This window comes from Variovorax sp. GW823-FHT02B07 (genome assembly GCF_058797695.1).
Genome location: NZ_JBXAJX010000003.1, coordinates 533,076 through 646,612 on the forward strand (window position 1 = coordinate 533,076; position 113,537 = coordinate 646,612).

The 113,537-nt window shown below is 68.0% G+C and carries 99 protein-coding genes and 2 tRNA genes (2 of these 101 cut by a window edge); 49 read left to right on the top strand and 52 right to left on the bottom strand.

Annotated elements, in window-relative coordinates:
- The 5 genes in view from AC1RGU_RS20290 to AC1RGU_RS20310 are tightly spaced (at most 56 nt apart) and all read right to left on the bottom strand, a layout consistent with a single transcriptional unit that may run on beyond the window.
- A protein-coding gene (locus tag AC1RGU_RS20290) for a Bug family tripartite tricarboxylate transporter substrate binding protein (protein WP_062482455.1) crosses the window boundary here: on the bottom strand, positions 1–783 show its 5' portion. It extends 228 nt beyond the left edge of the window; the window shows 783 of its 1,011 coding nt (coding positions 1–783); the start codon lies at positions 781–783; its stop codon lies off the left edge, out of view.
- A 56-nt stretch (positions 784–839) separates the two neighbouring features.
- Positions 840–1,817, bottom strand: coding sequence for a Bug family tripartite tricarboxylate transporter substrate binding protein (locus AC1RGU_RS20295; protein ID WP_492697621.1), 978 nt, complete (start codon positions 1,815–1,817; stop codon positions 840–842).
- Complete coding sequence (pcaF, locus tag AC1RGU_RS20300) at positions 1,817–3,022, bottom strand: 3-oxoadipyl-CoA thiolase (protein WP_492697623.1); 1,206 nt, start codon at positions 3,020–3,022, stop codon at positions 1,817–1,819. The genes AC1RGU_RS20295 and pcaF overlap by 1 nt, the downstream gene beginning before the upstream one ends.
- A 31-nt stretch (positions 3,023–3,053) precedes the next feature.
- Complete coding sequence (locus tag AC1RGU_RS20305; RefSeq protein ID WP_095746742.1) at positions 3,054–3,701, bottom strand: 3-oxoacid CoA-transferase subunit B; 648 nt, start codon at positions 3,699–3,701, stop codon at positions 3,054–3,056.
- Positions 3,698–4,399 (bottom strand): 3-oxoacid CoA-transferase subunit A, encoded by a 702-nt coding sequence (locus AC1RGU_RS20310; RefSeq protein WP_369630106.1) that lies wholly within the window; start codon positions 4,397–4,399, stop codon positions 3,698–3,700. The genes AC1RGU_RS20305 and AC1RGU_RS20310 overlap by 4 nt, the downstream gene beginning before the upstream one ends.
- A 137-nt stretch (positions 4,400–4,536) precedes the next feature.
- Between AC1RGU_RS20310 and AC1RGU_RS20315 the strand changes: the two genes are divergently transcribed.
- Positions 4,537–5,334 (top strand): IclR family transcriptional regulator domain-containing protein, encoded by a 798-nt coding sequence (locus tag AC1RGU_RS20315; RefSeq protein ID WP_492697626.1) that lies wholly within the window; start codon positions 4,537–4,539, stop codon positions 5,332–5,334.
- A 33-nt stretch (positions 5,335–5,367) separates the two neighbouring features.
- Here AC1RGU_RS20315 and AC1RGU_RS20320 read toward each other — a convergent pair whose 3' ends face one another.
- The gene (locus AC1RGU_RS20320; RefSeq protein WP_492697628.1) at positions 5,368–6,372 is read right to left on the bottom strand and encodes a Bug family tripartite tricarboxylate transporter substrate binding protein; all 1,005 of its coding nucleotides are present in this window, start codon (positions 6,370–6,372) and stop codon (positions 5,368–5,370) included.
- A 205-nt stretch (positions 6,373–6,577) separates the two neighbouring features.
- On the opposite strand from AC1RGU_RS20320, the gene AC1RGU_RS20325 reads away from it, so the two are divergent.
- The 16 genes from AC1RGU_RS20325 to AC1RGU_RS20400 all read left to right on the top strand — a co-directional run bounded on the left by AC1RGU_RS20325 (position 6,578) and on the right by AC1RGU_RS20400 (position 23,425).
- Positions 6,578–7,750: a nuclear transport factor 2 family protein gene (locus AC1RGU_RS20325; RefSeq protein ID WP_492697630.1), complete on the top strand. Its 1,173-nt coding sequence runs from the start codon at positions 6,578–6,580 to the stop codon at positions 7,748–7,750.
- Positions 7,717–9,222, top strand: coding sequence for a L,D-transpeptidase family protein (locus AC1RGU_RS20330; RefSeq protein ID WP_492697632.1), 1,506 nt, complete (start codon positions 7,717–7,719; stop codon positions 9,220–9,222). Before AC1RGU_RS20325 ends, AC1RGU_RS20330 begins: the two co-directional genes overlap by 34 nt.
- Positions 9,223–9,634: 412 nt before the next feature.
- Positions 9,635–9,814, top strand: coding sequence for a Flp family type IVb pilin (locus AC1RGU_RS20335; RefSeq protein WP_354344792.1), 180 nt, complete (start codon positions 9,635–9,637; stop codon positions 9,812–9,814).
- Positions 9,815–9,830: 16 nt separating this feature from the next.
- Positions 9,831–10,328: an A24 family peptidase gene (locus AC1RGU_RS20340; protein WP_492697634.1), complete on the top strand. Its 498-nt coding sequence runs from the start codon at positions 9,831–9,833 to the stop codon at positions 10,326–10,328.
- Between the two features lie 84 nt (positions 10,329–10,412).
- Positions 10,413–11,417 (top strand): Flp pilus assembly protein CpaB, encoded by a 1,005-nt coding sequence (gene cpaB / locus AC1RGU_RS20345; protein WP_492697636.1) that lies wholly within the window; start codon positions 10,413–10,415, stop codon positions 11,415–11,417.
- A gap of 90 nt (positions 11,418–11,507) precedes the next feature.
- Positions 11,508–12,827 (top strand): type II and III secretion system protein family protein, encoded by a 1,320-nt coding sequence (locus AC1RGU_RS20350; RefSeq protein ID WP_492697743.1) that lies wholly within the window; start codon positions 11,508–11,510, stop codon positions 12,825–12,827.
- 10 nt (positions 12,828–12,837) lie between these two features.
- Positions 12,838–14,136, top strand: coding sequence for a CpaE/TadZ family protein (locus AC1RGU_RS20355; RefSeq protein WP_492697638.1), 1,299 nt, complete (start codon positions 12,838–12,840; stop codon positions 14,134–14,136).
- Between the two features lie 7 nt (positions 14,137–14,143).
- Positions 14,144–15,460, top strand: a complete 1,317-nt coding sequence (locus tag AC1RGU_RS20360) for a TadA family conjugal transfer-associated ATPase (RefSeq protein WP_062479689.1) — start codon at positions 14,144–14,146, stop codon at positions 15,458–15,460.
- Complete coding sequence (locus AC1RGU_RS20365) at positions 15,453–16,448, top strand: type II secretion system F family protein (RefSeq protein ID WP_492697640.1); 996 nt, start codon at positions 15,453–15,455, stop codon at positions 16,446–16,448. Before AC1RGU_RS20360 ends, AC1RGU_RS20365 begins: the two co-directional genes overlap by 8 nt.
- The gene (locus tag AC1RGU_RS20370) at positions 16,445–17,407 is read left to right on the top strand and encodes a type II secretion system F family protein (protein ID WP_492697642.1); all 963 of its coding nucleotides are present in this window, start codon (positions 16,445–16,447) and stop codon (positions 17,405–17,407) included. Before AC1RGU_RS20365 ends, AC1RGU_RS20370 begins: the two co-directional genes overlap by 4 nt.
- The gene (locus AC1RGU_RS20375) at positions 17,404–18,363 is read left to right on the top strand and encodes a tetratricopeptide repeat protein (RefSeq protein ID WP_492697644.1); all 960 of its coding nucleotides are present in this window, start codon (positions 17,404–17,406) and stop codon (positions 18,361–18,363) included. The genes AC1RGU_RS20370 and AC1RGU_RS20375 overlap by 4 nt, the downstream gene beginning before the upstream one ends.
- Positions 18,360–18,818, top strand: coding sequence for a DUF3613 domain-containing protein (locus tag AC1RGU_RS20380; RefSeq protein ID WP_492697646.1), 459 nt, complete (start codon positions 18,360–18,362; stop codon positions 18,816–18,818). Before AC1RGU_RS20375 ends, AC1RGU_RS20380 begins: the two co-directional genes overlap by 4 nt.
- A 39-nt stretch (positions 18,819–18,857) precedes the next feature.
- Positions 18,858–19,343, top strand: coding sequence for a TadE/TadG family type IV pilus assembly protein (locus tag AC1RGU_RS20385; RefSeq protein ID WP_354344513.1), 486 nt, complete (start codon positions 18,858–18,860; stop codon positions 19,341–19,343).
- Positions 19,340–19,825, top strand: a complete 486-nt coding sequence (locus AC1RGU_RS20390; protein WP_354344515.1) for a TadE/TadG family type IV pilus assembly protein — start codon at positions 19,340–19,342, stop codon at positions 19,823–19,825. The genes AC1RGU_RS20385 and AC1RGU_RS20390 overlap by 4 nt, the downstream gene beginning before the upstream one ends.
- A gap of 23 nt (positions 19,826–19,848) precedes the next feature.
- Positions 19,849–21,939 carry a TadG family pilus assembly protein gene (locus AC1RGU_RS20395; RefSeq protein WP_492697648.1) on the top strand — a complete coding sequence of 697 codons (2,091 nt, stop codon included), beginning with the start codon at positions 19,849–19,851 and terminating at the stop codon, positions 21,937–21,939.
- Positions 21,940–22,009: 70 nt separating this feature from the next.
- Positions 22,010–23,425 (top strand): sigma 54-interacting transcriptional regulator, encoded by a 1,416-nt coding sequence (locus AC1RGU_RS20400; protein WP_492686561.1) that lies wholly within the window; start codon positions 22,010–22,012, stop codon positions 23,423–23,425.
- A gap of 133 nt (positions 23,426–23,558) precedes the next feature.
- Here AC1RGU_RS20400 and AC1RGU_RS20405 read toward each other — a convergent pair whose 3' ends face one another.
- The 7 genes from AC1RGU_RS20405 to AC1RGU_RS20435 all read right to left on the bottom strand — a co-directional run bounded on the left by AC1RGU_RS20405 (position 23,559) and on the right by AC1RGU_RS20435 (position 36,837).
- Positions 23,559–25,133, bottom strand: coding sequence for a TolC family protein (locus AC1RGU_RS20405; protein WP_492697649.1), 1,575 nt, complete (start codon positions 25,131–25,133; stop codon positions 23,559–23,561).
- Complete coding sequence (locus AC1RGU_RS20410; protein ID WP_492697745.1) at positions 25,130–26,425, bottom strand: HlyD family type I secretion periplasmic adaptor subunit; 1,296 nt, start codon at positions 26,423–26,425, stop codon at positions 25,130–25,132. Before AC1RGU_RS20410 ends, AC1RGU_RS20405 begins: the two co-directional genes overlap by 4 nt.
- Before the next feature lie 99 nt (positions 26,426–26,524).
- Positions 26,525–28,369 (bottom strand): peptidase domain-containing ABC transporter, encoded by a 1,845-nt coding sequence (locus tag AC1RGU_RS20415; RefSeq protein ID WP_492697650.1) that lies wholly within the window; start codon positions 28,367–28,369, stop codon positions 26,525–26,527.
- A 91-nt stretch (positions 28,370–28,460) separates the two neighbouring features.
- A complete protein-coding gene (locus tag AC1RGU_RS20420; protein WP_492697652.1) occupies positions 28,461–28,754 on the bottom strand; it encodes a hypothetical protein in 294 nt (97 codons plus the stop codon).
- Entirely contained in the window at positions 28,751–31,840 is a 3,090-nt protein-coding gene (locus AC1RGU_RS20425; protein WP_492697654.1) for a glutamate ligase domain-containing protein, read from the bottom strand. Before AC1RGU_RS20425 ends, AC1RGU_RS20420 begins: the two co-directional genes overlap by 4 nt.
- A gap of 114 nt (positions 31,841–31,954) precedes the next feature.
- On the bottom strand, positions 31,955–32,452 hold the full coding sequence (locus tag AC1RGU_RS20430) for an OmpA family protein (protein ID WP_062479666.1): 498 nt from the start codon (positions 32,450–32,452) through the stop codon (positions 31,955–31,957).
- An 89-nt stretch (positions 32,453–32,541) separates the two neighbouring features.
- Positions 32,542–36,837 carry a hypothetical protein gene (locus AC1RGU_RS20435; protein WP_492697655.1) on the bottom strand — a complete coding sequence of 1,432 codons (4,296 nt, stop codon included), beginning with the start codon at positions 36,835–36,837 and terminating at the stop codon, positions 32,542–32,544.
- A 295-nt stretch (positions 36,838–37,132) separates the two neighbouring features.
- On the opposite strand from AC1RGU_RS20435, the gene AC1RGU_RS20440 reads away from it, so the two are divergent.
- Positions 37,133–37,567, top strand: a complete 435-nt coding sequence (locus tag AC1RGU_RS20440) for a DUF1841 family protein (RefSeq protein WP_070062687.1) — start codon at positions 37,133–37,135, stop codon at positions 37,565–37,567.
- 7 nt (positions 37,568–37,574) lie between these two features.
- On the opposite strand, the gene AC1RGU_RS20445 is transcribed toward AC1RGU_RS20440, so the two are convergent.
- Positions 37,575–38,573 carry a LysR substrate-binding domain-containing protein gene (locus tag AC1RGU_RS20445; RefSeq protein ID WP_492697656.1) on the bottom strand — a complete coding sequence of 333 codons (999 nt, stop codon included), beginning with the start codon at positions 38,571–38,573 and terminating at the stop codon, positions 37,575–37,577.
- A 103-nt stretch (positions 38,574–38,676) separates the two neighbouring features.
- Between AC1RGU_RS20445 and pcaH the strand changes: the two genes are divergently transcribed.
- Together pcaH and pcaG are read left to right on the top strand one after the other, a co-directional pair.
- The gene (gene pcaH / locus AC1RGU_RS20450; RefSeq protein ID WP_095746761.1) at positions 38,677–39,399 is read left to right on the top strand and encodes a protocatechuate 3,4-dioxygenase subunit beta; all 723 of its coding nucleotides are present in this window, start codon (positions 38,677–38,679) and stop codon (positions 39,397–39,399) included.
- Positions 39,400–39,411: 12 nt separating this feature from the next.
- A complete protein-coding gene (gene pcaG / locus AC1RGU_RS20455) occupies positions 39,412–40,023 on the top strand; it encodes a protocatechuate 3,4-dioxygenase subunit alpha (protein ID WP_492697657.1) in 612 nt (203 codons plus the stop codon).
- 81 nt (positions 40,024–40,104) lie between these two features.
- On the opposite strand, the gene AC1RGU_RS20460 is transcribed toward pcaG, so the two are convergent.
- Positions 40,105–40,797, bottom strand: coding sequence for a c-type cytochrome (locus AC1RGU_RS20460; protein ID WP_095746763.1), 693 nt, complete (start codon positions 40,795–40,797; stop codon positions 40,105–40,107).
- A 150-nt stretch (positions 40,798–40,947) separates the two neighbouring features.
- Between AC1RGU_RS20460 and AC1RGU_RS20465 the strand changes: the two genes are divergently transcribed.
- The 7 genes from AC1RGU_RS20465 to AC1RGU_RS20495 all read left to right on the top strand — a co-directional run bounded on the left by AC1RGU_RS20465 (position 40,948) and on the right by AC1RGU_RS20495 (position 50,126).
- Positions 40,948–41,802, top strand: coding sequence for an AAA family ATPase (locus AC1RGU_RS20465; RefSeq protein ID WP_119552286.1), 855 nt, complete (start codon positions 40,948–40,950; stop codon positions 41,800–41,802).
- A 36-nt stretch (positions 41,803–41,838) separates the two neighbouring features.
- Positions 41,839–42,054, top strand: a complete 216-nt coding sequence (locus tag AC1RGU_RS20470) for a hypothetical protein (RefSeq protein ID WP_235926943.1) — start codon at positions 41,839–41,841, stop codon at positions 42,052–42,054.
- A gap of 46 nt (positions 42,055–42,100) precedes the next feature.
- The gene (locus AC1RGU_RS20475) at positions 42,101–42,688 is read left to right on the top strand and encodes a GNAT family N-acetyltransferase (protein WP_492697659.1); all 588 of its coding nucleotides are present in this window, start codon (positions 42,101–42,103) and stop codon (positions 42,686–42,688) included.
- 21 nt (positions 42,689–42,709) lie between these two features.
- Positions 42,710–43,897, top strand: a complete 1,188-nt coding sequence (locus tag AC1RGU_RS20480; protein WP_062482585.1) for a vWA domain-containing protein — start codon at positions 42,710–42,712, stop codon at positions 43,895–43,897.
- Between the two features lie 58 nt (positions 43,898–43,955).
- A complete protein-coding gene (locus tag AC1RGU_RS20485; protein ID WP_492697661.1) occupies positions 43,956–45,887 on the top strand; it encodes an autotransporter assembly complex protein TamA in 1,932 nt (643 codons plus the stop codon).
- An 8-nt stretch (positions 45,888–45,895) separates the two neighbouring features.
- Entirely contained in the window at positions 45,896–49,993 is a 4,098-nt protein-coding gene (locus tag AC1RGU_RS20490; protein WP_492697663.1) for a translocation/assembly module TamB domain-containing protein, read from the top strand.
- Positions 49,994–50,051: 58 nt separating this feature from the next.
- Positions 50,052–50,126: transfer RNA gene (locus AC1RGU_RS20495), tRNA-Arg, on the top strand.
- Positions 50,127–50,348: 222 nt separating this feature from the next.
- Here AC1RGU_RS20495 and AC1RGU_RS20500 read toward each other — a convergent pair.
- A complete protein-coding gene (locus AC1RGU_RS20500; RefSeq protein WP_492697664.1) occupies positions 50,349–51,581 on the bottom strand; it encodes a lactonase family protein in 1,233 nt (410 codons plus the stop codon).
- A 13-nt stretch (positions 51,582–51,594) separates the two neighbouring features.
- Here AC1RGU_RS20500 and AC1RGU_RS20505 point away from each other — a divergent pair, with 13 nt between their 5' ends.
- Both AC1RGU_RS20505 and AC1RGU_RS20510 read left to right on the top strand, forming a co-directional pair.
- A complete protein-coding gene (locus AC1RGU_RS20505; RefSeq protein ID WP_492697665.1) occupies positions 51,595–51,852 on the top strand; it encodes a hypothetical protein in 258 nt (85 codons plus the stop codon).
- A gap of 209 nt (positions 51,853–52,061) precedes the next feature.
- The gene (locus AC1RGU_RS20510) at positions 52,062–52,463 is read left to right on the top strand and encodes a hypothetical protein (RefSeq protein WP_492697667.1); all 402 of its coding nucleotides are present in this window, start codon (positions 52,062–52,064) and stop codon (positions 52,461–52,463) included.
- Here the strand turns inward: AC1RGU_RS20510 and AC1RGU_RS20515 are convergent.
- From AC1RGU_RS20515 to AC1RGU_RS20560, 10 genes are all read right to left on the bottom strand, one after another.
- Complete coding sequence (locus AC1RGU_RS20515; RefSeq protein WP_492697668.1) at positions 52,426–53,145, bottom strand: EthD domain-containing protein; 720 nt, start codon at positions 53,143–53,145, stop codon at positions 52,426–52,428. The genes AC1RGU_RS20510 and AC1RGU_RS20515 overlap by 38 nt on opposite strands.
- Positions 53,142–54,326 carry an NADH:flavin oxidoreductase/NADH oxidase gene (locus AC1RGU_RS20520; protein ID WP_492697670.1) on the bottom strand — a complete coding sequence of 395 codons (1,185 nt, stop codon included), beginning with the start codon at positions 54,324–54,326 and terminating at the stop codon, positions 53,142–53,144. Before AC1RGU_RS20520 ends, AC1RGU_RS20515 begins: the two co-directional genes overlap by 4 nt.
- A 9-nt stretch (positions 54,327–54,335) precedes the next feature.
- Positions 54,336–55,259 (bottom strand): DMT family transporter, encoded by a 924-nt coding sequence (locus AC1RGU_RS20525; RefSeq protein WP_492697672.1) that lies wholly within the window; start codon positions 55,257–55,259, stop codon positions 54,336–54,338.
- 1 nt (position 55,260) lies between these two features.
- Positions 55,261–56,229, bottom strand: coding sequence for an MBL fold metallo-hydrolase (locus AC1RGU_RS20530; protein ID WP_095746773.1), 969 nt, complete (start codon positions 56,227–56,229; stop codon positions 55,261–55,263).
- Between the two features lie 29 nt (positions 56,230–56,258).
- Positions 56,259–56,969 (bottom strand): ABC transporter ATP-binding protein, encoded by a 711-nt coding sequence (locus AC1RGU_RS20535; protein ID WP_095746774.1) that lies wholly within the window; start codon positions 56,967–56,969, stop codon positions 56,259–56,261.
- Between the two features lie 20 nt (positions 56,970–56,989).
- Positions 56,990–58,771, bottom strand: coding sequence for a branched-chain amino acid ABC transporter ATP-binding protein/permease (locus tag AC1RGU_RS20540; protein ID WP_492697674.1), 1,782 nt, complete (start codon positions 58,769–58,771; stop codon positions 56,990–56,992).
- Positions 58,768–59,691, bottom strand: a complete 924-nt coding sequence (locus AC1RGU_RS20545) for a branched-chain amino acid ABC transporter permease (RefSeq protein ID WP_062469725.1) — start codon at positions 59,689–59,691, stop codon at positions 58,768–58,770. Before AC1RGU_RS20545 ends, AC1RGU_RS20540 begins: the two co-directional genes overlap by 4 nt.
- Positions 59,692–59,747: 56 nt before the next feature.
- The gene (locus AC1RGU_RS20550) at positions 59,748–60,947 is read right to left on the bottom strand and encodes an ABC transporter substrate-binding protein (protein ID WP_492697675.1); all 1,200 of its coding nucleotides are present in this window, start codon (positions 60,945–60,947) and stop codon (positions 59,748–59,750) included.
- 61 nt (positions 60,948–61,008) lie between these two features.
- Complete coding sequence (locus tag AC1RGU_RS20555) at positions 61,009–61,785, bottom strand: SDR family NAD(P)-dependent oxidoreductase (protein ID WP_139704791.1); 777 nt, start codon at positions 61,783–61,785, stop codon at positions 61,009–61,011.
- A gap of 33 nt (positions 61,786–61,818) precedes the next feature.
- Positions 61,819–63,573 carry an FAD-dependent oxidoreductase gene (locus AC1RGU_RS20560; RefSeq protein ID WP_492697677.1) on the bottom strand — a complete coding sequence of 585 codons (1,755 nt, stop codon included), beginning with the start codon at positions 63,571–63,573 and terminating at the stop codon, positions 61,819–61,821.
- Positions 63,574–63,764: 191 nt separating this feature from the next.
- Between AC1RGU_RS20560 and AC1RGU_RS20565 the strand changes: the two genes are divergently transcribed.
- Positions 63,765–64,562: an IclR family transcriptional regulator gene (locus tag AC1RGU_RS20565; protein WP_492697678.1), complete on the top strand. Its 798-nt coding sequence runs from the start codon at positions 63,765–63,767 to the stop codon at positions 64,560–64,562.
- Between the two features lie 304 nt (positions 64,563–64,866).
- On the opposite strand, the gene AC1RGU_RS20570 is transcribed toward AC1RGU_RS20565, so the two are convergent.
- Genes AC1RGU_RS20570 through AC1RGU_RS20595 form a run of 6 tightly spaced genes read right to left on the bottom strand, consistent with a single transcriptional unit; the run spans position 64,867 to position 69,462 of the window.
- Positions 64,867–65,613, bottom strand: a complete 747-nt coding sequence (locus tag AC1RGU_RS20570) for a lysophospholipid acyltransferase family protein (protein WP_070062753.1) — start codon at positions 65,611–65,613, stop codon at positions 64,867–64,869.
- Between the two features lie 58 nt (positions 65,614–65,671).
- Positions 65,672–66,955 (bottom strand): dihydroorotase, encoded by a 1,284-nt coding sequence (locus AC1RGU_RS20575; protein WP_492697679.1) that lies wholly within the window; start codon positions 66,953–66,955, stop codon positions 65,672–65,674.
- Positions 66,952–67,914 carry an aspartate carbamoyltransferase catalytic subunit gene (locus AC1RGU_RS20580; RefSeq protein ID WP_056577783.1) on the bottom strand — a complete coding sequence of 321 codons (963 nt, stop codon included), beginning with the start codon at positions 67,912–67,914 and terminating at the stop codon, positions 66,952–66,954. The genes AC1RGU_RS20575 and AC1RGU_RS20580 overlap by 4 nt, the downstream gene beginning before the upstream one ends.
- A complete protein-coding gene (gene pyrR, locus AC1RGU_RS20585; RefSeq protein WP_492697681.1) occupies positions 67,914–68,411 on the bottom strand; it encodes a bifunctional pyr operon transcriptional regulator/uracil phosphoribosyltransferase PyrR in 498 nt (165 codons plus the stop codon). Before pyrR ends, AC1RGU_RS20580 begins: the two co-directional genes overlap by 1 nt.
- A complete protein-coding gene (gene ruvX, locus AC1RGU_RS20590) occupies positions 68,408–68,866 on the bottom strand; it encodes a Holliday junction resolvase RuvX (RefSeq protein WP_492697682.1) in 459 nt (152 codons plus the stop codon). The genes pyrR and ruvX overlap by 4 nt, the downstream gene beginning before the upstream one ends.
- Entirely contained in the window at positions 68,863–69,462 is a 600-nt protein-coding gene (locus AC1RGU_RS20595; RefSeq protein WP_095948042.1) for a YqgE/AlgH family protein, read from the bottom strand. Before AC1RGU_RS20595 ends, ruvX begins: the two co-directional genes overlap by 4 nt.
- On the opposite strand from AC1RGU_RS20595, the gene AC1RGU_RS20600 reads away from it, so the two are divergent.
- Positions 69,463–70,965 (top strand): cryptochrome/photolyase family protein, encoded by a 1,503-nt coding sequence (locus AC1RGU_RS20600; RefSeq protein WP_492697683.1) that lies wholly within the window; start codon positions 69,463–69,465, stop codon positions 70,963–70,965.
- A gap of 69 nt (positions 70,966–71,034) precedes the next feature.
- Here the strand turns inward: AC1RGU_RS20600 and AC1RGU_RS20605 are convergent, their stop codons facing one another.
- From AC1RGU_RS20605 to AC1RGU_RS20630, 6 genes are all read right to left on the bottom strand, one after another.
- On the bottom strand, positions 71,035–77,061 hold the full coding sequence (locus AC1RGU_RS20605; RefSeq protein ID WP_492697684.1) for a hybrid sensor histidine kinase/response regulator: 6,027 nt from the start codon (positions 77,059–77,061) through the stop codon (positions 71,035–71,037).
- A 31-nt stretch (positions 77,062–77,092) separates the two neighbouring features.
- Positions 77,093–79,420 carry a methyl-accepting chemotaxis protein gene (locus AC1RGU_RS20610; protein WP_492697686.1) on the bottom strand — a complete coding sequence of 776 codons (2,328 nt, stop codon included), beginning with the start codon at positions 79,418–79,420 and terminating at the stop codon, positions 77,093–77,095.
- 42 nt (positions 79,421–79,462) lie between these two features.
- The gene (locus tag AC1RGU_RS20615) at positions 79,463–79,996 is read right to left on the bottom strand and encodes a chemotaxis protein CheW (protein WP_062479111.1); all 534 of its coding nucleotides are present in this window, start codon (positions 79,994–79,996) and stop codon (positions 79,463–79,465) included.
- 19 nt (positions 79,997–80,015) lie between these two features.
- The gene (locus AC1RGU_RS20620; protein ID WP_062479114.1) at positions 80,016–80,381 is read right to left on the bottom strand and encodes a response regulator; all 366 of its coding nucleotides are present in this window, start codon (positions 80,379–80,381) and stop codon (positions 80,016–80,018) included.
- Positions 80,381–80,779 (bottom strand): response regulator, encoded by a 399-nt coding sequence (locus AC1RGU_RS20625; protein ID WP_021012487.1) that lies wholly within the window; start codon positions 80,777–80,779, stop codon positions 80,381–80,383. Before AC1RGU_RS20625 ends, AC1RGU_RS20620 begins: the two co-directional genes overlap by 1 nt.
- Positions 80,780–80,860: 81 nt before the next feature.
- Positions 80,861–81,031: a rubredoxin gene (locus AC1RGU_RS20630; protein ID WP_007838397.1), complete on the bottom strand. Its 171-nt coding sequence runs from the start codon at positions 81,029–81,031 to the stop codon at positions 80,861–80,863.
- Positions 81,032–81,142: 111 nt separating this feature from the next.
- Between AC1RGU_RS20630 and thiD the strand changes: the two genes are divergently transcribed.
- Positions 81,143–82,108: a bifunctional hydroxymethylpyrimidine kinase/phosphomethylpyrimidine kinase gene (thiD, locus tag AC1RGU_RS20635; RefSeq protein WP_492697687.1), complete on the top strand. Its 966-nt coding sequence runs from the start codon at positions 81,143–81,145 to the stop codon at positions 82,106–82,108.
- Entirely contained in the window at positions 82,108–83,388 is a 1,281-nt protein-coding gene (hemL, locus tag AC1RGU_RS20640) for a glutamate-1-semialdehyde 2,1-aminomutase (protein ID WP_492697688.1), read from the top strand. Before thiD ends, hemL begins: the two co-directional genes overlap by 1 nt.
- Before the next feature lie 16 nt (positions 83,389–83,404).
- On the opposite strand, the gene AC1RGU_RS20645 is transcribed toward hemL, so the two are convergent.
- Complete coding sequence (locus tag AC1RGU_RS20645; RefSeq protein ID WP_492697689.1) at positions 83,405–84,805, bottom strand: amidase family protein; 1,401 nt, start codon at positions 84,803–84,805, stop codon at positions 83,405–83,407.
- 49 nt (positions 84,806–84,854) lie between these two features.
- Positions 84,855–85,844: a Bug family tripartite tricarboxylate transporter substrate binding protein gene (locus AC1RGU_RS20650; RefSeq protein ID WP_223301428.1), complete on the bottom strand. Its 990-nt coding sequence runs from the start codon at positions 85,842–85,844 to the stop codon at positions 84,855–84,857.
- Positions 85,845–86,003: 159 nt separating this feature from the next.
- Between AC1RGU_RS20650 and AC1RGU_RS20655 the strand changes: the two genes are divergently transcribed.
- Both AC1RGU_RS20655 and AC1RGU_RS20660 read left to right on the top strand, forming a co-directional pair.
- A complete protein-coding gene (locus tag AC1RGU_RS20655) occupies positions 86,004–86,900 on the top strand; it encodes a LysR substrate-binding domain-containing protein (protein ID WP_062479122.1) in 897 nt (298 codons plus the stop codon).
- A gap of 144 nt (positions 86,901–87,044) precedes the next feature.
- A complete protein-coding gene (locus tag AC1RGU_RS20660; protein ID WP_062479124.1) occupies positions 87,045–87,521 on the top strand; it encodes a hypothetical protein in 477 nt (158 codons plus the stop codon).
- Between the two features lie 72 nt (positions 87,522–87,593).
- Here the strand turns inward: AC1RGU_RS20660 and purH are convergent, their stop codons facing one another.
- The 3 genes from purH to dusB are packed head-to-tail and all read right to left on the bottom strand — an operon-like array spanning position 87,594 to position 90,537.
- Positions 87,594–89,201, bottom strand: a complete 1,608-nt coding sequence (gene purH / locus AC1RGU_RS20665) for a bifunctional phosphoribosylaminoimidazolecarboxamide formyltransferase/IMP cyclohydrolase (RefSeq protein WP_492697691.1) — start codon at positions 89,199–89,201, stop codon at positions 87,594–87,596.
- A gap of 16 nt (positions 89,202–89,217) precedes the next feature.
- Positions 89,218–89,454, bottom strand: coding sequence for a Fis family transcriptional regulator (locus tag AC1RGU_RS20670; RefSeq protein ID WP_056577757.1), 237 nt, complete (start codon positions 89,452–89,454; stop codon positions 89,218–89,220).
- 24 nt (positions 89,455–89,478) lie between these two features.
- On the bottom strand, positions 89,479–90,537 hold the full coding sequence (dusB, locus tag AC1RGU_RS20675) for a tRNA dihydrouridine synthase DusB (RefSeq protein WP_492697693.1): 1,059 nt from the start codon (positions 90,535–90,537) through the stop codon (positions 89,479–89,481).
- 183 nt (positions 90,538–90,720) lie between these two features.
- On the opposite strand from dusB, the gene AC1RGU_RS20680 reads away from it, so the two are divergent.
- On the top strand, positions 90,721–91,191 hold the full coding sequence (locus AC1RGU_RS20680; protein ID WP_056577751.1) for a YqaA family protein: 471 nt from the start codon (positions 90,721–90,723) through the stop codon (positions 91,189–91,191).
- 19 nt (positions 91,192–91,210) lie between these two features.
- Here the strand turns inward: AC1RGU_RS20680 and AC1RGU_RS20685 are convergent, their stop codons facing one another.
- Complete coding sequence (locus AC1RGU_RS20685) at positions 91,211–91,885, bottom strand: glutathione S-transferase (protein WP_492697695.1); 675 nt, start codon at positions 91,883–91,885, stop codon at positions 91,211–91,213.
- Positions 91,886–92,019: 134 nt separating this feature from the next.
- Here AC1RGU_RS20685 and AC1RGU_RS20690 point away from each other — a divergent pair, with 134 nt between their 5' ends.
- Positions 92,020–93,009, top strand: coding sequence for a trypsin-like peptidase domain-containing protein (locus tag AC1RGU_RS20690; RefSeq protein ID WP_492697697.1), 990 nt, complete (start codon positions 92,020–92,022; stop codon positions 93,007–93,009).
- A 96-nt stretch (positions 93,010–93,105) separates the two neighbouring features.
- Here AC1RGU_RS20690 and ychF read toward each other — a convergent pair whose 3' ends face one another.
- Positions 93,106–94,197 (bottom strand): redox-regulated ATPase YchF, encoded by a 1,092-nt coding sequence (gene ychF / locus AC1RGU_RS20695; protein ID WP_095948031.1) that lies wholly within the window; start codon positions 94,195–94,197, stop codon positions 93,106–93,108.
- A 263-nt stretch (positions 94,198–94,460) separates the two neighbouring features.
- Between ychF and AC1RGU_RS20700 the strand changes: the two genes are divergently transcribed.
- The 7 genes from AC1RGU_RS20700 (at position 94,461) to AC1RGU_RS20730 (ending at position 101,525) form a co-directional block, all read left to right on the top strand.
- Positions 94,461–95,414 carry a sugar ABC transporter substrate-binding protein gene (locus AC1RGU_RS20700; protein WP_492697699.1) on the top strand — a complete coding sequence of 318 codons (954 nt, stop codon included), beginning with the start codon at positions 94,461–94,463 and terminating at the stop codon, positions 95,412–95,414.
- 62 nt (positions 95,415–95,476) lie between these two features.
- On the top strand, positions 95,477–97,069 hold the full coding sequence (locus AC1RGU_RS20705) for a sugar ABC transporter ATP-binding protein (protein WP_492697747.1): 1,593 nt from the start codon (positions 95,477–95,479) through the stop codon (positions 97,067–97,069).
- Positions 97,070–97,074: 5 nt separating this feature from the next.
- Positions 97,075–98,073, top strand: coding sequence for an ABC transporter permease (locus AC1RGU_RS20710; protein ID WP_307696999.1), 999 nt, complete (start codon positions 97,075–97,077; stop codon positions 98,071–98,073).
- Positions 98,074–98,257: 184 nt separating this feature from the next.
- On the top strand, positions 98,258–99,337 hold the full coding sequence (locus AC1RGU_RS20715; protein ID WP_492697701.1) for a LacI family DNA-binding transcriptional regulator: 1,080 nt from the start codon (positions 98,258–98,260) through the stop codon (positions 99,335–99,337).
- The gene (gene rbsK, locus AC1RGU_RS20720) at positions 99,334–100,293 is read left to right on the top strand and encodes a ribokinase (protein ID WP_492697703.1); all 960 of its coding nucleotides are present in this window, start codon (positions 99,334–99,336) and stop codon (positions 100,291–100,293) included. The genes AC1RGU_RS20715 and rbsK overlap by 4 nt, the downstream gene beginning before the upstream one ends.
- Positions 100,290–100,688 carry a D-ribose pyranase gene (gene rbsD, locus AC1RGU_RS20725; protein WP_159279327.1) on the top strand — a complete coding sequence of 133 codons (399 nt, stop codon included), beginning with the start codon at positions 100,290–100,292 and terminating at the stop codon, positions 100,686–100,688. Before rbsK ends, rbsD begins: the two co-directional genes overlap by 4 nt.
- On the top strand, positions 100,689–101,525 hold the full coding sequence (locus tag AC1RGU_RS20730) for a hypothetical protein (RefSeq protein ID WP_492697705.1): 837 nt from the start codon (positions 100,689–100,691) through the stop codon (positions 101,523–101,525).
- 12 nt (positions 101,526–101,537) lie between these two features.
- Here the strand turns inward: AC1RGU_RS20730 and AC1RGU_RS20735 are convergent, their stop codons facing one another.
- Entirely contained in the window at positions 101,538–102,422 is an 885-nt protein-coding gene (locus AC1RGU_RS20735; protein ID WP_307638010.1) for an MOSC domain-containing protein, read from the bottom strand.
- Between the two features lie 87 nt (positions 102,423–102,509).
- Here AC1RGU_RS20735 and AC1RGU_RS20740 point away from each other — a divergent pair, with 87 nt between their 5' ends.
- From AC1RGU_RS20740 to AC1RGU_RS20750, 3 genes are read left to right on the top strand one after another with little or no spacing between them, the layout of a single operon-like run.
- Entirely contained in the window at positions 102,510–103,637 is a 1,128-nt protein-coding gene (locus AC1RGU_RS20740) for an FAD-dependent monooxygenase (RefSeq protein WP_492697707.1), read from the top strand.
- Between the two features lie 46 nt (positions 103,638–103,683).
- On the top strand, positions 103,684–104,403 hold the full coding sequence (locus AC1RGU_RS20745; protein ID WP_070062774.1) for a DsbC family protein: 720 nt from the start codon (positions 103,684–103,686) through the stop codon (positions 104,401–104,403).
- A gap of 4 nt (positions 104,404–104,407) precedes the next feature.
- Positions 104,408–106,267 carry a M61 family metallopeptidase gene (locus AC1RGU_RS20750; RefSeq protein ID WP_492697709.1) on the top strand — a complete coding sequence of 620 codons (1,860 nt, stop codon included), beginning with the start codon at positions 104,408–104,410 and terminating at the stop codon, positions 106,265–106,267.
- A gap of 10 nt (positions 106,268–106,277) precedes the next feature.
- Here the strand turns inward: AC1RGU_RS20750 and AC1RGU_RS20755 are convergent, their stop codons facing one another.
- The gene (locus AC1RGU_RS20755) at positions 106,278–106,886 is read right to left on the bottom strand and encodes a DUF2325 domain-containing protein (protein ID WP_492697711.1); all 609 of its coding nucleotides are present in this window, start codon (positions 106,884–106,886) and stop codon (positions 106,278–106,280) included.
- Between the two features lie 133 nt (positions 106,887–107,019).
- On the opposite strand from AC1RGU_RS20755, the gene AC1RGU_RS20760 reads away from it, so the two are divergent.
- The gene (locus AC1RGU_RS20760) at positions 107,020–107,799 is read left to right on the top strand and encodes an enoyl-CoA hydratase (RefSeq protein WP_159272885.1); all 780 of its coding nucleotides are present in this window, start codon (positions 107,020–107,022) and stop codon (positions 107,797–107,799) included.
- 45 nt (positions 107,800–107,844) lie between these two features.
- Here AC1RGU_RS20760 and AC1RGU_RS20765 read toward each other — a convergent pair whose 3' ends face one another.
- Both AC1RGU_RS20765 and AC1RGU_RS20770 read right to left on the bottom strand, forming a co-directional pair.
- Positions 107,845–109,101 carry a hypothetical protein gene (locus AC1RGU_RS20765; RefSeq protein ID WP_492697713.1) on the bottom strand — a complete coding sequence of 419 codons (1,257 nt, stop codon included), beginning with the start codon at positions 109,099–109,101 and terminating at the stop codon, positions 107,845–107,847.
- Positions 109,098–109,772 (bottom strand): sigma-70 family RNA polymerase sigma factor, encoded by a 675-nt coding sequence (locus tag AC1RGU_RS20770; RefSeq protein WP_095948024.1) that lies wholly within the window; start codon positions 109,770–109,772, stop codon positions 109,098–109,100. The genes AC1RGU_RS20765 and AC1RGU_RS20770 overlap by 4 nt, the downstream gene beginning before the upstream one ends.
- A gap of 167 nt (positions 109,773–109,939) precedes the next feature.
- Between AC1RGU_RS20770 and AC1RGU_RS20775 the strand changes: the two genes are divergently transcribed.
- Positions 109,940–110,016: transfer RNA gene (locus AC1RGU_RS20775), tRNA-Met, on the top strand.
- A 71-nt stretch (positions 110,017–110,087) separates the two neighbouring features.
- Here AC1RGU_RS20775 and AC1RGU_RS20780 read toward each other — a convergent pair.
- From AC1RGU_RS20780 to AC1RGU_RS20790, 3 genes are all read right to left on the bottom strand, one after another.
- Positions 110,088–110,819 (bottom strand): hypothetical protein, encoded by a 732-nt coding sequence (locus tag AC1RGU_RS20780; RefSeq protein ID WP_492697715.1) that lies wholly within the window; start codon positions 110,817–110,819, stop codon positions 110,088–110,090.
- A 282-nt stretch (positions 110,820–111,101) separates the two neighbouring features.
- On the bottom strand, positions 111,102–112,589 hold the full coding sequence (locus AC1RGU_RS20785) for a TolC family protein (protein WP_492697717.1): 1,488 nt from the start codon (positions 112,587–112,589) through the stop codon (positions 111,102–111,104).
- Positions 112,590–112,607: 18 nt separating this feature from the next.
- On the bottom strand, positions 112,608–113,537 hold the 3' portion of the coding sequence (locus AC1RGU_RS20790) for an HlyD family type I secretion periplasmic adaptor subunit (RefSeq protein WP_492697719.1). It continues 387 nt past the right edge of the window; only the last 930 of its 1,317 coding nucleotides appear in the window; the start codon falls outside the window, past its right edge; its stop codon occupies positions 112,608–112,610.

A 113,537-nucleotide genomic window follows, 5' to 3' on the forward strand; every position in this document is an offset into this window, starting at 1 on the left:
GACCTCGAAGCCCTTGGGGCCGCCCGATTCGCTCACGGTCGGCACGTCGGGGAAGGCGGCCACGCGCTGGGGCGCTGCCGCGGCCAGGAAGCGCAGCTTGTTGGCGCGCTGCAGCGGGCCGGCGGTGGCGCTGCTGCCCAGCGCAAAGGCCAGCTCGCCGGTGGCGACCGAGGTGTACAGCTGCGTGGTCTCCTTGTAGATCACGTGCTCCATCTGCGTGCCGGTGGCCGACTCGAACAGTTCCGAGCCCAGGTGCACCGGGTTGCCGACCGACCACGAGCCGTAGTCGAGCTTGCCGGGGTTGGCCTTGGCGTCGGCGATGAGATCGCCCACGGTCTTGTACTTGCTGTTGGTCGCGACGGTGAAGAAGAAATACGTCTTGAACAGCGGCAGCAGTGCGTCGAAGTCCTTCGATGCGTCGTAGGGCAGCTTCTTGAACAGCGCCGGGTACGCGGCCAGGTGCACGTTGTCGAGCACGATGATGTCGTGGCCGTCTTTGGCGCCGCGCTTGAAGGCGTCGATGGCGATGAAGCCGTTGCCGCCCGGGCGGTTCTCGACCACCACCGGCTGGCCCCAGGCGCGCGAGAGCTTGTCGGCCACGAGGCGGGCCACGCCGTCCGGACCACCACCGACCGGGAATGGCGTGATGATGCGCACGGGCTTGGTCGGGAAGGCCGCAGGCTGCTGTGCCGAGGCGGTCAGCGGCAGCAGGCCGCCGGCGGTCAGGGCCAGCACGGCCGCTGCGATGGCGCGGCGCGAAAGCGACGAACGGAAGAAGGACATGAGGGAAGTCTCCGGTTTGATGAATCGTTGATGGGTGGGAAGCGGTGCCTCGCCGCTCAGTCGACCGACGCGCCCGAGGCCTTGACGATGCCGGCCCACAGCGCGCTTTCCTTCGCGATGAGCGCGGCGTAGTCGGCCGGCCCGCCGAGCAGCGGCACGGCGCCTTCCACGTCCAGGCGCGACTGGAACTCGGCGCCGCCCGCCACCTGCAGCATCTGCGCCGACAGCGTCTTCACGAACGCCTCGGGCGTGCCGCGCGGCGCGAGGATGCCGTAGGTGAGCGTGCTCTCGAAGCCCGCGAGTTCGCGCAGGCCCGACTCGGCCACGGTGGGCACGTCGGGCAGCGACGGCAGGCGCTTCGCACCCGTGACGGCAATGGCGCGCAGCCGCCCGCCCTTGACCAGCGCGAGCGCGGGCGGGATGACGCTGAACATCATCTGCACCTGGCCGCCCGCGAGGTCGGTGAGCGCGGGGTTGGTGCCCTTGTAGGGAATGTGATTGATCTTCGTGCCGGTGCGCTGCGCGAAGAGCTCGCCCGTGAGGTGGCCACCCGTGCCGCTGCCGCTCGAGGCGTAGTCGAGCAGGCCCGGGCGCACCTTGGCCTCCTTGACGAGGTCGGCCACGCTGCGCACCTTCGAGGCGGCAGGCACCACGAGCACGAGCGCGGACGACGCGAACATGGCCACGGGCACGAGGTCCTTGCGGGCGTCGAACTTCAGCCCCTTGTACAGCGCCGGGTTGATCGACACGGTGCCCGTGTGGCCCAGCAGCAGCGTGCTGCCGTCGGGCGTGCTGCGCACCACCTGCTCGGTGCCGAGGTTGCCGCCCGCGCCGGGCTTGTTGTCGACGATGACGCCCGACTTGCGCACCTCGCCCAGGCCCTTGGCCATCTGGCGCGCGAACACGTCGTTGCCGCCGCCGGCCGCGAAGGGCACGACGATGCGGATCGGCTTGGCATCGCTCTGCTGCGCATGCGCCGGCAGGCCCGCTGCTGCCAGCAGACCTAGCAGCAGCTCGCGTCGGGCGAGCGTCATCAGACGCGTTCCAGGATCACGGCAATGCCCTGCCCCACGCCGATGCACATCGTGCACAGCGCGTAGCGGCCGCCGCCCTTGTGCAGCTGGTTCACCGCGGTGGTGGCCAGGCGTGCGCCGCTGGCGCCGAGCGGGTGGCCCAGTGCGATGGCGCCGCCGTTGATGTTCACGCGCGCGTCGTCGTCCTTCAGGCCCAAGAGGCGCAGCACGGCGAGGCCTTGTGCGGCGAAGGCTTCGTTGAGTTCGATGACGTCGATCTGGTCGAGCGTGAGGCCGGTGAGCGCCAGCACCTTCTGCGTGGCGGGCGCCGGGCCGATGCCCATGATGCGCGGCGCGACACCGGCCGTGGCCATGCCGACCACGCGGGCGCGCGGCGTGAGGCCGTGCTTGGCGGCGCTGGCTTCGTCGGCCAGCAGCAGCGCGCAGGCGCCGTCGTTCACGCCGCTGGCATTGCCGGCGGTGACGGTGCCGTCGGGGCGCACGATGGGCTTGAGCTTGGCCAGCGCTTCCAGCGTGGTGTCACGCGGATGCTCGTCCTTGTTGACGATGAGGGCGTCGCCCTTCTTCTGGGGCACGCTCACGGGCACGATCTCGGCGTCGAAGAAACCGGACTTCTGCGAAGCGACGGCGCGCAGCTGCGAGTTGAGCGCCATCAGGTCTTGCGCTTCGCGCTCGATCTTGTAGTCGGTGGCCACGTTCTCGGCCGTCTCGGGCATCGAGTCGACGCCGTACTGCGCCTTCATGAGCTTGTTGATGAAGCGCCAGCCGATGGTGGTGTCGTACACCGCGTTGTTGCGGCTGAAGGCGCTCTCGGCCTTGGGCATGACGAAGGGCGCGCGGCTCATGCTTTCGACGCCGCCGGCAATCATGAGGCCGGCTTCACCGGCGCGGATGGCGCGCGCGGCGGTGCCCAGTGCATCGAGGCCCGAACCGCACAGGCGGTTGATGGTGCCGCCGCCCACTTCGATCGGCAGGCCCGCGAGCAGCGCCGACATGCGCGCGACGTTGCGGTTGTCTTCGCCGGCCTGGTTGGCGCAGCCGTAGAGCACGTCGCTCACGGCCTGCCAGTCGACGTTCTTGTTGCGCTCGATGAGGGCGCGCAGGGGCACGGCGCCGAGGTCGTCGGTGCGCACGCTGCTGAGCGAACCGCCGTAGCGGCCGAAGGGGGTGCGCACGGCGTCGCAGATGAAGGCTTGATTGGTCATGTGAGTTGTCTCTCTGATTACTTGGATGGGATCAGGCGGCGATCGGCAGGCCGACCAGCTTTTCGAGTTCTTCGCGGCTCAGGCCCTCGACGGTGTCGACGAGCTTCAGGCCCTGCGGCGTGCACTCGAGCGTGGCGAGGTCGGAGTACACGCGCTTGACGCAGCCGATGCCGGTGAGCGGATAGGTGCACTCTTGCACCAGCTTGCTCGCGCCCTGCTTGGTGAGCAAATCCATCATGACCCACGTCTGCTTGGCGCCGATGGCCAGGTCCATCGCGCCGCCGACCGCGGGAATGGCGTCTTTCTCGCCCGTGTGCCAGTTGGCGAGGTCGCCGGTGGCCGACACCTGGAACGCGCCGAGCACGCAGATGTCGAGGTGGCCACCGCGCATCATCGCGAAGCTGTCGGAGTGGTGGAAGAACGAACCGCCCGGCAGCAGCGTGACGGGCTGCTTGCCGGCGTTGATGAGGTCGTAGTCTTCTTCGCCGGCCTCGGGCGCGGGGCCCATGCCGAGGATGCCGTTCTCGCTTTGCAGGATGACCTCACGGCCCTGCGGCAGGTGGTTGGCCACCAGCGTGGGCTGGCCGATGCCGAGGTTGACGACGGCGCCGTCGAAGATGTCTTGCGCGACGCGGGCTGCCAGTTGGTCTTTGGTGCGACGGGTGTATGCCATGGTCATGCTGCCTTCTTGAAGCCGCCGGCCTGCGTGGCCACGCGTTCGATGCGCACCACCTGGTGCACGAAGATGCCCGGGGTCACGATGCTCTCGGGGTCGAGGGTGCCGAGTTCGGCGATGTCGTGCACGGTGGCGACGGTCTTCTTCGCGGCCATGGCCATCACCGGGCCGAAGTTGCGCGCGGCCTTGCGGTAGACCAGGTTGCCCCAGCGGTCGCCGCGCTCGGCCTTGATGAGCGCCACGTCGCCGTGGATGGGGTACTCGAGCACGTACTGCACGCCGTCGATCTCGCGCGTTTCGCGGTTGCCGGCCAGTTGCGTGCCGTAGCCCGTGGGGCAGTAGAAGGCGCCGATGCCGGCACCCGCAGCGCGGATGCGCTCGGCGAGGTTGCCCTGGGGCACCAGTTCGAGTTCGATCTTGCCGCTGCGGTACAGGCCGTCGAACACCTGGCTGTCGGCCTGGCGCGGAAAGCTGCAGATGATCTTGCGCACGCGGCCGGCCTTGAGCAGCGCCGCCAGGCCCGTCTCTCCGTTGCCTGCGTTGTTGTTGACGACCGTGAGGTCCTTGGCGCCCTGCTCGACGAGGCCGTCGATGAGTTCGCCTGGAATGCCGGCGGTGCCGAAACCGCCGATGAGCACCGTGGCGCCGTCTTGGATGCCTGCCAGGGCATCGGCGACCGAGCGCGCGATCTTGTTGATCATGAAGCCTGTCTCCGGGAGTGAAGGAAGAAACCGAACGGTGCGAACACCCTGCCGAATTCACGAACCCTCGCAAACCGCAATTTGTTCGCCTAAAGAACTTTTGTTCGTATAATGAATTTTAGAGAGGATCGCTCGCCATGGCAACCCACCCCGTTTCCGCCAGTTCCGCCACCGACACGCCCGCTCCCGGCGACAGCTACGTGCAGTCTTTTGCGCGCGGCCTGCAGGTGATCCGCTCGTTCAGCGCGAGCGCACCGCACCAGACCCTGAGCGAAGTGGCCGCCGGCAGCGGCCTCACGCGTGCGGGGGCGCGGCGCATTCTTCTCACGCTGCAGACGCTGGGCTATGTGGTGACCGACGGCAAGCTCTTCACGCTCACGCCGCGCATCCTCGACCTGGGCTTTGCCTACCTGTCGTCGATGCCGATCTGGAACCGCGCCGAGCCCGTGATGGAGGCGCTGGTGCAGCAGGTGCAGGAGTCGTGCTCGGCCGCCGTGCTCGACGCGACCGACATCGTCTACGTGCTGCGCGTGCCGACGCAGAAGATCATGCGCATCAGCCTGGGCGTGGGCTCGCGGCTGCCGGCGTACTGCACGTCGCTGGGCCGCCTGCTGCTGGCCGACCTGGACGACGACGAGGTGCGCGCGCGGCTCGAGGCCTCGAACCTCGAGGCGCTGACCAAGCACACCGTGACCGACATCGACGCGCTCATGGCCAAGGTGGCCCAGGCGCGCAAGCAGCAGTGGTGCCTGGTGAACCAGGAACTGGAAGAAGGCCTGATCTCCGTGGCCGCGCCCATCGTGAACCGACAGGGCCGCATGGTGGCCGCGCTGAACATCAGCGGGCAGGCGAATCGCACCAGCGCGAAGGTGATGCAGGAGACGATGCTGCCGGCGCTGATCGATGCGGCACGGCAGGTGTCTGCGCTGCTGTAGCCGCAGTGCGATCGCCCTCGCTCCCGCGAGGGCTCAGGCCTCGGAGCGGATGCCCTTCATCAGGATCACGCCGCCCAGGCGCGTGGTGTCGGCGCGCATGCGCTTGGCCAGCGTGTCGGGCGAACCAGGCTGCGCCTGCCAGCCGGTCTTGAGCAGCTCGCCGCTCACCTCGGGCGAACTGATCACCTCGACCAGCGCGGCATTGAGCCTGGCCACCGCCGCCGGCTTCATGCTGACGGGGGCTGCAAGCGCGGTCCAGATCTCGAGGTCGGCGCCACGCACGTCGGCGTCGCGGATCGTCGGCAGCTCGTTGACCAGCGGGCTGCGCTCGGGCGAGGTCACGCCGATGGCCTTGAGCTTGCCCGACTTCACGTGCGGCATCGCCAGGCCGGGCGGCAGCAGCGCCAGCTGGATCTCGCCCGCGAGGATGCCGGCGATCACCTGCGGGTTGCCCGTGTAGGGCTTGTGCTGCGCGGTGATGGCCGCGCGGCTCTTGAGCAGTTCCATGCCCAGGTGGCCCACGGTGCCCACGCCCGGCGTGCCGTACTTGCCGGCGCTGCCCAGGTTGCGCACCCACAGCAGCAGGTCGGCTGCAGACTTGCCCGTGGCGCTGCCCGACACCACCAGCACCAGCGGCGCGGTGCCGATCAGGCCGACGGGGGCGAAGTCTTTCTCGGGGTCGAAGTCGAGCGAGGGGTTCAGCAGCTTGGCGATCGTAAGGTTGCCGTTGATCAGCGCGCCGACGGTGTGGTCGTCCGTGGCCTTGGCCACTTCGGCGGCCACGAGGTTGCCGCTGGCGCCGGGCTTGTTCTCCACCGTCACCGGCTGGCGCAGGAGCTTCGAGAGCGGCTCCGCGATGGCGCGCGCCGCCAGGTCGGGCGAGGCACCGGCCGGAAAGCCCACGAGGATGCGCACGGGCTTGGTTGGCCAGGCGGCATCGCCGCCTGCTGCGCGCTGGGCCCACGAGGCCGGCGTGAACAGCGAGGTGGCAATGGCTGCAGCGCCGCCTTCGAGCAGGCGGCGTTTGGTGATCTTCAAAACGGACTCCGGAGGGTTGGAAAAATCAGGGTAAACACGTGCATTTTGCTTACGAGACGTTACATGATGATGCTGCAGCGCACAAGTTCGGCACAACTGTGAATAGGGCCATCGCAGGGCTCCGTCAGCTTGGTATCCAGAGGTGACGGGCGCATTTACAATGCCTGCCGCATTCCCATTCCCCACCAACGAGGTCTTGTCCGCAATGCCCAAGAGCCCCCGGCCTCGCGCCCGCTTCAGCTTCTCCCCCACCGTGCGCGCCCTGCTTCTGGCCGTTGCGGCCTGCGGCGCCGCGCTTCCCGCGCTGGCCGCGACCGAGCACGAAGAGGTCGACCGCCTGATGCAGTCCGGCAAGCTCGACGAGGCCATGACCAAGGCCGAGGCCTTCCTCAAGGACAAGCCGCGCGATCCGCAGATGCGCTTCCTGAAGGGCGTGATCCAGCTCGACACCGGCAAGCGCACCGAGGCCATCGCCGCCTTCACCCAGCTCACGCAGGATGCGCCCGAGCTGCCCGAGCCGTTCAACAACCTCGCCGTCATCTACGCGAGCCAGAACCAGTTCGACAAGGCCCGCAACGCCCTCGAAAGCGCGATTCGCACCAACCCCAGCTACGCCACCGCCCAGGAAAACCTCGGCGACGTGTACGCGCGGCTGGCCAGCCAGGCCTACAGCAAGGCGCTGCAGCTCGACCAGAACAACACCGCGGTGCAGCCCAAGCTGGCCGTGATCCGCACGCTCTTCACCGCCCCGCCGGCGGCCGGCTCCAAGGGCTCGACGCTCGTGGCTTCGGCCACGACGACGCCCGCACCGGCACCGGCTGCAAAGCCCGCCCCGGCGCCTGCGCCCGCACCGGTTGCCAAGGCACCTGCTCCGGCACCCGTGCCCGCTCCTGCTCCCGTCGCCAAGGCACCGCCTGCGCCCGCGCCGGCGCCTGCCGCCGCGCCTGTTGCGCCGCCCGTCAAGGTGGCCGCAGCCCCCGCGCCGGTTGCCAAGACGCCTGAGCCGGCACCGGCACCAGCCCCTGCTGCAGCCCCGGCTTCCAACGCCGAGATCGAATCCGTCGTGCGCGGCTGGGCCTCGGCCTGGGCCAGCCAGGACATGGACCGCTACCTCGCCGCCTACGGCAGCGACTTCGTGCCCGCCGGCGGCCAGAGCCGCAAGGCCTGGGAAGAAGACCGCCGCGCGCGCATCGTCGGCAAGTCCAGCATCAGCGTGAACCTCGAGAACCTCGCGATCAAGGTCGACGGACAGACCGCCACCGCCAAGTTCCGCCAGGTCTACCGCGCCGACAACCTCAACATCGCGAGCCGTAAGACGCTCGAGCTGCAACGCTCCGGCAACCAGTGGCACATTCGCAAGGAAAGCGTCGGCGGCTAGTGGCAGACATCGTCCGGCACGGCCGGCTTCAGACCCTCCCGTTCCCGCTGCGGAGCGGGAAGCTGCTCGCGGCCTTGACGGCCGCTTCTGCGCTCCTGCTGGCCACGCCCGGCGCCGCGCTCGCAGCCAACAACAGCAACAGCTCCAGCAGCAAGTCGGCCAACGCCAAGACCAGCGGCACCAAGGCCGCCAAGGCGGGCGGCAGCCGTGCGTCTGCCAAGGAAGCCAGGGGCGCCAAAGCCGGTAGCGGCGCCAGCAAGACGCAGCTGCAAGCCAAGGGCAAGCGGTCCGCCGTCGCGGACAACGCCGGCGCCACGCGCCCGGCCCGCAAGACCGCCAGAACCGCCGCGCCGCTGCAGGAAGCCAGCGGCGCCGAGGCCCGCCTGATCGGCGTCTACGAACTGTTCGGCCGCGGCAAGACCCGCGAGGCGCTGGCCAAGGCCCAGACCCTCGTGCGCGACCACCCGAACTTCCAGCTCGCGCAGCTCGTGTACGGCGACCTGCTCGCGGCGCAGGTGCCGCCGTCGAACGCCATGCCCGACACCGCCGGCATCGCGCGCCTGCGCGGCAACCCGGCCATGGTCGAACTGCACGAGGAATCGCGCCGCCGCCTGCAGGCCCTGCGCGAACGCCCGCCCGCCGGCACCGTGCCCTCGCAGTTCCTCACCCTCTCGACCCGCAGCCGCTTCGCCATTGCGGTCGATGCCTCGCGCTCGCGGCTGTACCTGTTCGAGAACTCCGACAAGGGCCTGAAGCTCGTCGCCGACTACTACATCTCCGTCGGCAAGTCGGGCACCGACAAGGCCGTCGAAGGCGACGCGCGCACCCCGCTGGGCGTGTACTACGTCACCAGCAGCCTCGACCCGCGCTCGCTGAAAGACTTCTACGGCGCCGGCGCCCTGCCCATCAACTACCCCAACCCGTACGACGTGCGGCGCGGCAAGACCGGCAGCGGCATCTGGCTGCACGGCACCCCGCCCCAGCAGTTCGCACGGGCGCCGCTGGCCAGCGACGGCTGCGTCGTCATGGCCAACCCCGACCTCAAGCAGCTGCTGCGCAAGGTCCAGATCGGCGCCACCCCCGTCGTCACCGCGCGCAGCCTGCAATGGATTTCGCAGCCGCAGGCCGAAAAAGAAACAAAGAAATTCGCCGATTCAATTACCGCCTGGAAAGACGCGCGCGCCAGCGGCAATGAAGCGCAATTGAAAAAATTCTATTTGCCGGATTTCCAGCGCGCCAGCCGCAAGCCCGTCGACGCCGATGCGGTACTCCGCGATGAATTGACCTACGCACAAGGTAAACGAGTGCAAATCAAGGACACGTCGTACCTGCACTGGCGCGACACCGAGGACACCATGGTCGCCACCTTCGGCGAGGTGTTCGAGGGCGAGAAGAACGGCCGCACCCGCCGCCAGTACTGGCTGCGCCAGGGCGGCGAGTGGAAGCTCTTCCACGAAGAAATCCTCGGCTGAGCCCACATCACCGAAGGGGTCTCGACCCCAAAAGTGTGATTTATTGCCCAAACGGAGCCACCTTGTCGAGTGTTACAAATTGCACTCCTAGGTACCGCGCTACGTAACACGTAACGGGCATGTTCCCGTAACGCTCAACTTTCGGACGTTCCCGCGCCCGTAACGCGCTCCCCTCGTCCATGCCAGCGTGCATGCGGTTTACAGAGGGAAACGAACATCTCCAGACTGTGAATAAGTGACCTTTTCTGCCCCGTTGTGGGGGCCGAACGAGGCTGGCCGCCTTCCTGCTTTACCCCTCCGAGTAGCACATCCGGGACTCGATCCGGCGTGTTTCTCCTGTTGATACACGGAGTTACGCTGTATAACATCCACCGTGCCAGCCTTTGTTAACACTTCCTTTCAGGAGATCACCATGCTTAGTTCTATTACTCGTTTTCTGCGCGATGAAGAAGGTGCTACTGCAATTGAATATGGAATTATTGCGGGGCTGATTTCGGTTGTGATGATCACGGCGATCACCGGTTCCACCGGCATCGGTGCAAAAGTCAAATCTATCTGGGACGGCATCAAGACCGCGATCACCGCCGCCTAAAGGTTTCGGCTCAGCAATGACATCGGTCTTTTTGGTGTGGTTGCTTTTCATCATCGTCTATGACTTCCAGCAGCGTCGCGCCCCCAACTGGCTTGTGCTTGCAGGGGCCGTCGCGGCTCTCGGAGCACTCGCCTTCGGGACGCAGCCGTTCGAGATTGACTGGGCCTTTGCTCTTCTCGGCGCCGGTGTCGGATTCAGCTTCTTATTGCTTTTCTATGCATTTGGTCTCATGGGAGCAGGCGACGTGAAATTCGCTGGCGCCCTGGGGCTGTGGGTCGGCTTGTCGACCCTGGTGCCGATCTGGATCGGGGCCAGCCTAATGGCCGGCGTCCACAGCGTCCTATGGCTCGCCCTCAAGCACTGGCCTTTCTTCCCGCGACTCGCGCTCTTGCTTGCCGGCCCGTCGCGAACACCCGAATCCGGCCCCCCGACACGCCGGCCTCGCATCATTCCCTATGCGGCCTATCTCGCTTTGGCCACAGCGGCATGGATGGCTTGGGGGCGACAGAGCTAGCCACAACTAGCTCTGCCCCGACTCGCAGGCACTTCGAATCTCTTTCATCGTGATCGCTTGCTCCCCTCCTTCAGTTCGCCGCCCATGATCAACCTCACCAAAATCATCGCCGCCGTCCTCGTGCTTCTGGCCCTCGCCCTCGGCGGCTATGCATGGGTTCTCAGCCGCAAGGCACCGCCTCCGCCGCCAGCGGTCGCAAGCGCCGGCGTAGCGCCTGCCAAAGCTTCACAGGCTCAGACGTTCCCCGTAGTCGTCGCCACCAAGCCGCTGCCAGCCGGCCAGGCAATCCCCGCCGATGCGCTGCGCGTGGAACAACTGACGATCAATCCAACGGGGGCCTTCAAAGAGACCGCGCCCCTCGCAGGCCGCGTCCCGGTAATCGACCTGGGCGAAGGCTCGCCCCTGCTCGAAGGCCAACTGGTTTCCGGCCTGGCCTTGCGCATTGCCGAAGGCGAGCGCGCCGTGGCAGTCAAGGCCGACGAGGTCATGGGCGTGGGCAACAAAGTCCAGCCCGGCGACTTCGTCGACGTATTCCTGATGCTGAAGTTCGACGGCAAGGATATCGACCGCAGCCAAGCCCGCCTGCTGCTGTCGCGCAAGCGCGTGCTGGCCTTTGGCAGCGCATCGATCGACGGCCTGCCTTCCAAGACCGACAAGAACGGCAACCCGCAGGCACAGCAACAACAACGCGCCGAAGCCGCGCGCACGGCCGTGCTCGCAGTGCCGGTAGACGACGTCAACCGCCTGACGCTCGCGGAGAACAGCGGCCGCCTGCTGCTGGCGCTGCGCAACCCCACCGACATGTCCGAGCCCGATCCGAAACTTTTCGCCGAATTGCCCACGGCCCTGCAACCAGCATCGCCAAAGCGTGGCGAGGCGCCACGCGCACCGCTCGAAGGCCTGGATCGCGCCCAGGCCGGCCTGACGGCCGCCGATTTCGTGACGGGTGGCAATCCCAACGCCCTGCGCGCGCTCACCGCCGCGGCACGGCCCACCGCAACAGCCACCGGTACCAGCAGCGGCGGCAACCGTGGCGGGCTCCAGGTCGAGGTCATTCGCGGTGACCGCAGCGAAACCGTCCGTTATTGATTGATCAGCGCCACGTCCATGCATGCCTCGCACGAAAAGAACACCATGACGCACCCTCCCCGCGCGAAACCCAAGGCTCCGATCCATGCCCTGCGCCCGACCCTCGTGGCGCTGTGCCTGCTGGCGCCGGGCGCTGGGCTTGTCGTGACCTCGGCGGCCCAGGCGCAAGCCGTCGCCCCAGGCGCACCGATCCCGTTTCGCGTCGATGCCGGCACGCAGAAAGAACTGCTCATTCCCAAGGGCATCGAACGCATGGCCATTGCCGACGAAGCGGTGGCCGGGGTGGCTCTCACCCGCCAGACGCCGAACCTGCCAGCCGCACGCCTCATCGTCACCGGCAGGGCAGCAGGGCGGACCACGCTGATGGTCTGGGAAAAGGGGCAGTCGACCGCCACGGTGTACGCGCTCGAAGTGCGACGCCGCGCGTCCACCGTCACCGGTTCGCTTGGCAGCATGGATGCCCATCAGGAAGCGCGCGATGCGGCCTTGGCGAGCAGCGGAGAAAAATCGGCCCTGATCGATCGTTCCGTCGTGAACGTACGCAGCAACACCGTGCAGGTCGAGGTCAAGATCGTCGAGTTCAACCGCAGTGTGCTCAAGCAGGCCGGTCTCAACATCTTCAGCACCCGAGCCAATTCCAACGGCTTCAGCTTCGGCGTGTTCACGCCCGCGTCTCTCAAGTCAGTGTCATTTGCACCCACGGGTGGGCTCAGCGGGGAATACAACAACCCGCTCGCACAGGCTTTCAGCCTCCTGTTCAACTTCGGCAAAGCGGGCATCGGCCTCAATGTCGGCTTTCTCGAAGGCAACGGCATGGCTCGCGTCCTCGCAGAACCCACGCTCGTGGCGCTGTCGGGCCAGAGCGCAAGTTTTCTCGCGGGTGGCGAATTGCCGGTCCCGGCACCGCAGGGCCTGGGCACCACGAGCATCGAATACAAGCCCTTCGGCATCGGACTGACACTCACCCCCACCGTGCTGTCCAACGAGCGAATCGTGCTCAAGGTCGCGCCCGAGGCAAGCGACCTCGACTACACCAATTCACTCAGCATCGGCGGTGTCGCCGTTCCCGCCATCAGCACGCGCCGCGCCGACACGACCGTCGAACTCGGCGACGGCGAGAGCTTCATCATCGGCGGCTTGGTCAGCCGCACGACCACATCGAATGCAGACAAGGTCCCGCTGCTCGGCGACATCCCCGTCCTGGGTACGTTTTTCAAGCAGACCAAGTACCAGATGAGCGAGAAGGAACTGGTCATTCTGGTCACGCCACATCTCGTGAAACCCATCGCGCGTGGCACGGAGCTTGGCCCTTATCTGCCGGGCGGTGCAGAACAACGCGACGGCCCCGTCTGGCGCGCTCATCTGCTGGGACCGGCATCGGGAACGGCTGTCCCGGGCTTCTCGCGCTGACACGCCTGCGGTGAACGACACCATGAATGCCCCCCGCGACAGCCTTCCCGAGATCGGGGCAGAGACCTATCTCTTCGCCTCGCCGCACGGCAAGCACATCACGTGGCTGACCGATGCACTCGGGCGGCAGGGAACGGTGGTGATGCTGTCCCCCGACGCCAACTCGCTCGATGAGCGAATTGCACTGCTGGGGCCGGCAGCAATCTTCATCGATTTTTCCGGCGACCACGCCGGCACAGCGAGCGAACTCCATCAGCGGCTGAAGCGCGACTGGCCTGCCCTGCCGGTGCTGGCCGCGGGCGTATCCGCCGAACCAGCGTCGATGCTTGCTGCGCTTCGCGCCGGCGTGGACGATTTCATCGACATGAGTGCTCCGGCGACGGACGCGGTCACCACGCTGCGCAAGTTGCTCGATCGCCGTGGCAGCGGCCCACAGGATGGCACACGCGGATACACGCTCGCGCTGCTTGGCGCCCGCTCTGGCATCGGCGTGACGACGCTCGCCACCAGCCTGTCGCTGTTGCTGAACGACCAGCTGTCCCAAGCTGCCAAGCAGGCAGAGCCTCGCAACTCGCGCCAAGGGGTTGCACTGCTCGATCTGGGCCTGCCGTCCCGAGACGGCCTGCTCTATCTCGACACCCAGAGCAGCTTCAGCTTTGTCGATGGCGTTCGCAACCTGCGCCGCCTCGACCAGACACTGCTGCAGACCGCATTGGCTCATCACGCGAGTGGCGTGGCGGTGCTTCCCCTGCCGACCAGCCTCGCGCAGGTACGCGAGATCTCGCACGCGGACTCTGTGGCATTGATCAAACGGCTCTGCGATTTCTTTGACTTCCAGGTGGCCGATCTGGGCGGCTTCTCGACCATCGATTTCGTTGCCCAGACGGTGAAAGCCACCCAACGAAGCCTGGTGGTGTGCGATCAAAGCATCGGCGCCATCGTCTCCACGGCAAACATGCTGAAGGAGCTGCGTGCAAGAGGCGTGGAGACCGAGCGGCTTTCGCTTGTGGTCAACAAGTTCGACCACCAGGTCGGGCTGCCCGCCAAGGACATCGCCGCCCGGCTCGAACTCCCACTGCACCATGTGTTGCCCGCCCGCGGCACACAACTGATGGCCGCCGCCAGCCGCGGCGAAATGCTGGTTCGCACCGCACGCAATGACGCGTATTCGCAGGCCGTCGCCAGCCTGGCCCGCGGCTTGAAGCAGGAATACATGCCCGATCCGGGCCATGCCCCGACCAGGGAGTCCGGTTGGGCGGCGCGGATATCGCAGCTCGTCGGGCTCCGGAAGAGCTCTAGTGAAGGTTGAATCTCTCATGTCCACCGACCTCGAATTTGCCGACGACGATCAGACGTTCATCAACTCCCAACAGTTCCAGGACATCAAGAGTTGGACGCACGACCATCTCCTGAGTCGCATCGAAGAACTCGGAGCAGAGTTCGGTCGCTGGTCGCGGGCATCCATCCAGCAGTTCGTCGAACTGGAGGTCGACAGCTTTGTGCGCCTGCGCCGCGTGCCGATCAACGACCGCGAGATGCAGCTCATCGCCGATGCGCTGACGAAGGAGCTGGCAGGTTTCGGCCCGCTGGAAGACTTGCTCAACGACCCGGCCGTCGAGGACATCCTGATCAACGGCTACCAGAATGTGTACGTGTCCCGCCACGGCATGCTGGAGCGCGAAACCGTTCGCTTTGCCGACTCGGAGCATGTGATGCGCATCGTGCGCCGCATCCTCGCGCCGCTTGGCCGCCGGCTCGACGAATCCAACCCGATGGTCGATGCGCGCTTGCCGGACGGTGGCCGCATCAACGTGATCATCGAGCCTTTGGCGATCGACGGTCTGTCGGTGTCGATCCGAAAATTCAGGAAGGAACCGCTCACACCGGCCGACCTCGTGAAGCTCGGCACCTTCGACGCCGGCATGGCGCAACTCCTGGAGATTGCCGTCCGCGCCCGTTGCAACATCCTCGTGAGCGGCGGCACCAGTTCCGGCAAGACCTCGCTGCTCAACGCACTCGCGAGCTTCATCCCGGCGAGAGAGCGCGTCATCACCATCGAAGACACGGCCGAACTCTCGCTTGGAACGAGCCATGTCGTGCGCCTCGAAAGCCGTCCGGGTGGCTTCGACGGTGCCGGTGTGGTGTCCATCCGCGATCTGCTGCGCAACAGCCTGCGCATGCGTCCCGACCGGATCATCGTGGGTGAGGTCCGCGGCGCCGAAGTGATCGAGATGATGCAGGCGATGAACACGGGTCACGAAGGCTCGATGGGCACGATCCACGCCAGCTCACCGCGCGAATGCCTGTACCGCCTCGAGATGCTGGCGGGCTTTGCTGGCTATCAGGGCAGTGAGGTCAGCTTGCGCAGACAAATCGCCAATGCCATCGATTTCATCGTCCAGATTGGTCGACTGTCGAACGGCCAGCGACGCATCATCTCCCTGAGCGAAGTCACTGGTGTCAATGACAACGTCGTGGCGATGCAGGAGCTCTACCGTTACGAGCCGATTGCATCGCCCGACGGCGAGGAGCGCGATCGTTGGGTTTCGCTGGGCATTGCACCGCACTCTCCAAAAATCGCACGGTTCCGGCAGTCACTTGCGCGAGCACAGCAAGGAGACCAGCGTGCGTGAAGGCCTGCTGATCCTCGCCTGTATCGCGCTGCTCTTCGCCGCGGCGGGGCTGCTGCTGTGGCAATGGGCAAAAAAGCGCCAGGTACGGCAAGCAGCAGAGCGCCATCTGAACCAGCAGATCCAGGCCAGCACCGCGGCACCCATGCCGGTCGCCGCGCCATTGCGGGACTCGCCTGGCGCAGGTCTCACGATGGGCGTCATGACTGACCCCTGGCTGGAGGCGGAGGCCAACGCAGCAACTGCCGCAACACCTTCCGGACTGATCGAAAAAGCCCTGCCTGGCTGGCTGGTGGGTGTGATCTCCCCCCGGATGGTGGTCTTGGGCGTATCAGCCATCGCTCTTCTTTCCAGCTCGGCGGGGCTCTTCGGCGGCTGGATCGCGGGGCTGAGTGCACTCGGCATGCTGGTACTTTTGGCAATCTTTGCAATCTGGCTTCTGTTGCAGAAATCTCGCCGGAAGCTGATCGGCCAGATGCCAGCCTACATTGACGCAATGGTGCGGCTGATCACCATCGGCAATTCCACGCAGGCGGCTTTTCAACTGGCCATCGCCACCACCGAGGCTCCGCTACGAGGTCATCTGGAACGCTCTGCATCATTGGTACGGGCAGGCTTGGACCTCGACCGCGCCCTGCATCAAACGGCGAGCAATGTCCGCATCGAGGAGATGTACCTGCTGGCTTCCATCCTCGGATTGGGCGTGCGCTACGGGGGCCGTTCCGACCTTCTTCTGGAGCGCGTGGCGAACTTCATGCGCGACCGTGAACAAGCGGAGGACGAACTCTCCGCCATGTCGTCGGAAACCCGGCTTTCCGCCTGGATTCTCGGTCTGCTCCCGGTAGGCGTGGCGACCTTCTTCATTCTGACCAATCCCAGCTATTTCATGGATATGTGGAACGACGACACGGGCCGCAACACGATCCTCCTTGCAGCAGGCTTCCAATTGTTTGGAGCGGCGCTCCTGTACCGCTTGGCGAGGCTGACATGACGTTCACATTCAACCAGTTGGCGATCTTGAGTCTCGCGTTGCTGGCCTTGGGGTTGATGGCGGGAGCTGGCGCGCTGATTGCAGCCGAGCTTCGACGAGCACGCAGTGGGCAGGTCATTGGGAGGGCGATCGACCAAGCAGGAAAGACGCCTGCCCCTTCAGCAACCTCCGCCGAGACGGATGAGTTGTTCAGCGCGCCCAAGCCCGACATCGACCTCCCGTTTCACTGGCTCGACTCGCGCTTCGGCCGGGCGCTGGTGGCTGACGAAGACCGGAATCTCATCGATCAATGCGGTCTTTCTTCCAAACGAGCCCAGTTGATCTTTCTTGTGACACGGGTTGCGCTTGCGTTCATCTTTCCCATCCTCGTGCATGTGCTGTGGAGCGAAGGGCACACGCAGCGCACGGTCGTCATTGGTCTCGCTGTGGCCTTCGTCTTCGGCTTCATGACACCCAAATGGGTGCTCGCGCGCTTTGCCGCCATGCGGCGCGAGCGCGTGAACCAGGAATTGCCCTTGTTCATTGACCTGCTTCGACTCCTCCAGGGTGTCGGCCTGAGCCTCGACCAGAGCCTTCAAATCATGGCCAGTGACTTCTCGCATGTGCTGCGCGTGCTCGGCTATGAGCTGAACCTGGCCAACAACCAATACAGCCGTGGTCGCAGCCGGGAGCACTCTCTGCATCGTCTTGCGACCTTGCACAAGAACGAGAACCTTCGCGGACTCGTGTCCCTTCTGGTGCAGGTAGACAAGCACGGCGGTGCCGTGCAGGAGCCCTTGCGAATCTTCAGCGATCGACTGCGCGAACACCGTCGCTCGGAAATGAAAGAGCGCATCGGAAAGATCACCGTCAAGATGACCGCAGTCATGGTGACCACACTTCTGCCGGCGCTGATGATCGTCACGGGGGGACCGGCCTTCCTAGCGATCTATCGTTCATTGGGAGAGGCCGCCAAATGAAAAAACCAGTCCGTTCCGTGGCCTTGCAGCACGCACGCTCGCTTCCTTTTGCGATCGTCGTCATGGCGCTTGCCGTCTCCGGTTGCGCGGGGATGAAGGACCAATACGCCGCCAGCACAGACGCGCAACAGCGCGCGGCCGCCGAAGTCGCTGCCGACACCAAGGCCGGAGCGACTGTCGATACACAAGCCACTTACCTGAAACTCGTTGACCAGATGCAGAGGGAAGACCTGTGGTTTGCATCACTCGCGCACATCGACGCGCTCGAGCAACGCTGGGGGATATCGCCGGAATCCACACGTGTGCGCGCTGATGCATTGCGCCAGACAGGTCAGGCCATCCCTGCGGAAACCGCCTACAAGCGCTTGCTTGGAACGTCACTGGAAAGCGCCGGCTACCGCGGCCTGGGACTTCTCGCGGGCTCGCGCGGAAACTATGCAGAGGCAGTCCAGTTGCTGACACAAGCGCAGCGTCGCAGCCCGACCGATGCACTTCTATTGAGCGACCTGGGCTACGCGAACCTGCGCGCCGGTCGACTCGAAGACGCACGCCTTCCCCTCATGCAAGCCCTGCAATTGCGCCCCGACAGCGCGCAGGCGCAGGCCAACCTTGCACTCTATTTCGAAGCGACCAACCAGCAGGATCAGGCACGCGCCCTGATGGATGCGAACCGCATGTCCGAAGCGACGCGGCGTGCAGTGCGCGAAGCGGCACTGCAGATTCGCATGCCGGGTGGATCTGTCGAACCTGCGGCTCTCCTTGGCTCAGCCTCAATGCCAGTCGCGGCATCGACAGCTTCCCGCACAGAAACCGTGGCCGCGCCCTTGGCGCTCAAACGAGCGCGCTGGTCCGGTGCGAACAACCCTCCTGAAATCGCTAACCGCTTGAATACGGCAGCCACCTCGGCCACCGAGACGCCTCTTTCACTGAACTCGACCTCACGAGGTACGCCATGAACTTCCCATCTGCCAATCGCGACGCCTCCCGTTCCATCGGGGCGATGACAGCCACAGCCTTCTTCCTTGTAAGCATGTCTTCCTTTGCGCAAGGGAGCGCAACGGATGCGAAGGCAACGACGGCCACTACCTCGAACGCGCCGAAGGCTTCTAGCGCTTCACCTGCTGGCGTGCAGTCCACACAAGATCAGCCCTCGCCACAGCCTCAGGTGGCCGAGCCAGAAGAATTCGATCCGTCATCCATGCAGATCGGTGAGGCGACACAAGGCCTGCTTGCATGGCAGCGCAGCGGGGAAATTGCATCGCCCACGCCTCGCACCATTGCAGGCAACGTCGCCGGCCGGAGCTATGACCGCTACATCAAGAGCTTCGAGCATCCAATCCCCGAGCGCCTCGGCTCGACGGTGACGAACACTACGAACGGCGCGAGCGGCGCGACCTCGAAGGCTCAATAGACAACGCGCGTTCTCTTGCCACGCAGGAAAAACATCGCGATGAAAAAACGCAGACTCACTCAGTCCCGACACGCCCAGAACGGCGTGTACGCGATCGAGTTCGCGTTCGTGTTTCTGATCGTCTTCGCGATGCTCTATGCCGTGTTCTGCTATGGCCTCCTTCTGACGATGCGAATGAGCTTGCAAAACGCTGCGGAAGATGGTGCTCGGGCCGGATTGCGATATCAAAGCAATCTCGACAACCGGAAGACGGAAGCCAGTACCGTTGCGACGCAGCGCAGCAACTGGTTGCCTCCAGCGTTGAAAGCGAATCGGGCTGTAGCTGCAACCATCTGCGTTGCCGGAGGAGACGATTGCCCACCAGCATCGCCTGCTTGTGGTCCCACCTGGAGCAGCCGCTGCCAGATGGTCGTGACTGTGTCAGTCAGCGGTATCAACACGTTGTTTCCCGCATTCCCAAGCTTTGCAATGCCCAGTCAGATCGCAGGCAAAGCCAGCATGTTGCTCGACGGAAGGCCGCTATGAAATTCGTCCTGCGGAAATCGAAGCAAATGCCCGTCCATATGCAGCGAGGCGTTGCTGCGATCGAGTTTGCGCTCGTCTTCAGCGTTCTGTTTTTTAGCATTTATGGCCTCGTGACGTTCTGCGGCGTGCTCTACGTCCAGCAGGTGGTCTCTCGTGCGGCGGAGGATGGGGCAAGAGCGGCGCAATTGGTTGGCAAGAACATCGCCTCCGCCGATTTGCAAGCGAACATCAAAACAGCCATCTATCGGTCTTTGGCCCTTTCCATGATCACTCCTGTCGCTGCAGGCAGCACGCCGGCGTCCAAAGAGACCTGGCTTCGAACAGCGATGGCCGACACCCCGCCTATCGTCGATCTTCCGCCCGGAGAGGTCGAAGTGAAGGTTTCTTATCCCTATCGCGCCAATCCGCTCGTGCCACCGCTCCCACTTACCGGAAGCTGGATGCCTGATCGCCTGTCCGGCAAAGCCAGAGCAACCAGATAGGTTCTCTTCTTAGGGGTACAGCAATGCAGCCATTCAATCAAGGAGCAGCCCGGCGGCAAACTGGGTCGGTGGTCATCAACGCGGCCATCGCCCTCAGCCTGTTCGTCGTCATTCTCGTGGGGGTTGAACTCGGTTATCTGTTTTTCATGAAGCGTGAGCTTCAGAAAACAGCAGACCTCGCCGCCATCGCCGGCGCTGAAGCACTGAAACCGAACGACTGCAGTGCCGCTCAGAGTGCTGCAGCCATCAACGGGAATCAGAACATCCCAACACGGCTTTCAGCAGTGTTGGTATCCGAAGTGACTTGTGGAAATTGGGACACCAGTCGTCCGGGCCCCCGGCATTTCGGCAGTCCGGAAGTCGGCCAGAAGCTCAACGCCGTCCTCGTCACGCTGACTAGAACGCCGGCACTTCTGCTCCCGATGCTTCCCGGAAATTCCGAGCGCCTCATCACCGTGGAAGCGCTTGCCGTCCAGAACCAACCACTGGCCTCGCTCACCATCCGGAACACGCTCGTCGCCGTTGACGACGAAAAATCTGTGCTGCTCAACGCGATCTTCGGCGGCCTTTTGGGTGGCAGCCTAGATATCTCGGCTGTTGGATGGAACGGCCTTATCAACACCGATATCAGGTTGCTCAATTTTTTGGATCAACTCAAGATTGCCCTAAATATCAGCGCAGGTGGATATGACCAAGTCCTCAACACTCAGGCTGATGTTGGCACCCTGCTGGGAGCCATGATCGTCGCACTCGAAAGAAGCGGACAAACGGCAGACATCGTGATTACAGCGCTGGAGAAGCTCCAAGCGCAAGCTCAGATCGCCAGCATCAAGCCTCTTCTCAAGATCGCAGATCTACTCAACATCGCGACCGGAACGGATGCTGGCGGCTTAAATACCGATCTGCAACTCTTTCAGCTAGTCAGCGGCGTTGTCCAGTTGGCAAGTGGTCAGAATGCTGCTGCGGTCACTCTGAATGTTCCTCCCTTGGCGGGGATCACTGCCAGCGTGAAACTCAAAATCGTCGAGCCACCGCAGGTCTCTGCGGTAGGTAATCCGAATCTCATTGCCCCTGGTACGGGGCCCGGTACTGGCATCGATGATCCTCACAAGATTTATGTGCGAACCTCTCAGATTCGAGCGTTGATATCTGTGAATCTGAGCAATTTGACCAATGTCATCAGTCAGCTCGGCTCGGCTGTGACAGCTGCAGTCTCTCCGCTCATCGGATTTCTGGATTCGGTAGTCAGCCTGAATCTCGGCAATATCGTCACGTCGCTGGTCGGTGGCATCGTCTGTGCCGGCGACCTCTGCCCAATTTCCAAGGTGATCTACACGAGTGCGCTCCCCTCCCCGATTGATATCAGCATCAGTTCTGGCAACGGTGAGGCATTCGTATCGGGCCATACCTGCACCACAGACACCAGCAAGACGCTCAACGTGCAAGCGAGCACCAATATTGCGCGGATCAACCTCGGGAAAGTGTCTGATACCGTGTTTTCTTCTTCCGCTCCTGTCATTACAGCAGAACCAGTTCCTATCATCGAGATCGGCTTCCAAGAAGCCCGCTACGACTTTTGCATCCTCAATATCCTCCTCGGCTCCATTGGCTGTACAACTCCAAAATGGAGAAATGCAAGCGGGAATTTTGTCGTCGGACAAACCAACGGAGTGAAGCACGTCATCTCCGGATTCGGTCTGAAGATCAATTCGGCAATCGGGGGGACTAGCACGAGCAACCCGCTCGTTTACATCGCTCCTGCACCCGAAAACCTTCCCGAGATTGATGCGCCCCCATTTGATGGAACGGTTGATCCTTCGTACAAGGCTATCAGTTCGAAATCCCTTGTCGGTGGTCTAGGTGACACTCTTGACGGGATTCAAATCGATCCGTATGCAAGTAGCGGTGGTGGGATTCTTGGCCTTCTTCTGAATGGAACGCTCCACCTTATCGATAATCTTCTCGACGGTTTAAAAGGCATTATAAAAACCGCACTGGGGCCACTTCTGGACCCCGTACTTAACAAGGTCCTGGATTTATTGGGCATCGATTTGTCAAAGACGGAAGTCTCCGGCCGACTTTCATGCCATCGAGGTGCCGTTCTAGTCTATTGACTTATGGTTCTTGCCGTGACGATCTTTCATCGCGAGCTGGCTCCTTCGCTGCTTCGCGCTCCCTACTAGCATGAGTTCCCCCTCCAACTTCGACGAACTCGACCTCTTTGTCTGGGAAGGCAAAGCCGACATCCTCGACCGCATTGCGCGGTGCATGGCGAGCTTCGACGTGGAAGTCATCCGGGCCGACGGCCTGCCGCCTCCCCAACAGGACCGCGGTGTCGCGCTGCGTCCTTCCGTCGCGATCATCAGCGTCACCGTGATCGATGGTGGCGGCCTGCCGCACGCGACCGAGCTGCTGCAAGGCATGCCCGTGATCTGGGTGGCTGCCGCCTCGCGCGAGCGCGACTCGCGCACGTATCCGCCCGAGTACCTGCACGTCCTGCCCTACGACTTCACCTGCGCCGAACTGCGCACGATGGTGGCCAAGCTGGTGCGCCAGCTGCGTGCGCGCGATGTCGCGCCGCAGGCGCCCGACGTGCTGGTGGCGCATTCCGATGCAATGAAAGGGCTGCTCGCCGAAGTGGGTGCCTTTGCGGACTGCAACCATCCAGTGCTGGTGCGCGGCGAGACCGGCGTGGGCAAGGAGCGCATCGCGCAGCAGCTTCACATCGGGCACCAGCAGTACGGCAAGGGCGCGTTCGTGGCGGTGAACTGCGGTGCGATTCCCGATGGGCTGTTCGAGTCGCTGTTCTTCGGCCACACGAAGGGCTCGTTCACGGGTGCCGTGCATGCGCACCGCGGGTACTTCGAGCAGGCCACGGGCGGTACGCTGTTCCTCGACGAGATCGGTGACTTGCCGCGCTATCAGCAGGTCAAGTTGCTGCGCGTGCTCGAAGACAGCGCGGTCACGCGGCTGGGCGCAACGTCGCCGATCCGTGTCGACTTCCGGCTCGTGGCGGCGACGAACCGCAACCTGCGCGAGATGGTGGCGAGCGGCGAGTTTCGGGCCGATCTGTTCTACCGGCTCGCGGTCATCGAGCTGCATGTGCCGAGCCTCGAGGAGCGCGGCGAGATCGACAAGATCGCGATCTTCAAGGCGCTGCTGGCGAACGTGCTCGGCGACGAGCTCGAGGCCTTGGGTGAAACGCCGCACTGGCTCAGCGATGCGGTGGCCGAAACCTACTTCCCCGGCAACGTGCGGCAGCTGCGCAATCTCGCGGAGCGCGTGGGCGTGATCGCGCGGCAGTTGCACAGCTGGGACCAGAACCTGATCCAGCGCGCGATCGCGCTCACGCGCGGCACGCCAGCGCCCGCTGCGCTGGCCACCGACCGCAATGGCACGGGGGTCGCGCTCGACGCGAATGGCGACCGCAAGGGCTGGAACAGCAGCGAGCGCAACCGCATCATCGCGGCGCTCGAGATCAACGACTGGAAGCGCCAGGACACGGCGCAGCACCTGGGCATCAGCCGCAAGGTGCTGTGGGAAAAGATGCGCAAGTACCAGATCCTCGACGGCGAGCCTGGCATCCCCGAAGAGACGTAACTAGCTCGCCCCCAGGCTGCGCGGCACTTCGTGTCCGCTTCTCCTTCCCCCTACCGGGGGCAACACCTGAGGCCCGGCAAAGCCGGTTCCTCGGTGTTTCACCAACGGGCTTCGCTGCGCTTGCCTCGAACGGCTATTGGGTTCCGAGGCGCGTCGCTCTGCGCAGCGGCGGGTTCGCAATCGATGCGCCCGGTGCGCGGTCGACCAACGGTTCGCTCGCGCAGGTCGTATTGCTCGAGATGCACAGCGCGCCCAGCAGGCCGTCTTCGGTCAGGACGTTCCGGCTCGGGGGGCCGAAGATGCGGTCGATCCAGTTGTTGGCGCCGATGGGGTCGATGCGCAGTTCGCCGGTGGTGCGCGCCAGGCGCAGTTCCGAAATGCGCAGGTCGAACACGCCGTCGATGTAGTCGAACAGCAGGGTGTAGTAGTCGAGCTGGGCATCGAGCACCTGGGGCAGGGTCTCGCGGCCGAACTCCATGAGGCGGCGGCGGCCGCGGAAGGCCTGGCCCGAGGTGCTAACGGCTTCCATCAACTGGCGCTCGCGTTCGCGGCCGGCCACGGTGCGGGACCACGACGACGCGGTGAGCTCCATCAGGTTGAGCTTCACGCCCTCCATCTTGGCTTCCTGGTTCGCCACTTCGGCCAGGGCGCCCTTGAGCTTGAGCTGGCGGTCGAAGCCGTTGCCGAAGTTCCAGTTCAATTCAAACGCGGCGCGCGTGGGGTCTTGCGGCGACACGCCGCGCGGGTCCTTGCTCTTCACGACGACGGCGTCGAGCGTGGGGTACAGGCTGGCTTCGGTCTGGTCGACCAGCGCACGCGCACGCGCCACGCGGCCCTGGGCTTCGGCCAGTTCGGTGCTGCGTGCTTCGGCGCGGCGCAGCGCTTCTTCCTGCGAGCCGATGCGCCAGTGCGCCGGCGCGGCGAGCACGGGCAGCGATTCGGGCGCGGGCGAGAACTTGAAGTAGTTGCGGAACTTGGCCAGCGCCTCGTCGCGCTGGGCCTCGAAGTCGGACTCGCGCGCAGCCACGAGGGCGCGGCGCGACGCCGCCATGTTGAGGTCGTTGTCGCCGCTCACGCCGAGCGCCACGCGGCGCGCCTCGGCCTTCGACAGGTCGGCCACCACTTCGGTGGCGCGGTGCGCGATCTGCTTCTTCAGGTCGAAGCGCTGCACCTGCAGGTAGGCGGTGAGCGCGTCGAGCACCACTTTCTGCGACGTGGTGGTAACGGCCTCGTCGTCGGCCTGGTTGCCGAATTCGGCGGCGCGCTGCGCCGCGCTCATGGCGCCGCCGTCGATCAGGCTCACGCGCGCTTCGGCAGTGAGCACGGTGTAGTTCTCGCTCTTCGCGTCCTTGGCGCCGCTGCTGTAGGTGCCCGACGACGTGCCGACCTTGAAGCGCGGGTAGCGCGCCATGCGGGCCGCGTCGACGCCGAAGCTGCTGGTGTTGGCCGCGGCCTGCGCGGTCAGCACTTCGGGGTATTCCTGCGACAGCGCAATGAGCGCCTGCTTCACGCGCTGCGCGTAGCTCGCGGCGCCGAGGGACGGCGACGACAGGCGGCGCGACAGTGCCAGCGCTGCAGGTGGCCCCTCCTGCTCCGGCGACGGTTGGGCATACGCGGTGGGCGGCAGCGCCATGCTGACGCACAAGGTCGCGCAGAGCACACCCGGGGCGATGCGCGCGCGCCGGCCCGGCAACACGGGCTTGCTCATGGTTCGCGGAAGGCTTCGCGCCGCAGTTTGAGCACAGGCCGCAGGATGTACCAGATGAACGGATCGGTCCCCACGCGCAGGTCGACTTCGGACTCCATGCCGGCGGTGATGCGGTTTTCCGGCCGTCCCACGTGCGACTGCGACATGCTGATGAGCAGCCGGTAGTACGGCGCGCCGCTGGCAATGGCGGCATCGCGGTCGGCGTCGGCCGCCACGAGCTTGACCTTGCCGTCGACCGCGCCGTAGCGCAGGTAGTCGTAGGCGGTGATCTTCACGCGCGCCTCCTGCCCCACTTCGACAAAGCCGCGGTCGTTCGGGTTGAGGCGCGCCTCGACCATGATCTCGTCCTCGTCGGGCACCACCTCCAGGATGGATTCGCCGGGCTTCACGACCCAGCCGGCGCTGGAGCTGCGCAGGCCCTTCACGATGCCGTCGGCCGGCGCCTTCACCACCGTGCGCGAGCGCTGGGTGCGGGCGCGCGCGAGGTCTTCGCTCAGACTCGCGAACTGGCGTTCGACGGTGGCCAGTTCGTCCGACGCGCGGCGGCGAAAGCGGCCTTCGGCCTCGGCCATCTTGGCCTGCGCCTCGGTGATGGCGGCCTGCGCCGAGATCACGCCCTGGCGCGCCACGGCGAGTTCGCTGCGCACGCCTTCGGCCTGGCGGCGCTTCTCGAGCACCTCGACCTGGCCGACGAGTTTTTCGCTCAGCAGCTGTTCGGAGATCTCCAGCTCTTTCTGCATCAGCGCGAGCCGATCGTTCAGGCCCTTGGCCTTGGCCTGCTGTTCGAGCTGCTTGCTGCGCGCCTGCTCCAGGCCCGACACGGCGCCGGCCATGACGCCGCGCTGTTCGAGCGCGCGCGCCTGGTAGGCACCGACCTCGCCTTCGAGCACGGCTTCGTCGATGTCGGCATCGAACGAATCGCGCTTGAGCGGCTGGCCGCGACTCTCGGCAATGAGCCGCACGCGCGTGGCCTGCGTGGCGGCGTAGCGTGCGGTGAGCTCCTCGAAGTTCAGGCCGCTGCCGCCCAGGTCGATCTCGACCAGCGACTGGCCCTGCTTGACCTTGTCGCCTTCTTTCACGAGCACGTTGCTGACGATGCCCCCTTCCAGATGCTGGATGGACTTCACGCGGTCGGAGGGGATCACGCGGCCCGGCGCGACGACGACGGTTTCCATCGGAAAGCCGAGCCCCACTGCCGCCAGCACCGCGACCGCGCCGCCGATGATCCACTGGCGCCGCCGGCCTTGCGGCGTGGTCTGCGCCGCCTGTTTCTCACTCTCGCCCTGAAGCACCTGCGGCAAGTCTGGTTTCAAAATCCCGTTCCCCTGTCTCTGTCTGTCAGTCGGTCGATCCGTGGCAACCACGAATCACGCATCGCGTGGCCTGCTTGCTCACGCCATCGAGCGCGAGGCGGTCGGGACGCCTGCATTGTTGTTGCTGCTGCCGCTGCCGTCGTCGGTGCTGTCGCCCAGCGCCACCAGCGGCTTCTTCACGCCGAAGAGCTTGGGCACCATGACGGCGGCGGAGCCGATTTCCACGTTGCCCTGGCCGGTGACGTGATAGACGGCGGAGGCCGCCGACACGATGCGCAGCGAGTGCGTGACCACGACCACGGTGCGCACCTTGGCCACCGCGAGCATGGTCGCGAGCAGGTTGCGCTCGCTTTGAAAGTCGAGGTCGTTGCTGGGCTCGTCGAGCACCAGCACCGAGGGCTTGCGCAGGAAGCTCATGGCCAGCGCGAGCTTGCGCCGCTCGCCCACCGAGAAGCCGGTGCCGCCCTCGCCCACCACGGTGCGATAGCCGTCGGGCAGACGCGAGATGAAGTCGTGCGCGCCCGAGAGCTTGCAGGCCGCGACGATCTGCTCGTCGCTCTGGCCCGGCGCGCCGCGGCGCATGGTGTCGACCAGCGGGCCGCCAAACCAGTACACCTCTTGCGAGAGATAGCTGATCCAGCGCGACAGCTCTTCGCGGCCGAACTGCGACAGGTCGTACTCGCCGATGCTCACCACGCCGTGCGTGGGCGTGTACAGGCCCGACAGCAGCTTCACGAGCGTCGACTTGCCCGCGCCGTTGCGCCCGACGATCACATGCAGGCCGCCGGGGCCGATGTCGAGGTCGACGTTTTCGAGCACGGGCTGCGGTGCGTCTTCGGTGAAGCTGAAGCTCACGTCTTTCAGCGTGACGCGGCCCAGCGGCTGCGGCAGCGCCATGCCGGTGGGCGCCTTCTCGACCGGCTCGCCGAGCACGGTCTCCAGCCGCTTGGCGGCTTCCTTGGCGGTGGCCAATGCGCGCCAGTTCGACACCAGCCCGGCCACCGGCTGCAGCGCCTTCAGCGCGAGCATGTTGGAAGCAACGAGGCCGCCCACCGTCATCCACTGCTGCATGACGGCGATGGCGCCGACGGTGACGACGATCACCGAGAACACGGTGAGCAGCACGGTGGTGCCGTCGCGCGCGGTTTCGATCTGGCCGTTCTTGCCGAAGCTCTCGCTGAGCCAGGCGTTGTAGGTCTGCTGCCAGACCTCGATGGTCGGGCCGTCGTTCGATTGCGCCTTGAGCGTCTCGCGCGCATGGCAGATCTCGGAGGTGATGCGATCGAGCCCGCGCCCGCGCAGCACTTCTTCGACACGGCCGGCGCGCACTTCGTCGGCCCACCACCAGGCCAGGAACGCCATGATGGCCAGGAAGGCCGCCACCACGGGCAGCACCGGCAGCGCGACGATGCCGATCACGATCAGCGCGAAGATCGCCATCGGCAGGTCGAAGATCGATTGCGCGAGCCCGCCGGTGACGGTGCCGCGCACCGCGCCCACGTCGCGAAAGAACAGCTGCCAGGACGAGGCCGGCCGCGCCTCGAGCGCGCGCAGCGGCCGCCCGAGCATGGAGTGCAGCAGCGCGCCCGACACGCCGTGATCGACGGTGGCACCCGCATTGCGCAGCAGGCGCGAGCGCCGCGTGCGCAACCAGAACTCGATGCACAGGAAGAACAGGATGCCGCTCACCAGCGCGGCGAGCGTGGAGACGCCGCTGCGCGAGAGCACGCGGTCATACACCTGCAGCAGGAAGATCGAAGGCAGCAGCCCGAACAGGCTGATGGGCAGCGACAGCCAGGCCGCGCTCTTGACGAGCGGGTAGGCCGCGCGAAACGCATCGTTCAGCGCACTGGCATACGGACTGGCGCCGGGGACTTCCGGCCTGTCGGCAACCAGCTGGCTGGGCAAGAGGAACTTGATCATGGAAAAAGACCGATCCGTCGGGCAACGACGCCTGCATCATTATCAACTGTTACCCGACTGTTACAAGGCAAAAATTCGCCTCTGACGCCTCTCAGCATCGGTGGGTGCGAACCTGCGCCGGACTGGTCGTTTCCGTACCGCGCGTTCCTTGCGGCGCGGCGTTTTCCCTGAGCGTGCAATTCATCGTTTTGTGGGCATGGCTGTGGGTCGCGGTGCGGCCGGACGAGCCCGGCAGGCCTTCGGCAAAAACGAGGGCGATGTTGGCGCACAGCAGCATCAGCAGCACCCAGGCGCACAGCAGCTGCAGCCAGCCCAGCCACCAGCGCCGCGGGGGTACCTCGCGTTCGGATTCATAGGGGATGTGGACCAGTGCGTTCCATCTCATGGCAGTGCTTTCAGGACCCGGGCCAGCCGGGAAAGACCGACACCGGCGGAGCTTTTGGCCAGCACCCAGTCGCCTGGTTGCAGCAGCCCGCCGAGTGCGGTGGAGAGGTCGGACACATCGACAAACCAATGGGAGCGGACCTTGGTGCGGATGCGCGTGTGAAGCGCCCGCATCAAAGGTCCGCACAGGAGCACGCGGTCAGGTTGCGACGCCAGCAACTCGGCCTCCAGATCGAGGTGATGGCGTTGCGCCGCGGGCCCCAGCTCCTGCATGTCGCCCAGGATGGCCACCCGGCGCGCAGGCTCGCAGGGGGCTTGTGACAGCAACTCAAGCGCCGCCCGCATCGAACTCGGGTTGGCGTCGTAGGTTTCATCGATCAGCTTGAAGCTTCCGCCGCCGATGTGAATGGTGTGCAGCGCACCGCGTCCGCCCGGCGGCTCGAAGTGCGCAAAGGGTTCGACGGCCGCGGCCAGCGGCAGGCGCAGCGCCTGCAACGCGGCCAGCGCGGCCACGGCGCTGGCGCCCATGTGGCGGCCCGGCGCGTTCAGGCGCAGCTGGAAGGGCTCGCCGGCCACCTCGGCCTGCACCTCGCCGTGGTCGAAGGCGAGCAGGCGCACGTCGGCGTCCTTGTGCTCGCCGTAGGTCACGATCTGCAGCTGGTGCGCCATCGCCGCTTCGGCGAAGGTGGCGAACTCGGGCATGTCGCGGTTGAGCACCACGCGGTCGCCCGCAGCCATGGCCTGGAACATGCGGCAATCGAGCCGCGCGGCGGCCTCCGACGGGCCGCGGTGTTTCTGCGACGCGGCCGACAGCCCCGTCACCACGATGAGCGAAGGCCGCATCAGCTGCGCCGAGGCCGGCATGTGCGAGGTCCCCATTTCGAGCACCCAGTAGGCGGCATGGCGCGGCATGCAGGTGAGGTTCCAGGCGATGCCCGAGGGCAGGCTGATGTTGCCTTCGGGCTGCGCCACCTCGCCCCACACGGTGAGCGCACCGGCCAGCATGGCGGCCACGGTGCTGCTGCCCGCGCCGCTGCCGAGCACGCCGCAGACGCGGCCGGTGAACTCGGTGCGCGCGTGGTCGCCCAGCTCGAGCACGGCCTGCAGCACGTTGGCCACCTGCAGCACGGGCACGCGCTTGTCCAGGTGCGGCTTGGGGTCGGTGCACAGCACGGCCGCGGCCGGCTGCAGCACGCCCTTGAGCGTGACGGCGGCCAGCGGCGTCTTCGAGGGCCGGGCCTGGTGTTCGAACACGACGCGGCCCTTGCGCATGAAGGTGCGCTGGGTCACGCCGGTGGCGCGCCAGCCGTCCTCGGGCTTGACCACCCATTCGCCGCCGGTCACGCGCGCCATCTCGCTGGCCGTCCAGACCGCGCCGTCGTCGCGCACGCCGCCACCACCGCCGCCAGGGCCCGCGCCGCCGGGCTGGCTGCGCCGGTCGAGCAGGTAGCGGTGGTAGGCCGCGAAGCCGGTCACGTACTGCTCGACGTCGTCGATGCGCACGCGGAACGAGTGGTGCCGCACGAAGAAGGCGCCGACGACCGTGGACGGCCGGCGAAAGTACATCGCCATCTCGGGCCAGAAGAAGCCGTTGAGCAGGTAGTGCGCGCGGTAGTCGAGCGCGCGGTAGAACTTCTCGGTGTCCAGCTCGTCGAGCAGGTGCCGCATGGCGGGCATGCTCTCCAGCCGCTGCAGCATCTGCTGCGCCGCCAGCATGAGGCTGAGCAGCGTGGGAAAGGTGGTCTTGCGGTCGAGCACGAAGTCCAGGTAGCCCGCCACGTTCTGCAGCCCGAAGCGGAAGTAGCGCTCCTGCGGACTCCACTGCGTGAGCTCGTTCACGCAGCCGCTGAGCCAGTGGTCGTGCGACTGCCAGTGCTGGCTGGCAATGAAGTGGTCGAAGGCTTTCTCGACCGCGGCCAGCCAGCGCGGATCGCGCGTGAGGCCGTACAGGCGCATGAGGCCGAAGGCCGCCTCGCCGTCGTAGAAGATGACGCGCGAGGCCTGCTTGAGCGACAGGTCGGCCGCGTGCAGCACGTGGTCGAAGCGCCCGCTGGCCGGGTCCTGCAGCGCCACGATGCCCAGCGCGAGCTTCTCCAGCAGCGGCAGCCAGTGGCGCGTTTCCATCAGCTCGCAGTAGCGCACGAACATGCGCACGCAGGCCGCGTTGCCGCCCAGGCGGATCTCGCCGCCGGTGTCGACCAGGTAGGCCACCTCGCGGCCGTCGGGCAGCGTGTAGTCGCGGATCAGCGCGTCGGTGAGGTGGTCGATGGCGCGGTCGATGGCCGCGCGCAGCGTGTCGTCGCGCGTGAGCTCCCAGGCCTCGAGCATGGCGTGCACGGTGCCCGCGTGGCGCATCGCGTCGTAGGTCGGGATGCGGCGGTCGAAGCACGGGAAGTAGCCGTACACGAACAGGCCGTCGCTTTGCATCTGGCGCGCCAGGTACGACGAGCCGCTGCGCACCAGCTCGAGCACCGCCTGCGGGTTCAGCGCCGGCAGCTGGCGGCGGCCCGCGTCGAGCCCCGTGCCCACGAGCTTGTGCACCACGCCGTCGGGCTGGCAGAACACGCCCACCGTGGCCAGCAGGTACACGGTGCGCTCGGACGACTCTTCCAGCGGCAGCGTGCGCTCGAAGCGGGCCTGCGCATAGACGTCGAAGTTGCGCACGTTCACCACCGAATGCGCGATGGTCGAATCGCCGCACAGCATGGCGTTGGCGTTGAGTTCCTGCTCGGTGAAGGCGAAGCCGAAGTCCTGGTCGAAGGCCAGGCCGAGCCGGAAGTAGTTGCGCTTGACCGCGGTGAGCTGGGTCTTGAACTGCGTCCAGTCCATGGGACTGGCGCCCTCGACCCAGTCGATGCGCAGCCAGGGCGAGACGATGCCGCGCTCGCGCACCCATCGCTCGACGAGGTCGGCGCCTTCGCGCCAGGCGGTCTCGAAGTCGTCGGCCCGCGCATGCACGACGTGCGCACGCTGGGAGCCGTCGCTCACCGAGAAGAAGAGCGTGAAGGCCGGGTACGGGGCAGGCAACGCCGCGCACACGGACACCAGGCGCTCGTGGCAGGCGTGGAGCTGGTCTGAGAAGGACATCATTCGGCCCCGGTCGAATGCGGGCGAAGGCCGGTCGCGTCCGTCATCTGCTCTCGCTTGAATGACGTGATCGCGGACCGGAAGCCGCCCGTGAAATCATCGCGTGCTCCCGATTCAGCGGTAGCTGAACTCGGCGCGACGATTGAGCTGATGGCCCTCCTCGGTGGTGGCAAGCGATGCGGGCTTTTCAATGCCCCAGCTGACGGCTTCGATGCGTTCGCCCGGCACGCCCATCTGCGTGAGCATGCGTTGCACGGCCTCGGCGCGGCGCTGGCCGAGCGCGAGGTTGTACTCGCGGCCGCCGCGCAGGTCGGTGTGGCCTTCGATCACGACCCGGCTCGCCGGCCGGTTGCGCATGTAGCCCGCGTGCGCCTCGACGATGCTGCGGTCGCCCGTCCTGACGTCGTACCGGTCGAAGTCGAAGTAGACGATCTTGGCCGGTGTGTTCGGCGGCGGCGGCGGGGGTGCCGGCTCCACCTTGGGCACTTCGCGCACGCTCTTGTTGGAGTAGTAGTAGGTCGCGTCGTCGCGACCGCCCTTGGGAGGCACACCGCAGGCAGCGAGGCTTGCGCCCATTGCCACGAGGGCCAGTATCCGGAAATTCTTGTTCATGACGGTCCTTTCGCGGGACGGGCCGCTGACGGCCCGTCCCTGTCTGCTTGCTATCGAGGTTTCCCTTCCTCCTTCTTCGTGTCCTTGGATCAGCCCAGCAGGCCGTGCAGGATGTTCGTCACGGGTGCCAGGGCACCGCCGGCCGGGCTCTGGTCGAGCAGGCTGGTGATCGGGGTGAGCACGTTGTCGAGCACCGGGGCCACCGTGTGTTCGACGGTGTCCAGCACACCAGTCACGACCGCGGCCACCGGGGCTGCCGGCGTGCCGGCGAGGATGTCGGTCACCGGTTCGACTGCGTTGGTCACGGTTTCGACCACCGTCGAGACCACCGAGCCGGCCGAGCCGTCGAGGATGCTCGTCACCGGTTCCAGGATGCCGGCCACCGGTTCGGCACCACCCGTCAGGCCGCCGAGCAGGCCGCCCACGAGACCGTCCGCACCGAGCAGGCTGCCGACCAGGCCGTCGTCACCGAGGACGCCGCCGAGCAGGCCGCCTTCGCTGCCGCCGAGGACGCCGCCCAGAAGGCCGCCGTCACCGCCGAGGACGCCACCGAGCAGGCCGTCGTCACCCAGCACGCCGTCGAGCAGGCCGCCGGCGTCGCCACCGGTCACGCCGCCGAGGACACCGCCCAGCAGGCCGTCGTCGCCGAGGACGCCGTCGAGCAGGCCACCGGCGTCGCCACCGGTCACACCGCCGAGGACACCGCCCAGCAGGCCGTCGTCGCCGAGGATGCCGTCGAGCAGGCCGCCAGCATCGCCACCGGTCACGCCGCCGAGGACACCACCGAGCAGGCCGTCGTCGCCGAGGATGCCGTCGAGCAGGCCGCCGTCACCGCCGAGGACGCCACCCAGGAGGCCGTCATCACCCAGCACACCGCCGAGCAGACCACCGTCGCCGCCGAGGACACCACCCAGAAGGCCGTCGTCGCCGAGGATGCCGCCGAGCAGGCCGCCGTCGCCACCGAGGACGCCACCCAGAAGGCCGTCGTCACCCAGCACGCCGCCGAGCAGACCGCCGTCGCCACCGAGGACGCCGCCCAGGAGGCCGTCGTCACCCAGCACACCGCCGAGCAGACCACCGTCACCGCCGAGGACGCCACCGAGCAGACCGCCTTCGCCGCCGAGCAAGCCGCCCAGCAGGCCGTCGTCACCCAGCACGCCACCGAGCAGACCACCTTCGCCGCCGAGGACACCGCCCAGGAGGCCGTCGTCGCCGAGCACGCCACCAAGCAGACCACCTTCGCCGCCGAGGACACCACCCAGGAGGCCGTCGTCACCCAGCACGCCACCAAGCAGACCGCCTTCGCCGCCGAGCAAGCCGCCCAGCAGGCCGTCGTCGCCCAGCACGCCACCGAGCAGGCCACCTTCGCCGCCGAGGACACCACCCAGGAGGCCGCCCTCGCCGAGCACGCCACCCAACAGACCGCCTTCGCCGCCGAGCAAGCCGCCCAGCAGGCCCTCATCACCCAGCACGCCGCCGAGCAGGCCACCGTCGCCGCCGAGGACACCGCCCAGCAAGCCGCCGTCGCCACCCAGCACGCCACCCAGCAGGCCATCGCCACCGATCAGGTTGGCCACGCCGTCGGTCACGAAGTCGACCTGCGTGTCCACCGCGTTCAGCAAGCCGTTCGTCGCGCCGGCGCCGAGCAGCTGGTCGACCACCGGGCTGACCAGGCCGCCCACGCCGTCCGTCACGTCATCGACGAGGCTGTCGGCCGGGTCGAGCACGTTCGGGTCGTTCGGCGTGAAGCTGGAACCGAGCACCGGGGCCAGCAGGCCGTCGACCGTGTCGGTCAGGCTGTCGGTCAGTTGCGAGACCGGGGCCAGCACGTCGCCCAGGCCGAGGTCGCCGAGCACGCCGTTGTTCAGGCCGCTCACCAGGCCGGCGACCACGCTGTCGGCCGGGTCGAGCAGGGCCGCGCCGGTGCCGGGAGTGCCGCCACCGCCGATGCCGCCGAGCACGCCGCCCAGCAGACCGCCGACAAGGCCTTCTTCACCGAGCAGGCCGCCCACGGGGCCGTCTTCGCCCAGCAGGCCACCGACCACGCCGTCCGGTCCGAGCAGGCCGCCGACACCGTCGCCGCCGAGCAGGCCACCCAGCGGGCCGTTGTCGCCCAGCAGGCCGCCGAGCAGGCCGTCGTCACCGAGCAGGCCGCCGATGGGGCCGGTGCCGCCGAGCAGACCGCCGACCAGGCCGTTGTCGCCGAGCACGCCGCCCAGCACGCCGTCGCCGCCGAGCAGGCCGCCGATGGGGCCGGCATCGCCGAGCAGGCCACCGACCAGGCCGTCGTCACCCAGCAGGCCGCCCAACGGGCCGTCGCTGCCGAGCACACCGCCCAGCAGGCCGTCGTCGCTCAGCAGGCCGCCGGCGAGGCCGTCGTTGCCGAGCAGGCCGCCGATGGGGCCGCCTTCGCCGATGACACCGCCGAGCACGCCGCCCAGCAGGCCGTCGTCGCCACCGAGCAGGCCGCCCAGCGGGCTGTCGGCGAGCAGGCCGGAGATCGCGCCGTCCTGGCCGAGCAGGTTGTCGATGAGGCCGCCCTGGCCGAGCAGTTCGCCGGTGAGGCCTTCCGAGCCGGCCAGGCCGGCCAGTGCGCCGTCGCCGCCGAGCAGGCCGCCCACGAGGCCGTTGTCGCCCAGCAGGCCGCCGATCGCGCCGTCGTCGCCGAGCAGACCGCCCAGCAGGCCGTCCGCGCCGAGCAGGCCACCGGTCAGGTTGCCGACGGCGCCGTCGCCGAGCAGGCCGCCGACCAGGCCGTCTTCGCCGAGCACGGTGTCGAGCAGGCCGCCGACGGCGGTGTCTTCACCCAGCAGGCCGCCGACCAGGCCGTCCGGTGCCAGCAGGCCACCGACCAGGCCGTCTTCGGCCAGCACGCCGGCCACGAGGCTGCCTTCGCCGAGCACGTTCTCGAGCAGGCCGCCGAGCGCGCCGTCGTCGCCCAGCAGCTGGTCGGTGACGCCGCCCAGGCCGAGGGCGTCGGTGAGGCCGCTGACGATGCCGTTGTCGCCGACGAGGTTCTCGAGCCCGTTGTTGAGCGCGTCGGTCACGTAGTCGACCTGGCCGAGCAGGCCGTCCAGGATGGCACCGGCGGCGCCGGCACCGAGCAGCGGATCGAGCACCGGGCTGAGCGCTTCGCCGAGCGGGTCGGTAATGCTGCCGACGGTGTCGTCGATCGGGTCGAGCTGGTTCGGGTTGTTGGCCTGGAACTCTTCGCCGAGCAGCGGAGCGAGCACGTCGTCGACGACGTCGGTCAGGTCATCCACCACCCCCGCCACCGGGGTCAGCGAGCCACCAAGGCCGAGCGCGTCATCCAGGCCGTCGACCACGCCACCCACGATGCCGTCGGCTGGGTCGAGGAGGTGGTCGGCGTCTGCGTCGGAGTCGGAATCGCTGTCCGAGTCGGAGTCAGAGTCGGAGTCGCTGTCCGAGTCAGAGTCTGAATCCGAGTCACTGTCCGAGTCGGAATCAGAGTCGCTATCCGAGTCGGAGTCGCTGTCCGAATCCGAGTCAGAGTCCGAATCAGAGTCGCTGTCCGAATCCGAGTCGCTATCGCTATCGCTATCGCTATCGCTATCGCTATCGCTATCGCTGTCGGAGTCGCTGTCCGAGTCGGAGTCAGAGTCCGAATCGCTGTCCGAGTCCGAATCGGAATCCGAGTCGCTATCCGAATCCGAATCCGAATCCGAATCCGAGTCGCTGTCCGAATCCGAGTCGCTGTCAGAGTCCGAATCGGAATCCGAGTCCGAATCAGCGTCCGCATCGGACTCACCGCCCGGGCCGCCCACGAACAGCGGGAAGCCGGTGGTGCCACCGTCGCCGCCACCGCCGCTCAGTGCAGCACCCAGCGCCGCGGCGCCCAGGGCGCCCAGCGCGAATTCACCGAGGCCGATGCCGCTGCCGGCCGCGGTCTTCTTGGTCACTGCCAGGGCGGCCGCATCGGCGTCGCTGTCCGGCGGGGTCACCTGCAGGTCGCCCGAGGCGACGTCCACATTCACTTGTTCGAGGCCGCCGGGCAGCTTGGTCGAGCCGATGGTCGCATCGGTGCCGCCGGTGAAGACGCCGGCCAGCGGCGCCTTGTTGGAGGCCGATCCGGGGAACAGCACGTTGGCCTGGCCGCCGTCCGGCACGATCACGCGGTCGCCGGCCATCAGGGTCTGATTGCCGTCCACCGGAATGCGGACACCCTCGCGCATCACTGCAACGCCGGGCGTAGCATTGGACAATGTGCCCACGCTGGGCGACGCCACGGCCGCAGGCGCGGCGGAGGCGCCGGCGCTGATGCCCGGCGTGCCGAGCGGCGTGACGGTGGCTTGGGCGAGAACCACGGGCGCGCCAGTGGCGGCGAGCCCTTCGGTCGAAACGGTCGATGCTTGTGGAGCGGTCATGGCAGCCTCTGTGACAAAAGATGCATCTACAGGGGCAACTTGCGTGCCGCTTTTCCGCCGCCGTGCCAACGCCGCGCCATCGGCGCTTCAAGTGTTTGATTTGTATGGATATTTTTCTGAAAACCGCGCAACGCACCGGCCTCCGAAACAGCCCGTAAGGAGGTCAATTCGCGATTCGTTACGTAACGATGTAACGCCTCGTACCCGGAACGCCGGGCGTGTCACGCGCACTTTCCACAGCCCTGGCGCCCGCGCCGCGCCACCCGCTTTTTCTCTTCTCTTCTCTCTTCTATATATGTTCAATCCCTCCCAGGAAGACGTGCGCCGCTTCTTCTGCGACGTGTACGCCAAGCACCGGCAGGGCCTGCCGATGGAGCCGCTGGAGACCATCGCGGCCGGCTGGATCGACGAGCACCCCGAGTACCACGAGGACCTGCTCGACGCCGACGCGGCGGTGGCGCGGGTCTACGACGGATCGAACGGCCGCGAGAACCCGTTCCTGCATCTGTCGATGCACCTGTCGATCAGCGAGCAGTGCTCCATCGACCAGCCGCGCGGCATCCGCCAGGCCGTCGAACTGCTGGCCGCGCGCCGCGGCTCGCTGCTGCATGCGCACCACGAGGCAATGGATTGCCTGGGCCAGATGATGTGGGAGAGCCAGCGCGCGGGACGCCCGCCCGATGGCGATGGCTACGTGGCCTGTGTGCAGCGCCGCGCCACGAAGGACTGACGAACTGTCAGCCGGTCGCGCGCGGGGTGGTTCCCTTTCGCGCCGGCAACGCCCCCTGCGCCTTCGCCGCTTCGCGCAGCAGCCCCGCCATCGCGGCGCGCAGCGGCGACGGCTCGGCCTCGCTGCGCTGCAGGAGGCCGACCGGCTCCTCGGTGCCGGTGGTGTCGATCGGCAGCCGCACCAGGCGGCCGTCGGCCAGCTCGCTGCGGGCAGCGCCCAACGGCGTGATCCACACCGCATCCGACACCGCCACCAGCGCGCGCGCCACCGCCACGTCGAGCGTCTGCAGGGCATTGCGCGGCAGCGCGAGGCCGCGCGCCGACAAAAAGCTCTCGGTGTTGTGGCGCGGGATCGTGCCCTCGCCGTACACGACCAGCGGATAGTCGAGCACCGCCTGCACCGGCGCCGGCTTGAGCGCGAGCGGATGGCCGGCGCGCACGGCGAACACCAGCGGCTCGGTGTGCAGCAGCTCGAAGCTCAGGCCGCCCATGAGACGCGGATCGCTCATGCGGCCCACCACGAGGTCGAGCTCGCCGGCGCGCAGCTCGTCGAGCAGCGCGGCGTTGGCCGCGCTCTTCACCAGGACCTGCACCGCCGGCCAGCCCTCGCGCAGCCGCGCCAGCGCCACCGGCAGCAGCGCGGGCGCCACGCTGGGCAAGGCGCCGATGCGCAGGCGCTCGATGCGCCCGCCCGCGGCCGGCGCCACGGCCTGGGCGCTGGCGTCGAGCGCTTCGAGCACGCGCAGGGCGTGGGCCAGCAGTTGTTCGCCGGCCGGTGTGAGGCCCTGCACGCCGCGGCGGCCGGCCTGGCTGCGCTCCACCAAGCGGGTGCCGACCACGGCCTCGAGCTCCGACAGCGTCTTGGACACCGCCGGCTGGCTCAGCGCCAGCCGCTCGGCCGCGCGCGCCAGGTGGCGCTCCTGCGCAACCGCGACGAAGGCGCGCAGGTGCCGCAGCTGCACGTTGCGCACGAAATCCTGGCGAAGCTCGGCGGGAGACTTTTTCAATGCCTTCTGGTTATTGAAACTGGAACAATCTTCAATTTACATCATTGATCGCGACTTCTACAGTGCGGGCTTCGGATTCGTCCCACGACAGGAGACAACGTACATGACCAAGACCAGCGGCGCCCAGCCCACCCTCACCCCGCGCGACTGGGACGCCCATCCCAGCTACATCTACCCCGGCTACAAGTCGACCGGCAAGCGCGGCCCGCAGAAGCCGCTCATTCCGCTGAAGGCCTCGCTCGGAGAGCTGCAGCAGCCGGTGTACGGCCACGACAGCATCGGCGAGTTCGACCACGACCTCACGCGCAACGCGCGCGTCAACGGCGAGCCGCTGGGCGAACGCATGATCCTCACGGGCCAGGTGCTCGACGAGCGCCGCCGCCCGGTGGCCAACACGCTGGTCGAGCTGTGGCAGGCCAACGCCTCGGGCCGCTACGTGCACAAGGTCGACCAGCACGACGCCCCGCTGGACCCCAACTTCCTGGGCGCGGGCCGCTGCCTGACCGACAGCGAAGGCCGCTACCGCTTCCTCACCATCAAGCCCGGCGCGTATCCCTGGGGCAACCACCCCAACGCCTGGCGCCCGCAGCACATCCACCTGTCGCTGTTCGGCCAGAGCTTCGCCAGCCGCCTCGTGACGCAGATGTACTTCCCCGGCGACCCGCTGCTGCAGTACGACCCGATGGTCACCGGCACGCCCGAGCGCTACCGCAACCGCCTCATTGCCGACTTCAGCCTCGACATCACCGAGGAAGGCTACGCCCTGGGCTACCAGTTCGACATGGTGCTGCGCGGCGCCGATGAAACGCCGTTCGAGAACCGCTGAAAGGAATTCCCCATGCCATTGATGACCGCACAGGAAGCCGACTTCGGCCAGACCCCCTCGCAGACCGTGGGCCCCTACTTCGCCTACGGCCTCACCGCCACGCAGTACGGCTACAACTTCAACCAGCCCTTCGACGCCGTGCTGGCGCTGGACACCGCCAGCGGCCAGCGCATCCGCCTCGAAGGCCGCGTGATCGACGGCGACGGCAACCCGATCAACGACGCGCTGGTCGAGATCAGCCAGCCCGACGGCGAAGGCCGCTACCCGCAGACGCCCGACGAGGCGCGCGCCCTGGGCTTTCGCGCCTTCGGCCGCGTGGGCACGGGCACCGACGCGCAGAACCGCTTCGTGTTCCACACCGTCAAGCCCGGCACCGAAACGCCCGGCGAAGCCCCGCACATCAACGTGATCGTGCTCATGCGCGGCCTGCTGCTGCACGCCTTCACGCGCGTGTACTTCAGCGACGAGGCCGAGGCCAACGCGAAGGACGCCGTGCTGCAGAGCGTGCCGGCCGAGCGCCGCCACACGCTGATCGCCGAGCGCGTGGAACAAGGCGGCGCGGTGACGTACCGCTTCGACATCCGCATGCAGGGCACGGACGAGACGGCCTTCTTCGACGTCTGACCCCCGGGAAAATCCGGACGAAAAAAAGCCCGCTGATGCGGGCTTTTTCTTTGGAGCACCAGTCTTGCGGACTGGCCTGGCTTACTGAGGCGCGTGATGCAGGCGCGATTCAGGCACGACCTTCAGTTCGCCGGGCAGCGTGCTGATGTAGGTGGCCAGCGTCTTCAGCTCGGCGTTGGTGAACTTCTTGGGCTCGACCTGCGCGGCCATCACGGCGTTGGAGCGGCCCAGGTGGGGGTTGTTCTTCACGCGGTACGACTTCAGCGCCACGAACAGGTAGTCGGCGTGCTGGCCGGCCAGCTTGGGCACGGTGCCGTCGTTCGGCGTGTTGAAGTTGGCGCCGTGGCACTTGGTGCAGCTGTTGTCCTTGTCGCGCGCGATGAGCGCCTGGACGTTCTCGGACGCGGCCTTGGCCGGTGTGGCCGCAGGCGCGTCGCCTTCCTTCACGCCCAGCTGGCTGTAGTAGGCCGAGAGATCGGCGATGTCCTGTTCGGTGAGGCTGTCGGCGATGGCGCGCATCGTCGGATGCTTGCGGTCACCGCCCTTGTATGCGGTGAGCGCGGCCGAGATGTAGGTGGCGCTCTGGCCCGCGATCATCGGGACCTTGTGGATCTCGGGGAAGCTCGCCTGGTAGCCGATGATGCCGTGGCAACCCACGCACATCTGGACCTTCTTGGCTCCGTCCTGGGCCTTGCCAGTGACTTGTTGGGCTTGGGCCGAGACCGTCACGCAAGCGACAGCAAGGGCAAACATCGTGGTCAACAACTTGTTCATTTTGCGCGCACAATCTCGTGGAGATACAGTTTTTCGAATCAACATTCGATTATATGCAAGGGTCCCACGGGAACCTCGCGCGGGCTGCACAAGAGACTGCGCAATGCAGATCGAGTGTGTTCTTTTCTCCACCCTGCCTCCGCTCCACTCATGAAATTCAAGGGCTCAGACAACTACGTCGCCACTCAGGACCTGATGCTGGCAGTCAATGCGGCCATCACACTCCAGCGCCCCCTGCTCGTCAAGGGCGAGCCCGGCACCGGCAAGACCATGCTGGCCGAGGAAGTGGCGCAAGCGCTCGACATGCCGCTGCTGCAGTGGCACATCAAGTCGACCACCAAGGCGCAACAGGGCCTGTATGAATACGACGCCGTGAGCCGCCTGCGCGACTCGCAGCTGTCCGACGTGGACGGCGGCGAGCGCGTGAAGGACATCCAGAACTACATCGTCAAGGGCGTGCTGTGGCAGGCCTTCACGGCCGACAAGCCGGTCGCGCTGCTGATCGACGAGATCGACAAGGCCGACATCGAATTCCCGAACGACCTGCTGCGCGAAATCGACCGCATGGAGTTCTACTGCTACGAGACGCGCGAACTCATCCGCGCCAAGCACCGTCCGCTGGTGTTCATCACCTCGAACAACGAGAAGGAACTGCCCGACGCCTTCCTGCGCCGCTGCTTCTTCCACTACATCAAGTTCCCCGATGCCGAGACGATGAAGCACATCGTCGCGGTGCACTTCCCGGGCCTGAAGCAGGAGCTGCTCACGTCCGCGATGAAGACCTTCTACGACGTGCGCAACCTGCCCGGCCTGAAGAAGAAGCCCTCGACCTCCGAGCTGCTCGACTGGCTCAAGCTGCTCGTGGCCGAAGACATCCCGCTCGAAGCCCTGCAGAGCAAGGACGACAAGGTCGCTGTGCCCCCGCTGGTGGGTGCGCTGCTCAAGAACGAGCAGGACGTGACCCTGTTCGAGAAGCTCGTCTTCATGCAACGCAACAACCGCTAGGCCATGAGCCGGCAACCGCATTCCACCAGACAGCTGATGAAGCTGGGCATCGCCCAGGCGGTGCTGTTCGTGGTGGGCGCGCTGATCGGGCGCGGGATCGGGCTCTTGCTCGGGCTCGACGCCTTCGGCACTGACAGCAAGTACGGCACGCGCGAGATCGTCGGCATTGCGCTGATCGGCCTGGGCGGCGGCGCCGGTGCGCAGGCCGCGCGCGCGTGGTACGTGCACAAGTACGGCGACCCGCGCGGCTGAGCCCCAGATCCATCGAGACCCGCACGGAGACACGGAGAGTTTGCACATGGCGTTCGTCGAACCCGTCACGCTGAAGGCCCGCGGCCTCGCGCTGGTGCCGCTGGCACTCACCCACGAAGACGGCCTGCGCGCCGCGGCCGCCGATGGCGCGCTGTGGAAGCTGCGCGTCACCTCCGTGCCCGAGCCGCAGGACACGCGCGCCTACATCGAGACCGCCCTGAAGACGGCCGACCGCTTCGCCTTCGCCGTCACCGACGAAGCCAGCGGCACCGTGCTGGGCAGCACCAGCTTTCACGACATCCTGCCGGGCGTGAAGCGCGTGGAGATCGGCTACACCTGGTACGCCGAGCGCTGCCAGCGCACCCACGTCAACACCACCTGCAAGCTCTTGATGCTCACGCACGCGTTCGACACGCTGGGCTGCAACGTGGTGGGCTGGCGCACCGACAACTTCAACTTCGCCTCGCAGCGCGCCATCGAGCGCCTGGGCGCGAAGAAAGACGGCGTGATCCGCGGCCACGTGATGCGCCGCGACGGCACCATCCGCGACACCGTCATGTACAGCCTGCGCGCGGGCGAATGGCCCGAGGTGAAGGCCCAGCTGCTGTACCTGCTCGACAAGCCGCGCGGCTGAACGAAACACAAGGAGCGCTCCATGCTCATCGACTTCTTCTACACCCTGCGTTCGGCCAAGCTGCCGGTGTCGGTCAAGGAATACCTCACGCTGCTCGAGGCGCTCAAGTCCGACGTGGTGGGCCCGAACTCCGACGGCGCCTACGGCATCGACGACTTCTACTACCTCTCGCGCACCGCGCTCGTGAAGGACGAGAAGCACTACGACAAGTTCGACCGTGCCTTCGCCGCCTACTTCAAGGGCGTCGAGATGCTCACCGACTTCACCAAGGAAGTGCCGCTCGACTGGCTCAAGAAGACGCTGGAGCGCGAGTTCACGGCCGAAGAAAAAGCCAAGATCGAGAAGATGGGCTGGGACGAGCTCATGGAAACGCTCAAGAAGCGTTTCGAAGAGCAGAAAGAGCGCCACGAAGGCGGCAGCAAGTGGATCGGCACCGGCGGCACCTCGCCCTTCGGCAACGGCGGCTACAACCCGCAGGGCATCCGCATCGGCGGCGCGGGCAAGAACCGCAGTGCCGTGAAGGTGTGGGACCAGCGCGCCTACAAGGACTACGACGACACGCAGGAACTGGGCACGCGCAACATCAAGGTCGCGCTGCGGCGCCTGCGCAAGTTCGCGCGCGAAGGCCACGAGGAAGAGCTCGACCTGGACAACACCATCCACTCGACCGCCGCCAACGCCGGCTACCTCGACATCAAGATGCGGCCCGAGCGCCACAACAACGTCAAGGTGCTGCTGCTGATGGACGTGGGCGGCACGATGGACGAGCACATCCAGCGCGTCGAGGAACTGTTCTCGGCCGTGAAGACCGAGTTCAAGCACCTGGAGTTCTATTACTTCCACAACTGCGTCTACGACTTCATGTGGAAGAACAACAAGCGCCGCTTCTCCGAGAAGTTCGCGACCTGGGACATCCTGCGCAAGTACAACAAGGACTACAAGCTGATCTTCGTGGGTGACGCCACGATGAGTCCTTACGAAATCTTGCAACCTGGCGGCAGCGTCGAATACAACAACGAAGAGGCCGGCGCCGAATGGATCCAGCGCCTCACGCACACCTTCCCCAAGTTCGCCTGGATCAACCCCGAGCCCCAGGGCGTGTGGCAGTACCGCCAGAGCATCGCGGTGATGCAGCAGCTCATGTCCAACCGCATGTACCCGCTCACGTTGCGCGGCCTCGAAGAGGCGATGCGCATGCTGTCCAAGTAACCCGCGGCCCCGCACAAGTGGGGGGCAGCCGCCACACGGGTGCTGTCAGAATGCCCCCATGGTCAGGGTGGCATCCGTTCTTTCGCCGGCGTTGTGGCCGGCTTTGCTTTTTTCCGGCGTCCTGCTTTTGCAAGGCTGCAGCCTGCTGCCTAAAAAAGAGGCGGCGGACACGGGCGCGTCCACCGCGGGCGTGGTGCGCAGCGGCGACAGCAACGGAGACACCGCCAAGGACGACGACAAGGCCAAGGCCGACGGCGGGCGCAACGCCTTCAGCGTCGACGTGCGCGGCCCCGAGACCGAGCGCGACTACCTCGCGCGCCACCTCGAAATCCAGCGCTACCGCGAGCTCGACGACCTGGGCGTGACCGAGGTCTCGCGCCTCATGGTCGCGGCCGAGGCCAATGCGCGCGAGCTGCTGGGCACGCTGGGCTACTTCACGCCCACGCTCACGCTCGAACTCAACGAAACGCCCGACAGCACCGAGGCCCCGCGCGAGGTCGTCATCACCGTGGCGCCCGGCGAGCGCACCAAAGTGTCGACCGTGCAGATCCGCTACGCCGGCCAGATCGCCAACGACCCCAGCGCCGAAGCGCAGCGCGACGCCATCCGCACCGGCTGGGCGCTGCGCGCCGGCGAGCCCTTCACGCAAGGCGCATGGGACGACGCCAAGACCACCGCCTTGCGCAGCCTCACGGCCAAGCGCTTTCCCACCGGCAGCGTGGAAATCAGCCGCGCCGAGATCGACGCCGACCGCCACGAGGCCCGGCTCGGCGTGACCTACCAGTCGGGCCCGGCCTACAAGTTCGGCCCGCTGGTGCTGCGCGGCGTGGAGCGCTACGACGCCGACGCCGCGCGCCGCATCGCGCGCCTGCCCACCGGCACCGACTACGACCAGCAGAAGCTGCTCGACGCCCAGCAGCGCCTGGCCAGCAGCGGCTACTACGACTCCGTGTTCCTCACGCTCGACACCGACAGCAACACGCCGCTGGCCGCGCCCGTGATCGCCCAGCTGCGCGAGGCGCCGCTGCAGAAGGTCGTGATGGGCGTGGGCTTCACCACCGACAACGGCCCGCGCCTGTCGATCGATCACACCCACAACCGCATGCCGCTGCTCGGCTGGCGCGCGGTGTCGCGGCTCTCGCTGGACAACGACATCCAGTCGCTGGGCACCGAGTGGAACGCCGTGCCCGACGACCGCGGTTGGCGCTGGTTCGCCGGCGGCGAACTCAAGAGCGAGCAGTCGGGCAGCTACGTGGTCGATAGCGGCCGGCTGCGCGGCGGACGCAACAAGTCCAGCGACCACATCGACCGCAGCTACTTCCTGCAGTACGACTACGCCCACAACCGCGGCACCGACGCGCCGCCCTCGGCCTCGGCCGTCACCGCCAACTGGGGCTGGACCGGGCGCTACTTCGACGACAACTCGGCGCCCTCGCGCGGCTACGGCCTGGCGCTCGAAATGGCCGCGGGCTACACGCTCACCGGCCAGCAGGTGCCCTTCACGCGCACCTACGCGCGCTGGCTCGGCGTGCTGCCGCTGGGCGCGGCCGACGACAAGAACGCCCGTGCGCGCCGCAGCCGGCTGCAGATGCGCCTGGAGGCCGGCGCCGTCGCGGCCAAGGACAGCGCGCAGATCCCGTCCACGCTGATGTTCCTCACCGGCGGCGACACCACCGTGCGCGGCTACAGCTACAAGCAGATCGGCACCGTGCGCGCCGATGGAAAGACCGTGTCGGGCCGCTACCTGGGCGTGGCCAGCCTCGAATGGCAGCGCCCCTTCGTCTACAAGGACAAGCTCACCGAGTGGGAGAGCGTGGTGTTCGTGGACGCCGGCGCCGTGGCCGACAAGCTCGGCGAGCTCAAGCCCAAGGTCGGCGTGGGCGTCGGCGCGCGCTGGCGCAGCCCGGTCGGCCCGGTGCAGGCCGACCTGGCCTACGGCGTCGACTCGAAGAAATTCCGCCTGCACTTCCGCCTCGGCTTCACCTTCTGACCCGCTTCATGCCGTCCACGCCCACCACAACCACGCCCCGTCCCCGCTCGCGCACCCGCCGCGTGCTGCGCGCGCTGGGCTGGACGCTGGCGGGCCTGTTGCTCGTCGTGCTGCTGCTCGCCGCAGGCACGTGGTGGTGGCTCGGCTCGAACAAATCATTGGCCTTCGCGCTCGCCCAGGCCGCACAGCGCCTGCCCGCGGGCCAGACGCTCGAGAGCCGCGACGTCACCGGCTCGCTGCGCACCGGCGGACGCATCGGCTGGCTCAAGTGGCAAAGCGAGAGCCTCGCGGTCGAGGTGAACGACGCCACGCTCGGCTGGCAACTCGCCCCGCTGTTCCAGCGCAAGGTGCAGCTCGGCGAGATCCACGCGGCGAGCCTGTCCATCGAACGCCGCGGCCCGCCCAGCGACACGCCGACCGAGCCGCTCGCGCAGGTCGCGCTGCCCGTCGAAGTGGCCGAAGTGCCCTTCCGCATCGACGAGGTGCGCTGGGCCGGACCGCCCGCGCTGGAAGCCAAAGGCCTCGCCGGCCGCTACAGCTACCTGGCCGCGCAGCACGCGCTGGACATCGAGGGCGTCGACATCGCCGACGGCCACTACAGCGCCCGCGTGCGGCTGCAAGGCCCGGCACCGATGGCGCTCGACGCGACGCTCGACGGCCGCGTGAAAGCCCCGCTCGCCGAAGACCGCCACATCGAGGTGCAGGCCAAGGCCTCCGTGAAAGGCACGCTGGCCGGCCCCGAGGCGCGCCTGCAGGTCGCCGCCGACCTGCAGCCCACCGAGCCCGACGCCGAAGCGCCCATGGCCGCCCAGCTGCGCGCGCAGATCGCGCCCTGGCTGCCGCAGCCCGTGGTCGACGCCAAGGCCGACCTGCGCAACGTCGACGCCGCCAGCCTCTGGCCCGGCGCGCCCCGGACTCGGCTCACCGGCACCGTCGAACTCGCGCCCGATGCCGCCACCGGCCCCACCGCGTGGAAGGCCTCGGCCGACATCCGCAACGCCGTCGCCGGCCCGTGGGACGAACAGAAGCTGCCGGTCGAGCAGGTCCAGGCCCAGATCGGCTTCGACGGCACGACCTGGACCGTGCCCGAGGCGACCGTGCGCGCGGGCGGCGGCCGCATCGACGCCGAAGGCAGCTGGAGCCCCGCGCCCTCGCCCTGGCAGGTGCGCGCCACCGTGCGCGGCGTGCGGCCCGGCGCGCTGTACAGCGAGCTGTCGGGCGCGCCCGTCGGCGGGCAGATCAGCGCGCGGCAGGCCGAAGATTCCGACACCCTCGTCTTCGACGTGGCCCTCCGCGCCGAAGGCAACGGCGGTGCCGGCAGCAAGGCGCTGCCGGGCTTCGGCCTGGACCGCGCACTGGCGCAGGGCCAGTGGAAAGACCAGGTGCTCGACCTGCGCACGCTGCGCGTCGAAGCGATGCGCGCCAGCATCGACGGCAAGCTGCAGGTGCGCGTGGCCGAGCTTGCCGCCAGCGGCAAGCTCGCCCTCTCGCTGCCGGGCGGCAGCGCGCAGCTCGACGGCCGCATCGCGCCCACCACCGGCGGTGGCGACCTCCAGGCGCGCATCGACGATGCCGAAACGATGCAGCGCTGGGTGCAAGGCCTGCCGGGCCTGTCGGCCGTGTTCGCGAACGCGAGCGCCAAGGGCAGCGCCCGCCTCGACGCCAGCTGGCAAGGCGGCTGGCAGACCGTGCAGCGCCGCATCGAGAACCCCGGCGCCCCCACCGCGCGCGGCAGCGCCGAACCCAGCCTCAAGGCCGCGCTCGCCGTGCCGCGCCTCGACCTGGGCCTGCCCGCCGCCCAGCCCGGCGGCACGGCCACCAATGTGCAACTGCGCGCACTGCAAGCCGACCTCGCCGGCAGCATCGCCCAGGCCACGCTGACGCTCAAGGGGGAAGCCACCACCGGCACGCAGAAGCTGGCGCTCGACACCCGCGCCAGCGGCGGCCTTGCCAGCGCCAACCAGTGGCGCGCCACCCTCGCCAGCCTGCGCCTGCAGGCACAGGACACCGTCACCGCGCGCCCCGGCCAGGGCCCCTGGGTGCTGGAGCTGGGCCGCGAAGTCACGGCCACCGTGCGCGCCACCGACAACCGCCTCGACGTCGAAGCCTCCGCCGCCGACGCCACCCTGCGCGGCCCGTTGCCCGGCACCGTGCGCATCGACTGGCAGCCGCTGCGCTTCAACCAGAGCGGCACCGCGCCCAACCGCGTGTTCCGTCTGCAGTCCAAGGGCCAGATGCAGGGCCTGCCAATGGCCTGGGCCGGCGCGTTCGGCGCCAACGCCACGCTGAGCGAACTCGGCATCAGCGGCGACCTGCTGTTCAACGGCGACTGGGACATCGACGCTGGCGACACCCTGCGCGCCAAGGCCCGGCTCGCACGCCAGAGCGGCGACATCCGCGTGCAGGCCGGCGAGGCCGCGCTCGTCACCCGCATCACCAGCACCGGGACCGGCACCGCGAGCGAACGCACCATGAGCTCAGCCAGCGGCAAGAACGAGATCAACGGCGTCGACGTCACCGCCACCCCGGCCGGCCTGCGCCGCGCCGAACTGCAGCTCGACGCGCAGGGCGACGCCGTGCGCGCCACCCTGGCCTGGGACAGCGAACGCGCCGGCCGCCTCGACGCCGAACTCGGCACCCGCATGCAGCAGCGCAGCGGCGGCTGGCAGTGGGCGCCCGACGCACCGCTCAACGGCACCCTGCGCGCCGCGCTGCCCAACCTGGGCGTGTGGTCCATGCTCGCGCCGCCCGGCTGGCGCATCGCCGGCACGCTCGACGCCAACGCCACCCTGTCGGGCAGCCGCACCGCGCCGCGCTGGAACGGCACGCTCGGCGCCGACCAGCTCGCGCTGCGCGCCCCGGTCGAAGGCCTCGACCTGCGCGACGGCCGCCTGCGCGCCTCGCTCACCGGCGACCGCCTGGAGATCACCGAGTTCACGCTCAAGGGCGGCGCCGGCAGCAACGCGCGCATCGGCGGCCAGAGCGGCAACCGCAGCACCGCCTCCAGCGAAGCGCGCACCGACGGCGGCTCGCTCACCGCACGCGGCGACCTCAGCTGGGGCAGCAACAACAGCACGACCAGCACCGGCATCCGCATGGCCCTGCAGGCCGAGCTGCGCGCCCTGCGCGTGCTGGTACGCACCGACCGCCAGGTGTCGCTGTCGGGCAACCTGCAGGCGCGGCTGGACGACGGCCAGTTCAACGTGCGCGGCAAGCTCAAGACCGACCGCGCCGTCATCATCCTGCCCGACGAGACCGCACCCAGCCTGGGCAGCGACGTCGTCGTGCGCTCGGCCGCCAAGGACAAGGCCGCCGCCGAGGCCGCGCAGCGCGAATCCGCCAAGGCCGACGCCCAGGCGGCCAAGGCCGCCAAGCCCCAGACCGCCAAGCCGCCCGACATCGTCGTCACCTTCGATCTCGGCGACGACTTCGCCGTGCAGGGCCGCGGCATCACCACACGGCTCGAGGGCGAACTGGAAATCCGCAGCACCCGCCTCGATGCCCCGCCACGCATCACCGGCGAAGTGAAGACCGTGAAGGGCCAGTACCGCGCCTACGGCCAGCAGCTCGACGTCGAGACCGGCATCGCGCGCTTCAACGGCCCCTTCGACAACCCCGCGCTCGACATCCTGGCCATCCGCCCGAACATCGCGCAGCGCGCCGGCGTGCAGATTACAGGCTCCGCGCAGTCGCCACGCGTGAAGCTCTATGCCGAGCCCGCGCTGTCCGACGCCGAGACGCTGTCATGGGTCATCCTGGGCCGCGCCTCGGCCACCAGCGGCGGCGAGTCGGCCCTCTTGCAGCAGGCCGCCCTGTCGCTGCTCGGCAAGATCGGCGGCACCACCACCGGCGGCAGCCTGGCCAGCCGCTTCGGTCTGGACGAACTCGGCTTCAAGGGCCCCGGCAACGGCGGCGACCTGCGCGAGTCGGCCGTCACGCTGGGCAAGCGGCTGTCCAAAGACTTCTACATCACCTACGAACGCAGCCTGGGCGGCACCTTCGGCACGATCTTCATCTTCTACGACCTGACCAAGCGCCTCACGCTGCGGGGGCAGGCGGGGCAGACGAGCGGGGTGGACCTGATCTATACGGTGAAGTACGACTGAGAGCCGGGACGCCCCAAGCTGGTAAAGTGCGGGCCGCACCGCAGCAGCGGCGCACACCGTCTTCGTAGTTCAATGGATAGAACGGGGTCCTCCTAAGACTCAGATACAGGTTCGATTCCTGTCGAAGGCACCAGCAAGCCGTTACTCTTCAACCGCTCTCAGGCGGAGCACCACGGCCAGAGCCACACCATCGGTTCACGAGCAGATGCGCGGATCAGGCAGTTCATGCCACCCGGTGAGGCGCCGGGGGCAACTTCATCACGCAACCACCGGACGAGATCCCTCTGGCCTGACGCCCATCTCGCCGCACTCACGTGTACGGATCAGGCGCCAGGGGACGTTGCCGCCCTTCCCGTCAAGTCGGCGACAGAGGAAGCTGGACCGTGACAATCGCCCGGGGACGGGTGTCCAAATTCACGACCGAGCCGACAGATGACAGGACGCCTGTCTTCTGGTTGATGCTGTAAACCGAAATGGAGTCGTCGTTCCAGTTCGCCGTCACAAGGAACCTACCCGATGCGTTGAAGGCAATGTCCAGCGGCGCATTGTCCGTTGCCAGTGGTGCATCCGGGAGCGGGGAGAGTACGCCCGAGCCTGGTGCGACGGCATAGCCCGAGAGAGTGCGCCCCAACCCGTCCGGGATGTAGGCGAACTTGCCAGCAGGATGCACTCGCACCCGGCTCGACGTACCATTCGGAGTCAAGGGCGCCCCGATCTGCGCAAGATCTCCGGTGGCTGAGTCGATGGCGAAAGTCGTGACCTTGGTGCCCGTGACGTACATCGTCTCCCCCGCAGCGTCGAGAGTGACGAACGTTGGCGAAGAACCTGCAGGGACAGACGTCGCCCCGGCAGCGAGCACAGCGCCAGAGACCTGATCGATCGCATACTTGGTGATCGTGTTGTCGATCTGGCTCGCGATATAGACGAACTTGCCACCAGGATGAACAGTGACTCCTACGGGGCTGGTCACCGTAGAAAACGGCGAGCCGGCAATTGCCGTCAGCGCGCCAGAGCCTTGATCAACGGCGAAAACCGAGACGGTGTTGTCCAATGCGTTGGCTGCGTAAACAACGTTGCCGGCCGGATCCACAGCGATCGATTGCGGATAGCGGCCTGTGGGCAAGTCGGTACCTACCTGCGCCAGCGCACCAGTCGTCTGGTTGATCGCATAGATAGAGATGGTGCCGTCTCCCGTGTTCGCCACGTAGAGGAATCTCTTGCTCGGGTGCACCGCGATTGAAAATGGCGAGGCCCCTGCCGCCACGGTCCCGACAGACGAGAACGCACCGGTCGACACGTCGATCTTGTAGATGCCGATGTTGTCGCTGAAGGACTGCGCCACATAGGCAAATTCGGGCGCGCCCGCGCAGGACACCCGCACCGAAGTGACGTTGGCGGAAACGTTGGAGCCTGTGCCATTCGAGACCCTGCAGTTCTGTCCCGAAGGCTGTGCGCCGACCGTCACGGAATAGCTGCTGCCGCCGGCAATGGCCGTCGCGAAAGTGAAAGCGCCATTGCTGCTGACGGACAGTGCATCGCCGTCTGAATTGAGCAGCGTGAGGGACGCGCCTGACTCAAGTCCGGTCACCGTACCTCCCACCGTGTACGTAGCGCCCGGTGGTGGCAGCGGGAATACACCACCACCGCCGCCCCCTCCTCCACCGCCACCGCAGGAAACCAGCCCCAAGAGAACGACCAAAGGCGCGGCGACCCGGCTCCAGAATCTAGACAGTCTCATGGCATCAATTCAATTGAAATATTTGGTCACCGCATCTTATCGGCAGGACCCAACGATCTTTAAAAAAGAAAAACTGGCATCGATGAAATTGATATTTTTGTTTTCAATGCAGGCCTATTGAGCCATCCCGGTCTTCCAAACACGTTTGGCTGTTGAAGATAGGGCGGTTGCACCTCGCTTAATTAACGGCGGCGGCCAATGCGTACGCCCCGCCCCGCGCACGGACGAGATTTCAATCGACGACCCGACGGCGCGCCGGACTACTTTTGGATGCACTGCGTAACGGCATGCTGTCCTTCGTAGCAAGAGACAAGCAACAGGGGGCACACAATGAACAAGACCGAGGCCTTGGCGGCCATGGTGGAAGTGGCACGGATCGGGCGCGGCATGACGCCCGCCGATGCACTCACGCAGCTGGGCGAGCTGATCGCGCAGGAGTCGCCGGACGATCCGGCGCATGACGTGAAGGTCGAGAAGCTGCTGCGCCTCGGCGCCTGCATCTGGTCGCTGCGGCGCGGGGTGTTCCTGCCCGAGCCGCCCGGGCGCAGCGACGAAGCGGAGGCTGCGCCGGTGCCGCGACCCCGCGAGATCGCGCCCATCGGCACGGTGCCCGCGCGCGCATCACACCCCGTCTCCCACCACCCGGTGATCCCGGCCCTGAGCACGTCGGTGCACTACGGGCTCGCGACGGCCTTCACACCACCCGAAACTCCTCCACCACAAAGGCCGTGATCTCCGCCAGGAAGGTCTTGGCGTGCGCCATGGTGCGCTGGCCTTCGGGCGAGGCGAACGCGGCGTTCAGCGTGTCGGTGTTCTCGAACCACAGTTCCACGATGCCGTCGATCGGCAGCTCGGCGTAGCCGCAGGGCGTGCCCTTCTCGAACTCGCGCGCGACGACCACGTTCTGGCGGTAGCCGGCCACGCCGGGCATGCGGCGCACGTGGTCGGCGTGCACCTTCCATTCGCGGCGGAAATCTTCTTCCGACTGCGCGACCGGACGTCGCAGGGTCGAGATGCGCTTGAGCATCGCCGGCCCCGCCGACGATGCGGGCGACGGCGGCGCGATGACCTCGGTCTGCTCGACCGTCACGATGTGCAGCCCACCCAGGAAGTGCCGCTCGTCGGCGCGGATCTCCGTCGCCAGCTCGCCGGTGTTGAAGGCTGCATCGGCCTGCGCTGCCGCATCGAACTGCAGCTGCGAGAAGCCATCGAAGTCCCACGGGCCGCGCGCGAAGTCGATGCCGCGCTGCAGCCGGTCGGTCACGCGGTTCTGGCGGTAGGCGCGCAGCGTGGGCAGTCGCGCGACAAGCGGGCCGTGGCGTTCGCGCCAGTGACGGCTGAAGGCCTCGTCGGTCCAGCCGGGCTGCTTGCGGATCAGGCCCATGCGCAGGGTCGTCGTCGTGGGTTCGGTCATCGGTCGGTCTCCTTGTGGGCTTGCGCGTTCTGCGCCTCGGCGCGCGCACGTGCCAGGCCGGGCGCACGCTTGGCGAGCCACACACCGTGGCGCACGGGCCAGCGCTGGTACTGCGGATCGGCGCCGAGCGCGGCGGCCGCGTGGTGCGGCCAGTAAGGGTCGAACAGGGCTTCGCGGCCGAGCGCGACGAGGTCGGCCTGCCCGGCGGCGAGCACGGCCTCGGCCTGCTGGGCGTCGACGATCATTCCGACGGCCTGTGTGACCACGCCGGCCTCGCGCCGGATGCGTTCAGAGAACGGCACCTGGAAGCCCAGGCCACGCGGCACGGGCAGTGCGCGCGTCTCCTCGGTGAGGCCGCCCGAGGAGCAATCGATCACGTCGACGCCGCAGCGCTTCAGCTCGCGCGCGAGCACCACCGAGTCGTCGAGGCTCCAGCCGTCGAGCGTGCCGTCCACGGCCGAGAGGCGGCAGAACAGCGGCTTGCCGGTGGGCCATGCGGCGCGCACGCGCTGCGCGATTTCCAGCGCGAGCGACATGCGGTTCTCGCGGCTGCCGCCGAGCGCGTCGTCGCGGTGGTTGGCGTTGGGCGACAGGAAGCTCGCCACCAGGTAGCCGTGGCCGAAGTGCAGCTCGACCACGTCGAAACCCGCCTGGTCGGCGCGCACGGTGGCATCGACAAAGCGCTGCACGACCTCGGCCATGCCTGCGGCATCGAGCGCGCGCGGCGCCGACCAGCCGGGGCCGGCCGCGAGCGCGCTGGGGCCCAGGCGCTCCCAGGGCTCGTCGTCGGCCGCCATGCGCGCCGGGTCGATGGCCGCCCCGCCCTCCCACAGCGGCTCGCTGCCGGCCTTGCGGCCCGCGTGCGCCAGCTGCACGCCGATGGCGCTGCCTTGCGCGTGGACGAAATCGACCACGGCCTTCAGCGGTGCGATCTGGCTGTCGTTCCACAGGCCGAGGTCGGCGGTGCCGATGCGCCCGCGCGGATCGACGGCGGTGCTCTCGGTGAGGATCAGGCCCGCGCCGCCGAGCGCGAACTTGCCCAGGTGCACCAGGTGCCACGGCGTGGCATGGCCGCGCTCGGCGGCGTGCTGGCACATGGGCGAGATGACGATGCGGTTGGCCAGCGTGAGCTCGCGCAGTTGCAAGGGCTGGAACAGCAGGGGAAGAGATGAATCAGGCATGTGAAGAAATCAGGAGGCCGGCGCGGCCACGGGCCGCGTGCCGAGCCAGGTGCCGCTCATCACCGCGGCAAAGCCGAACAGGTGCCACCACGTGAGCACCTCGCCCAGCAGCAGCGCCGCGAACAGCACGCCGAACACCGGCACCCAGTAGAGAAAGACAGCCGTGCGCGCCACGCCGATGACGGAGATCGCACGGTTCCAGATGAGGTTGCCCGCGGCGGTGGCCGCGATGCCCGAGAACAGCACGAGCGCCCACGGCCACAGGCCGGGAAAGAGCTGCGCCGTGCCGAGCCGCGACGGCCCGAGCAGGGTGTGCACCACGAGCATGAACGTGCCGATGAGGTAGATGACCCAGCTGATCGACAGCGGATCGACCTGCCGCGCCAGCCGCTGCACGCCCACGCCGCCGACCGCGAAGCTCACCACCGACAGCGCGAGCATCAGGTCGCCGATGCCGGCGCTCGACAGCCCCGCGCCCGGGTGGCTGAGCACCACCGCCGCCACGCCCGCGAAGCCCAGCGCCACGCCCACCATGCGGCGCGCCGTGAAGCGCTCGCCGAAGACCAGCGCGGCCATCAGCGCCGACACCAGCGGGCTCAGCGCCATGATCAGCGCGCCGTTGGTGGCGGTGGAACGCAGCAGCCCCTGCGCGAACAGGATCTGGTTGCCATAGACCATGAGGAAGGCGCAGCCCGCCATCACCGCGAGCTGCCGCGCCGTGAGCTTGGGCACGCCGCCGCGCCGCCACAGCACGATGGCGCTGAGCGCGATGCACGCCACGCCCATGCGCAGCGCCGCCAGCGGCAGCGTCTCGAAGGAGGCGGTGAGCGCCTTCACGGCCGAGACGTTCACGCCCCACACCAGCATCGCAAGCAACATCCAGCCCTGCACGGACGCGGGCGTGACGCCGTGCGAGGGCGCGGCTTGGTTCACCTCAGCTCTCGAGGGCGTTCCACATTTCGATGTCGCGCTCGGCCGTCCAGATGCGCGGGTGCACGTGGCCGGTGGCCTCGTCGTAGGCACGGGTCACGTCGAAGGGCATGCAGTGGTCGAAGATCACCCAGTGGCCGTAGGTCGGGCGCAGCGCGGCCACGGTTTCCTTGTAGATCACGTTGAGCGACTTGCCCTCGGCCACGCCGTTGTTCACCAGCGTGTAGACGTCGGAGATGAAGGCGCGCGTGGAGGCAATCGCCTTGCGCACGTCGGCGGCGTTTTCCAGTGCGGCGCCGCGGCCGGGCACCAGCTTCTCGAAGCCGAAGCCGGCCAGGCGGTCGAGCGTGGTGGGCCAGTCGCGGAAGTAGCAGTCGCCTGCGTAGGCGGTGCTCTGGTATTCGACGAGGTCGCCGGCGAAGCAGATCTTCTGGTCTTCGAGGTAGGCGATGGTGTCGCCCTTGGTGTGGCCGCGGCCGACCTGCGCGATCTTCACCTCGAGCTTCTTGCCGAGCCACACGCTCATCGTGCCGTCGAAGGTCATGGTGGGCCAGGTGAGGCCCGCGGGCACCGACTCGACATTGCGGAACAGGCGCGGGAAGCGGCCGATCTCGCTGGCCTTGTCCTGCTCGCCGCGCTCGACGATCAGGTCGTAGGTGTCGCGGCTGGCCAGGATCTGCTCGGCGCCTTCCTTGAAGTACGCCGACGCGCCCAGCACGCGCACCGCGTGGTAGTGGCTCAGCAGCACGTACTTGATGGGCAGCGGCGTGACTTCGCGGATGCGGCGGATCACGTCCTGCGCCATGGCGGGCGTGGCCTGGGTGTCGACCACCATCACGGCCTCGTCGCCGATGAAGACGCCGGTGTTGGGGTCGCCCTCGGCGGTGTAGGCGTAGGCGTTCTCCGAGAGGCGGGTGAACGAGACCTTCTTTTCTTCGAGGTCGGCCTGGCTGGCGAATTTCTTGGTGGTCATTGGGGTTCCTTTGATGTGAGCAGTAAGAGTCAATGCGTGCCGAGGTACGCGGACTTCACCTTGGGGTTGTCGAGCAGCTCGCGGCCGGAGCCTTCGAGCGTGATGCAGCCGGTTTCGAGCACGTAGGCGCGGTCGGCCACGCCCAGCGCCTGCTTGGCCATCTGTTCCACCAGCAGGATCGTGAGACCCGAGCTGCGCAGCTGGCGGATGGCATCGAAGATGTCCTTGATGATGAGCGGCGCCAGGCCCAGCGAAGGCTCGTCGAGCAGCAGCAGACGCGGCTCGCTCATGAGCGCGCGGGCAATCGCGAGCATCTGCTGCTCGCCGCCCGACAGCGTGCCGGACAGTTGATGCGCGCGTTCTTTCAAGCGTGGGAAGCGCGCGAACTCGCGTTCGATGGCGCGCTCCACGAAGGCCTTGTCGTTGCGGCGCGAGTAGGCGCCCAGCATCAGGTTCTCGCGCACGGTCTGGTCGGGGAACACGCCGCGCCCTTCGGGCGACAGCGCCACGCCCAGGCCCACGCGCTGGTGCGCGGGCACGTGCGTGCAGTCCTTGCCGTCGATGAGCACGCGGCCTTCGGCCACGGGCTCCAGCCCGACGATGCTCTTGAGCAGCGTGCTCTTGCCGGCGCCGTTGGCGCCGATGATGGTGACGACCTCGCCCGCGCGCACTTCCAGGCTCACGCCCTTGACGGCCTCGATGGCGCCGTACGAGACCTTCACCGATTCGATTTTCAACATGATGGTTTCGGTCCTCTGGCTCAGGCGGGCACGGCGGCCATGTCTTCTTCGTCGTCCACGCCCAGGTAGGCCTCGACCACGCGCGGGTTCGACTGCACCTCGGCCGGCTTGCCTTCGGCGATCTTCACGCCGTAGTCGAGCACGATCACGTGGTCGGAGATCGACATCACCAGGTCCATGTGGTGCTCCACCATCAGGATGGACACGCCGCACTTTCCGATGCGCACCAGCAGTTCGCCGAGCTCGGCCGTCTCCTGCGGGTTGAGGCCGGCGGCGGGCTCGTCGAGCAGCAGCAGCTGCGGCTCGGTGGCCAGCGCACGCGCCAGTTCCACGCGGCGCTGCAGGCCGTAGGGCAGGCTGCCGGCGGGCCAGTGCGCCAGGTGGCCCAGGCCCACGAGGTCGAGCAGCTGCAGCGCGCGTTCGCGCGTGGCGCGCTCCTGCTTGCCGGCCGTGGGCCAGGCCACGAGCGACGACAGGAAGCCGTTGCTCATGCGGCTGTGCCGCCCGAGCATCACGTTGTCGAGCACCGAGAGGTCGGCGAACAAACGCAGGTTCTGGAAGGTGCGGCCCATGCCCAGGCAGCAGATGGTGTGCGCCGGCTGGCCCACGATGTTGCGGCCCAGGAAACGGATCACGCCCGCGTCGGGTTCGACCACGCCGGTGAGCATGTTGATCATGGTGCTCTTGCCGGCGCCGTTCGGGCCGATGAGCGCGTGGATGTGGCCGCGCTGCAGGCGGAACGACACGTCCTGCGCCGGCTTCACGCCGCCGTACGACTTGGTCACGCCCTGCACCACCAACAGCTCGCCTTCGCCGCCGGGACCGATCTGGCCCGGCACGCCGCTGCCGCCCGCCCCTTCGCCGCGATGGCGCGACTTCAGGAACCACTTGTTGAACAGGCCCACCACGCCGCCCGGCATCACGTACAGCGCGAACAGCAGCAGAAAGCCGTACAGGAAGTGCTGCGCCGAAGGCCAGCGCGCGAGCAGCGCGTCGGTCGCCGTGAGCAGCACCGCGCCCACGATGGGGCCGTACATCGAGCCCGCGCCGCCGAAGAGCACCAGCAGCAGGATGAAGATCGACAGGTGGAAGGTGATGAAGTCGGAGTTGATGTACTGGTTCTGCTGCGCCACGAGCGCGCCCGCGATGCCGCAGGTGACGGCCGCGACCACGAAGGCCATGACCTTGGCGCGGTACACGCGCACGCCCACCGACGACGAGGCGATCTCGTCCGCCTGCAGCGACAGCAGCGCGCGGCCGAAGCGGCCCTGCAGCAGGTTGCGCAGCAGCAGGTGCAGCGCGGCGCTGAGCACGATGCCAAGAATCACCCATTGCACGCTGCTCAGCGGCTGGCCGTTCCAGGTCAGCGGGCGGATGCCGTAGATGCCCTGCGCGCCGCCGAACACGTCGGTCCATTCGCCCACGAGCTTCTCGACCACGATGCCGAAGGCCAGCGTGACCATCGCGAGGTAGGGGCCCTTCACGCGCAGCGAAGGCAGCGCAATGAGCACGCCGCACACGCCCGAGACGACGGCCGCGATCACCAGCGCGAGCCAGGGGCTCAGCTCGGTGCGCGAGGTGATGAGCGCGACCGCGTAGGCACCGGCCGCGAACAGGCCGGCCTGGCCCAGCGATTTCTGGCCTGCGTAGCCGACCAGCACGTTCATGCCGGCGGCGCACAGGTAGTAGACGCACATCATGAAGGCGATGCGCAGGTAGTAGTCGTTGCCGGACAGCGAGACCAGGCCGCACAGCACGGCCGCCACCAGCACCACGGCGGCGGGATGGACGAGGCGCTTCATACCTTCTCCACCGTCGAGCGGCCGAACAGGCCCGTGGGCCGGAAGGCCAGCACCAGGATCACGAGCGCGAACACCGCCACCTCGCGCCACTGCGCCTGCCAGAGATTCACCATCGACTCGAGCACGCCGAGCAGGAAGCCGCCGATGACGCAGCCGCGCGGGTTGCTCAGCCCACCGATCATGGCGCCCGAGAAGCCCTTGAGCCCCACGGTGAGCCCCATGAACAGCGATGCCTGCGCGATGGGCGCGAGCAGAAAGCCCGACAGCCCCGCCAGCGCCGAACTGACGACGAAGGCGCCGATCATCATGGCGTTGGTGTTGATGCCCATGAGGCTCGCGACGTTGCCGTTCTGCGCGACAGCGCGCATGGCCTTGCCGATCATGGTGCGGTTCATCACGCGGTCGAAGCCGATCATCACGACCACGGCCACGCCCAGCGTGAGCAGTTCCTGCGGGCGCACGCCCACGCCGAACATGCGGATCACGGTGTCGCCCACGGGCGCGGGCACCACCACGGGCTTCGGGCCCCAGATGGCCAGGCCCACGCTCTGCAAAATCACGCCGAAGCCCAGCGTGCTCATGACCCAGGCCATGCCGGGGCGGCCCGCAAACGGGCGCACGCCGAGCACGTAGAGCAGCCAGCCCAACAGGCCCATCACGCCGAGCGCGGCGACCAGCGCAAACAGCTGCGCGCCCGCGCCGGGCACGGCGTCGCCGAAGGTGGTGGAACTGAGCGGCTTGCCCAGCACGAGGAACAGCGCGCTCATGCCGATGAACGCGCCGGCCGAGACGAACTCGCCGTGCGAGAAGTTCAGCGTCTTGGTCGTCGTGAACGTGATGCTGAATCCGAGCGCCACCAGCGCATAGGCACCGCCGACGGCGAGCCCGCTGATGAGCGCCTGCAGGAGCGCTTCAACCATGGTGTGTATCTCCGTTGCGGAACGGGGCGGTGCCCCGTTCCTTTTGTCTCAGACGTTTATTGCTTGAAGTCGGCCGGCTTGAGCGCACCGATCAGCGCGTCGCTGTAGGGCAGCAGCTTGCCGTCCTTCCAGCGGATCCAGACCAGGTCCTTGGCCGTGAGGGCTTCGTGGTTGGTCTTGCTGAAGGGCTTCTCGTAGGTCTTGAGCACGCCCTGCACCGGCGTCTTCAGGTCTTCGAGCGCGGCACGCACGGCGGCGCCGTCGGTGCTGTTGGCCTGCTTCATGGCCTGGGCCAGCAGCAGCACCGAGTCGTAGCCGTGCAGCGCGAACGAGAACGAGCCCGGTGCCTTCAGCTTGCTGCCGATGCGGTCGAACAGTTTCTGCTGCACGGGCGTGCGCGTCTCGCTCACGGTGCGCATGAAGATCGGTTTCTCGGCCAGCGCCTTGCCGGCCGCGTCGTAGAAGGTGATGTTGTCGGCCGCCCACGAGGTGAGCGTCAGCGGGAAGTAGTTGATCTTCTCCATGCTGCGCACCAGCTGCGCGATGGGCGTGCCCTGCGCCCACACCACCACGGTGTCGACGTTGGCGGCCTTCATCTTGCTCAGCTGCGAGGTCATGTCGGTGTCGCCGACGCCGAAGCGCTCGGTGGCCGCGATCTTGATGTCCTGCAGCTTGGCGATTTCTTCCATGTCCTTCAGTCCGCCCTGGCCGTAGCCGGTGGTCTCGGCCATGAGGCCCACGACCTTGGAGCCGGCCGTGTTGCGCTTCACGTAGGCCATGAGCGCGGCGACCTGTTCGCGGTCGACCATCGAGACGCGGAACATGTAGTTGTCGGCGCCGGGGCTCATGGGCTTGGTGATGTCGGTGCCCGAGCCCACGTTGCCCAGCACCGGAATCTTCTTCTGGTTGGCGATGTGCTTCCAGGCCATGGCGTTGCCCGAGTTGGTGGGGCCGAACACGGCGACGACCTTCTCGTTGTCGACCAGGTCGCTCATGTTCTGGATCGACTTCGGCGGTGCCGAGACGTCGTCGCGCGTGACCAGCGTGAACTTCCGTCCGAGCGCGCCGCCGGCGGCGTTCAGGTCGGCAATGGCCGCTTCCATGCCCAGCACCGCGGCCTGGCCGCTCTGCGCCGAGGGCGACGCCGAGAGGTCGCCGTTGTAGCCGAGCTTGATGTCTTGCGCGTAGGCGCCTGCCGAGAACGCAGCGAAGGCGGCGGTCGCGAGCAGGGTCTTGTACAGACGGATCGTTTTCATTCTTTGTCTCCTGAAGGGTTGACGGACGGGGAACGGGAAATCGAAAAGGAAGAGGCGTGGCTCAGACGGCGAGGAAGCCGCCGTCCACCGGCAGCGTGATGCCGGTGACGTAGCGCGACATGTCGCTGGCCAGGAAGATCACCGGGCCCACCAGGTCTTCGGTCTGGCCGACGCGGCCCAGCGGGATGCGCGTCATGAACGATTCGAGGCGCTGCGGGTTCTCGCGCGTGGCGGCGGTCATGGGCGTCTCGATCACGCCGGGCGCCAGTGCGTTGACGCGCACGCCGGCCGGTGCGAGCTCCTGCGCCAGCGACTGCGTGAGCATCTTGATGGCGCCCTTCGAGGGCGAGTAGCCCAGGCTCGCGGCCTGCCCCGCGTAGGCGGCGATGGAGGCGATGTTGATGATCGAGCCCTTCGTCTGCTTGAGCACGGGGATGAAGGCCAGCGTGGTGTTGAAGGTGCCGTGCACGTTCACGTCGATGGTCTTCTTCCAGTTGGCCGCGGCGTTCGGGCTGCTGGTGGTCTCGCGGATGATGATGCCGGCGTTGTTCACCAGCAGGTCGACGTGGCCGACCTCTTGCGCCACGCGCGCCGCCAGTGCCTGGCAGGCCTCGGGCGCGGTGACGTCGAGCACGAACGACCAGGCTTCGCCGCCTTCGTTGCGCACCAGCTGCGCGGTCTCGGCCACGGTGGCTTCGTTCATGTCGGTGACGACGACGCGCGCGCCCGCCTGGGCCAGGCCGAGCGCGAGCGCACGGCCGTTGCCCTGGCCGGCGCCGGTGATCAGCGCGAGGCGGCCTTCGAGCAGGCGCGGTGCGACGTGAGGAGGAAAGGGCATGGTCGGCTCCTTGGGTTGACTATCGGAACGGGGTCAGGCGCCGCGCGGCACGGCCACGGCTTCGCGCTGCTCGACGTGCAGGGGCACGGCGGCCTCGGCCTGCGCGACCTGCAGGCCCGCGACATAGCCGAAGGTGAGCGCCGGGCCGAGCGTGATGCCCGCGCCGGGGTAGTTCCCGCCCATCACGCTGGCCGCGTCGTTGCCGACGGCGTACAGGCCCTTGATCGGCTGACGGTCGGCGTCGAGCACGCGCGTCTTCTCGTCGGTGACGAGGCCGGCGAAGGTGCCGATGTCGCCGATGACCAGCTTGATCGCGTAGTACGGGCCGTTGTCCAGCGGCGCGACGCAGGGGTTGGGCGTGATGTTGGCGTCGCCCTGGTAGCGGTTGTAGGCCTTGCTGCCCTTGCCGAAGGCGGGGTCGTCGCCGGTGCGCGCGCCCTGGTTGAACTCCTGCACGGTGGCTTCGAGCGCGGCAGGGGCGATGCCGATTTCCTTGGCCAGTTCGCCGATGCTCGCGCCGCGCTTGAGGTAGCCGGTCTTCAGGTGGCGGCCGATGGGCAGCGGCGCGGGCGCGACGCAGCCCAGGCCGTAGTCGCGCAGCGCCTTGTGGTCGCACAGCAGCCAGGCCGTGACCTCGGGCTCGCCCTCGCAGGCCTTGACCATCGCCTGTACGAAGTCGTGGTACGAGTTGCCCTCGTTGGCGAAGCGCTTGCCCTTGGGCGTGACCGCGATCACGCCGGGCTTGGCGCGGTCGATGAAGTGCGGCATGACGCCCTTGCTGCCGTCGGGCCGCGTGGTGACCGAGGCCGGCACCCAGGCCGCGGCGTGCGGGATGGTGCCGTCGACGCGGCCGCCCACGGCTTCGGCCAGGCGCAGGCCGTCGCCGGTGTTCGTGGAAGGCGACGGCGAGTAGTGCTCCTTGCCGGTCGGTGCGTGCGGGAACAGCTGCTTGCGGCGTTCCACGTCGTAGGGGAAACCGCCGCAGGCCAGCACCACGCCGCGTTTGGCGGTGATGCGCACCGTCTTGCCTTCGTGCTGCACCACGGCGCCCGAGACGCCGTCGTACTCGACCACGAGCTTCTTCACGGGCGACGAAAGCCACACGGGAATGTCCAGGTCCATCGCGGCCTTGGCCAGCCGGCCGGCCAGCGCGTTGCCGTTGGTCAGCGTCATGCCGCGGCCGTGGCGCACCACGTCCAGGAAGTGCCGGGTCAGGCGCTTGGTGACGTACCAGAACGAGGTCGGCGACTTGAAGGCCCGCATGAAGTGTTTGATCTCGGGGCCCGAGCCCAACATCATCCCGAACACCGTGAGTTCGGGCAGCGGCGGCGCCAGGTGCTTGATGCGCGCGCCGAGCTCGCGGCCGTCGAACGGGCGCGTGACCATCGAACGCCCGCCGGGCTGGCCGCCGGGCGCTTCGGCGTGGTAGTCGGGGAAGACAGCCGGCATGTCGAACTGCACGCAGGTCTGGCGCGTGAAGAAGTCGATGGCCTTGGGGCCCATGTCGAGGAAGGCGCCCACGCGCGCCGCGTCGAAGTGCGTCGTGGTCTCGTGCTTCATGTAGTCGAGCGCCGCGCCGGGCGGCTCATGGATGCCTTGCTCCGTGGCCAGGCGCGTGCCCGGAATCCACAGCCAGCCACCCGAGCGCGCGGTGGTGCCGCCGAAGCGCGGCTCTTTCTCGACCACCAGCACCTTCAAACCCTGCGACGCCGCCGTGACGGCGGTGGCCATGCCCGACGCGCCGCTGCCGACGACGAGGACATCGCATTCCCACGTGTTCTGTTCCATCTCTGCCTCTGTTCGCTCTCGTGTTGTGTGTACGACTTAAGTTGCGGCGGAGTGTAGGCAGCGATGTTGATATGGTCAAGTCGTTTAGTTACTATCAGATGATCAGTCATTGTCGATTGAACACGACAATATCAGTAGAAACCCTGATGGCTATACTCGCTCCCACTCTCAACCCCCACGCCGGGCGCCCCATGGAAAAGCCAAGACGTGGCATTCAATCCGTCGAAATCGGAACGCAATTGCTGGTCGCGCTCGGGCGGCACGTGGCGCCCATGGCGCTGCGCGATCTCGGCAAGGCCGCCGGCGTGCCGGTCGGCAAGGCGCACCCCTACCTGGTGAGTTTTCTGAAGGTCGGCTTCGTGGTGCAGGACGGCACCGGCCGCTACGAGCTGGGCCCGCTGGCCCTGCAACTGGGCCTGGCCAAGCTGCAGCGGCTCGACCCGATCAAGGAAGCCTCGCCCCTCATCGAAGCGCTCGCGTCGGAGACCGAACAGAGCATCGCGGTCGCGGTCTGGGGCAACTTCGGGCCGACCGTGGTGCGGCTGGAAGAGCCGATCCACCCGCTGCACGTGAACCTGCGCACCGGCACCGTGATGTCGCTGGCCTACACGGCCACGGGCCGGCTGTTCGCGGCCTACCTGCCGCCGAAGGTGGTGGAAAAAATGATGCTTGAGGACCTGGCGCGCACGCGCCCGGCCGACGGGCGCGGCGCCAGCGAAGAGCTGTCGAAGTCGCAGATCGAGGCGCTCCTGGTCGAGACGCGGCTGCACGGCGTGTCGCGCACGCTGGGCCAGCCGATCCCGGGCATCGACGCCTTCTGCGCGCCGGTGTTCGACTCGACCAACAACCTCGTGCTGGGCATCACGGCCATGGGCCCCGAGGCCACCTTCGACAGCGACTGGAACGGCCGCGTGGCCGTGCCGCTGAAGGCCTGCGCACTCGAAATCTCGCGCCGCCTGGGCTTCGTGCCCACCGACGAAGCGGGCTGAACCGCCGGCCCGTGCCGTGTAGGCAGGCGCTCACGCGCTTGGTTTGCCTTATCCCGCACGCGCGGGCCGCAGACGCGGCCACCGTAGAGGCCTACCTACCTCACGGAGACCGGTCATGAAAAGCATCATCCTTTGGCTCTGCGGCGTCCCGCTGATCGTGATCATCGGGCTGAAGGTGTTCGGCATTCTCTGACCGGCCACGAGCCACGACGAACGATCCCGCTTCCTCCTCACGGCGCTTCTTGCGCCGTTACAGCGCCCCTCCCGGGGCGCTTTTTTTGCGGATCGATCCGGTCAGTGCCGCTCAGTGGGTATTGCGCCGCAGCTGCTGCACGTCTTCATGCAGCGAATGCGCCCAGCTGCGGCGTTCGCGGCTGTACGAAGGCTGCGGCTCGCCGAAGCGCACGATGGCCAAGAGCGGCGGCGCGCGCAGCGTGTTCCACACCGAGGCCAGCAGGTTGTCGTCGTCGATGTAGCGCGGCGCCTGGCTGGTCTCGCCGGTGGCGGCGTCGGCAAAGCGCAGCGCGGCCGGGATCACCGGCGCGCCCGAGGAAATCGCGGCCTGCAGCAGGTTGGCGTGGAACGGCAGCAGGCCGCGCCCGTCGCTCGTGGTGCCTTCGGGGAACACGCCGATCAGGTCGCCGCCGCGCAGCGCCTCGGTCATGTGGTGCACCACGCGCATGGCGTCGCGCCGGCGTTCGCGCTCGATGTAGAGCGTGCCCGAGCCCGTGGAGAGCGTGCCGATCACCGGCCACTGCTTGACGTCCGACTTCGACACGAAGCGCACATGGCGCGCCGCATGGATGGCGGTGATGTCGAGCCACGACAGGTGGTTGCAGATGAGCAGCGCCGGCCCGTGCGCGGGCGGCTCGCCCTGCACGCGCAGCGTGACGCCCATGATCTGCAGCATGCGCGCCGACCAGGCCTGCACGCGCGCGTTGCGTTCGTCCTGCGGCAGGCGGGGGAAGGTGAAGCGGATCGTCCACCAGCCCGACAGCGCATGCGAGGCCGCATGCAGCAGGCGCCAGCCGGCCTTCAACGAGTGCAGCATCTGGACGCGGGCCCTCTTCTTCTTTTTGACGGCGTGCCGTGTGGCGGGCGGCTGTCGCTCAGCCGTGCACGACGCGACCGGCCACCAGCGTGTGGCGCGCGCGCCCCTGCATCGGGTAGCTGGAGAACGGCGTGTGCTTGCCCTGGCTGCGCAGCGCCTCGGGCACCACCTGCCATTCGAGCGACGGATCGGCGATGCACAGGTCGGCCACGCCGCCCTCGGCGATGCGGCCGATGCCGCTGGCCGCGTCGGCCGCGTTCAGCAGGCGCGCCGGCGCCGAGGTGACCACCTCGATGGCGCGCGACAGGCCCGCGCCGCTGCGCTCGCCCCACTGCAGCGCGAGCGGCAGCAGCAGTTCGAGGCCGGTGGCGCCGGGTTCGGCTTCGGCAAACGGCAGGGTCTTGGCGTCGGCCTCGACCGGCGTGTGGTCGGACACCAGCGCGTCGATGGTGCCGTCGGCCAGCGCGGCCGAGAGCGCGTCGCGGTCGCCCTGCTGGCGCAGCGGCGGGTTCAGGCGCGCGCGGCTGTCGAAGAAGCCGATGTCGGTGTCGGCCAGGTGCAGCGAGTTGATGCTGACGTCGCAGGTGATCGGCAGGCCCTGGGCCTTGGCCTCGCGCACCAGCGCGACGCCGCGAGCGCTGGAGATGCGGCACAGGTGCACGCGCGCGCCGGTGCTCTTCATGAGCTCGATGATGGTGAAGATGGCGATCGTCTCGGCCGCCACCGGCACGCCGCCCAGGCCCAGCCGCGTGGCGAGCGCGCCGCTGGCGGCGACGCCCTTGCCGAGGTCGCGGTCCTGCGGGCGCAGCCACACGGTGTAGCCGAAGGTGCTGGCGTACGACAGCGCGCGCTGCAGCACCTGCGTGTCGGCCAGCGGCACGTCGGCCTGGCCGAAGCCGATGCAGCCGGCCTCGGTGAGCTCGGCCATTTCGGTGAGCACGCCGCCGGCCAGGTTGCGCGTGAGCGCGCCGAGCGGGAACAGGCGCGCGCACTGCAGTTTTTCGGCGCGGAACTTGAGCATCTCGACCAGGCCCGGCTCGTCGAGCACGGGGTCGGTGTCGGGCGGGCACACGAGGCTGGTCACGCCGCCCGCGATGGCCGCGGCCATTTCGCTTTCGAGCATGCCTTCGTGCTCGTAGCCCGGCTCGCGCAGGCGCGCGGCGAGGTCGACGAGACCGGGGGTGACGATGCAGCCCGTGGCGTCGAGGGTGCGCTCGGGCTTGAAGCCGGCCGGTGCGCGCCCGATGCCGGCGATCTTGCCGTCGGCGATGGCGATGTCGGTGGGCTTGTCGGTGCCCGAGGTGGGGTCGATGACGCGGCCGTTGGTGATGAGGATGTTCATGCTTCGTTACCTGCCACGATGCTCATCACGGCCATGCGGACCGCGATGCCGAAGGTGACCTGCGGAAGGATCACGCTCTGCTTGCCGTCGACCACGGCGGAGTCGATTTCGACGCCACGGTTGATCGGGCCCGGGTGCATCACGATGGCGTCGGGCTTGGCCAGCTGCAGCTTTTCCTGCGTGAGGCCAAAGGTCTTGAAGAACTCCTGCGACGAGGGCAGCAGCGCACCGCTCATGCGCTCGTTCTGCAGGCGCAGCATGATGACGACGTCGCAGTCCTTGATGCCTTCTTCGAGCGTGTGGCACACGCGCACGCCCATGCCGGCCATGTCGGCGGGCACCAGCGTCTTGGGGCCGACCACGCGCACTTCGGCGCAGCCGAGCGTGGTGAGCGCATGGATGTCGGAGCGCGCCACGCGCGAGTGCAGCACGTCGCCGACGATCGCGACTGTGAGGTTCGAGAAGTCTTTCTTGTAGTGGCGGATCGTGTACATGTCGAGCAGCCCCTGCGTCGGGTGCGCGTGGCGGCCGTCGCCGGCGTTCACCACGTGCACGTGTGGTGCGACGTGCTGCGCGATCAGGTACGGCGCGCCCGACTCGCTGTGGCGCACCACGAACAGGTCGGCGGCCATGGCGCTGAGGTTGGCGATGGTGTCCAGCAGCGACTCGCCCTTGGTGGCCGAGGAGCGCGCGATGTCCAGGTTGATGACGTCGGCCGACAGGCGCTTGGCCGCGATCTCGAAGGTGGTGCGCGTGCGCGTGCTGTTCTCGAAGAACAGGTTGAACACGCTCTTGCCGCGCAGCAGCGGCACCTTCTTCACCTCGCGGTCGCTCACGCTGGTGAAGTTGGCGGCCGTGTCGAGGATGTGCGTGACGATGTCCTTGGGCAGGCCCTCGATCGACAGCAGGTGGATCAGCTCGCCGTTCTTGTTGAGCTGCGGGTTTCGCTTGTAGAGCATTAGGTGTTGTCCTCCACCTTGAGGCTGAAGGCGCCGTCGTCGGCGCGTGCGAGGGCTAGCAATTGGGTGTCGGGCAGCTTGAGCGTCGTTGCTGCGAAGTCGGCGGCGACGGGCAGTTCGCGGCCACCACGGTCGACCAGCACGGCGAGCCGCACACAGGCGGGGCGGCCGAAGTCGAACAGCTCGTTGAGCACGGCGCGGATGGTGCGACCCGTGTAGAGCACGTCGTCGAGCAGCAGCACGTCGGCGCCGTTCACGTCGAAGGGCAGCGCGGTCTGCGCACTGGCCGAGAGGCCGCGGCGCGCGAAGTCGTCGCGGTGCATGGCCGACGAGATGACGCCGGGGGCACCGGCCAGGCCCAGGTCTTTCTGCAGGCGCTCGACCAGCCAGGCGCCGCCGGAGGTGATGCCCACCAGTTTCGTCTCGGGGCGCATCAGCGCCTTCACGCCGGACAGCAGCGTCGTGTAGAGCGCTTCGGCATCGGGGATTGAACTCACGGGAGACTCCTCAAAAACTGTTCCAGGATGATGCAGGCTGACGCGGCGTCGGCGTCGCGGGCGCCGGACGACAAGGCCTCGGTGGTGCTGTAGCGCTCGTCCACCTCGAACACCTGGAGATTGAAACGGCCACGCAGCTGGCGCGCGAACTTCTGCGCACGGCGGGTGTTCTCGTGCGGGGCGCCGTCGGGGTGGTAGGGCACGCCGACCACCAGCGCGTCGGGCTGCCATTCCTTGATGCGCGCCTCGACCTGGACAAAGCGGGCGTCGGCGCCCTCGGCCTTGATGGTGGCCTGCGGGGTCGCCGTGCGCAGCAGCCGGTTGCCGCTGGCCACGCCGGTGCGCTTGGCGCCGAAGTCGAAAGCCAGGAAGCTCTGGAAATGCGCAGGAACGGCGGCGGGAGCGGGAACGGAAGCAGGGGCGGATGCAGGCGCGTCGGACATGACGTCGCTCATGCGTGGCCCGCGTCGGGAGACAAGGTCCAAGCCTCGAGCCCCAGCAGCATCAACGCCTTGTCGTAGCGCTTTTCCACCGGCGTATCGAAGATCACGGCCGGGTCGGCCAGCACCGTGAGCCAGCTGTTCTCGGCCAGTTCGGACTCCAGCTGGCCCTCGCCCCAGGCCGAATAGCCCAGCGAGACCAGCACCTTGCGCGGGCCGGCGCCGGTGGCCAGGGCCTCCAACACGTCCTTGGAGGTGGTCATTTCGAGCCCGCCGGGGATGGTCATGGTCGAGGCGTAGACCGATTCCTCGGGTTTCTCGGCCTGGGTGAACACCGGCTCGTGCAGCACGAAGCCGCGCTCGGTCTGCACCGGGCCGCCCTGGAAAACGGGGGCGTCGCCCAGCTCGGGGCGGGCCAGGTGCAGCTCGATCTTCTCGAACAGCACCTTGAGGTTGATGTCGCTGGGTTTGTTGATCACCAGCCCGAGCGCACCGCGCTCGCTGTGTTCGCAGAGGTAAACGACGCTGCGGTTGAAAGTTTTGTCTTCCATCCCCGGCATCGCGATCAGAAAGTGATGCGTCAGGTTCATCGGGGCAGAATCGGCAGCCATATGCCCCCGATTTTACTGGCCGTCGACAAGACCTATCCCAAAGGGCTCATGTGGTTTCGCCGGGACCTGCGGGTGGACGACAACGCAGCGCTGTACCGGGCGCTGCGGGCCTGCCGGCAGGTGGTCTGCGTTTTCGTGTTCGACCGGGCGATCCTGGACGCCCTGCCCCGCGCGGACCGGCGGGTCGAATTCATCCGCGAATCGCTGGTGGAGCTCGAAGCCGAGCTGCGCGGCCTGGGCAGCGGGCTCATCGTGCGGCACGCGGTGGCCGCCGAAGAGATCCCGGCGCTGGCCCACACGCTCGACGTGCAGGCGGTGTTCGCCAACCGCGACGACGAGCCCGACGCCCTGGCGCGCGACGCCCGCGTGCTCGGCGCGCTGGCCAACACGGGCATCAGCTTTCACACCTTCAAGGACAGCACCGTCTTCGACCGCGACGAGGTCATGACCAAGGCCGGCCTGCCCTACACGGTGTTCACGCCGTACAAGCGGGCCTGGCTGGCGAAGGTGGATTCGTTCTTCCTGAAGTCGTACCCCGTGCGCAGCCACGCCGACGCGCTGGCCCCGCCGCCCCCGGCCCTGGGCGGGCCCGTGCCCACGCTGGGCGAGATCGGTTTTGAAAGCACCAACCTCCAGACGCTGGAGATTCCCACCGGCACGCGCGGCGCCGGCGCGCTGTTCGAAGATTTCTTCGAGCGCATCGACCGCTACGACGAGGCGCGCAACTTCCCGGCCGTGCGCGGCCCGAGCTACATGGGCGTGCACCTGCGCTTCGGCACGGTGTCGATCCGGCAACTGGCCAGCGTGGCGCACCAGCTGGCGCTGCAGGGCAACACCGGCGCCGCGACCTGGCTCAGCGAGCTGGTCTGGCGCGACTTCTACTTCCAGATCCTGGCGCACTTTCCGCATGTGCATGCGAACGGCGAATCGAAGAGTTTCCGCCCCGAGTACGACAAGATCCAGTGGCACCACGGCAAGCACGCCGACCAGCTCTTCGACGCCTGGTGCGAGGGCCGCACCGGCTACCCGCTGGTCGACGCCGCGATGCTGCAGATCCGCCAGAGCGGCTACATGCACAACCGGCTGCGCATGGTGGTGGCGAGCTTCCTGTGCAAGGACCTGGGGCTGGACTGGCGGCGCGGCGAGCGCTACTTCGCGCTGCACCTGAACGACTACGAGCTGGCCTCGAACAACGGCGGCTGGCAATGGGCCAGCTCGACCGGCTGCGACGCCCAGCCCTACTTCCGCATCTTCAACCCGGTGACGCAGAGCGAACGCTTCGATCCCGAGGGCAAGTTCATCCGCCGCTACCTGCCGCAGCTCGCGGGCCTGTCGAACGTGGCGATCCATGCGCCGTGGCTGGCCTCGCCGGTCGAGCTGGAGGCGGCGGGCGTCAGGCTGGGCGAGAACTACCCGAAGCCCGCGGTGGACCACGCGGAGGCGCGGGAGAAGACAATGCAGCGCTATGCGGCGGCACGCGCCAAGGCCCTGCAAAAGCCGTAACCCAAGAGAAAAGGGCCCCGAAGGGCCCTTTTTCCTTTGCGCGCCGATCGCCGGCGCTGCCGAAGCCGGTCAGGCCACCGCCAGCGCGGCCGGCTCGCTCGTGTACGCACGCACCAGACGCAGCAGTTCCTCTTCCGAGTACGGCTTGCCCAGGTAGTGGTTCACGCCCAGGTCGCGGGCGTACTCGCGGTGCTTCTCGGCGATGCGCGAGGTGATCATGATGATCGGCAGCTCGGCCAAGGCCACGTCGGCGCGGATGTTGCGGGCCAGGTCGAAGCCGTCCATGCGCGGCATCTCGATGTCCGACAGCACCACGGCCGGGCGCTCCTGCTGCAGCCGTTCGAGCGCCTGCAGGCCGTCGGCCGCAAGCGACACGCGATAGCCTTCGCGCTGCAGCAGGCGCTGCGTGACGCGGCGCACGGTGATGGAGTCGTCCACCACCAGCACGAGCGGAATCTGCGGCACCACCGGGGCAAAGGCGGCCGGCGTCTGCGGCGCGCCGGTGTCCACCGAAGCGGCATGCGTCGGCGCGGCCAGCGCGGCGGTCTGGCGCGCACGCGCCTGGTCGCCATGCACCGCGGCCAGCGCCACCGGGTTGTAGATCAGCGCCACCGCGCCCGAAGCCAGCACCGAGATGCCAGCCAGGCCGGGCAGTCGCGCGAGCTGCGGGCCGAGGTTCTTCACCACGACTTCCTGATTGCCCAGCACTTCGTCCACGTGCAGGGCCACGCGCTGCGCCGCGCTTCGCACGATCACCAGCGTGTTGTTCTTGGTGGCGGCGTGCTCGCTGCGAATCGAATGCTGCAGCAGCGCGCCGGCCCAGTAGAACGGCACCTGCTCGCTGCCGAAGGCAAAGCTGTGGTTCAGGTAGGCGGCCTCGAGGTCGGCGCCGCTCACGCGCTGCACGAGTTCCACGAGGTTCGACGGCACGCCGATCGACACCTCGCCCGCGCGCAGCATCACCACGTGCGTCACGGCGGTGGTCAGCGGCAGCACCAGCTTGAAGGTAGTGCCCTGGCCCGGCGTGCTGTGCGTTTCGATGCGGCCGCCGAGCGCGGCGATCTGCGCGCGCACCACGTCCATGCCGATGCCGCGGCCGGCCAGTTCGGACACCTGCCCGGCGGTGGAGAAGCCGGGCTTGAAGATCAGCTCGGTGGCTTCCTCGGGCGACAGGTCCTGGTCGGGGCCGAGCAGACCCAGGGCGCGGGCGCGTTCGGCGATGCGCTTCTGGTCGAGGCCGGCACCGTCGTCACGGAAGCTCACCGACACGTCGTTGCCTTCGTGGTGCAGGTCGATGACGATGAGGCCACTGGCGTCCTTGCCGGCCTTCTCGCGCGCCGCCACATCCTCGATGCCGTGCGCCACGCAGTTGCGCAGCAGGTGTTCGAAGGCGGGCGTCATGCGGTCGAGCACGCCGCGGTCCATTTCGATGGAGCCGCCGACGATGTCCAGGCGCACCTGCTTGCCGGTGTCCTTCGAGGCCTGGCGCACCACACGGTACAGGCGGTCGGAGATGCCTTCGAACTCCACCATGCGCGTGCGCAGCAGGCCGCGCTGCAGTTCGCGCGTCTGGCGTGCCTGCACGCTCAGGTCGTCTTCCGTGGCCTGCACGGTCTTCTGCAGGGTGCGCTGCACGGTGGCCACGTCGTTCACCGACTCGGCCATCATGCGCGTGAGTTCCTGCACGCGGGTGAAGCGGTCGAACTCGAGCGGGTCGAAGCTCTGCTGCGAATCCTTGGCTTGCGCCAAACGAGACTGCATCTGGCTTTCGGCCTGCACCTCGATGTCGCGCAGCTGCTGGCGCAGGCGGTCGAGGTTGCCCGTGAGGTCGGCGAGCGAGCCGCGCAGCTGGCCCAGTTCTGCCTCGAGGCGCGAACGCGTGATGATGACCTCGCCGGTCTGCGCGACCAGGCGGTCGAGCAGCTGGGTGCGGATGCGCACGGCCTGGCCCGACGCTGCACGCAGCGGCGCGAGCAGGGCCGGCGCGGGGCGCGGCAGCAGGGACGACGGTGCTTCCACGGCGGATTCGGCAGAAGCCGCTTCAGCCTGGTCGTCGTTCGCCGACTCGCGCACCTCGGGCGCCGCCTGCACGCGCTGGATGGCGGGTGCGGTCGGGCTGGCGGTGGCGATCAGCTGGGCCACTTCGACCTGGGCGGCGTCGTCGGCCGCGCGCAGGGCATCGAAGGTGTGTTGCAGCGTGTCCAGGCGCGTGAGCAGTTTCTCGATGTCGGCCCGCTCGGCCCCCTGGGAGCCCAGCAGTTCGATCTCGGACTCCATGCGGTGCGCGCGCTCGCCCAGGCGCATGGCGCCGGCCAGCCGTGCGCTGCCCTTGAGCGTGTGCAGCGTGCGCAGCACCGAGGCGCGCGGCGCGGCGTCGTCGGGGTGGTGCGACCACTGGCGCAGCGCCTCGCCCAGCTGGGGCATCAGTTCGGCAGCCTCTTCCTCGAAGATCGGGAACAGGTCGACGTCGACCGCATCGGCCAGGTCGATGGCGTCTTCGTTGTCGTCCAGTACCACGTCGGCAAAGGCGTCGTTGGCGACGACCTGCTTGGGCAGCAGCGTCTCGAAACGGGCCGCGGCAATTTCGGGCGGCATCGGCGCGGCGGCGATTTCGCGCAGCGCCTGCAGCGTGGCTTCGGACGGATCGCGCAGGAAGCCGACGGCGAACTGGTGCAACAGGCGACGCAGCTCGTCGGCCGCGGCGACCAGCACGACGCCCTGCTCGCGCGTGCCGCTGCCCTGCATCTGCAGGTGCTGCAGCGCCGATTCGAGCAGGCGGGCCATGCCCGAGAGGCTGTGGAAGCCGACGGTGGCCGAGCTGCCGGCCAGCGAGTGGGCCAGCGCGATGGTCGAGTCGGGCAGGCGCTCGTGGGTTTCGAGCGCCCATTCGCCGACATCGGTCGCCAGCTGGCGGGACCATTCGTCGGCTTCGTTGAGGTAGACGTTGTACAGCGCGATGCCGATGCGCAGCGGGCCGATCACCTTGACCTGGTCTTCGGCGCTCGGCGCGATGGAAGACTCGGGTTCAGGAATGGCCTCGGCCAGCACGGGCTCGGGCTCCGACACGGGTTCTGGTTCGGCCACGACGGCTGCGGGCAGCTCCTCGACGACAACGGGGGCCTCGGGGGCGGCTTCGATGGCCGCCGACACAGGTTCCGGCTCCGGCTGCAGTGCTTCGACCGGCACTTCCAGCGCCGGCAGTTCTTCGGCCGCTTCGATGACCTCGACAGGTGGCACCGTCTCGGCGACAGGCTCAGCAGCAGCAGCCAGCGGCAGCGGCTCCGGCGCCCATTCGAGATCGGGCAGGCCGGACGCGGTCGGCATCGTCGCTTCGATTTCCGGGGCGGGCTCGGGCTCGGCGTGCGACACGGCGGGCTCGGCCGGTGCATGCGTCTTCGGGGGCGCGAGGAAATCGAAATCGTCGCCGCTGGGCAGCACGTCGAGCGGCGCGGGCGCTGTGCTCTGCTTGCCTTCGAAGTCGAGGAAGTCGGTGGAGGCGAAATCGTCGTCGGGCTCGGGTGTGACAGGCTTGGTCGGTGCGTGTGGCGCTTCTTGCGCCTGCTGCCAGTCGGAGAAGTCCAACGTGGCGTCAGGGGCGGCGACATCTTGCGGCGTCAGCGACAGGTCGGGGAGCTCGGGCAGCTCCGGCAATGCGAGCGGCGCCGGCTCCGCGGCGATGTGGCGTGCGGCCACCGCGAGCGCTTCGGCGTCGGCCACGCGCACCGGTGTGGGCACGGGCTCGCCGGCCAGCAGCGCGTTGGCCACGCGGCTGAACGGTGCCGAGTGCCAGGTGCCCGCATCGCCGGCGGCGATGGCTTCGACCCACTGGCTGAAATCGCGCAGCATGCGCTCGGTGCTCGACAGCAGCTCGGGCGTGGCATCGCGCTGGTCGGCCAGCCAGGTGTTGAGCACCTGCTCGAGCGACCAGGCGGCGTCGCCGAAGTCGGTGAGGCCGACCATGCGCGAACTGCCCTTGAGCGTGTGGAACGCGCGGCGCAGGATGGTGAGTTCTTCGGTGTCGCCGGGACGGTTGCCGAGCGCGGCGATGGCGGCCAGGCCGTTGCCCACCACTTCACGGGCTTCGTCCAGGAAGATGTTCTGCAGGTCGTCTTCTTCGAGCTCGGTGACCTCGGTGTCGGGCAGCGCCGACGGGCCCGTGATCTTGGTGGTCCAGCTCTCGGCCTTGCGGCTGAATTCCTCCAGCGGCGACGGCTTGGTCTTGCGGTTGGGCGTGGCCAACGCGGCGAGCTTGGAAGCGATCTGCGCGTCGACTTCCTCGATGCTGAGCACGGGCTCGGCGGCCGGTGCGGCAGCGCCTTCGGCCGGGGCCGCGGCGTCGATGGCCTGGCGGCCCATCAGCGGCTTGAGTTCGCCCGCTTCGGCGTCGAACACGAACAGGCGCTTGGCCAGTGCGGGCTGGTAGCCCAGCATGTCGATGAGGAAACCGAGCGCGCCCAGGTTGTTGCCGAGCGCGTCGAAGGTGGCCATTTCCTCGACGGGCGAGCGGTTGACCTGCAGCATCTGCTCGACGTCGTCGCGCATGCGTTGCACGGTGTGCGCGGCCTGCTCGAGCCCCAGCACCGAGAACACGCCGCGCATCTGCATGAGCTGCGTGGGCACGGTGCGCAGCAGCGGCTTTTCGGCCGGGCGGCGGAAGTACTGGTCGAGCGACTTCTCGAGTTCGCTCAGGTGGCTGCGCAGCTCGTCGACCACGGTGCCCATGGTCTGGCGGTCGCTGACGCGGCGGTACAGGTCCTCCATCCACGGCTCGAGCGGCTCGGAACGGCCGCCGTCGCGCACGCGCTCGATGCGGCCGGCCAGCTGCAGCGTGCGGGCCGTGAGCTGCGGGTCGCTGGGGTCGAGGTCTTCGAGCGCGGCTTCGAGGTACAGCACCGAGGTGGCGACTTCCATCGCCAGTTCGGTGTCGGGCGGCTGGCCGGAACGCACCGAGGCGTCCACGGCGTGCGTCAGCGCCTGCACCATCGGCTGGCTCGGCGGGTGCAGCTTCAGCAGCGATTCGCCGAGCTGCGCGAAGGTGTCGGCCACCTGCCGCGTGCGCGTGATGTCACCGCCCGAGAGCGCCGACCACATTTCCTTGGCGGTCTCGATGCGCTTGCGCGCCTGCGAGAGCACCAGCGGGTCGAAGCGGCCGAACTGCACCACGGTGTAGTCGACGCGCGGCTCCTGCGTCACGCCCCAGGCGCTGCGCACGGTGCGCAGCGTGGCGGCGTCGTCCTGCGCGCCGGGCACGGCCTGGGCGCAGAAGAAGAGCAGGTCCTGGCCGAGGCGGTCGGACACCACGCTGTCGCCGCGCGCCAGCGTGGCGTACTGCAGCAGCACGCGCGAGGCGGCGCGCTTGACGTAGGTGTCGGCGGGAATCAGGCCCAGCGCGAGGGCTTCGAAGAAGCCCGCGGCCAGCGTCCAGAAGCTCGCGACGCGCGGCAGCAGCGCACCGCGCCCGAGCCCCAGGCACAGCGCATGCAGCCGTCGCGCGGCCTGCGCGTCGCCACTCTTGACCAGCTGCAGCACCTCGCGGTCGAGCCGCGAGCGCACGGCCGGGTCATAAGCGAGCGCGGCTTGCGTGAGGGCAGGCTTGACCTCGACCCAGCGCCAGGCGGTGCTCCACAGGTCCGCCGGATGGACGCGCTCATTGCCGCCCAACTCCAGCACGTCGCGGTACTGCGGAAACAGCGCCACCGACGACACGGCCTTGCCGGCCAGCAGTGCGCTGAGGAAATCGGTGACGGCAAAGCCGGCGCGCTCGATCTTGTGCACGGCACTCTCGGTGCAGCGCTGCGGTTCGGCGATGAAGCCCTGCACCGCGAATTCGATGGTGCCCAGCACCAGCGCAGGCGAGCTGTGGCCCACCATCTGCAGCGCGCCGACGGCCTGGTGCAGTTGCTGGCGGGCCATCTGCAGCGGACCGCTCTCGGGCTCCGTGGCGCTGCCCACGTCGCGCACGAAACGCCGCAGCGACTTGCCGACACCGTCGAGGGACTTCTGGATTTCTCCCAGCACCCAGGCCAGCGGCCCGAGGTCTTCGGTGGCCGGCATGTTGCCGGCAAGGGGGGCCGTGGCAGGGGTTTGAATCGACACGTGGTTGCTCGCCGTTCTTATCTATCTGTTGTCACGCAATCTTGAAACGAGCGACGGAGCGACGCAGTTCTTCGGCCATCTGCGAGAGCTCGCGCACCTGCTGGGCCGTGGTCCGCGTGCCTTCTCCGGTCTGTTCCGTCACCGCAAAAATGTGCTGGATGTTGGCGGCCACCACGTTGGCCGAATCGGCTTCGCGGGAGGCGGACTGCGAAATCTGCTCGATGAGGTCGGCGAGTCGGCGCGACACGCGGTCGATCTCGGACAGCGCGGTACCTGCGTTGTCGGACAGCTTCGCCCCTTCGACCACACCCTGCGTGGAGCGCTCCATGGCGCCCACCGCGTCCTGCGTGTCGGTCTGAATCGCCTTCACCAGCGCCGAGATCTGGCGCGTGGCGTCTGCGGAGCGTTCGGCCAGTCGCTGAACTTCTTCCGCCACCACCGAGAAGCCTCGGCCGGCTTCACCGGCGGATGCCGCTTGAATGGCGGCGTTCAGGGCCAGCACGTTCGTCTGTTCGGTAATGTCCGAGATCAGCTCGGTGATTTCGCCAATCTCCTGCGACGATTCGCCCAGGCGCTTGATCCGCTTGGAGGTTTCCTGGATCTGGTCGCGGATGGAGTTCATACCGCCGATGGCGTTCTGCACGGCCTGCAGGCCCGACGATGCGGCTTGCAGCGACTGGCGCGCCACCGTGGCGGACTCTTGCGCTTGCGAGGACACGCCGTTGATTCGCTCGGCCATGGTCAGCACCGACTGGCCGGTTTCGCGAATTTCGCGCAGCTGCTCGGTCGAGGCGGCGAGCAGTTCGGTCGAGGTGTTTTCCACCTGCGACGTCGTCTGCGCCACGCGGGTTGCCGTGTTCTGCACGTTGCCCACCAGCAAACGCAGTTCTTCCACCGTGTAGTTCACCGAGTCGGCGATGGCGCCGGTGATGTCCTCGGTCACGGTCGCTTCCTGCGTCAGGTCGCCTTCGGCCACTGTCTGCAGTTCGTTCATCAGGCGAAGAATGGCGGCCTGGTTGGCGTTGTTCACGCGGCCGGCTTCTTCCGATGCCTGCTCGGCGGCCAGACGCTCGCGTTCGGCGACGGCGGCACGTTCGCGGCCTTCGCGCACCTGCACGAAACCGATGGCGCCGGCCAGGGCCAGGGCGGCCAGCGAGAGCACGAACAGCAGCACGATGGTGCCGGCGCCCAGGCCGGTGCGGGCCGAGAGCTTCTCTTGCAGTTCGCCCAGCGACTTACGCAGCGGCTCGCTGTCGGTCAGGATGGACGCCTGCGCTTCGCGCGCGGCCACCAGGCCCTGCAGGTTGCCCAGAATGGCCGAGGCCTGCGTGCGCATCTGTTCGTAGGTCTTCAGGATGGCTTCGAGCTGCTGGCGCGTCTGCGGGTCTTTCGAGCCGGGGAAGCGCTGCTGCGCGTTGCCGTCGAGCAGGCCGCGGGTGGTTTCCTGGAAGGTGTTCAGGTCCTTGCCCAGCAGGAACACGGCGTCGGGGTTCACACCCTCGACCGTGAAGAACTCGTTGGTCGACTTGCCGATGCGCTGCGTCAGCATCACGAGCTGGCCGGCGGCCGAGATCTCGGGCAGCGTGGCGTTCTGCTGCATCTTCAGCGACGCGACGGTTTCCGTCATTTCGAGCAGCGTGGACGACTGCTGGTTGATGTCGCGCAGAGCCGCACCCACCTGCGTCAGGATCTGGCGCTGGGCCAGCACGGCCTTGGCGCTCGCGTCGGCGCGGGCGACCAGCGGGTTGATCTTGTTCATCTCCTCGTCGTACTGGTTGCCGACGGCTTCCAGGCGCAAGGCGTCGTCGCCGTTGGTCAGGCCCTGCACGCGGCGCGAGAGGTCGTCGGCGCTGTCCTTCACTTCGACGAACGCCGAGGCGCTGCCGACGAGGGCCTGCGAGATCGACTTGGCCAGGCGCTGCGACTGCATCAGCGACTGGCCGGTGGCCGCCACCTGCTGCGCCAGGCGTTCCGCGCGAAGGATGGCGGAGCCGGCCACCAGCAACAGCGCCAACACCACGATGGCCAGCATGATGGCCAGCACGCGCTGCTGCTTGGCGGGGTTGGCGCCCATGCCGCCGCCCGCGGCGGGGGCCAGCGGAACCGCTTCGAGCGTGGCCGCGTTGGCGGCCTCGACGGACGCCGGATCGCCCAGCGCGTCGATGCCGCCGAAGCCGGTGTCGGCTGTGGCGGCGGATGCCCCCTCGCCCTTCTTGGCGAGGCGGATCGTTTTTTCGTCCGGAACCTGAACCGTGTCGACATCGTCGAGCGATATCGAACCGGAGTCGTCGACGCGGGCCTTGTCGTTCCCGTTGGTCGCGGGGAGTAATTTCTTGAACTTGTCGGCGATCGAGCTCACGGTCGGTCCTTCAGGTGGTTGCCAGTGCCATGTGCCGAAGCACTACGCACCAATACTCAAAAACTGGGGTTGCTGCGAAAGCGCCTGCAGGTTGACTTCCTGCCAGCGCTCCCCTGCTGCGTCGGTGTACAGATGCCCGTGCCAGGCCGGGGCCTCTGCGCCCGGAGCGTCGGCGGCCGTGAAGGCCTCCGCACCCCGCAACCCCGCCAGTCGATCGACCAGCAAAGCGCAGTTGACTTCGAGCAGCTCGTTGAATGCCACGAGCCGCGATTGGATGCGTGCCGCCTCGGTGGCGGCGGGGGCGCCCGGCGCACCGGACGCGAACGCCGACAGCTGCACGACGCCGTACAGGCCGCCGCGCAGGTTGGCGACGCCGAGGAACCAGGGCTCCGTGTAGGGCACGGGCTGGGGCGGCGTCCAGGGAAAGATTTCGCCGGCGTGCGCCAGCGGAAAGAGGTACTTGCCCTCACCCGCCTCGACCGCCAGCCAGCTCGCAGCCACGCCCGTGGTGCGCGCGGCCTGGAGGCGGCTCGCAAGCCGGGACTGGAAGGCGCGCAGCGCGTCGCGATTCGCCATGGAGTGCGCAGGTTCCCGCTCAGGCGAGCGCGCTGATCTTGGACATCAGATCGGCCGCGTTGACCGGCTTCACGATGTAGTCACGTGCGCCCTGGCGCATGCCCCAGACACGATCGGTTTCCTGGTTCTTGCTGGTGCACAGGATGATCGGAATGGCGGCGTACTTCGGGTCGCGGGCGATGGCGCGCGTGAGCTGGAAGCCGTTCTGGCCGGGCATGACCACGTCCATGAGGATCAGGTCGGGGTGGTCTTCCTCGAGGCGGCGCATCGCGTCGTCGGCGTTTTCGGCCGTTTTCACGGAGAAACCGTTCTTCTGGAGGAGGTCGGTCAGGAACACCAGTTCCGTCTTGGAGTCGTCGACGACGAGGATTTTTCGAATGGGCATTACTGCACTTCCTGTTGAACAATGCCAAACTGCTGCACGGCCTGCAGCAGCTGGTCTTTGGTGAATGGCTTGGTGAGATAGTCCTGGGACCCGACCATGCGGCCGCGGGCCTTGTCGAATACGCCATCTTTCGAAGACAGCATGACGACCGGGACATTGGAGAAATGCGCGTTGCGCTTGATGATGGCGCAGGTCTGATAGCCGTCGAGGCGAGGCATCAGGATGTCGCAGAAAATCAGGTGAGGCTTGTGGTCGTTAACCTTGGAGAGCGCGTCGAAGCCGTCTTCCGCGAGAAGAACCTCGTGCCCACCCTGCTTCAGAAAAATCTCGGCACTGCGCCGGATGGTGTTGCTGTCATCGATGACCAGCACCTTGTAACCAGATCCATTCGGGCCCATTGCAAACGCTCCTGCTCATGAGACTTGGATGCCCGCCGCGCCGAACATCGACGCAGATCGCGTAGCCCTATGCCATGCTTGTCAGATCTCAACCATTTCGAAGTCTTCCTTGCGCGCACCGCACTCAGGACAGGTCCAGTTCATCGGCACATCGGCCCAGGCCGTGCCTGCCGCGATGCCGTCTTCCGGTACACCAACCGCTTCGTCATAGATCCACCCACAAATCAGGCACATCCAAGTTTTCGTGTTCATCGGAGCTTAAAGTCCTTGTTCATTAAATGCAACGAGTGTATCTATGCGTATCTCACTGGCAGACCGTAAACGTCGCGCCTATGCCACCATCCAGGGGATTTCGCTAGGCGTATGACCATCTACTTACATCCAGACGAGAACGCCCGCAAACCGGGCAATCTTAACGACCCCTCGCAGGACGACGAGTCGCTGAGCGAACGCGACCTGAATCCCCCCTGCGTGCTGGTGTTCAATGCCAGCGATCCGAGCGGCGCGGGCGGCCTGGGCGCCGACGCCCTGGCCATGGGATCGGTGGGCGCTCACGTCCTGCCAGTGGTGACGGGCGCCTACGCACGCGACACGGCCGAGATCTTCGACCACTTCGCCTTCGAGGAAGAGGCCGTGGCCGAGCAGGCGCGCGCCATCCTCGAAGACGTCGAGGTCCAGCTGATCAAGGTGGGCTTTGCCGGCACCCCCGAGGCGCTGAGCACCATCGCCGAGACCGCCGCCGACTACCCGGACGTGCCCGTGGTGGCCTACATGCCCAACCTGTCGTGGTGGGACGAGAACCTGATCGAGGCCTATCTCGACGCTTTTCGCGACCTCGTGCTGCCCCAGACCACGGTGTTGGTTGGAAACCACAGCACCCTGTGGCGCTGGCTGCTGCCCGACTGGAGCGGCGAGCGCCCGCCCGGCGCGCGCGACATCGCCAAGGCCGCCGGCGAGTTCGGCGTGCTCTACACCCTGGTCACCGGCATGGTGCTGCCCGACCAGTTCATCGACAACGTGCTGGCCTCGCCGCAATCGGTGCTGGCCAGCGAGAAGTACGAACGGCTCGAAGCCGTCTTCGCCGGCGCCGGCGACACGCTCTCGGCCGCGCTCGCGGCCCTGCTGGCCAGCGGCACCGACCTCGTCGCCGCCACGACCGAAGCGCTCGCTTACATGGACCGCTGCCTCGACGCGGGCTTTCGCCCCGGCATGGGCCACGTGCTGCCCGACCGCCTGTTCTGGGCCGAGCCCGAGGACGACGAAGACGATGACGACGCGCCCGACACCCCACCCGATTTCGCTTTACCCCCGCACGACACGCGACACTGATGACTGACCAGAACGACCTTCTTTTCGAGCGCGCCCGCGCCGTGATCCCCGGCGGCGTGAACTCGCCCGTGCGCGCCTTCAAGGCCGTCGGCGGCACGCCCCGTTTCATCCAGCGCGCGCAAGGCGCCTATTTCTGGGACGCCAACGACAAGCGCTACATCGACTACATCGGCTCCTGGGGCCCGATGATCCTGGGCCACGGCCACCCCGCCGTGGTCGAGGCGGTGCAGAAGGCCGTGCTCGAAGGCTTCTCGTACGGCGCGCCGACCGAGCGCGAGATCGAACTCGCCGAAGCCATCCTGGCCCTGGTGCCGTCGATGGAGATGGTGCGTCTCGTGAGCTCGGGCACCGAAGCCGCCATGAGCGCGCTGCGCCTGGCGCGCGGCGCCACCGGCCGCAAGACCATCGTCAAGTTCGAAGGCTGCTACCACGGCCATGCCGACGCGCTGCTGGTGAAGGCCGGCTCGGGCCTCGCCACCTTCGGCAACCCGACCTCGGCCGGCGTGCCGCCCGAGGTGGTGCAGCACACGCTGGTGCTCGAGTACAACAACCTGCAGCAGCTCGAGGAAGCCTTTGCGCTGCACGGCAGTGACATCGCCTGCCTGATGATCGAGGCGATCGCCGGCAACATGAACTTCGTGCGCGCCACGCCCGAATTCGCCAAGCGCTGCCGCGAGCTGTGCACGCAGCACGGCGCGCTGCTGATCTTCGACGAGGTGATGACGGGCTTCCGTGTCGGCCTGCACGGCGCGCAAGGCGTGCTGGGCATCACGCCCGACCTCACGGTGCTCGGCAAGGTCATCGGCGGCGGCATGCCGCTGGCGGCCTTCGGCGGCCCGCGCGCCATCATGGAACAGCTCGCGCCGCTGGGCCCGGTCTACCAGGCCGGCACGCTGTCGGGCAACCCGGTGGCCACCGCCTGCGGCCTGGCCACGCTGAAGGAAATCTCGAAGCCCGGCTTCTACGAAGCGCTGGCCAAGAAGACGCGCACGCTGGTCGACGGCCTCAAGGCCGCCGCGGCCGCCGAGGGCCAGCCCTTCAACGCCGACAGCGAAGGCGGCATGTTCGGCTTCTTCCTGATGAACGAACTGCCGCAGAACTACGCGACGGTGATGACCACCGACAACGCCCAGTTCAATGCGCTGTTCCACGGCCTGCTCGATCGCGGCGTGTACATCGCGCCGGCACTCTACGAAGCAGGCTTCGTGAGCGCCGCGCACAGCGAGGACGACATCGCGGCCACCATCGAGGCGGCGCGCGACATCTTCCGCAAGCGCTGACGCGCGCCCTCCCCGCTCAGGCGGGGTCGATCGCCGCCACCGGCCCGGCCTCGGCTTCGAGCACCTCTGCCGCGGCCAGGCACAGGTCTTCGCGGAAGCGGTCGCTCACGAGCTGCACGCCCGTGGGCAGCCCGTGGCGCAGCCCCATCGGCACCGACAGCCCCGGCAAGCCCAGGATCGCGGTGGACAACAGCGGGCTCTGCGCATCCAGGATCTCCCGCATCGCGGCGCTGCCGCGCTGGTCGGCGTCGACCGGGAACGGATGGCGCCACGACACGGGCATCAGCAGCAGCGGATGTCGTTGAAGGAACAGCGCCCATTCACGCATCAGGCCCGTGCGCGCAGCCAGGGCGCGCATATAGCTTGCTGTGTCGAACTGCGGCGCGTGCGCATCCATGGCGCGGTAGGCCTGGCGGATGGTGTCGTCGCCGTCGCGCATCAGCGCCTCTTCCACCAGCAGCCGGCTGTCGGCCATCGTCAACGACAACCAGAGGTCGGCCGTCTCGCGCAGGCGCGGCGGCTGCGCAGGCTCGACGCGGTAGCCGGCGCGCTCCAGACGGCGTGCGGCGCGCTGCAACGCATCGGCTACTTCGGGGTCGCAGGCGTAGCCGGGCAGCTCGGTGCACAGCGCCACGCTGACGGGGCTGCCCGACGTGGCCGACTCCAGCGGCGCGGGCGCCCACCACGGGTCGCGCACATCGCGCTGCGCCATTGCGGCGAAGGCCAGCCGCAGGTCGCGCACGCTGCGCGCCAGCGGCCCCTGCACCGATGTGAGCTGGACCACCATCGGCCGCTCGCCCGCACCCGAAGGATTGAAGGCCGGCACGCGGCCGAAGCTCGGGCGCAGGCCGTACACGCCGCAGGCGTAGGCCGGGTAGCGGATCGATCCGCCCTGGTCGTTGCCGTGCGCGATGGCGCCGATGCCGACCGCCACCGCCGCCGCCGCGCCGCCGCTTGAACCACCTGGCGTGACATCGGCGTTGTACGGATTCAGCGTGCGTCCGTGTGCTGCGTTGTCGGTGAACCAGCGCATCGAGAACGCGGGCGTGTTGGTGCGGCCGACCACGATCGCGCCGGCGCGCTGCAGGTTCGCGACCACGGGGCTGTCGTCCTTCGCCACGACGCTGCGGTAAGCCTCCACCCCGTTGGTGGTGGCATGCCCGCGCTGGTCGACGTTGACTTTGATGGTGACCGGCACGCCGTGCAGCGGCCCGGTCGCCTCGCCCTTCGCGAGCACGGCATCGGCCTGCGCCGCCGCGCCGAGGGCCTCGTCGGCGCAGCCGTCGACCACGGCGTTCACCCGCGGGTTGACGGCCTCCAGGCGCGCCAGGCTGCTGCGCACCGCCTCGACGCACGAGACCTCGCGCGCCTTGATGCGCTGCGCCAGGTCGGCGGCTTCCAGTTGCCAGAGTTGCATGCGTTGTCTCCTTGAGAAAAATGAAATCGATCGATCGATCGGACGTGCGTCAGTCGCCCTTGACGCCCGCGCGCCGCACGGCGTCGGCCCAGCGCGGCTTCTCGCGCTTCATCAGCGCGCTGAGTTCCTCGGGGCTCGAAGGCAGCGCCTCGATCGACAGCGCGGCGTTGGCGCGCACCACGGCCGGGTCGGCCAGCGCGGCGCGCAGCGCGGTGTTGAGCCGGTCGACCGTCTTGCGCGGCGTGCCCGCCGGCGCCATCAGCGCGCCCCAGGCCACCACCTCGAAACCGGGCACGCCGCTCTCGGCCACCGTCGCCACCTCGGGCAGCACGCCGGCGCGCTTCGCGCTGGTCACGGCGATCGCCTTGACCCGGCCCTGCTGGATGAACGGCAGCACCGCCGAGATGTTCTCGATGGTCACGTCGAGCTGGCCGTTGACCATGTCGCCGACCGCCTGCGTGCCGGTCTTGTAGGGCACCTGCACCATCGTCAGCCCGGTCTCGGCCTTGAGCAGCTCGCCGGTCAGGTGGCCCGCGCTGCCGATGCCGGGCGAGCCGGCCGAGAGCTTGCCGGGGTGCTCGCGCCCGTAGGCGATGAGCTCCTGCAGGTTGCGCACCGGCAGGTCCTTGCGCACGATCAGCACGTAGGCGTTGCTCGAGATCAGGCCGACCGGCACCAGGTCTTTCTCGGGCGCGTAGGGCAGCTTCGAGAAGAAGGCCGGGTTGATGCTCAGCGTGACGAGGTTGCCGTAGCCGACCGTGTAGCCGTCCGGCGCGGAGGTGGCCAGCGCCTGCGTGCCGACGATGCCGCCGGCGCTGGGGCGGTTGTCCACCGCCAGGGCCTGGCCCAGCTCGCGCCCCATGGCGTCGGCCACCGGCCGCACCGCGACGTCCACGCCCGACCCGGCGGCATAGGGCACGATGAATTTCAACGGGCGCTCGGGAAACTGGGCCGAGGCGCCCATCGAGGCGCTCAGAGCGACGGCGGCCAGCCCGGCCAGGACGGTGCGGCGGGTCCACGCGAATGACAGTGCAGGCACGAAGGTATCTCCTGTGAGAGTCCCGCCGCTCACCATGAGACGACCGGTGCGCAAAGTCTAGAAATCGGCCGCGCGCCGGAAAAGACAATCGCTTGTCGCGATGACAACCTGTGTTTGTCTGGGGATCACCCGGTGGCGCCGCCCGGCAGAATGCCCCGCATGAAGGACCACCAGCTCAAGGCCTGGCTGCGGCTGGCCGACACCGGCAGCATCCGCGCCGCCGCGCGCAGCCTGCACCTGAGCCAGGCGGCAGTGACCAAGGCGATCCGCGAACTCGAGGCCGAGGTCGACGCCCAACTGGTGCTGCGCAGCTCGCGCGGCATCGAGTTCACCGAGTGCGGCCGCCAGCTCACCGTGCGCGCGCGGCTGGCGCACCAGCAGCTCGAGCTCGCGCGCCAGGACATCCGCATCCTGCAGGGCAGCCAGCACGGGCGCGTGGCCGTCGCCGTGACGCCGATGGTGTTCCTGGGCGTGCTGCCCGAGGTGGTGCGCGCCTTCCGCAAGGCCATGCCGCATGCGCAGCTCAAGCTCTTCGACGGCCTGATTCCCCAGGTGCTGCCACTGCTGCGCGAAGGCACGATCGACTTCGCGGTGGCGGGCCCGGTCGCCGCGGCGCTCGACGCCGACTTCGCGTTCGAGCGGCTCGACATGATCGAGATGGCGGTGCTCTGCCGGCGCGGCCATCCGCTGAACCGCGCCACCCGATGGGAAGAAGTGGCGGGCGCCGAATGGCTGATGCACCTGGCGCCCGGCAGCCAGCACACCTTCTTGCTCGAACAGTACGCCGCGCAGGGCCTGCCGCTGCCCGAGCACCGCATCGAGGTGGCGTCTTTCGGCGTGAGCTGGGGCCTGCTCACGCGCAGCGATGCGCTGATGGTCGGGCCGGCCGGCATGCTCACGATGCCGCCGTATGCCGATCTGGTGGAGCGCGTGCCGCTCGCGATGCCGGTGCCGCCGCTGGAGCTGGGCATCGTCTCGCCGCGCGGCAAGCCGCTGTCGCTGGCGGCGCTGCGGCTGGCCGAGCTGTTTCGCAAGTACCTGGCGCGGCCCGCCTGAGCGATGTCATCGTTTTCGCGATCGCCGCGTGTATATTGCGCCGGCGTTCGCGGGGCCATTCCCACGCGCGCAGACCCAAGGGAAGCCGTCATCGCAGCCACCATCGAAGCCGCGAGACAGAACAAATTTCAGGATGCCCCGCCCATGACCCCCTTGCGCATGCTGCCGCTGCTGAGTGCCCTTCTTTTGCCGGGCCTCGCGCTGGCGCAGTCCTTCGAGCCGAAGAACATCTGGGTCAACCCCGGCTTCTACTCGGCCCACTTCGACAGCGGCAAGGGCCTGGAAAACGCCAACCCGGGCCTGGGCTTCGAGTACCCGCTGAACGACACCTACCGCGTCACGGCCGGCACCTTCCACAACAGCAACCGGCGCCAGTCGCACTACGTCGGCCTGTACATCCTGCCCTTCGAGTTCTACGGCGTGAAGTTCGGCGCGGTGGTGGGCGGCTTCGACGGCTACCCGGACTATCGCAACGGCAACTGGTTTCCGGCCATCATTCCGACAGCCGCCATCGAGGGCAAGAACTGGGGCCTGAACATCGCCTACGTGCCGACGATCAGGAACCGCCTCTACGGCGCGATCAGCTTCCAGCTCAAGTACCGCTTCGGCACGCACGAGTAACGGCCACAAAAAAGGCCAGGGCCGCGCGAGCGACCCTGGCCTTGTTCGGGCAGGCCCCGCAGGGCCGCAGGCTCAGTGGCGGAAGTGGCGCACGCCCGAGAACACCATCACTACGCCGCGCTCGTCGGCCGCGTCGATCACTTCCTGGTCGCGCATCGAGCCGCCCGGCTGGATCACGCAGCCTGCGCCCGCGTCCACCACCACATCGAGGCCGTCACGGAACGGGAAGAAGGCGTCGCTCGCCACCGCCGTGTCCTTGAGCGACAGGCCCGCGTGCTCGGCCTTGATGCTGGCGATGCGCGCCGAATCGAGGCGGCTCATCTGGCCGGCGCCCACGCCCATGGTCATGCCGTCGGCACAGAACACGATCGCGTTGCTCTTGACGTACTTCGCGACCTTCCAGGCGAACAGCAGGTCTTGCAGCTGCTGCGGCGTGGGCTGCTTCTTGCTGACCACCTTGAGGTCGGCCAAGGCCAGCTCGTGGTTGTCGGCGGTCTGGATCAAGAGGCCCGAGCCGACGCGCTTGACATCCATCGCGTTGCGGCCGTTGTCCCAGTCGGTGGTGCCACCCTGGGGCAGTGCGATCTCGAGCACGCGCACGTTGAGCTTGGCCTTCGTGGCCTGGAACACTTCCAGCGCCTCGGGCGTGTAGCCCGGTGCCATCAGCACTTCGACGAACTGCTTGTTGACGGCCTGCGCGGTGGCGAGGTCGACCGGGCGGTTGAAGGCGATGATGCCGCCGAAGGCCGAGGTCGGGTCGGTCTTGAAGGCCTTGCTGTAGGCCTCGAGCGCATCGGCGCCCACGGCCACGCCGCAGGGGTTGGCGTGCTTGACGATCACGCAGGCCGGCACGTCGAAGCTCTTCACGCATTCCCACGCCGCATCGGCGTCGGCGATGTTGTTGTAGCTGAGCTCCTTGCCCTGCAGCTGCTTGGCCGACACGAGCGAACCGGGCGCCGGGTACAGGTCGCGGTAGAACGCGGCCTGCTGGTGCGGGTTCTCGCCGTAGCGCAGGTCCTGCACCTTCACGAAGCGGCCGTTGCTCTGCGCGGGGAAGAGCGAACGCGTGGGCGCGGGCTGGCCGATGCTGGCGTCGAAGTCGATGGCCGAGAGGTAGTCGCTGATCGCGCCGTCATAGTCGGCGATGCGGTTGAACGCGGCCACCGAGAACGCGAACTTGGTCTTGTCGCTGAGCTTGCCGTCGGCCTTGAGTTCGGCCAGCGCCACGGCGTACTGCGAGGCGTCGGTGAGCACGCCCACGTCCTTCCAGTTCTTGGCCGCGCTGCGCACCATGGCCGGGCCGCCGATGTCGATGTTCTCGATGGCGTCCTCGAGCGTGCAGCCGGGCTTGGCCACGGTGGCTTCGAACGGGTACAAGTTGACCACCAGCAGGTCGATGGTGTCGATGCCGTGTTCCTTGATGGCGGCAACGTGCGCGGGCAGGTCGCGGCGCGCCAGCAGGCCGCCGTGGATCTTCGGGTGCAGCGTCTTCACGCGGCCATCGAGCATTTCGGGAAAGCCGGTGTGGTCGGCGACTTCGGTCACCGGCAGGCCGGCGTCGGCCAGCAGCTTGGCGGTACCGCCGGTGGACAGCAGCTTGACGCCCAGGCCATGCAGGGCCTGCGCGAATTCAAGGATGCCGGTCTTGTCGGAAACGGAAAGGAGTGCGGTCTGAGCCATGGGATATGCCGTGGAGTTATTTCAAAAGTTTGTGCTCGACCAATTTCTTGCGGAGCGTGTTGCGGTTCAGGCCCAGCCATTGGGCGGCCCGGGACTGGTTGCCTTCGGCGCGCGTCATGACGACGTCGAGCAGGGGTTTCTCGACCACGCGCACGAGCATCTCGTACATGCCGTCGGGTTCGGTGCCCCGCAGATCGCGAAAGTAGCTGTCCAGACTGCTGCGAACGCAGTCCTCGATGTGTTTCTTGCTCATTGCTTCTTCTCTTTTTGTCTTCGCTCAATCGACGGCGCAGGCCGTCTCCTCTTCTCCCGCCGGCTCCTCGTCTGCCGTCGGGGCGGGCATGCGGTCCATGCGGTCCGCAAGCCCCTGGAAATAGTCGTCGACCGCGCGCAGCTGGCCGGCGCAGTCTTCGATGGCGTTCATGCGTGCGCGGAACGCCTCGCCCTCGGGCAGCGCGCGCACATACCAGCCGATGTGCTTGCGCGCCGTGCGCACGCCGCTGAACTCGCCGTACAGCGCGTAGTGCTCCACCAGGTGATCGAGCAGCAGCCGGCGCACCTCCGCCACCAGCGGCGGCGCCAGGTGGGTGCCGGTGTCCAGGAAATGCGCGATCTCCCGGAAGATCCACGGCCGGCCCTGCGCGGCGCGGCCGATCATCACGGCGTCGGCGCCCGTGGCCGCGAGCACGTCGCGTGCCTTCTCGGGCGAGCGGATGTCGCCGTTGGCCACCACCGGCACGCGCACCGCGGCCTTCACGGCGGCGATGGTGTCGTACTCGGCGTAGCCCTTGTAGCCCTGCTCACGCGTGCGCCCGTGCACCGTGAGCATCTGCACGCCGGCCGATTCGAAGTCGCGTGCGAGCTTCACCGCGTTGCGGTGGTCTTCGCTCCAGCCGGTGCGCATCTTGAGAGTGACCGGCACGTGGAATGGTTGCGCCGCATCGACCACGGCCTGCACGATTTCGAGGGCCAGCGGCTCGTCGCGCATCAGCGCCGAGCCGGCCCACTTGTTGCAGACCTTCTTGGCCGGGCAGCCCATGTTGATGTCGATGATCTGCGCGCCGCGCTCGATGTTGTAGACCGCGGCCTCGGCCATCATGGCCGCGTCGGTGCCGGCAATCTGCACCGCAATGGGGCCCGGCTCGCCGTCGTGGTTGGCGCGCCGCGACGTCTTCAGCGTGTTCCAGAGTTCCTTGCGCGAGGTGACCATCTCGCTGACCGCATAGCCCGCGCCGAGTTCGCGGCACAGCATGCGGAAGGGCCGGTCCGTCACGCCGGCCATGGGCGCGACGAACAGCCGGTTTTCCAGCGTGTGGGTGCCGATCTGCAAGGTCATGGGAAGGAGTGCTGTGCGGGTCGGCTGCTGAAAAATGAGGCACGATTGTAGCCACGTGGCATTTCAGCGACTGAAACGATTTACGCCTTTTTGCGCTTGCGACACAGGCGTAAACACCAGTATTTCGCGGGGCCTTCTCCCACGCGCTTGCGACGTGAGCGCTGCCTATACTTCGCCGACCTTATGCAAGCCTGGCTCGACGCACTCCTGGCGCTCCTCGCGCTCCCCCAGTACGGACTTTCGACGCTGTTCATCGCGGCCTTCGTGTCGGCCACGCTGCTGCCGGTGGGCTCCGAACCGATCCTGTTCGGCCTGCTGAAACTCAACCCCGAGATGTTCTGGCAGGCCATCGCCGTGGCCACCATCGGCAACACGCTGGGCGGCGCGGTCGACTGGTGGATGGGCTACGGCGCGCACAAGGTGGCCGACAAGTACTCGCACTCGAAACACCACCTGCGCGTGCTCGGCTGGCTCGAGCGGCTGGGCCCGAAGGCCTGCCTGCTGAGCTGGCTGCCGATCGTGGGCGACCCGCTGTGCGCGGTCGCCGGCTGGCTCAAGCTGCCGTTCTGGCCTTGCGTGGGCTACATGGCGATCGGCAAGTTCCTGCGCTACGTCACCATGACCTACGCGCTTCTATACGTCTTCCCGTCATGAAGCGCGCGATCGAAAAAACTCAGTTCAGCAGTTCGTAGGGGCCGCCGCGCTCCAGCGCGCGCTTGTAGGCCGGGCGCGCATGGATGCGCTCCAGGTAGGCCATGAGCTTGGGCCGCCGCGCATCGAGCCCGCCGCGCGCCTGCGAGGCTTCGACCACGAAACTCATCTGGATGTCGGCGCCCGTGAATTCATTGCCCGCGAACCACTCGCTGCGGCCGAGTTCGGCCTCCATGAAATTCAGATGGCCCGTGATGTTCGGATGAATGAAGGCCGACTTCGCCTTCGCCGCGATGGCCTTGGCGATCGGCTTGGCGAAGAAGGGCATCTTGCTCGTCTCGATCCGGTCGAACACCAGCTTGAGCAGCAGCGGCGACATCGCCGTGCCTTCAGCGAAGTGCAGCCAGTAGCGGTAGCGCAAGGCTTCGGGCGAACCCGGCGCAGGCGCGAGCCGGCCCTGGCCGTAGCGCTCGATGAGCGATTCGATGATCGCGCCCGATTCCGCCAGCGTCGCGCCGTCGTCGGTCGTCACCACGGGCGACTTGCCCAGCGGATGCACGGCCTTCAGCGAAGCGGGCGCCAACATGGTCTTCGGGTCGCGCTGGTAGTGGACGATCTCGTAGGGCAGCTCGAGTTCTTCGAGCAGCCAGAGCACACGTTGCGAGCGCGAGTTGTTCAGGTGATGGACAGTGAGCATGGCGAATGAAGGCCTTCCGGCAGAGGATGCAGCGGGCGCGCAGTCTAACCACAACGCACGCGGGTTCCGGGCGCCCGCTGCGACAGCGTGACCGCCTACGGCAAACCGTGGACCGGCTTCCTACACTGACCCGGATGGCCCCTCACTTCACGCGGCGCCGCCGCACCTCGCTGTTCATCACCGGACTCTGGCTCGGCCTTGCGGCCTGCCAGGCTTGGGCACTCACGCCCGAGGAGGTGTTCCGCAAGGTCGCGCCCGCCGTCTGGACCGTGAAAGGCGAACGCGGCAACAACCAGACCGCCATCGGCAGCGCGGTGGCCGTGACCTCGGGCGCGCTGGCCACGGCCTGCCACGTGGTCGACGGCGCCGTCGCCGTCACCGTGGTGCAGGGCCCGACCACACTGCGCATCACCCGCATCGTGCGCGACCCCGACCCGTCGCGCGACCTGTGCGTGCTCACGAGCGAAACGCCGCTGCAGCTGCCCGCCGTGCAGATCGTCCCCGCCGCCGAGTTGCGCGTCGGCCAGCGCGTGTTCGCCGTCGGCAGCCCGCATGGCCTCGAACGCACGCTGAGCGAGGGCCTGATCTCGGCGCTGCGTCCGCGCGCGCCCGGGCAACTGCCGATCGTGCAAACGTCGGCGCCCGTATCTTCAGGCTCCAGCGGCGGCGGGTTGTTCGACACCGAGGGCCGGCTGGTCGGCGTGACCGACAGCGTGGCGCCTGGTGGCGCGAACCTCGGCTTTGCCTATCCGGCGCAATGGGTGATGGAACTGCCGCAGCGCGTGACCACGGAGCTGGCGACATGGCGCGATCTGCTGAAGACCACCGGCGTGGTGTTCGGCCCCAACGGGGAACCCGCGCCGTCCGGCCACGCCGAGCTGGCGGACCTGCAGGCCCTGCCCTCCATCGGCGCCGACCCGACCCCGGTGCGCAATGCGTACCGCCAGTTCCTGCTGCAGGCCCGGCCCCGGATCTTCCTGATCACCGGCGATCAGAAGTTCGGCACTGCCACCAGCTCGGCCGCGCTGACCGAGCATCTGAAAGGCTGCACTGAACGCAAGGTGACGTGCGCCGCCTACGCGGTGGACGACACCGTGGTGTGGGGCAAGCAGAAGACGGAGTGATCGAAGAGGCTCGCCGCAAGGCGGCCCGTTCGTGAAACACCGAGGAACCGGCTTTGCCGGGCCTCAGGTGCTGCCCCCCACAAGGGGCGAGCGAAATCAGGAGCTGAACAAGAAGTTCATCACGTCGCCATCCTTGACAACGTATTCCTTGCCTTCCGAACGCATCTTCCCCGCGTCCTTCGCGCCCTGCTCGCCCTTGAAGGCGATGTAGTCGTCGAACGCGATGGTCTGGGCGCGGATGTAGCCCTTCTCGAAATCGCCGTGGATCACGCCAGCCGCCTGCGGGCCGGTGTCGCCGATGTGGATGGTCCAGGCGCGCACTTCCTTCACGCCAGCGGTGAAGTAGGTCTGCAGGCCCAGAAGCTTGAAGGCGGCGCGGATCAGGCGGTTCAGGCCCGGCTCTTCCTGGCCGATTTCGGCGAGGAACATCTTCTTGTCTTCGTCGTCCATCTCGGCCAGGTCGGCTTCGATCTTGGCGCAGATGGCGACCACGGGCGCGCCCTGCTTGGCGGCGTACTCGCGCAGGCGGTCCAGGTAGGGGTTGTTCTCGAAGCCGTCTTCCGACACGTTGCCCACGAACATGGCGGGCTTGGCGGTGATGAGCGTGAAGCTCTTCACCAGCGGCATCTCTTCCTTGGTGAACTCGAGCGCGCGCACGGGCGTGTTCTCGTTCAGCGCGGCCTGGCAGCGTTCGAGCAGGCCGACGAGCTTCTGCGCGTCCTTGTCGCCCGAGCGGGCCACCTTGGTGTGGCGGTGCAGCGCCTTCTCGACCGTGGCGAGGTCTGCCAGGCACAGCTCGGTCTGGATCACCTCGATGTCGGAGATCGGGTCGACCTTGCCGGCCACGTGGATCACGTTCTCGTCGTCGAAGCAGCGCACCACGTTGACGGTGGCGTCGGTCTCGCGGATGTGCGCCAGGAACTTGTTGCCCAGGCCTTCACCGGTGCTGGCACCGGCCACCAGGCCGGCAATGTCGACGAACTCGACGATGGCGGGCACCACGCGCTCGGGCTTGACGATCTCGCTCAGCTGGTCGAGCCGCGGATCGGGCACTTCCACCACGCCCACGTTGGGCTCGATGGTGCAGAACGGATAGTTTTCCGCTGCGATGCCGGCCTTGGTCAACGCATTGAAAAGGGTGGATTTACCGACGTTGGGCAGGCCGACGATGCCGCATTGCAAACTCATGGGAGGTCCTCTTGGGTAACCCCCGATTTTAGGCTGACCGGGTTCTCCCCCTGGCCAGGCGCCCTTCCCGCCACGCCGGCGCGCCCTTTTCCAAGGCGCTCGACTCCGCCCGAAAGCCCTCTGGCAGCGGCTTCGAGGGCTGAAAGGCTCAGGGTTTGACCCGACTGGCAAACGTTTGCGCAAACGTTTCCCTCGATTAACATCGGGGCCCCCGGCACAGACCGGCGTTCCGCTCTGACCCCTCATTTCAGGAGACATCCACCATGAAGTTCACCCGCCGTACCCTGCAAAGCGCTGCCGCATTGACCTTGCTGGGCGCCATCGCCGGAACGCCCGCCTTCGCACAGGACAAGCCGAAGGTCGCGCTGGTCATGAAGTCGCTGGCCAACGAGTTCTTCCGCACCATGGAAGACGGCGCCAAGGCGCACCAGAAGGCCAACGCCGCGCAGTACACGCTGGTGGCCAACGGCATCAAGGACGAGACCGACACCGCCGCCCAGATCAAGATGGTCGAGCAGATGGTGGCGCAGAAGATCAACGCGCTGGTCATCGCGCCCGCCGATTCGAAGGCGCTGGTGCCGGTGATCAAGGCCGCCATCGACAAGGGCATCCTGGTCGTGAACATCGACAACCGGCTGGACGCCGACGCCCTGAAGGAAAAGGGCATCCAGGTGCCCTTCGTCGGCCCCGACAACCGCGCCGGCGCCAAGCTGGTGGGCGATGCGCTGGCCAAGGAGCTGAAGTCGGGCGACAAGGTCGGCATCATCGAAGGCGTGTCGACCACCTTCAATGCGCAGCAGCGCACGCTGGGCTACCAGGACGCCATGAAGGCCGGCGGCATGACCGTGGTCGGCGTGCAGTCGGGCCAGTGGGAAATCGACAAGGGCAACACCGTGGCCGCCGGCATGATGCGCGAGCACCCCGACCTGAAGGCCCTGCTGGCCGGCAACGACAGCATGGCGCTGGGCGCCGTGGCCGCCGTCAAGGCCGCGGGCAAGACCGGCAAGGTGCTGGTGGTGGGCTACGACAACATCGGCGCCATCAAGCCGATGCTGAAGGACGGCCGCGTGCTCGCCACCGCCGACCAGTTCGCCGCCAAGCAGGCCGTGTTCGGCATCGAGACCGCGCTGAAGGCCATCGCCGACAAGAAGAAGCAATCGGAAATGCCGGCCGAAGTGAAGACCGACGTGGTGCTGGTCACCAAGCCGTCCAAGTAAGCCATTCCGCTCCCCTCTAAAAAGAAGAAGACCTCGTTTTGACCGCCGCACCCGACGCCGCCATGAATCCGCCCTTACCCACCGCCGTGCTCGCCCTGAGCACGGTCGGCAAGGACTACGCGGCGCCGGTGCTCGACGGCGTTTCTCTCGAGCTGCGCGCCGGCGAAGTGCTGGCGCTCACGGGCGAGAACGGCGCGGGCAAGAGCACGCTGTCGAAGATCGTCTGCGGGCTGGTGCAGCCCACGCGCGGCGGCATGCTGCTCGATGGCCAGCCCTTCGCGCCGGCTTCGCGCCGCGACGCCGAGCGCCTGGGCGTGCGCATGGTCATGCAGGAACTCGGCCTCGTCACCACGCTGTCGGTGGCCGAGAACCTGCTGCTCGACCGCCTGCCGCACAAGAGCGGCTGGATCCGCCGCGCCACGCTGCACGAGCTGGCCGAGCGCCAGCTCGCCAAGATCGGCCTGGACGGCATCGACCCGGCCACGCCGGTGGCGCGGCTGGGCATCGGCCAGCAGCAGATGGTGGAAATTGCGCGCAACCTGCAGGACGACACGCGCGTGCTGGTGCTCGACGAGCCCACCGCCATGCTCACGCCGCGCGAAACCGCCCACCTGTTCGAGCAGATCGAGCTGCTGAAGCTGCGCGGCGTGGCGATCGTCTACGTGTCGCACCGCCTCGAAGAACTGCAGCGCATCGCCGACCGCGTGGCAGTGCTGCGCGACGGCAAGCTGGTCGACGTGCGCGCCATGGCCGGCGTGCGCGAATCCGAACTGGTGCAGCGCATGGTCGGGCGCGCGGTGCACGAGCACGAAGGCCGCGCGCGCCGCGTGGCGGGCCCGGTGCTGCTGAGCGCGCGCGGCATCGGCCGGGCGCAGGTGGTGCGCGACGTCGATCTCGAGCTGCGCGCGGGCGAAGTCATGGGCCTGGCCGGCCTGGTCGGCTCGGGTCGCACCGAGCTCGTGCGGCTGCTGTTCGGCGCCGACCGCGCCGACCGCGGCGAGGTCGTGCTGCACGACGGCACGCCCGCCGCGCAGCCCGTGCGGCATGCGCGCAAGGGCTGGCGCTCGCCGATGCAGGCCATTCGCGCGGGCATCGGCCTCGTGACCGAAGACCGCAAGTCGCAGGGCCTGCTGCTCACGCAGCCGATCCGCGTCAACGCCACGCTGAGCGACCTGGGCGCGATCTCGCATGCCGGCTGGCTGCGCCGCACCAAGGAGCGCCAGATTGCCCGCCGGCTGGTCGAGCTGCTGCGCATCCGCTCGCGCAGCATCGAACAGCCCGTGTCCACGCTCAGCGGCGGCAACCAGCAGAAGGTGGTGTTCGCGCGCTGGCTGCACCGCGAATGCAAGGTGCTGCTGCTCGACGAACCCACGCGCGGCGTGGACGTGGGCGCACGCGCCGACCTGTACGCCGAACTCGACCGCATGACCGACGCCGGCAAGGCGCTCCTGATGGTGTCCAGCGACCTGCGCGAGCTGATGGCCATGTGCGACCGCATCGGCGTGATGAGCGCCGGCCGGCTGGTCGCGGTGTTCGAGCGCGGCGAATGGAGCGAACAGTCGCTGCTCGCCGCCGCCTTCAGCGACGCCACGGGCCGCGTGCCCGGTTCCCCGGCGGATTCCACCGCCCCTGCCCCGACTTCTGCCGACGCATGACGACCATGAACGCCGCCTCCCCTTCTTCTTCCGCTGCCACCAGCAAGCCGCCGTCCGCACTCAAGGGCCAGCTCGGCACCTACCTGGGTCTGACCGTCGTGCTGCTGGGCATGATCGCGCTCTTCGGCTCGATGAGCGAATACTTCCTCACGCGCGAAACCTTCATCTCCATCGCCAATGAAATCCCGGCGCTGGCCGTGATGGCGGTGGGCATGACCTTCGTGCTGATCATCGCGGGCATCGACCTGTCGGTGGGCTCGGTGCTCGCGCTGAGCGCGGCCGTCACGGCCGCCGCCATCCTCGAATGGAAGCTCTCGGTGCCGCTGGCCGCGCTGCTGGGCCTGGCCACCGGCCTCATCTGCGGCACGGTGACGGGCGCGGTGTCGGTCGCGTGGCGGCTGCCCAGCTTCATCGTCTCGCTGGGCATGCTCGAAGCCGTGCGCGGCGGCGCTTACCTGGTCACCGACTCGCGCACGCAGTACGTGGGCGACGCCATCTCGGGCCTGGCCGCGCCGTGGATCGGCGGCATCTCGGCCGCCTTCGTGCTCGCGGTGGTGCTGGTGGCCGTGGGGCAGCTGGTGCTCACGCGCTCCGTGTTCGGTCGCCACGTGGTGGGAATCGGCACCAATGAAGAAGCCATGCGCCTGGCGGGCATCGACCCGCGGCCGATCCGCATCATCGTCTTCGCCGTGACCGGCCTCTTGGCCGGGCTCGCGGGCCTCATGCAGTCGGCCCGCCTCGAAGCGGCCGACCCGAACGCGGGCGTGGGCATCGAGCTGCAGGTGATCGCGGCCGTGGTCATCGGCGGCACCAGCCTCATGGGCGGGCGCGGCTCGGTGGTCAACACCTTCTTCGGCGTGCTGATCATCGCGGTGCTCGAGGCCGGCCTGGCGCAGGTGGGCGCGAGCGAGCCGAGCAAGCGCATCATCACGGGCGCGGTGATCGTGGTGGCCGTCATCATCGACACCCTGCGCCAGCGCCGGGCCGATCGTCGACTGGCTTGAGAAGGTGTGAACGAACCCGCCATGCCCGCTCATCCCACCCAGACACGGCCCCTCTGCGTTGCAAATGCTCGCCATAGCCCAAGCTATGGCTGCGCTTTGCGCCTTGAGGGGACGCGCCTGGGCGGGCTGCTCGGCCACGCCGGATTCATTCACACCTTCTGAGCCTCAAGGAACCCACACAACCATGGCCACCATCAAGGACGTCGCCCTCCAGGCGGGCGTTTCCGTCACCACCGTGTCGCACGTCGTCAACGACACGCGCCACGTGAGCGCCAAGGTGCGCGAGCGCGTCGAGCTGGCGATCCGCGAGCTGGGCTACGTGCCCAACGCGATGGCGCGCAGCCTCAAGAGCAACACCACCTCGACGCTGGGCATGCTGATTCCCAACAGCTCGAACCCCTACTTCGCCGAGATCGTGCGCATCGTGGAAGACCGCTGCTTCGGCGCCGGCTACACGCTGGTGCTGTGCAACACCGACGACGAGCCCCGGCGCCAGAGCGTGTACCTGCAGGTGCTGGCCGAGCGCCGCATCGACGGGCTCATCGTGGTGTCGACCGGCGCCGACGAAGACGACTCGCTCGCCACCCAGCTGCGCGGCCTGCGCATTCCCACGGTGCTGGTCGACCGCGAGATCGCCGACCCCGCCTGCGACCTGGTGGAAACCGCCCACATGCAGGGCGGCCTGCTCGCCGTGCGGCACCTGCTGTCGCTGGGCCACAAGCGCATCGCCTGCATCGGCGGGCCGCTGGGCGTGACCTCGAGCGAGCAGCGCATCGAAGGCTGGCGCATGGCGCTGGCGGAGACCGGCTCGACGCCGAACGCCGACGCGCTGCTGTGGCGCGGCGGCTTCACCAGCCAGGGCGGCTACGAGGCGATGCACGCCATCCTGCGCACCGAGCAGAAGCCGTCGGCCGTGTTCGTGTGCAACGACCTGATGGCCATCGGCGCGCTGCGCGCCGCGCATGAAAGCGGCGTGCGCGTGCCCGACGAACTGTCCATCGTGGGCTTCGACGACATCGAACTGTCGGCCTACACCAGCCCACCGCTCACTACCGTGGCCCAGCCCAAGGAGCGCATCGGCGCGCTGGCGGTCGACATGCTGCTGGAACGCATGGGCGGCAAGCGCCGCGACGCGCGCAAGGTCGTGCTGCAGCCCGAGCTGCGCGTGCGCGCCTCGACCGCGCGCCACGCGGGCTTTCGCGAAACCGGCGTGACGCCCGCCGCCTCCCCCACCGCCACATCTTCCAAGTCCCGCACCTCGTGAGCCTTCAGCCTCTTTCTTCCTCCACGCCACCGCGCATCGTGGTGCTCGGCAGCCTGAACATGGACATCGTGCTGCGCGTGCCGCACGCGCCGGCCGCGGGCGAAACCCTGCTGGGCCGTTCGATCGACGCCATCCCCGGCGGCAAGGGCGCCAACCAGGCCGTGAGCTGTGCACGCGAAGGCGCGCAGGTGCAGATGATCGGCTGCGTGGGCGACGACGCGCATGGCGCGGCCCTGCGCGATGCGCTCGCGCGCGACGGCATCGACACCGCCGCGCTGCGCACCGTGGCGGGCGAGCCGACCGGCACGGCGCTGATCCTCGTGGAAGACAGCGGCCAGAACCGCATCGTGATGATTCCCGGCGCCAACGCGCGCGTCGCCATCGACGAGGCCTCGCTGACGCAGCAGGTGCAGGGCGCGGCCTTCCTCGTCGCGCAGTTCGAGACCCCGATGGACCAGGTGGCACGCGCCATCAACGCCGCGCACGACGCGGGCTGCGCGGTGATGCTCAACCCCTCTCCGGTGCAAGCCATCGCCGAGGCGCTCTGGCCCCGCATCGACACGCTGGTGGTCAACGAGATCGAGGCGCAGACCCTGTCGGGCCAGAACGCCGACAGCCCCGAAGAAGCAGCGCAGGCCGGCCAGGCGCTGCGCGCGCGCGGCATCGCCCGCGTGGTCGTGACGCTGGGTTCGCGCGGCGCCGTGGCGGTCGACGCCGACGGCGCGCGCCACCATCCCGCGCCGAAGGTGCAGGCGGTCGACACCACCGCCGCCGGCGACACCTTCCTGGGCGCACTCGCCGTGGCACTGGGCGAAGGCCAATCCTTCGACGAGGCCGTGCGCCTGGGCATCCGCGCCGCCGCGCTGTGCATCCAGCAGCCCGGCGCCCAACCCTCCATCCCACTGCGCGACGCCGTGCTGCGCAGCCCCCTGCCCCCCGACTGGATCACGCTGTGAAACGCTCTCCCCTGCTGCACGCCGAACTCTCCCACGTGATCGCCTCGCTGGGCCACGGCGACATGCTGGTGATCGGCGACGCCGGCCTGCCCATTCCCGACGGCCCGCGCCGCATCGACCTGGCCGTGGCGCGCGGCGTGCCGGGGATCACCGATGTGCTGAAGGCGGTGCTGTCCGAGATGCAGGTGGAAAGCGCGCTGATCGCGCGCGAGGCGCTGGAGCCCTTGCCTGCCGGCACGCTGCCCGCGTGGTGCGAAGGGCAACTGGGCGTGGTGCCGCAGGTCATCTCGCACGAAGAACTGAAGCGCGTGAGCGCGCGCGCCAAGGCCGTGGTGCGCACGGGCGAATGCACGCCCTACGCGAACATCATCCTGGTCGCGGGCGTCGCATTCTGAATGGGCCTCGACGCCTCGGTCCGCTGCAACTGCTGGGAACGTGGCCTGACCCGGCCGACGCCCCTGGCATCGCGCATCGCCATCGACGAAGAGGGCTACCCCGCGCTGAAGGACGAGGACGACCCGGACTTCGGCGTGTTCTGGGAGTGGCTTCAGACATGCTGCGTCCACCCGAGCATGGAACAAGCCTGCGAGCACCTCGCGAACTGGTACGGCTATCGGGAGTTTCAGCACGCATTGCACCAGGCAGGCGGTGCCGAGCACTTTCCGACGCTGTTCGACAACCTGCCAGAGGCGAATGGCGGTCTGGCACCCGCCGCCGTGGCACCGCGCATGCTCGCGGAGCTGTCGGATTTCGAACAGTCCGCGCGCTTCGGCCAACGCTTCGTGCTGTTGGACTCGACCTCGGGCGATGAACTGCGCAGTGCCTCAGCGTCGCACCAGTTTGTGCTGACGTCCGAACTGCGTCTGGGCGTCGATGCCGAGGGCTTCTTCGTCGTGTCGGGAGACGCCGAGGTGCTGTTTCGCAGCAAGCGCTTCACGCAGGCCCTGCTGGCGCCCGAAGGATCGGACCCGGTCAGGTCGGGCCCTGCGCTTTTGACCGATCTGGATTCAGGCAGGCGCTTTCGCTGCGCGCTTGCGATGCCCGGCTCCGCCATTGCCTGGCCAGACGGTCGCATGCAGAACGATGCCGGACAATTTCGCTCCAGCTACCCGACGGCGGTTCATTTCGAGAGGCGCGACCACACGAGTGCCGACTTCAATTACATCGTCGAGCCGCTTCGAGTTTTGTGCAAAGCAGCCATCGAAACGGGAAATCCGATTCGCTGGTCGTAACGACCACGGCGCTTACTCGAACCTGTAGTTCGCGCCCACCACCTGCCCCACCTTGAGCATGTGCTCCACGCCCTGCACCACGATGCAGTTCATGCCGAAGGTGATGCCGCCGTCCACGCGCGCGTCGGCGCGGTAGGTGCGCAGCATGTCGCCCACCTCGGGGCTGCTGAGCGCGGTGGCCGGGTCGATGTCGGGAATGGGGCAGCGCGTGCAGGGCTTGACCGGGCGCAGCTCGGCCTCGCCTTCGCCGGTGGTGACGTGCAGCGCGTCGACCCGGTCTTCGTCGTGCGACTCGATGCCGGCCAGCACGATGTTCGGGCGGAAGCGCTCGATGCCGACCGGGCCGTGGCCCGCCGCCGCCAGGCGCTCGTTGAGTTCGGCGATCGAGCCTTCGCTGGCCACCAGCAGCGGAAAGCCGTCGGCGAACTGGTTCAGCGCCTCGACGCCGTCGGTCCACTTCAGGCTCGACAGGCGCTGGTGCTCGGGGTCGAAGCGCACCAGGCGCAGCGTCTGCGGCTTGCCGGGCTCGGAAAGAAAGTCGCTGAACCACTGGGCGGCGATGTCGCCCATGTCGTAGGCCGCCACCTCGTCCTTCCACACGCGCACGCGCACCGGCTGCTCGACGCGGTCGAAGGCCAGGTGCAGCGCCAGCATGCCGGGCGCGCGCAGCACGACCTCGGTGTGCTTCATCTGCGGCTGGATGAGCGCCATGCGCGGCAGCTGCCGCTGGGTGACGAACTCGCCCTGCGCGTCGACCACCATCCAGGCGCGGTCGAACTCCAGGCCGGTTTCGGTGAGCAGCATCTCGTCGAGCTCGACACCGGCGCACGACTTGACGGGGTACACGAACAGGCGGGCGATGGTGGCCTGGAGATCGAAAGCGGACGGCTGCGACACGGTGGGGGTTCCTTTGAAATCGCTGGGCATTCTCCCGCATGAACGGGTATCGGCGCCCGTGCGCGAGGCAACTCCTACAATCATCCGATGGCCCTTTCCCCCGAAGTTTGTATCCGCGGCGCCGGCATCGTCGGCCGCACGCTGGCGCTGCTGCTGGCGCGCGAACGCGTGCGTGTCGCGCTGGTGGTGCCGCCGGCCCCGCCGGCCAAGGAAGACATCCGGGCGTACGCGCTCAACGTGGCGTCCCGCACCCTGCTCGAATCGCTGCGCGCCTGGCCCGACACGGCCCATGCCACGCCGGTGCACGAGATGCAGGTGCACGGCGACGACGGCGGCCGCGTGCAGTTCAGCGCCGCGCGCCAGAAGGTCGAGGCCCTGGCCTGGATCGTCGACGTGCCCGCGCTCGAGCAGCAACTGGCCGACGCGGTGCGCTTCCAGCCCCTGATCGACGTGGTGACCGAGCCCGTGGCCGCGCCGCTGACGGTGGTGTGCGAAGGCAAGGCCAGCGCCTCGCGCGCCGCGCTGGGCGTGAGCTACGAGGTCACGCGCTACCCACAGCACGCCATTGCCGCGCGGCTCGAGGCCGCGCACACGCACGACGGCATCGCGCGCCAGTGGTTCAACGACCGCGGCGAGGTGTTCGCCCTGCTGCCGCTGGGCGGCGTGCACGGCAAGACGCTGGCGCTGGTGTGGTCGGTCGACCAGCTGCGCGTGCCCGAACTGGTCGCGCAAGGCGCCGAAGAATTCAGCGCCGCCGTGAGCGAAGCCAGCCACGGCGAGCTGGGCTCGCTGCGGCTCACGAGCGAACGCGCCGTGTGGCCGCTGTCGCGCGCCATCGCCGACCGCTGGTCGGGTGCGATGCCCGGCCAGCCCACCCAGTCCTGGGTGCTCGCGGGCGACGCCGCGCACACGGTGCATCCGCTGGCGGGCCAGGGCCTGAACCTCGGCCTGGCCGACGCGGCCGCGCTGGCCGACGTGATCCGCACCCGCGACTACTGGCGCAGCGTGGGCGACGCCCGCCTGCTGCGCCGCTATGAACGCGCCCGCCGCGCCGACGTGCTGCAGATGAGCCTGGCCACCGACGGATTGCAGCAACTTTTCTCGCACAACCTGGGTCCACTGCCTGCGTTGCGCAACTGGGGCATGCGCGGTTTCGACCGCACGCGCTTCGTGAAGCACTGGATCACCGCACAAGCCATGGGCCTGAAGTCCTGACGCCCCGCGCCCACCAGCCCTCCACCTTTTTCCCGAAACCTTCCCGATGACCTTCGTCCGCCACCTTCTCGTCGCCGCCTGCGCGCTGCTCACGCTCTCCACCGCCGGCGCGGGCGAGGCCGAGATCCGCAAGAACCTGCCGACGCACATCCCGCAGCTGCCGCCCATCGAGGAAGTCACCAAGACGCCCGTGCCGGGCCTGTACGAAGTGCGCGTCAACGGCAGCCAGATCCTGTACACCGACGAGCAAGGCGGCTACCTGCTGCAGGGCAGCCTGATCGACGCCAAGACCCGCCGCAACCTCACCGAAGAGCGCGTCGAGAAGCTCACCGCCGTCGCCTTCGACAAGCTGCCGCTGAAAGACGCCATCAAGATCGTGCGCGGCAACGGCAAGCGCAAGGTCGCGGTCTTCGAAGACCCGAATTGTGGCTACTGCAAGCGCTTCGAGAAAGACATGAAGAAGGTCGACAACGTGACCGTCTACATGTTCCTGTACCCCGTGCTCGGCCCCGATTCGACCGCCAAGTCGCGCGACATCTGGTGCAGCAAGGACCCGGGCAAGGCCTGGGCCGACTGGATGGAAGGCAACGTCAAGCCCGCCGCCGCAGCCACCAGCTGCAACGTGACGGCGCTGGAGCGCAACGTGGAGTTCGGCCGCAAGTACAACATCACCGGCACGCCCACGCTGATCTTCACCGACGGCAGCCGCGTCCCGGGCGCGATCCCCGCCGAGCAGGTCGAGAAGCAGCTCGCCGCTGCCAACTGATCCGATGGCGACGACCTCCGCTTCCCGGCGCGCAGCCGCGGCTGCAACCGCCACGCCCGCTGTGCATTGCCGCGTCGAGTGCGCCGACCTGCATGCGCGCCTGTTCGCCGTCACGCTGACCATCGCCGCGCCCGCCGCGCAGCAGCGCGTGGCGCTGCCGGTGTGGATTCCGGGCAGCTACCTCGTGCGCGAGTTCGCCAAGAACCTGCAGGGCCTGCGCGCCACGCAGGGTCGCCGCAAGCCGGTGCTGACGCAGCTGGACAAGTGCAGCTGGCAGATCGACTGCGTGCCGGGCCAGCCGCTGGTGCTGCACTACCAGGTGTGCGCCTACGACAACTCGGTGCGCACCGCCTGGCTCGACGCCACGCGCGGCTTCTTCAACGGCACCAGCGTCTGCCTGCGGGTCGAAGGCCAGACCGAGGCGCCGCACGCGCTGGAGATCGTGCCGCCAGCGCTGCCGGCCGACGCCGCGCGCTGGTCGTGCGCCACCGCGCTCGTGCCGACGAAGGCCGACAAGCACGGCTTCGGTAGCTACCGCGCCGCCGGCTACGACGAACTGGCCGACAGTCCGGTCGAGATGGGCGCCTTCTGGAGCGCCGAGTTCGACGCCTGCGGCGTGCCGCACCGCTTCGTGATCGCGGGCGCCGCGGCCTCGTTCGACGGCGAGCGCCTGATTGCCGACACCAAGGCCATCTGCGAAGCAGAGATCCGATTCTGGCACGGCGACAAGGCGGGCAAGCGCGGCGGCCCCAAGCTGCCGATCGACCGCTACGTGTTCATGCTCAATGCTGTGGACGACGGCTACGGCGGGCTCGAGCACCGCCACTCCACCGCGCTCATCTGCAACCGCCGCGACCTGCCGCTGCGCGGCGAAAAGAAGAAGCAGCCCGAGGGCTACACCACGCTGCTGGGCCTCATCAGCCACGAGTACTTCCACACCTGGAACGTCAAGCGCATGCGCCCGGCAGAGTTCGCCAGCTACGACTACAGCCGCGAGAACTACACGCAGCTGCTGTGGTTCTTCGAAGGCTTCACGAGCTACTACGACGACCTGCTGCTGCGCCGCGCCGGCCGCATCGACGACGCGGCGTACCTGCGCCTGCTCAACAAGACCATCAACCAGGTGCTGCAGACGCCCGGCCGGCTCGTGCAGCCGGTGGCCGACGCGAGCTTCGACGCCTGGGTCAAGTACTACCGCCAGGACGAGCAGACGCCCAACAGCACCGTCAGCTACTACACCAAGGGTGCGCTGGTGGCGCTGTGCTTCGACCTCACGCTGCGCCAGGAAGGCAAGGGCACGCTCGACGACGTGATGCGCCACCTCTGGACGCACAGCAACGGCGGCCCGATCAGCGAGGCCGACATTGCCGCCGCGCTCGAAGCCGTGGGCGGACGCTCGTATGCCCCCGAGCTCGCGCGCTGGGTGCATTCGACCGACGAACTCCCGCTGGCCGACCTGCTGCGCGCGCACGGCGTGGCCACGCTCGACGATCCCTCGCAGCCGGCGCAGGCCCTCGGGCTGCGCGTGGCCGAAACCGGCGGCAGCGTGCAGATCAAGGTGGTGCTGCGCGGCGGCGCCGCCGAAAAGGCCGGCTTCTCGGCCAACGACGAATGGCTCGGCATCGAGCTGCCGGCCGTCGGTGGTCGCGGCAAGGGCACGTCGCAACCCGCGCAGGCCTGGCGCCTCACCAAGCTCGACGACCTGGCGCTGTACCTTGGCGATGCCACCAAATGCACCGCCCTCGTCGCGCGCGACCGCCGGCTGCTGCGCCTGCCGCTCACGCTGCCGACGGGCTCGACCACGTGGCGGCTGTTCTCGCACGACGCGGCCAAGATCACGGCCTGGCTCGCAGCCAAGCCTTGATTTCTTCCGTTCAGGCCGGGTGATCGATGGCTGCCGCCAGCGGCGGCCGCACGAACAGCATCGGCTGCGGCTCGCCCACCAGCACGCAGGGCTTGCCAGTGCGGCGGCAGTGGTCCTGCACGCGCCAGTAGGCGCCGTGGCTCACGCAGCCGGTCTGGCAGATCACGAGGTCGGCGGCGCGCAGGCCCGCCTCGAGCGCCGCGGGGTCGTCGGCCTCGTCGCCGCCGTCGTGGTGCAGGTAATGGCCGCCGGCAATCTCCACGAGCTGGCGCGCCAGCGAAGGCGCCTCGGGCGCCGCCTCCGAACGGCCGACGCACAGCACCGACTTGGCCCGCAGGTCGGCCGGCACCTGCGGCCCCGGCGGCAAGGCATGGTGGCGCCGGCCGCCCGGCGCCAGCAGCGCATGCAGGCGCTGGGGCAAGGCGCTGCCCTTGGCGGCGCGCGCCGCCAGTTCCTCGCGCACGATGGCAATCGCCGAGTCGCGCGCCACCAGTGCGCCGCGCAACCGCACGATCTGCGCCTCGAGCCGCTCGACCCGGGCGGCCTGCTCCATCAGCAGGCGCGAGCAACGCTCCTGCACCCGGGCATAGGCCCGCAGCAACACGGCATGTTCTTGCATCGGGAAGTCCATGGCGGTCATTCTAGATGAGAACAATTCTCAAATGAAACACCCGCGCGTCAGCGGGCCCGAAGCCTGGCTGGGTATAGTGGGACGCGTTTTTTTCCCCACCTCCCCCGGAGACAGCGACACCATGAGCTACGAAAACATCGACGTGCGGACCGAAGCAGGCAAGGTCGGCATCATCACCCTCAACCGCCCCAAGGCCCTCAATGCGCTGAACGATGCGCTGATGACCGAGCTGGGCCAGGCGCTCAAGGCTTTCGACGCCGACGACGCCATCGGCTGCATCATCCTCACGGGCAGCGAGCGCGCCTTCGCGGCCGGTGCCGACATCGCGGCGATGGCCAAGTACAGCTTCATCGACACCTACAAGGGCGACTACATCACGCGCAACTGGGAAACCATCCGCTCGATCCGCAAGCCCGTCATCGCAGCCGTGAGCGGCTTTGCGCTGGGCGGCGGCTGCGAGCTGGCGATGATGTGCGACTTCATCATCGCGGCCGACAACGCCAAGTTCGGCCAGCCCGAGATCAAGATCGGCGTGATCCCCGGTGCCGGCGGCACCCAGCGCCTGCCGCGTGCGGTGGGCAAGAGCAAGGCCATGGACATGGCGCTCACCGCCCGCATGATGGACGCCGCCGAAGCCGAGCGCGCGGGCCTCGTGAGCCGCGTGGTGCCCTATGAGAAGCTGGCCGACGAAGCGCTGGGCGCCGCGCTGATCATTGCGGGCTTCTCGCAGATCGCCGTGATGGCGGCCAAGGAATCGGTCAACCGCGCCTTCGAGAGCGGCCTGAGCGACGGCGTGATGTTCGAACGCCGCCTGTTCCACGCGCTGTTCGCCACGCAGGACCAGAAGGAAGGCATGGACGCCTTCCTGGCCAAGCGCCAGCCGGACTTCAAGAACGCCTGATCAGGCTGATCGTCGCGGGCCCGGCGGCCGCAGCAGCGGTCGCCGTCAGCGGGTTCGCGACAGCGCCGTGCGCAGCGCCTCGAGCGCCTGTGCCGGCGGTGTGCCGATGGATGCGGGGCCGCCCGGCTGCGGCGTCCACCGCACCTGATCGCCCGCGATTTCGAGCACGGCCAGCAACGCGCCGTCGCGCCGCAGTTCGATGCGCGCCTCGACCGGCGCACCCAACTCCCCGCCCGCCACGGTGGCCGCACGCGCCACGGTGTTCACCAGCGCCGCGAGGCCTTCGGTGTCGCCGCGCGCCTGGCGCGTGGTGGCACCGGCGCGCGTGATGTCGAGCGCGGTCCAGCGGTCCAATGCCGTGAAGCCGCCGCTCACCACGGCTTCGGTGGCTGCACGCGGCGCCGCCTTGGCGGCCGCCGACGGAGCCGGCGCGGCTTGCACGGGAGCGGCGCGGCGCTGCATGCCGGCGACATTCGCGCTGGCACCGCCTTGCGCGGCAAGCGATGGCGCCGTGTCTGCGGACTCGCGCTGCATCGGCGCTGGCGCTGCAGGCGCTACGGCCGGCGCCGGCGGTGCGGCTGCGTAGGGCATCGGACTCTGACCGACATCGGCCATGGGCGGCGTGGCCGGCATGGGCGCAGACGCGATGGCCGGTGCGGCGGGTGCAGGCGCAGTCACGGGCGCCGGGGCTTGCACCACTGGGGCCGCGGGCGCCGCCTTTTCCATCGTCCGTGCTTCGTCCTTCTGGACCGACGCTGCCGCAGGGGCTTCGCGCCGCCGCGACGCTTCACGCGTTTCCTGCGTCTCGCGCTGCTTCAGGGTTTCTTTCGCATCGCGCGCCGCTTCGCTGCGCTGCGCAGCGGGCGGTGTCATGTCCGCCGTTGCGGCCGGTTCAGCGGCTGGCGCAGGTGCTGCGGCTACTGCCGGCGCTTCGGCCGATTGAGTAGGCGGTGCCGACGCAGGCGCCCCGGCCACTTGCGCCTCGCCATCGAGCTGCGCGTCGGGCACCGGCTCGCGATGCCACAGCACGGTGACGAAAGTCGCCACGAGCACGGTCGCGAAGGCCGCGTTCCATGGCATGCGCGAGCGGGGACTGCCGCCGCCGAACAGGCGTCGCCACCAGGGCGCGGCCTGCACCGCAGGGCCGGCCGCCGGCGCGGAGGCCGCGGCGAGGTTGTGCGCCATCTTCAGGATCGCCTCGCGCGTGTGGGCCGCGGGCACGGCGTCGCGGTCGGGCGCGTGGTCCAGCGCGCGACGCAGCCGCGCGTCGTGCAGGTCGTCGTTGTCCATGCCGGTGCTCATGCCCGCTGCTCCAGCACCGACAGGTAGCGTTCCATGCAGCCGCGCAGCTTCTGCAGCCCGTAGCGCAGACGGCTGCGCACGGTCTCGAAGCCGATCTCCAGCCGGGCCGCGAGCGCGTCGACGGTGAGGCCGTCTTCATGGTGCAGGAGAAAAGCCGCGCGTTGCTCGGCCGGCAGTTCGTCGAGACAGGTCAGCAGCCGACGGCCGGCGGCACGCCAGAACGCCAGCTCTTCGGCCGACGGGTGCGCCGACAGGTCGGTGGCCCCGTGCACGCCCCGGTCGAGCGCGGGCACCGCGTCGCCGTCGTCGTCGGTCGCGTGGCCATCGAGCGTCACCTCGCGCCCGCTCACGCGCAGGCGGTCCATCGCGAGGTTGTGCGCGATGGTGAAGGCCCAGGTGCGCCAGGTGGCGCCCTGCGGCGAGAAGCTGTCGCGCGCCGAAATGATCCGCACCCAGGTGTCCTGGAACACCTCGTCGGCCTGCGCGGCCAGCCGCGCGCCGAGCAGGCGCTTGACGAAGCGGAACAGGCCGCCTTCGTGGCGCGCATAAAGCACGTCGAAGGCGGCGGCATCGCCGTGGGCGTAGGCCAGCATCAACTGATCGTCGGGCATGGCGTCGCGCTCGGTGGCGGTGCGGGCAGCAGCAGAAGGGGCGCGTGGCAGCGCAGACATCGCAGGATTGTCACCCGAGCTTGTACGGCGCACGGCGGCGATCGGGGTTAAGTCGCGATGCGATCCGACGCATTCGATTGCAGAAAAATCGACCTGAAAACGCCGGGAGTTGAACTGGGCCCAAAGCCTGGGCTATAATTTTGGGCTCGGTGCTGAATTGCACTGACGGCTCTTTAGCTCAGTCGGTTAGAGCGATGGAATCATAATCCACAGGTCCGCGGTTCGAGTCCGTGAAGAGCCACCAACACAGCCTCCCCGCCCCGGCGGAATGGCTCAAAAAGCCCTAAGTTTTCAACGACTTAGGGCTTTTTTCGTTCAGGCGTCCGACGCCGTTTCGCCCACCGGCACCCGGTCCAGCCGGAACGCCTCGGGCTCGCAGTGCACCAGGCGCCAGCCGTGGGCGCCGTGCAGCTGCAGTTCGTCCACCACGTCCGTCAGGGTGCCGATGAGTTCGTTGCCCCAGAACCTGCGCGCGCCGCGCACGGGGTTGAGCATCTGCCGCAACCGCGGAATCGACAGCACGCGTTCGGCGTTGAAGAAGAATTCCAGCGCGAGGTCGAAGGTGACCGGGTCGACGCGCTGCGTGCGGCCCGCGAAGCTCACGCTGCGGTCCATCGGCTGGAAGCTGTAGGCGCCCCACACGAGCGGCGTTGGCATCGCGCACGCCAGGCCGCGCGTTCGGAGCGACAGCAGGATGGTGCGGTAGAAGTCGTCGAACGCCGGTGCCGCTACGGGCGGGCGCCCCCGCAGGTGCCGCGTGGGCGCGGGCGCCTCCTGCGCCAGTGGAACGATCTTCGTCCCCATCAACGACAGCACGTCCGGCGCCTCCTCGCTCGCCGCCTCGGGCACGTCGGCCAGGAACAGCAGGTTCAGGCGGTCGCCCAGCGTCGCCAGTTCGTCGATGCTGGTGAAGACCAGCGGCGCCACGCCCAGCGCGCGCAGCACGCGCCGCGCGTACTCGCGCTCGCGCAGCGCATGGCCGAGCACGCCGATGCGGCGGGCGGGGCGCGCCAGGGGCTCCGAGGGTGCGGCGAAGAAGCGGCTCATGCGGGAGCTCCTTCACAGTCCGCTGCGGCAACAACATGCCCGAGGCAATGCGTTCGGGGGCTCGGGCCGCGGTTCGCGACCCCGGTGATCAGGACCGGCATGGGTGCTCGAAATTCTCAAAAGAATGAATGAAGCCGCGTCCGCTGCGCCCGCGCTTCATGCCGCATGCGATGCAGCACAAGGCAGCGGGCCCACTGAGGCAACCCGGCGCTCACCCATCCTAGGAAGGCCCGCACGGCCCGTACATAGGACTGTTCCGAAAAGCCGCGCCTTTCGCGCCCCTCAGAGCACCTTTGCGCCGCGCAGCCAGTCCAGCAGCATGGCCGAGTCGGCGCGCATGCGCAGGTCGGCGGCCTCGGCGTCGAAGCGCGTCGTCACCTGGGCCGACTGGTTGTTGTAGTGGTCGCTCTCGGCGGTCAACACGTCGAGCAGCGTGCGCTTGCCCAGGTGGTACCACTGCTCGTAGAAGATCTTGCGCACGCGGTCGGTTTCCTGGATCAGCTCGGTGTACTCGCCGGCACGGCTGGCCGCCGCGTCGCGCTGCTCGGCGGACGTGCGAAGCCGGTAGGCCAGGTCGCGCGCCGAGGCCTCGGCCTTTTCCTCGCCGGCCGCCGCGCGCTCGAAGGCCGCGCGTTCCGACGCACGCCCCGAGCCGCCCTGGAACGCGTTCCACTGCAGCGACAGGCCCGTGGACCACGGCTGCTTGTTGCCCGCCAAATCTTCCTGCGTGCTCTTGCCGACCACCCAGTTCAGCTGCGGCAGGCGCCCCGCCTTCACCGACGCCGCATACAAGCCCGCGGCCTTCGCCTCGGCCCGCGCCTGCTGCATGGCCGGATGCTCGGCGCCCGCAATCAGGGCGTCCTGCAGCGCGACCGGGCGGATCTCCCATGCCAGGTCGGCCGGCCACTGCACCTCTTCGCCGACCAGCTTCACGAGGTTGACCTGCACCTCGCGCAGCTTGGCCACGATGGCGTCGCGGCCGGTCACGGCCTGCAGGCGGCGTGCGCGCGCCTGCGTGAGTTCGCTGGCGCGGCCGCGGTCGCTCTGCACGATCTGGCTCAGCATGTCGACCAGCTCCTCCATGCGCTTCACATAGCCCTGGCTGGCCTCGAGCGCCGCCTGGTGGCGCCGCTGTTCGAGCAGCGCCGACACGGTGTCGTACGCGATCTTCTGGCGCACCTGCTGCGCCGCCTGGTAGGCCGCCTTCGAGGTCTCGGTGCGGCTGTCGATGGTGGCGCTCAGGCGCCCCCAGTCGTACACCGGCGTGGTGATCGCGAGGTTGCCCGACGCGCTGCGCGTGCCGCTGTTGTTGCCGCCGCCGCCGAAGGTCGCGGAAGGCGACGACACGCCCACCTGCACCTGCGGCCAACGCTGGCCCTTGGCCTGGTCGATGTCGTACTCGGCCGCCTTCCAGTTGGCCTGCGCCTCGCGCGCCTCGGCGCTGAGCTCGAGCGCCTTGCGCACGTTCTCGTCGAGGTAGGCGCGCAGGCGCTCGCCCGCGTCGGCGCTGAGGCCCATCGAGGAGGCGGAGGCCACCACCTTGCGCATCTGGAACGGCGGCGGCGACGCCGCAACGAACGGCGCAGGCATGGCCACCGGCGCCACCGCAACAGCCACGGCCGGCGCTGCAGCCAACCGCCGCGCCACCTTCAGCGCCGGCGCCTCGTCCTGCGACGCCTGCGCCACCGACGCGCCGGCGCCAAGCAGCATCGACACCGACAGCAGCGCGCACACGCCCGGCTGCATGGATTTGTTCTTCTTCGTTTTCATGATGACTTCGACTCCTGCTCAGCGTTCGCGAAAGGCTTCACGCGCCTTGAGCACCGGCTTCAGCAGGTAGCTCAAAACTGATTTCTCGCCCGTGCGGATCTCGACCGTGGCGGTCATGCCGGGAATGATGGGGAACTCCTTGTCGCCCGCGCTCAAGGAAGCTTTGTCCGTGCGCACCAGCAGCCGGTAGTACGAGGTGTCGCCGCGCGCGCCCTGGCGTGCCTTCTCGTCGTCCTTCAGCGTGTCGGGGCTCAGGTGCTCCACCGTGCCGGTGAGGCCACCGTAGATGCCGTAGTCATAGGCCGAGATCTTCACGGTGGCCGGCAGCGTCGGGCGGATGAAGGCCACGTCCGAGGGCTTGATCTTGGCTTCCACCAGCAGCTGGTCTTCCAGCGGCACGATCTCCATGATGTCCGCGCCCTGCTGGATCACGCCGCCGATGGTGTTCACGCGGATGTTTTTCACGGTGCCCTTCACGGGCGCCTTGATGGTGGTGCGCTTCATCACGTCTTCGCGCGCGCCCATGTTCTCCTTGGCCTGCGCCAGCTCGCCCTCGAAGCGCGTGAGCTCGGCGTTGGCCTCGGCCCGGTACTTGTTCTGGCGCTCGGCGATCTGCAGGCGGAACTCGTTGGCCTGGCGCTTCATGCGCAAGACCTCCACTTCCGACATCAGGCCGCGCGCCGACAGCGGCTCCGACAGCGAAATCTCGCGCTCGGCCAGCTGCAGGCTGCGCTGCAGCGCGCCCACGCTCTCGTTGAGCGTCTGGCGGCGTGCGTTGTAGGCCTGCGTCTCGTCGCGCACGATCGAGTCCACGCCCTGCACGTCCGGCGGAAACGCGAGCGGCTGCGCATAAGCCTCGGCGCGCAGGCGGGCAATGGAGCCCTTCAGCGCCTGCACCTTCGACAGCCCTTCGCGGTACGACGCGCCCGCGCGCGTCGGGTCGATCTC

Bases quoted from the DNA above. Each gene is read 5' to 3' on its own strand.
- AC1RGU_RS20755 (WP_492697711.1), bottom strand. From the start codon at position 106,886: ATGCAAGAACATGCCGTGTTGCTGCGGGCCTATGCCCGGGTGCAGGAG.
- AC1RGU_RS20380 (WP_492697646.1), top strand. From the start codon at position 18,360: ATGAACTTCCCATCTGCCAATCGCGACGCCTCCCGTTCCATCGGGGCG.
- AC1RGU_RS20510 (WP_492697667.1), top strand. From the start codon at position 52,062: ATGAACAAGACCGAGGCCTTGGCGGCCATGGTGGAAGTGGCACGGATC.
- AC1RGU_RS20400 (WP_492686561.1), top strand. From the start codon at position 22,010: ATGAGTTCCCCCTCCAACTTCGACGAACTCGACCTCTTTGTCTGGGAA.
- hemL (WP_492697688.1), top strand. From the start codon at position 82,108: ATGACTGACCAGAACGACCTTCTTTTCGAGCGCGCCCGCGCCGTGATC.
- AC1RGU_RS20745 (WP_070062774.1), top strand. From the start codon at position 103,684: ATGACCTTCGTCCGCCACCTTCTCGTCGCCGCCTGCGCGCTGCTCACG.
- AC1RGU_RS20370 (WP_492697642.1), top strand. From the start codon at position 16,445: ATGACGTTCACATTCAACCAGTTGGCGATCTTGAGTCTCGCGTTGCTG.
- cpaB (WP_492697636.1), top strand. From the start codon at position 10,413: ATGATCAACCTCACCAAAATCATCGCCGCCGTCCTCGTGCTTCTGGCC.
- AC1RGU_RS20535 (WP_095746774.1), bottom strand. From the start codon at position 56,969: ATGTTGAAAATCGAATCGGTGAAGGTCTCGTACGGCGCCATCGAGGCC.
- AC1RGU_RS20770 (WP_095948024.1), bottom strand. From the start codon at position 109,772: ATGTCTGCGCTGCCACGCGCCCCTTCTGCTGCTGCCCGCACCGCCACC.
- AC1RGU_RS20420 (WP_492697652.1), bottom strand. From the start codon at position 28,754: ATGAGATGGAACGCACTGGTCCACATCCCCTATGAATCCGAACGCGAG.
- AC1RGU_RS20465 (WP_119552286.1), top strand. From the start codon at position 40,948: ATGAAATTCAAGGGCTCAGACAACTACGTCGCCACTCAGGACCTGATG.
- AC1RGU_RS20385 (WP_354344513.1), top strand. From the start codon at position 18,858: ATGAAAAAACGCAGACTCACTCAGTCCCGACACGCCCAGAACGGCGTG.
- AC1RGU_RS20430 (WP_062479666.1), bottom strand. From the start codon at position 32,452: ATGAACAAGAATTTCCGGATACTGGCCCTCGTGGCAATGGGCGCAAGC.
- AC1RGU_RS20470 (WP_235926943.1), top strand. From the start codon at position 41,839: ATGAAGCTGGGCATCGCCCAGGCGGTGCTGTTCGTGGTGGGCGCGCTG.
- dusB (WP_492697693.1), bottom strand. From the start codon at position 90,537: ATGACCTTGCAGATCGGCACCCACACGCTGGAAAACCGGCTGTTCGTC.
- AC1RGU_RS20680 (WP_056577751.1), top strand. From the start codon at position 90,721: ATGCAAGCCTGGCTCGACGCACTCCTGGCGCTCCTCGCGCTCCCCCAG.
- AC1RGU_RS20315 (WP_492697626.1), top strand. From the start codon at position 4,537: ATGGCAACCCACCCCGTTTCCGCCAGTTCCGCCACCGACACGCCCGCT.
- AC1RGU_RS20480 (WP_062482585.1), top strand. From the start codon at position 42,710: ATGCTCATCGACTTCTTCTACACCCTGCGTTCGGCCAAGCTGCCGGTG.
- pcaF (WP_492697623.1), bottom strand. From the start codon at position 3,022: ATGACCAATCAAGCCTTCATCTGCGACGCCGTGCGCACCCCCTTCGGC.
- pcaH (WP_095746761.1), top strand. From the start codon at position 38,677: ATGACCAAGACCAGCGGCGCCCAGCCCACCCTCACCCCGCGCGACTGG.
- AC1RGU_RS20295 (WP_492697621.1), bottom strand. From the start codon at position 1,817: ATGACGCTCGCCCGACGCGAGCTGCTGCTAGGTCTGCTGGCAGCAGCG.
- AC1RGU_RS20580 (WP_056577783.1), bottom strand. From the start codon at position 67,914: ATGCTCTACAAGCGAAACCCGCAGCTCAACAAGAACGGCGAGCTGATC.
- AC1RGU_RS20425 (WP_492697654.1), bottom strand. From the start codon at position 31,840: ATGTCCTTCTCAGACCAGCTCCACGCCTGCCACGAGCGCCTGGTGTCC.
- AC1RGU_RS20560 (WP_492697677.1), bottom strand. From the start codon at position 63,573: ATGGAACAGAACACGTGGGAATGCGATGTCCTCGTCGTCGGCAGCGGC.
- AC1RGU_RS20490 (WP_492697663.1), top strand. From the start codon at position 45,896: ATGCCGTCCACGCCCACCACAACCACGCCCCGTCCCCGCTCGCGCACC.
- AC1RGU_RS20555 (WP_139704791.1), bottom strand. From the start codon at position 61,785: ATGCCCTTTCCTCCTCACGTCGCACCGCGCCTGCTCGAAGGCCGCCTC.
- AC1RGU_RS20360 (WP_062479689.1), top strand. From the start codon at position 14,144: ATGTCCACCGACCTCGAATTTGCCGACGACGATCAGACGTTCATCAAC.
- AC1RGU_RS20530 (WP_095746773.1), bottom strand. From the start codon at position 56,229: ATGACCACCAAGAAATTCGCCAGCCAGGCCGACCTCGAAGAAAAGAAG.
- AC1RGU_RS20390 (WP_354344515.1), top strand. From the start codon at position 19,340: ATGAAATTCGTCCTGCGGAAATCGAAGCAAATGCCCGTCCATATGCAG.
- purH (WP_492697691.1), bottom strand. From the start codon at position 89,201: ATGGCTCAGACCGCACTCCTTTCCGTTTCCGACAAGACCGGCATCCTT.
- AC1RGU_RS20785 (WP_492697717.1), bottom strand. From the start codon at position 112,589: ATGAAAACGAAGAAGAACAAATCCATGCAGCCGGGCGTGTGCGCGCTG.
- AC1RGU_RS20485 (WP_492697661.1), top strand. From the start codon at position 43,956: ATGGTCAGGGTGGCATCCGTTCTTTCGCCGGCGTTGTGGCCGGCTTTG.
- AC1RGU_RS20325 (WP_492697630.1), top strand. From the start codon at position 6,578: ATGCCCAAGAGCCCCCGGCCTCGCGCCCGCTTCAGCTTCTCCCCCACC.
- thiD (WP_492697687.1), top strand. From the start codon at position 81,143: ATGACCATCTACTTACATCCAGACGAGAACGCCCGCAAACCGGGCAAT.
- AC1RGU_RS20405 (WP_492697649.1), bottom strand. From the start codon at position 25,133: ATGAGCAAGCCCGTGTTGCCGGGCCGGCGCGCGCGCATCGCCCCGGGT.
- AC1RGU_RS20600 (WP_492697683.1), top strand. From the start codon at position 69,463: ATGCCCCCGATTTTACTGGCCGTCGACAAGACCTATCCCAAAGGGCTC.
- AC1RGU_RS20475 (WP_492697659.1), top strand. From the start codon at position 42,101: ATGGCGTTCGTCGAACCCGTCACGCTGAAGGCCCGCGGCCTCGCGCTG.
- AC1RGU_RS20715 (WP_492697701.1), top strand. From the start codon at position 98,258: ATGGCCACCATCAAGGACGTCGCCCTCCAGGCGGGCGTTTCCGTCACC.
- pcaG (WP_492697657.1), top strand. From the start codon at position 39,412: ATGCCATTGATGACCGCACAGGAAGCCGACTTCGGCCAGACCCCCTCG.
- AC1RGU_RS20545 (WP_062469725.1), bottom strand. From the start codon at position 59,691: ATGGTTGAAGCGCTCCTGCAGGCGCTCATCAGCGGGCTCGCCGTCGGC.
- AC1RGU_RS20460 (WP_095746763.1), bottom strand. From the start codon at position 40,797: ATGAACAAGTTGTTGACCACGATGTTTGCCCTTGCTGTCGCTTGCGTG.
- AC1RGU_RS20670 (WP_056577757.1), bottom strand. From the start codon at position 89,454: ATGAGCAAGAAACACATCGAGGACTGCGTTCGCAGCAGTCTGGACAGC.
- AC1RGU_RS20615 (WP_062479111.1), bottom strand. From the start codon at position 79,996: ATGGCGAATCGCGACGCGCTGCGCGCCTTCCAGTCCCGGCTTGCGAGC.
- AC1RGU_RS20730 (WP_492697705.1), top strand. From the start codon at position 100,689: ATGGGCCTCGACGCCTCGGTCCGCTGCAACTGCTGGGAACGTGGCCTG.
- AC1RGU_RS20760 (WP_159272885.1), top strand. From the start codon at position 107,020: ATGAGCTACGAAAACATCGACGTGCGGACCGAAGCAGGCAAGGTCGGC.
- AC1RGU_RS20750 (WP_492697709.1), top strand. From the start codon at position 104,408: ATGGCGACGACCTCCGCTTCCCGGCGCGCAGCCGCGGCTGCAACCGCC.
- AC1RGU_RS20375 (WP_492697644.1), top strand. From the start codon at position 17,404: ATGAAAAAACCAGTCCGTTCCGTGGCCTTGCAGCACGCACGCTCGCTT.
- AC1RGU_RS20440 (WP_070062687.1), top strand. From the start codon at position 37,133: ATGTTCAATCCCTCCCAGGAAGACGTGCGCCGCTTCTTCTGCGACGTG.
- ruvX (WP_492697682.1), bottom strand. From the start codon at position 68,866: ATGAGCGACGTCATGTCCGACGCGCCTGCATCCGCCCCTGCTTCCGTT.
- AC1RGU_RS20340 (WP_492697634.1), top strand. From the start codon at position 9,831: ATGACATCGGTCTTTTTGGTGTGGTTGCTTTTCATCATCGTCTATGAC.
- AC1RGU_RS20705 (WP_492697747.1), top strand. From the start codon at position 95,477: ATGAATCCGCCCTTACCCACCGCCGTGCTCGCCCTGAGCACGGTCGGC.
- AC1RGU_RS20700 (WP_492697699.1), top strand. From the start codon at position 94,461: ATGAAGTTCACCCGCCGTACCCTGCAAAGCGCTGCCGCATTGACCTTG.
- ychF (WP_095948031.1), bottom strand. From the start codon at position 94,197: ATGAGTTTGCAATGCGGCATCGTCGGCCTGCCCAACGTCGGTAAATCC.
- AC1RGU_RS20550 (WP_492697675.1), bottom strand. From the start codon at position 60,947: ATGAAAACGATCCGTCTGTACAAGACCCTGCTCGCGACCGCCGCCTTC.
- AC1RGU_RS20540 (WP_492697674.1), bottom strand. From the start codon at position 58,771: ATGAAGCGCCTCGTCCATCCCGCCGCCGTGGTGCTGGTGGCGGCCGTG.
- AC1RGU_RS20685 (WP_492697695.1), bottom strand. From the start codon at position 91,885: ATGCTCACTGTCCATCACCTGAACAACTCGCGCTCGCAACGTGTGCTC.
- AC1RGU_RS20415 (WP_492697650.1), bottom strand. From the start codon at position 28,369: ATGATCAAGTTCCTCTTGCCCAGCCAGCTGGTTGCCGACAGGCCGGAA.
- AC1RGU_RS20305 (WP_095746742.1), bottom strand. From the start codon at position 3,701: ATGACCATGGCATACACCCGTCGCACCAAAGACCAACTGGCAGCCCGC.
- AC1RGU_RS20655 (WP_062479122.1), top strand. From the start codon at position 86,004: ATGAAGGACCACCAGCTCAAGGCCTGGCTGCGGCTGGCCGACACCGGC.
- AC1RGU_RS20620 (WP_062479114.1), bottom strand. From the start codon at position 80,381: ATGCCCATTCGAAAAATCCTCGTCGTCGACGACTCCAAGACGGAACTG.
- AC1RGU_RS20310 (WP_369630106.1), bottom strand. From the start codon at position 4,399: ATGATCAACAAGATCGCGCGCTCGGTCGCCGATGCCCTGGCAGGCATC.
- AC1RGU_RS20595 (WP_095948042.1), bottom strand. From the start codon at position 69,462: ATGGCTGCCGATTCTGCCCCGATGAACCTGACGCATCACTTTCTGATC.
- AC1RGU_RS20765 (WP_492697713.1), bottom strand. From the start codon at position 109,101: ATGAGCACCGGCATGGACAACGACGACCTGCACGACGCGCGGCTGCGT.
- AC1RGU_RS20780 (WP_492697715.1), bottom strand. From the start codon at position 110,819: ATGAGCCGCTTCTTCGCCGCACCCTCGGAGCCCCTGGCGCGCCCCGCC.
- AC1RGU_RS20575 (WP_492697679.1), bottom strand. From the start codon at position 66,955: ATGAACATCCTCATCACCAACGGCCGCGTCATCGACCCCACCTCGGGC.
- AC1RGU_RS20335 (WP_354344792.1), top strand. From the start codon at position 9,635: ATGCTTAGTTCTATTACTCGTTTTCTGCGCGATGAAGAAGGTGCTACT.
- AC1RGU_RS20740 (WP_492697707.1), top strand. From the start codon at position 102,510: ATGGCCCTTTCCCCCGAAGTTTGTATCCGCGGCGCCGGCATCGTCGGC.
- AC1RGU_RS20630 (WP_007838397.1), bottom strand. From the start codon at position 81,031: ATGAACACGAAAACTTGGATGTGCCTGATTTGTGGGTGGATCTATGAC.
- AC1RGU_RS20520 (WP_492697670.1), bottom strand. From the start codon at position 54,326: ATGCCTGATTCATCTCTTCCCCTGCTGTTCCAGCCCTTGCAACTGCGC.
- AC1RGU_RS20395 (WP_492697648.1), top strand. From the start codon at position 19,849: ATGCAGCCATTCAATCAAGGAGCAGCCCGGCGGCAAACTGGGTCGGTG.
- AC1RGU_RS20660 (WP_062479124.1), top strand. From the start codon at position 87,045: ATGACCCCCTTGCGCATGCTGCCGCTGCTGAGTGCCCTTCTTTTGCCG.
- AC1RGU_RS20710 (WP_307696999.1), top strand. From the start codon at position 97,075: ATGAACGCCGCCTCCCCTTCTTCTTCCGCTGCCACCAGCAAGCCGCCG.
- AC1RGU_RS20570 (WP_070062753.1), bottom strand. From the start codon at position 65,613: ATGCTGCACTCGTTGAAGGCCGGCTGGCGCCTGCTGCATGCGGCCTCG.
- AC1RGU_RS20690 (WP_492697697.1), top strand. From the start codon at position 92,020: ATGGCCCCTCACTTCACGCGGCGCCGCCGCACCTCGCTGTTCATCACC.
- AC1RGU_RS20565 (WP_492697678.1), top strand. From the start codon at position 63,765: ATGGAAAAGCCAAGACGTGGCATTCAATCCGTCGAAATCGGAACGCAA.
- AC1RGU_RS20625 (WP_021012487.1), bottom strand. From the start codon at position 80,779: ATGGGCCCGAATGGATCTGGTTACAAGGTGCTGGTCATCGATGACAGC.
- AC1RGU_RS20435 (WP_492697655.1), bottom strand. From the start codon at position 36,837: ATGACCGCTCCACAAGCATCGACCGTTTCGACCGAAGGGCTCGCCGCC.
- AC1RGU_RS20645 (WP_492697689.1), bottom strand. From the start codon at position 84,805: ATGCAACTCTGGCAACTGGAAGCCGCCGACCTGGCGCAGCGCATCAAG.
- AC1RGU_RS20515 (WP_492697668.1), bottom strand. From the start codon at position 53,145: ATGACCGAACCCACGACGACGACCCTGCGCATGGGCCTGATCCGCAAG.